The organism is Micromonospora sp. NPDC047557 (genome assembly GCF_043205095.1).
In the GTDB taxonomy this organism is placed as follows: Bacteria; Actinomycetota; Actinomycetes; order Mycobacteriales; family Micromonosporaceae; genus Micromonospora.
Genome location: NZ_JBIDDK010000008.1, coordinates 167,625 through 279,805 on the forward strand (window position 1 = coordinate 167,625; position 112,181 = coordinate 279,805).

Genomic DNA, 112,181 nt, shown 5'->3' on the forward strand with positions numbered 1-112,181 from the left:
CTGCTGGCGGCATTCAGCACCGTGATCGCAGCGACGCTACGGCGTGGGCGGCGCATGCGATGTCACTGTTTCGGCGCGGCCCGCCAGCCGCTCGGCGTGGCGCACCTCGCCCGAAACACCGGGCTGCTGCTCGCCTGCGGTATCGGACTGGCGGGCGTGTCGGCGGCGGCGGCCGGCGAGATGGTCGGCCTGGTCACCGCGGCGTTCGCTGGCCTGGTGATGGCCGTCCTGATCAGCGCGCTCGACGACATTCTGGTCCTGTTCCGTCCACTACCCGCCGGGACGCCTCCCTCCGCGTCTCGGCAGCGGTGACTCCACGAGGAGATGTCATGCCCTTCCTGATCGCGGCGGTCGTACTCGTCGGACTGCTCTGCGTCCTCGACCTCGTACTCACTCTCGGAGTGCTGCGGCGGCTGCGCGAGCACAGCGACCTGCTCACCGACCCGGGACGCGCGACCACCGACCCGGCGCAGAGCCGGGTCGGAGAGACGGTCGGTGACTTTCGCACCACGACCGTGCACGGCGAACCGGTCAGCGGTGACACGCTGCCCGACGGCACCGTCGTAGCCTTCTTCACCCCCGGCTGCGAACCCTGCGAACGGGAACTGCCGAGGTTCGCGACACACGCCCGATCGGTACCCGCCGGCCGGGACGCCGTACTCGCCGTCATCGTCGGCGCCCCGCAGGAGGCGCGGGAGTACGTGGCGGTCCTCGCCTCGGTGGCGCGGGTGGTAGTGGAGGATCCGCTCGGCCCGGTCGCCGCGGCCTTCAATACCACCGCCTTTCCCACCCTGCTGCGGATCGGGCGCGACGGGCAAGGGCAACTCGCCATCACGGCCGATCGGGTCGACCTTCGACCGCCACTGCCGGTACCGGCATGACCGCGCAGCCACCGGCACCGTCCGGCGTCACGGCAACGGAGCCCTCGGACGGCTCGCGACAGACGATACGCAGGGCCACCGAGTCCGTTCGGCTCACCGGGAACGCCGCTGCGGGCGCCCTCACCGGCTTCGTCCTTCTCAGCCTGGTCGCGGGTGGCCTCCCCGTCACGGCCGCCTGGCTGACGAAGCTCCTACTCGACGGGATCGCCGCCGGCGCCGCTCCGGGCCGGCTCGTCGAGCTCGGCGTCGCCCTGGCCGGAGTCGGACTCGTCGCGGGCGCCGTGCCGCAGCTGACAGAGTACCTGCGGACCGAACTCGCACGGGAGGTCGGACTGCTGGCCCACGCGCGCCTCTACGCCGCAGTGGACCGCTTCGTCGGCATGCGCCGGTTCGAGGACCCGCGTTTTCTCGACCGACTCCGGCTGGCCCAGCAGGCCGGTGGCACCACGCCGAGTCAGGTCGTGGACGGGGCACTGGGCATCGCCCGGGCCGTCGTCACCATCCTCGGCTTCCTCGGCTCACTGCTGCTGCTCAGCCCGGTCATGGCAGCCCTGGTGCTGGTCGCAGCGGCCCCGACCGTACTTGCCGAACTCAAACTCGCCCGCCGCCGCGCCGAGGTCTATCAGGCGATCGGCCCGGCCGAGCGGCGCGAACTCTTCTACGGCAACCTGCTGTCCAGCCTCGACGCGGTCAAGGAGATCCGGCTGTTCGGCACCGGGGCGTTCCTGCTCTCCCGGATGCTTTCCGACCGCCGTACCGCCAACCGGGCGAGACGCACGGTCGACCGACGCGAAGCGCTCGTCCAGGGCGGCCTCGGCCTGCTTGCCGCCGTCGTGGCGGGGGCGGGACTGCTGTGGGCGGTCACCGCCGCGCGCAGGGGACAGATCACCGTCGGCGACGTCACTATCTTTGTCGCGGCCGTCGCCGGAACCCAGGGATCCCTGGCCGTGCTCGCCGGCGACCTGGCCCGTACCCACCACGCGCTGCTGATGTTCGACCACTACCTCGCGGTGACCACGGCCCCGCCCGACCTGCCCGTCGCCACCGCGCCCCGCCCACTGCCGCCACTTCGCGACGGCATCGAGCTGCGCGACGTCTGGTTCCGCTACTCCGACCAGCACCCCTGGGTTCTGCGGGGAATCACCCTGCGGATCCGGCGCGGCGACACGGTCGCGGTGGTCGGGCGCAACGGCGCCGGCAAGTCCACCCTGGTCAAACTCCTCTGCCGCTTCTACGACCCGGTCCGCGGGACGATACTCTGGGACGGCGTCGACATCCGCGATGTTGACCCCCGCGAGCTGCGCCGACGCATCGGCGCCGTCTTTCAGGACTACATGGAGTACGACCTCAGCGCAGCCGAGAACATCGGCTTGGGCGACCTGACCGCCCTCGACGACCCGGCGCGCATCCGGTCCGCCGCCGTGCGAGCCGGGATCGACGACACCCTCACGCGACTGCCCCACGGATACGAGACTCTGCTGTCCCGGCGGTTCTTCGCGCAGACCGAGGAGGACGGCGACCCGTCGGCCGGGGTACTGCTCTCCGGCGGGCAGTGGCAGCGGGTCGCGCTGGCCCGCGCGCTCCTGCGCGACAAGCAGGACTTCATGATTCTCGACGAGCCCTCGGCGGGTCTCGACGCTGAGGCGGAGCACGAGATCCACCTGTCGCTGCGCAGGTACCGCGCGGGGCGAACGAGCCTGCTCATCTCGCACCGGCTCGGCAGCGTACGTGACGCCGACCGGATCATCGTGCTGTCGCAGGGTCGGGTGGTGGAGGCGGGCGAGCACCACGGCCTGCTCGCCGCCGACGGGGAGTACGCCCGCCTGTTCACCCTGCAGGCAAGTGGGTATCGGACCGAGGCGCGGAAGGAGGCGGGCGACCGTCCGGCCGCCCTGGCGGAATGACCACAACTGTGACGGCTCTCGACACCTCAACCGCTCGCCGCGCGCTGCCCCGACGCCCCCTCGCGGTCCTGGGTGCCCTGGCGTTGCTGGCTCTCGCCTTGCAGGCGCCGGTTCTCGCGCTGCTCTGTGCCGCCGCGGCGACCGTCGCCGCCGTACGGTCGGCCGTCGCCGCGCTGCTCGGACGTCGGCTGGTGGCGGTGACAGTACGCGGACACAGCATGTGGCCCAGCTACCGCGACGGCGACCTGGTGCTGGTACGGCGCACGTCGAGCCCCACAGTCGGGCAGGTCGTCGTGGTGCGCCGATGGATACCCGCCGCGACGGGCCAGGCCGACGACGTCCTTGACGGCGGTGAGTGGCTGATCAAGCGGGTAGCGGCGGTGGCCGGCGACCCGGTGCCCCGCGACCAGTGCCCGGTGCTGCGCGGCGTACCGGAACAGGCCGTCCCACGGGGACGGCTGGTGCTGCTCGGCGACAACCGCGAGGTGAGCGTCGACTCCCGGACCGTCGGATACTTCTCGGCGGAGCAGGTGCTGGGTGTGGCACTCAACCGGGGAACTGGCCCACGACCGGGTCGAGGCCCGACATCGGCAGCATGGACGACACCGACCGACCGACACCCGACCCGATCATGATGCGCATCGTCGACGCGGTGTGACTCGGTCACGCCTGGACTGGCACGCGGACCTGGACCTGACCGACGTCGAAGCCACGCGATCGGGCGCCTTCTCGCTCTGTTCGACGGCTGGTGCCGAGCTCGCGGGGTCCATCGCTGCCGACCCGGAAGATCTGGACAAGGCCGTCCGCGTCTTTGAGCAACAGCTGTGGGCAGGGGCCGGCAGCTGGGCGGCGATCGCGCGTCAGTGGGCGGGCTCGCCGAACCAGCGCGACAGGTGGTCGTCCAGGTCCTGCTGGTCGTCGCCGATCCAGGCGACGTGACCGTCTGGGCGCATCAGCACACCCGGCACGTCCAGGTCCGCGGTCGGGTCCGCGAGGTGATCGACGCGATCCGACCAGCCGCCGACGGTCAGTCGACCAGTGCGGTCCACCAGAAGGCCACGGCCGCGATGCAGCAGACCGTAGAGGTTGCCCTGTCGCACGTCGACGTCGGGCAGCCGGCGACCGAGCAGGTCGGGGCCCTCGCCCACGTCGTAGCGGATGCCGGTTCCGGTGATCTTCTCCAGGAGATGGCGGTTCACCTCGTCGAAGTCCATCAGCTCGGTGAGCAGCCGGCGTACGGCCCGCGCGCCCGGTTCGCTGGACAGGAGTTCCGTCTGGGCGCGGGTGTTGTCCAGCACGTCGGCGGCGACCGGATGACGTTCGGCCTGGTAGGTGTCCAGCAGGGTTTCCGGCGCCCAACCGCGGATCTGTGCGGCCAGTTTCCAGCCGAGGTTGACCGCGTCCTGCAGTCCCAGGTTGAGGCCCTGCCCACCGATGGGTGGGTGGATGTGTGCCGCGTCGCCGGCCAGCAGGACCCGCCCAACCCGGTACCGCTCGGCGAGTCGCGTGGCGTCGCCGAAGCGGGACATCCAGCGCGGGGAGTGCACGCCGAAGTCGGTTCCGACGATCGCTCGTAGCTGTTGCCGGAAGTCCTCGATGGCGGGTGGTACCGCGCGATCGCTGACACCTGCGGCCGGGACGACGACGCTGTAGACGCCCACGCCGGCGGGACGGACCCAGAATCGGTGCTGCGTCCCGCCGATAGCTGCCACCGTGGAGGCGATCTCCTCCGGTGGCACGCCCGCTTCCATCTCGCCCATCAGCGTCTCGTTCCGCGACGGCTCGCCGGGGAAGCCGACGCCGAGGAGTTTGCGCACCGCGCTGCGTCCGCCGTCGCAGCCGACGAGGTACCGCGCGCGCAGCCGTTCCCCGTCCGACAGCTCGACTGTCACACCGTCGTCGTCCTGCGCGAGACCGGTGACCCCCCGCCCGCGCTGGACCTGCGCGCCCTGATCGGTCGCGTGTTGTGCGAGCAGACGTTCGATGACCGGCTGCCGTATGCCCAGCAGATAGGCGTACGGGGAGTCCAGCCCGGTGGGAGCGGGCTTGTTGATGGCGGCGAAGAAGCCGGCGGCCGGACGCTTGCGTCCATGCTCGAGCATGCGGTCCAACAACCCACGCATCGCCATCACTTCGAGACTGCGGATGTGCAGGCCGACGATGCGGACGGCCGAGGCCGGTTCGGTCTCCTTCTCCAGGACGAGGACCCGCACGTCGTGCAGGCGCAGCTCGGCGGCGAGCATCGCACCCGTCGGCCCACAGCCGGCGATGATCACATCGAAAGTAGGGCTCGGCGATGAGGGTTCGGAGGCGTCGTTCACGATGGGTTCGCACCGGCCCGTGTCGGTCGACGGGGGTTCGGCGGTGACGTGCGTGGAGGGCACAGGAGTGGCCTTTCGGGAGTGCCTTGTTGTGAGAGGCGCTCCCGGCGACGTCTACGTCAGTCGCCCAACCGTGACGGCAGGGGGAGCACCCACAGCGAACCAGCGTTCATGGGTCTCACCTCCTCGGGCGGTGTCGCGGTCACCTGCAAGCTACAAGCCCGTACATGATCGCGTCCAGTTCTTTGAACCGGCGCCGCCGTCCGCTTGACCCTCGACCCGGTCGAGGCCCGAGCATCGGCGACGTGAACGACCAGCCGGCACCCGATCCGATCATGACCCGCATCATCGAGGCAGTGCAGCTCGGCCAGACCGGCGCACCCGCTCGGGCCCGTGAGCTGCTCACCACGCTGTGGGACGAGATCGGCTCCTCCGGTGACGCCCTGCACCGCTGCACCCTGGCCCATCACCTCGCCGACCTTCAGGACACCGTCGATGCGGAACTGCGCTGGGACGAACGCGCCCTGGCCGCCGTGTCCGGGCTGACCGACGAACGCGCCCAGCGGCATCTTCCCTCGCTGCGGGTGCGGGCGTTCCTGCCGTCGCTGTACCTCAACCTGGCCGACTGCCACCGGCGACTCGGCAACGCCGACCCGGCCCGGGAGTACCTCGCCGGGGCCCGCGCGCACCTGGCGCAGCTACCGGATGACCCGTACGGCGAAATGATCCGCGCCGCCGTACGTGACTTCGTCGCGGACGACCCGACCGACCACCGGCGGCGATAGCGGTCCGCCAGCAGACGACGGGTGGGTCATCAGTCCCGCGGTGCGACGGCCGCCCGGTACGCCTGCGGTGAACGTCCGTAGCGGGCACGGAAGAGGCGGCTGAAGTGGGCCTTGTCCGCGAAACCCCACCGGGCGGCGATGAGGTGGACCGGCTGCCGTCCGTACAGCGGATTGCACAGGTCGCGTCGGCACCGCTCCAGACGCTTGGCCCGTATGAGTTCGGCTGGCGTTGTCGCCTCGCCTTCGAACAGACGGTGCAGGGACCGCAGGGAAATGTGGTGGGCCGCGGCGACGGTACGGGGGCTGAGTTCGGCGTTGTCGAGGTGGCGGTCGACGAAGTCGATGACGCGGGCGCGTAACGCGGTGTGCCGTGCCTCCGGCGACAGGGCGCCCTCGATGTCGAGGCGTTGGGCGAGCGTCGCGGTGAGCAGGTCCAGCGCCACGCCGCCCAGCATCTCGGCCTGGTTGGGCTCGTACTGCTCCGGGTGCGACGCGATGCTCCGCAGATGCTGGACCAGCAGTCCGCCGACGCCGAGGTGTGCCGGCATCGGCGTGGCCAGCAGACGGCGGAGTCGGTCCGGCGGCAACGGCAGCGCCGCGTAGGGGATCTGCACGGTGATCGTCGTGGCGAGACCGGGGTCGTCCACCCGGTGCTGGGCGATGTGCGGGCGCGCGGTGTCCAGCAGGGTGAAGTGGCTGGCGGCGACGAGCGTGGTCTCGGTGCGGTCCTGGATCAGGGTGCTGCGACCCGTCAGTGGCAGCGTGAACTGGTAGATGTCCGTCTCGGTTCGGCGGGCCAGTCCCGCGGGACGGGTGGCGTGCAGCGAGGGGTACCGCAGCGAGGCCAACCGGATCCGGCCGAGGTCGATGGCCTGGGCGTACGCGACGAAGTCGTCCAGCCGTGCGCTGGTGATGTGCACGGGCGCCGTCTCCTGGGCGACCAGGGCGTACCAGAACTCGAACCGTTCCGGCGGCGGCAGTACCGTCGTGTCCACCACCAGGCTGGGCAACATCCTGTTCGCCTCCCCCGATTGCGAGGATGGATTCTTGCACGCATCGACCTTTCACGGTGCTGGCCACCGGGGCCACGGGTGTCCACGGTGACCGGCGCCGACCTGCGGGAGGCGGCCGACGAGATGACGCGGGCGCTGACGCCGCACCGCGAACGCGACTGGTCGGTGCCCGCCGGCACCCTGACGTGGAGCTGCTGGACCACCGCGGCACACATCGCGCACGACCTGCTCGCGTACGCCGGCCAGGTCACCGGCCTCGCGCAGGACGCCTACCTGCCGTACGACCTGCGGGTCTCCCCCACCGCGGACCCGGCGCGGGTGCTCGACGTGGCGCGCGCCTGCGCCGGGCTGCTCGCCGTCGCCGTCGACGCCGCCGCACCGGACGCGCGGGCCTGGCACTTCGGCCCCTGCGACCCGTCCGGCTTCGCCGCGATGGGGGTGGCCGAGACGTTGCTGCACACCCACGACATCACCCTCGGTCTCGGTGTGCCGTGGCGGCCGTCGCCGCGACTGAGCGCGCTGGTGCTGCGGCGCCTCTTCCCGGACGCCCCGGCCGGCGCCGAGCCGGACGTGCTGCTGTGGATGACCGGTCGCGGTGAGCTGCCCGGTCGGGCACGGCGTACGTCCTGGACGTGGCGCGCGGCGGTGGACTGATCCGTTCTCAGCCCCGGCGGCGCCAGCGCAGCCACCAGCGCCGGCGGGCTCGGCGGGCCGGCGCGACGACCGGCTCGGTGACGGTCGCCGGGTCGGTGGCGGTGACCGTTGCCGCGGGTCCGGCGCGCTCGGCACGCCAGCGACGGACGACCTCGTCGGCGTTCACCGGCCGCACGGCCACCCGAGGCCCCTCGGGGTTGCGCAGCCAGGCGACGATCTGCGTGTTGAGCTGTCCCACGAAGTCCCGCACGGACTGCTCGGTGGGCAGGTCACGGACCTCGTCGGGGACCTGCTCGATGCGCCGGCGCAGTTGCAGCGGGGTGGGCAGCAGCAGGTCGCTGGGCAGCTTCTCGCGCTCCAGGAAACTCTTGATCCACCACGACTCGTCGTACGGCATTCCACGCCCGGGGATCGGCTTGCCCATGCCGGGCAGGTTGTCGAACTCGCCGCGTTGCACGGCTCCCCGGATCTGCGCCTCCACGGCCGCGTCCCACGCCTCGGTCACCCTGCGGCACCTCCCCTGGCCACCGTAACGCGCCGCCTCGGGCTCGCGGCGACACACGTGCCACAGGTCAGCGCGTCCAGGCGCGTGACCATTCCCGCGAGGTGGTTTGCGCCCGCGCGACCGATTCGCAGGCCACCATCGGACAGGTGGTCCTGGGCCGGGGTCGTCGGTCGGCCTAGGTTCTGCTCCAGGCGGCGGCGAACGGGGGCAACGTCATGATCGGCACGGGTGCGCTGCTGGGTATCGCGCTGGTGGCGCTGGGGCTGGTGCTCACGCCCGGCCCGAACATGGTCTACCTGGTCTCCCGCTCGGTGGCGCAGGGCCGCCGCGCCGGGCTGATCTCGCTGCTCGGGGTGGCCGCCGGGTTCGGCGTCTACCTGGCCACCGCGGTCGCTGGCCTGGCCGCCGTGTTCGTCCTGGTTCCGACGCTGTACGCGGTGGTGAAGCTGGCCGGCGCCGGCTACCTGCTGTGGCTGGCGTGGCGCACGCTGCGCCCGGGCGGCGGGTCACCGTTCACGCCCGCGCCCCTGCCACCGGACCCGCCACGGCGGCTGTTCACCATGGGCCTGGTCACCAACCTGCTCAACCCGAAGATCGCCATCCTGTACGTGTCGCTGCTGCCCCAGTTCATCGACCCGGCGCGGGGGCACGTGGCGGCGCAGAGCCTGCTGCTGGGCCTGACCCAGATCACCGTCGCGCTGAGCGTCAACGCGCTGATCGTGCTCAGCGCCGGCGCTCTGGCCGGTTTCTTCGCCCGCCGGCCGGTGTGGCTGCGGGTGCAGCGCTGGGTGACCGGGACGGCCCTCGCGGCGCTGGCCGTGCGCATCGCCGCCGACCGGTCCCGCGCCGCGGTTGCCACGCCCTGACCTGGCGGTCACCGCCCCCGGTGGCGGCGCAGCATCCCGGCGGCCAGCGGCGCGGCGTCCAGGTCGCCGGCGGCGAGCCGGGCGGCGAGGGTACGGCGTACCAGCCGGTCGGCCAGCGCGGGCGCGTGCCGGCCGACGGCCATCTCCAGCCGCCCGCGTCGGGTGGTCGCCACGTCCCGGGGCGCCCGCCGGGCGGTGGCGGCGCGCAGGATCGCCGCGACGACACCCTCGACGGGCTCCGGGCGGGACACTCCCCGCAGGGACAGTCCGGCCTCGGCGGTGCTGTCGTGGATCGGCGAGGCCACCATGCTCGGGTAGACGACGCTCACCCCGACGTGGGTGCCCACCTCGTGGCGCAGCGCGTCGGCGTACGCGACGAGGGCCCGCTTGCTGACCCCGTACGCGGCGGCGAGCGGCAGCGGCAGCACCGCCATCCGGCTGGCCACGAAGATCACCCGGCCGCGCGCGGCGAGCAGCGGGGACAGCGCGGCGGCGGTGGTGCGCCACGCGGCGAGCAGGTTGACCTCCAACTGCTGGCGGACCACCTCGTCGGGTGGCAGCTCGGCCGGGGCGGGTCCACCGACCCCGGCGTTGTTGATCAGCAGGTCGAGCCCGCCGAGCCGTTCGACGGCCGCGTGCACCGCGGCGGGGACGGCGGCCGGGTCGGTCAGGTCGCAGCCGAGCACCGGCAGGTCGTCGTCGCCTCCCGCGCGCAGGTCGAGCCCGACCACCCGGGCGCCGGCGGCGTGCAGCGCGGCGCCGAGGTGCCGGCCGAAGGTGCCGCTCGCGCCGGTGATCAGGACCCGCCGGCCGGTCAGGCCCGTCACCGGCCGGCTCCGGTCGGGTGGGCGCGGCGGGCGCCCGAGGCCAGCTCCCGGGTCAGCTCGGCCAGGTAGGCGTCGAAGTCCACCCGCATCGCCGGGCGGCGTTGCCCCCAGCGGGCCGTCGCCGCCCGCAGCTCGGCCCGGCAGGAGGCCCGTTGCCGGGCCGGGTCGGGCAGCGCGTACCGGCCGGCGAGCTGCGCGGCGATCAGCTTGGCCTGCGCCTCGACCAGGGGGAACGCGGAGCCGGTGGACTGCATCAGCCCGACGAACATCAGGCCGGGGGCCTCGGGGTGGAACACGTGCCGGTACAGCGCCAGGGTGTCGGCGCCGCCGCCGAGCAGCTCGGGGTCGAGAAACCCGATCTCCACCCGGTACCCGGTGCACCAGACGATCAGGTCGACCTCGTCGACGCGGCCGTCGGTGAACTCGACCCGATCGCCGTCGAGGGCGGCGACGCCGGGGCGGGCCTCGACGTCGCCGTGGGTCAGCCGGGACAGCAGCCCGTCGGAGAGCGTCGGATGGTCCTGCAGGAAGCCGTGCGTGGGCGCGGGGAGCCCGTAGCGGGCGGGGCTGCCGACGGTGGCGGTGAGCATCGTCTGGCTGATGCGCTGGCGCAGCCGCCACGGCAGCCGGCGGGCCAGCGCGCCGTTGAGGGTGTCCGACGGGCGGCCCAGCAGGTACTTGGGCACCACCCAGACGCCCCGGCGCAGCGACAGCAGGGTCCGCTCGGCGGCGTACGAGGCGTCGACCGCGATGTCCATCGCCGAGTTGCCACCGCCGACGACCAGGACGCGTTTCCCGGTCAGCTGCTCGGGGCCCCGGTAGTCGTGGCTGTGCAGCTGCTCGGCCGTGCTGGCGCCGGGGTACGCCGGGTCGGGCAGCCGGGGCGCCCGGTTGTGGCCGTTGGCGACGACCACGGCCTCGACGGTGACCTCGACCGGCCCGTCCGGCCCGCTGGCGGCGACCGTCCACGTGCCGTCGGGTCGCCGGGTGACCCGCTCGACCGTGTGCCGCAGGCGGATGGCGTCGTGCAGCCCGAACCGGTCGGCGTAGTCGGCCAGGTAGCCGGCGACCCGCGTGTGGTCCGGGTAGTCGGGCCAGTCGGCGGGCCGGACGGGCCGGTCGGCGAACTCGGTGCGGCCGCGGCTGGTGTTCAGGTGCAGCGTGCGGTACGCGGGCGAGTCGGGCGCCCCGTACACCCAGAGGCCGCCGACCTGGTCGGTGGCCTCGAAGCAGACCACCGCGACGGCCGCGTCGCGCAGTGCCTTGACGGCGGCGAGCCCGGCGGCGCCGGCGCCGATCACCGCAACCCTGGGTGGTGCCTGCATCGCTGCCCCCAATTAATCCAACGTCCGATGGATAATCGTCGGGTGGCGGCGGCCCGTCAAGGGCCCGGTGGTCCGTAGAGCCCGTCCAGGAGGCGGTGCACGAACGCCCGGTACTCGCGCCGTTCCCGGGCGCCCGGCGCGCCCGCGGCCAGCGCCACGACGTGCCCGTGCGTCGCCCAGACCAGGCTGCGCACGGTGATGTGCGGGGCCGGCTCGGCCAGCGCGCCGGCGGACGCCGCGGCGGTCAGCAGCTCCGCCACCAACCGATAGAGCGGCTCGGAGTAGCGCTGGTCCAGCTCGGCGTGCCGCTGCGGCTCCAGCCAGCGCCGCAGCCACAGCGCGGTGGTCTCCGGGTGGTCCTCGAGGAAGTCCACGAACGCGTCCACCAGGTCGTGCAACGCCCGCCGCACCACGTCCGGACCGGATTCGAGGGCCGCGCGGGCCCGCGCGGCGGCCTCGGTGAGGACCTCCCGCTCGACGGCGAACACCCGCGCGAAGCACGCCTCGTACAGGGCGGCCTTCGTACCCGTGTGGTGGGCGACCGTGGCGACGTCCACCCCGGCGGCGGCGGCGACCTCCCGCAGCCCGACGGCGTCGAAGCCGCGCTCGGCGAACAGCGCGGTGGCGGCGGTGAGCACCACCTCGCGGGTCGGTCGGGTCTCGTCGCGCCGGGGCCGACCCGGACGGCGTCGGGGCATGGTCATGGCCGCCATTCTGCCCCTAGAATCCAGCAACTGTTGGATTGCGGAGGGGATGCGGCGATGACCGGGCTCGACCGGCGGCCCGCGGCCGCCACCGACGCGACACTGCCCCGCGGCCCCCTGGCCGGCTTCGCGGCCGGCTCGCTCGGCATGGGCGTCTGGGTGACCGTGCCCGGCCTGCTGCTGCTCTATTTCCTCACCGACGTGCTGGCCGTCGGGCCGTGGCTGGCCGGCCTCGCGCTGCTGCTGCCGAAGATCGCCGACGTGCTGCTGCACCCCTGGGTCGGGCACCGCGCCGACGTCGCGCAGGCCCGCCGGGGCGACCGGCGACGGCTACTGCTGCTCGGCTGCGCCCTGCCGGTCGCGTTCGCGGCGCTCTTCGCCGTGCCCGGCGGCCTGACCGGCGTGCCGGCCGCCGCGTGGGTGGCCGTGTTCTTCGTCGCCGGCAACCTGCTCTTCGCCGCCTACCAGGTCCCCTACCTGGCCACCCCGGCCGACCTGCGCATCGGCTACGACGAACGCACCCGCCTGATGGCGTTCCGGATGGTCGTGCTGACCCTCGGGATCCTGGCCTCCGGGCTGCTGGCCCCGCTGCTGACCGGCGGCGATGCCGCGACCCGCGGCGGCTACCAGCGCATGGGCGTGGTCCTGGCCGTCGGGATGCTGGCCGCCATGCTCGTCGGCGTGGCCGGCATCGCCCGGCTGCGCGGGGCCGCGGCGAGCACCACGACGGCGGGGCACGGCGGGTGGCGGGCGTTGCGCACCGCCCTGCGCGACGCGCAGTTCCGCTGGCTGGTCGCCGCCTACCTGGCCATGTCCACGACCACCCATCTGGTCCTGGCCGGGGTGCCCTACTACGCCGAGTACGAGCTGCGCGCTCCCGGCCTGACCACGGTGCTGGTGGCCGCGTTCGTCGCGCCGGCGCTGCTGGTCACTCCCGGTTGGCTGCTGCTGGCCCGCCGTGTCGGCAAGCAGCGGGCGCTGCTCGGCGCGCAGGGCGCGTTCGCGGCCGGGTCGCTGGTGCTGGCGGTGGGTCGCCCGGCGGGCCTGCCGGTGCTGGTGGCGGCAGTGGCGGTGCTCGGGGTGGCGTTCGCCGGCATGCAGCTGCTGCCGTTCTCGATGCTGCCCGACGTGATCCGCGCGGCCGGCGCGACCGGCGCGGGCACCTACACCGGGGTGTGGACGGCCACCGAGGCCACCGGCGCGGCCCTCGGCCCCTACGCGTACGCGCTGTGCCTGGCCGTGGGTGGTTTCGTGGCGTCGTCGGCGGGCGAGTCGCCGGTGCAGCCGGACGCGGCGCTCGCGGCGGTCCGCTACGGCTTCGGGCTGCTGCCCGCGGCGGCGATGCTCGCCGCGCTGCTGCTGCAGCGCCGCTACACCCTGGACACGACCGCCCGGGCCGCGAGCTGAGCGGCCGGCACTAGACTTCGCCCTCGATGGACGCCCCGCTCACCCCCACCGAAACCCGCCCGTGCGCCCACTGTGGACGACCGGTGCCGCAGCGTGTCGGCGCGGGCCGGCCGTTTCGCTACTGCCGCGACAACGACGGTGCCTGCCAGCGCGCCTCGCGCAACAGCCGGATGCGCCACCGCAACGCGCCCGGCCTGCCCGGTCAGGTGGCCCGCACCTGGGAGGCGGTGGACCGTCTCGACCAGGTCGTCGAGACGTTGACCGAGGCGTTGCACGCCGAGCTGTCCCCCGGGGGTGTGCAGCGGCAACTCGCGCAGGCCCGTGCGGAGGCCGCCACCGAGATCGCGGCGGCGCAGACCGAACGCGACGAGGCCCGCGACGACGCCGAGACGGCGGCGGCCGACGCGGCGCGCGCCCGCGAGCAGGCCCGCGCGGCCCGCGCCGAGGCCGACGACGCCCGCCAGCGCGCCGAGCAGGCGGCGCGCCAGGCCACCGCGGCCGACGAACGGGCGCAGCACGCCGAGGCCGCCCGCGATCAGGCGCGCCACGACGTCAGCGCCGCCGAGGCGCTGCGCGCCCAGGCCGAACGGGACCGGGACCAGGCCCGCACCGAGGTGCGTGACCTGCGGGCGCAGCGCGACACCGAGCGGCAGCGCGCGGCCGACCTGACCGTCGAGCGGGACGCGGCGCGCACCGACGCCGAGCGGGCCAGCCGGGCCGCCGCCGAGGCGACCGAGCGGGCCGGACGGTGGCAGGCCGAGGTGCAGGACGTACGCCGCCAGATCGACCAGGCCCGCGCCGACGCCGCGCGGACCCGCGCCGAGGCCGCCGACGCGACCCGGGCCCGGGAACAGGCCGACCGCGCCCGCGACCGCGCCCAGGTCGCCGCCGCCGAAGCCCACGACGCCCGGCAGGAGGCCGCCGAGCTGGCCGCCCGGCTGCGCGCGGAGCTGACCGCCACGGCCGCGCAGCGCGACGCCCTCACCGCCGACCTGACCGCCGCGCGGCAGGCCGCCGCCACCGCCGAGGGCCGGCTGACCGCCCTGACGGTACGACTCGACGCCGCCGAGGCCGACCGTGACGTGGCGCAGCGGCGGGTGGCGCAGCTCGGCGACCAGGTCAGCGACCTGGCGTTGGCGCTGGCTCGCCTGGGCGCCGCCGCCCCCGGCGGCGCGGGCGCTTCCGACCCGGGTGCGCCACCGGCGCAACCTTGACCGCGTCCGGGCGGTTAACATCCCCGGTGGCAGTCGCGACACGCCACCGCCGTGGCGTCACCGTCTCGGCCGGCTACCCTTGGGTCCGGCTCACCCGTGGACGCCTCACGCCCTCGGGCGGGAATGGGGCGACGGGAAAGCACCGTTACACCCAGAAGACCAGCACCACGAACGAGGGGAAGTCGATCATGGGCGAGCGTATGCTGCGCGGAAGCCGCCTGGGCGCGGTCAGCTACGAATCCGACCGCAACACGGAGCTCGCGCCGCGTCAGACCCGCGAGTACCTCTGTGCCAAGGGCCACCAGTTCGAGGTGCCGTTCGCCGTCGACGCCGAGGTCCCGACGACCTGGGAATGCAAGTTCGACGGCAGCGTCGCCCGACTCGTCGACGGCAACGAGCCGGAGCAGAAGAAGGCCAAGCCGCCGCGTACCCACTGGGACATGCTGCTGGAGCGGCGCTCGATCGCTGAGCTCGAGGACATCCTCGCCGAACGCCTCCAGGAGGTTCGGACCCGCCGCGGCCGCGCCTGAGCCGCACCCGCACGACACGGCGCCCCCGGGGTTCTCCCCGGGGGCGCCGTCATGTGTGCGCTCAGTTGCGGCCCGGCTCGACGATCTCACCCTCGATGGCCCGGCCACCGTCGACGACCACCGGCTGCTGCGGCTCCGGACGCGGCGTCGGCTGCGGCGCGCCCTGGCGCACCCGCACCGTACGCGGCCCGAACAGGTCACCGGCGACCATCGACGACACCCGCCGCTCGGCGGTGCGTTGCACCCCGGCGCGGGCCAGGCGACGCACCGGCGGCACCATCAGCAACAACCCGGCCAGACCGCTGACAAGACCCGGCGCCGCCAGCAGCAGCGCGCCGGCCAACCCGACGAGCCCGTCGGTCACCTGCCGCCCCGGTGGCTGCCCGGCCTGCGCGGCGGTGCGGAACCCGCGCCAGGCGCGCATTCCCTCGCGGCGCAGCAGCACCAGCCCCAGCAGCGACGCGGCGAACACCAGCAGCACCGCCGCGCCGAACCCCACCGCCCGCCCCACCACGACGAACACCGCCAACTCCAGCACCACCGCCAGCAGCAGGGCGACCGGCACGAACCTCAGTCCTCGGCGCATCTCACCTCATCGCCAATCCGCGGCACACCGACACGTACCGCACATCCAGCATGACACGGCCGCGCTCACGGCCACCGCACCTGGCCCGTGGGGGTGCCGTGCAGGCCCCGGCGTACGGCCTGGCGCCGGTCCTGCACACCCCAGCGGGTGATCCGCCACAGCGCCTCGGCGACGATGCGCGGGCTCATCTTGCTGTCGCCGTGTTCCCGCTCGGCGAACGTGATCGGCACCTCCACGATCCGCACCCCGGCCCGGTGGGCGAGCCGCGACAGCTCCACCTGGAACGAGTAGCCCTGCGAGCACACCGACTCCAGGTCGATGGCGTCCAGGGCGCTGATCCGGTACACCCGGTAGCCGCCGGTGGCGTCCGACACGGGCATGCCCAGCGCGAGGCGCGCGTACAGGTTGCCGCCGCGCGACAGCAGCAGCCGCCGCAGCGGCCAGTTCACGACCTGCGCGCCGCTGGTCCACCGCGACCCGATCACGACGTCGGCGTCGCGGGCGGCGTCCAGCAGCGCCGGCAGGTCCTCGGGGGCGTGTGAGCCGTCGGCGTCCATCTCCACCACGGCGTGGTAGCCGCGTTCCCGAGCCCACCCGAATCCGGCCAGGTACGCGGCGCCGAGGCCCTGCTTGCCCTCGCGGTGCAGCACCTGCACGTGCGGGTCACCGTCGGCGAGCGCGTCGGCGATCGCGCCGGTGCCGTCGGGGCTGTTGTCGTCGGCGATGAGGATCTGCACGGCGGGGGCGGCCCGGCGGACCCGTCCCACGATCGCCGCGACGTTGTCGGCCTCGTTGTAGGTGGGAATCACCACGAGCACCCGACCCAGGCCGGGCACCTCGTCCGGACGCCGGATCGTATCGGTCGCCTGGATCACGGTTCCTCCGCTCCCGCCGGCGTACCGGCTGTTGCTATCCGGGCACGACCCGCTGCCGTCGGCGCAGCACGCCCGCTCCGGCCAGGGCGGCCACGGCCAGCCCGGCGAGGGCCAGCTCCGGCCACCAGCCGAGGCGGGTGGCGAGGGTACGCCCGCTGTCGAGCCGTAGCTGCCGCACCACGACCTCCCGGGTGTTGAACCCGGTGGCGTCGCTTACCCGCCCATCGGGGGCGACGAACCCGGACACCCCGACCGTGGAGGCCATCAACGCCGGCCGGCCGTGCTCCACCGCCCGCAGCCGCACCATGGCCAGCTGCTGGCGGGCCTCCGCCTCGTCGAAGGTGGCGTTGTTGGTCTGCACCACCAGCAACTGCGCGCCGCCGGTGACGGTGTCGCGGACCACCTCGTCGTAGGCGACCTCGAAGCAGATGACGTCGCCGAGCACGGCGGGGCCGGCGCGTACCACGCCCGGGGTGCTGCCGGGCACGAAGTCGCTGCGGATCAGGTCGACCTTGTCGCTGACCAGGCGGGCGATGTCGCGCAGCGGCACGTACTCGGCGAACGGCACCGGGTGGCGTTTGGTGTAGAGCTGCGCCATGTCCGCGCCGGTGTCGGGCCGCCACAGGATGCCCGCGTTGCGGACCTGCCCCGGGCCGGGGCCGAGCAGCACCGCGCCGACCAGGATGGGCGCGCGGATCGCGTCGGCGGCCTGGGAGATGCGGGCCCCGGCGGCGGGGTTGCGCAACGGGTCGATGTCGCTGGAGTTCTCCGGCCACACCACCAGGTCGGGTTGCCGCTGCGCGCCGGAGGCGACCCGCGCGGCCAGCTCCAGGGTGGCGTCGACGTGATTGTTGAGCACCGCCTGGCGTTGGGCGTTGAAGTCCAGCCCGAGGCGCGGCACGTTGCCCTGCACGATAGCCACGGTGACGGCGTCGCCGCCGCCTGCGGCGGCGACGGGCACCAGCAGGCTCACCGCGCCCACCGCCGCGACGACGGCGGCCGGTACGGCCGCCGTGAGCCACCACTGGGGCCGGGCGTCGCGGCGGGCCTCCCAGCCCTGCCAGACAGCGGCGACGAGCAGACCACCGGCGAGGGCCACCGCGAAGGTGACCAGCGGCGCGCCGCCGAGGGCGGCCAGGCGCAGCAGCGGCGAGTCGTCCTGGGTGAACGCGAGCCGACCCCACGGGAACCCGCCGAACGGCGTACGGTCGCGCAGCGCCTCCTGCCCCACCCACAGCAGCCCGGTCAGCGCCGGCCACGCCCAGCGGCTCCGGTCGGCCAGTGGCGACACCCAGGCGGTGGCGGCGCCGAGCAGCGCCAGGTAGCCGGCCTGTAGCAGCGACAGCAGCACCCACGGCAGGTAGCCGGTGTGCAGGTTCGTCCAGGCCAGCAGCGGCGCGAACAGCGCCACGCCGGTGAGGAAGCCCACGCCGGCGCCGGCGCGCAACCGTCGTCGGTGGGCGGCGGCGGCCAGCAGCGCCACGCCGAGCGGCGCGAGGGGCCACACCCCGTACGGCGGGAACGCCAGCAGCAGGGCCAGCCCGGCGGCGACCGCCATCGGCGCGGCGACGCGCAGCGGCAGTGGCCGACCCACGGCGACCGGCGCGCTGATCACCGTGGGGGCCTGGCTCTCGTCGCGGTCCAGGGTCGTCACCGCTGCTTCACCTCGATCACCCGGCGAAGGCTACCCGGCCGCCGCCTCCACCGGCCGCATCGGCCCGCGCTGAGGGGCCCGCCCGACCCCCGCTCCGCGATCTTGCACTGTCGGTCGTCGACGCGAGGGGCGTTCCCGCTCATGTCGGCGACCGAACCTGCCAGATCGGCGCGGGGGTGAAGTGGGGGTATGAAATCGGGGCGCGGCTTGCGCCGCGCCCCGATGCTCCCAGGCCCTCCCCGGCCGGTGCGGCGAGGATGGGGCACGCCGACCTTCGGACCGACCAGGCGGTTGACTGGCTGCCCCCGCCGGGCCGTTGTCTACTGGCCGTGCACCTCACCCTGCCCGTACACCGGTAACCGCGACCGGTTCGCGCCGCCCCGCCGACCCCCGCCCGCTGGACCTGGCCGCCGCGACGATGACGCTGAAAATGTCGCTCGGCCAGCGGACGAAGGGACGAAGCGAACAACAGCCGCTTCCCGTGGTAGGACTCAAAGACGGTACGTGTTGCACCCCGCCTCCTGTCAACCCACCCCCGGCCTGTCGTGTGTTGCGCCACGGCGTGTCGGGTCGGCGTGTCTCACTGCGTGCTCAGATGGTGGCGCAGCAGTGCGCCTGCGGCCGTCCGGTGCTCCTCGGCGAGCAACCCACCGGCGGCCAGCACGTAGTCGACGTCGACGACCGCGCGGGCGGCGCGCGGCAGCGCCCACCCGCCCGCGTGATCGGCCAGGACCGCCGCCAGGACCTGCCCGGACGCGTCGGCGGGCGCGTGCCGCAGCACCCCACCGGAGCCCACCAGCAGCCGCACGTCGCGCAGGTCCCGCCCGGCCCGCTCGCCGGTGCCGGCGCCCCGGGCGTGCCGGCGCAGCGCCACCGTCGCCGCGAGCGTCGCGATCCGCGCGTCCATGGCCCGCTCGGCGTCGTCGGCGGCCAGGAACGCCGGGTCGGCGGCCCGCCGGTCGGCCGCGGCGGCCAGGTCGTCGGCCTCGTCGGCGCCGAGCAGCCGCTCCTCGGCGGCGGCGCGTACCACGCCGGGGGCGCTCCACCGCATGCCCAGATCGCCCTCGACGGTGCGGGCCCGCCACAGACTGCCCGCGACCTCCCGGCCCGGCCCGGTGGCCCGCTCGTCGGGCGTCAGCACCGAGTACACGTCGGTGGTGGCCCCACCCACGTCGACGACGGCGAGGTCCCCGCCGATGGTGTCGGCGAGCACCTCCACGCCGGTGAGGACCGCGTCGGGCGTGGCCGCCCGCACCAGCCGCGCGAACCGGGCGCCCCTGGACAGTCGTTTGCCGCCGATGACGTGGCGCAGGAACACCGCGCGGATCGCCGCGCGCGCCGACGCCGGGGCGAGCACCCCGATGCGCGGCAGGACGTTGTCCGCGCCGGTCACCGGCACCCCGGCGGCCTCCAACAGCCCGGTCAACTCCGCACGGACGTCGGTGTTGCCGGCCAGGACGACCGGCACCCGCCAGCGGGCGCGGGCCAGGCGGGTGGCGTTGTGGGTGATCGTGTCGGCGTCGCCGCCGTCGGTGCCGCCCACGAGCAGCACCACGTCCGGCCGGGCCGCCCGCAACGCCGTCAGGTCGGCCGCGCCGAGCCGACCGGCGGCCACGTGCACCACGTGCGCGCCGGCCGACAACCCGACCCGCCGACCCGCCTGCGCGGTCACCAACGCCTCGTAGCCGAGCACGGCCAGCCGCAACCCACCACCGGCCGACGAGCAGACGTACCACGGCACGTCCCGCGCCCCGAGCCCGGCGGTGGCCGCCGCGACGGCCGCGTCCAGGCCATGCAGCACGTCGCTGCCCACCGTGGTGGGCGCGGCCGCCGCGCCGACGAGGACACCCGCGGCCAGGTCCACCACGGCCGCCTTGGTGTACGTCGAGCCGACGTCCGCGCAGACCGCCAGGGTCACGAGTTTCCCTGTTCGCGACTGCGGGGCTCGCAACCCCGGCTCACTCCTCGCGACTCACTGACGCGGCGGGTACGACCACGGTGCCGGTCGCCGTGACCGCGACGATCGGCGGGTCCAGGACCTCGGCGGCGGACGCGGAGCGGTCCGGGCGACCCCGACACACCACCGCGCAGCTCAACTCCAGGGTGCGGCTGCGACTGCCCACCCGGGACACCTGGGCGGTCACCTCCACCACGTCACCGGCGCGGATCGGCGCGGTGAACCGCACGTCGGAGTAGCCGGCGAACAGACCCTCGTCGCCGTCCGTGCGGATACACACCTCCGTGGCGACGTCGCCGAACAACCCGAGGGCGTACGCCCCGTCGACGAGGTTGCCGGCGTAGTGGGCGTGCGCGTACGGCACGTACCGCCGGTGCGTCACCGTCAACCCGAGCCTGGAGTCGGTCATGCCATCGCCTTCCGCTGCGTGATCAGGGCGTGCACGAGGTAGCTGGCCACCTCGCCGGGCGTGGTCCCCCGACCGAAGATCCGGTCCACGCCCAACTCGTCGGTCATCGACTCGTCGAACCGGGGACCGCCGACGATCAACAGGGGCCGCTTACCCGCCGGCATGGCCTCCCGGAACGCCGCCGACATCTCCCGCGTGTTGTGCAGGTGCGCGTCGCGTTGGGTGACGACCTGCGACACGAGCACCGCGTCGGCCTTCTCCACCCGGGCGGCCTCCACCAGCTCCGGCACGCTGACCTGCGCGCCCATGTTGGTGACCTTCAACTCCCGGTAGTACTCCAGGCCCTTCTCGCCCGCGATGCCCTTGACGTTGAGGATCGCGTCGATGCCCACGGTGTGCGCGTCGGTGCCGATGCACGCCCCCACCACCGACAGCTTGCGGCGCAGCCGCTGCTTGACGACGGTGTTGACCTCCTTGGCCGACAGCAGCGGGAAGTCCCGTTCCACCACCTGCACCGCGTCGACGTCGACGAGGTGGTTGACCCGCCCGTACACGACGAAGAACGTGAACCCGTCACCCATTCCCTTGGCGTGCACCACCATCGCCGGGTCGATGCCCATCTTGTTGGCCAGCTGCACCGCCGCGCCCTCGGCCCGCTTGTCGTGGGCCACCGGCAGGGTGAACGACACCTGCACCATCCCGTCGCCGGTGGTGTCCCCGTACGGACGCACGATCGTCTTGCTCACGCCGCGACCTCCAGGATGTCGGTGGCCGGGTTGCAGTAGTCGGCCTCGTGCGCGGCGACCCCGTCCAGGCCCTTGCCCCGGTCCGCCGGCCGCTTCATGATCCCGAACGTGCCCTCCGCGATCGCGGTGAGCAGCGTCTGCTCCCCGATGCGCTCCAACAGGTCCAGAGCCTCACCGAGGACCTGGTTGGCGCGGCGGCGGATGAACCCGCCCGCCGCCGGCACGAAGTCCTCGTGCAACCCACCGGCGGCGCCCAGGACGTACCGCACGTTCTGCAGCGCGATGTCGCGGTCCGACAGCCACGGCGTCACCACCGCCTCGGTCATCATCCCCACCAGCAGGATGCCCTGACCGGTCAGCGCGCCCGCCAGGTTGAAGAACCCGTCGAGCAGGTTGCCCCGGAACACGTCACCGGTCATGTGTTTCGTCGGCGGCATCCACTTGAGCGGCGCGTCCGGGAACAACTCCCGCGCCAGCAGCGCGTGCGCCAACTCCAACCGGAACGACTCCGGCACCTCCGGGTTGATCTCGAACGCGTGCCCCAGGCCCAACTGCCAGTCCGCCAGGCCCGCCTCGTGCGCGAAGAACTCGTTGAGCAACTGCGACACCGTCACGGTGTGCGCCTCGTCGACCGCGTCGGCGGTGGTCAGGTAGTTGTCCTCACCGGTGTTGATGATGATCCCCGCGCGGGCGTGCACCTGCCGGGAGAACCGCTGGTCGACGAACGTACGGACCGGGTTGATGTCGCGGAACAGGATCCCGTACATCGAGTCGTTGAGCATCATGTCGAGCCGTTCCAACCCGGCCAGGGTCGCCATCTCCGGCATGCACAACCCCGACGCGTAGTTCGTCAGCCGCACGTAGCGGCCCAGCTCCTTCGACGACTCGTCCAGCGCCGCGCGCATCAACCGGAAATTCTCCTGCGTAGCGTACGTGCCGGCGAAACCCTCCCGGGTCGCGCCCTCGGGCACGTAGTCCAGCAACGACTGCCCCGTCGAGCGGATCACCGCGATGACGTCCGCACCGGCGCGCGCCGCCGCCTGCGCCTGCGGAATGTCCTCGTAGATGTCGCCCGTCGCCACGATCAGGTAGATCCACGGCCGCTGCTTCGGGTCCCCGTGCCGCTTGACGAGGCGCTCGCGCTCCGCGCGCCGCCGGTCGATCCGCCGGATACCCGCGCCGACCGCCTTGCGGGCCGCCGACCGGGCCGCCGTCGCCGACCGACCGCTGGGCAGCGCGAACCGCACCGACCCGGCGGCGGCCTTCTGCGCCAGCAACGTCACATCCGTGATCCCCTCGCGAGCGAGGGCGTCGAACACCGGCACCGCCACCCCGTGTCCCAACCCCACGTCCGCGACGACCGCGTCCACGAGCCGGTTCACCCACGGAATGCCGTCCGGGTCGGCGCCGCTCACCCCGGCCAGCCGCAGCACCGCCCGCTCCACCGACACCGTCGTGTGGCTGCGGGCCAGGTCGACCACCGGCTGCCCGGCCCGCCGCGCCAACTCCCGCGCCCGCGCCACCAACACCGGATCAAGGTCAAGTTTCCCGGTCACGACGACCCTTCCTCATAGATGACCTCACCGCGCAACACCAGCCGCCGGCACACCGGCAGCGGCGTCGGATCGTCCGGACCCCGCACCTCCGGGTCCTCGGCCACCAGCACCGGCAGACCCCGTTCCACCCCCGCCGGCGTCGACCACACCGCGAACGTCGCCGGCGCACCCAGCGCCAGGACACCCTCGACGTCCAGGTGCACTGCCCGCCACCCACCGCGGGTGTGCGCCGCGAACGCCGAACGCACACTCATCCGCTGCGCCGGGTTGTGGTGCGCCGCCGCCGCCCGCACCGACCCCCACGGGTCCAGCGGCGTCACCGGCGAATCCGACCCGAACGCCAACGCCACCCCCACCGAGTGCATCGCACCCATCGGGTTCGACTCCAACGACCGGTCCAACCCCAACCGCGCCTCGTACATCCGGCCCGCGCCACCCCACAACCGGTCGAACGCCGGCTGCATGCTCGCCACGATTCCGTACTCCACGAACCGCGCGATCATCCGCTTGTTCATGATCTCCGCGTGCTCGATACGGTGCCGGGCCGCCCGCAGCCGCTCCACACCCAGCGTCGCCGCCGCCGCCGCGAACCCGTCGAGCACCGTGCCGATCGCCGCGTCCCCGATCGCGTGGAACCCGCCCTGCAGGCCCTGCGCCGCGCAGTCCAACAGGTGATCACGCACCTGCTCGGCGCTGAGATACCCGTGCCCGCAGCCGTCACCGTCGCCGTACGGCTGCGACACGTGCGCCGTGCGCGACCCCAACGCCCCGTCCGCGAACAGGTCACCGCCGGCGCCCACCGCGCCCAATTCCCGGGCCCGCGCCGCACCACCCAGCTCACCCCAGTACCCGTACACCTCCGGCAACCCCGCCCCGGAGATGCCCAGCAGACCGGTGAAGTCCTCCTCGTCGGAGATCTCCGGACCGCCGCACTCGTGCACGGCCGCGATGCCCAACGACGCCGCGTGCGCCAGCGCCACCCGCTGCGCGGCCACCCGCTGCGCCCGCGTCACCGACCCCTGCGCCGCCGCCCGCACCACATGGTGCGCGTCACGCCGCAACCAGCCCGACGCGTCGTACCCGGGCGCCTCCGCCGCCTGCGGACACGCCGCCAGCAACGCCGACGACACCAACGCCGAATGGATCGACGCCTGCGACAGGTACACCCGCCGGCCAGCGGCCGCCCGGTCCAACGCCGCCGCGTCCGGCAACGCCGTGTCCGACCAGCCGGACTCGTCCCAGCCGTGCCCGAGCACCACCGCGTCCGCCGGCAACTCCGCCGCGAACCCGGCCACCGCGTCGAGCAACTGCCCCGCCGAGCGCACCCCGGACAACTCCAGCCCGGACAACGCCAACCCGGTGTCGGTGGCGTGCACGTGCGCGTCCACGAACGCCGGCGTCACCAGAGCCCCGTCCAGGTCCACCACCCGGTCGGCAGGCGGCGCGTCACCGTCGGTGCCCAACCAGGCAATCCGCCCACCGGACACCAACAGCGCGGTCGCGCTCGGGTCGGCGGGACAGTGCAGCACGCCGCCGCGGTACAACGTCGAGGGGTTCGTCATGGCCTCAGTCTGCCGCGATCCGCGCCGCGAACAGCCGACGCACCCCCGGCTCGGCGCGCAACAGCCCCAACGCCAACTCCGCGTGCCCCGGCACGTACCCGTTGCCCACCAGCATCGTCACGTCCGCCGCCAACCCCTCCGCGCCCAACGCGGCCGCGGAGAAGCTCGTCGCCATCGAGAAGAAGATCACCGTGCCGCCGTCCGCGGTGGCCAGGACCGCCCCGTGCTCACAGCCCGGCACGTCCACGCACACCACAGTCACGTCCGCCGGCGCGCCCAACGCGGTGGTCACCGCCGTGGACAACCCCACCGGGTCGCGCGCGTCGGCCAACGCCACCACCGACGCCAGCCCGGCGTCCGTCAGCGCGTCCCGCTCCGCCGCCACCGGAACCACCCCGACGGTACGCGCGGCGCCCGCCCGTCGCGCCGCCGCCAGAGACAGCGAGCCGCTCTTGCCGGCCCCACCGATCACCGCGACCCGCACCGGAGTCGGATCACCGCTACGCCGACGCTCCTCGACGTAGCGCGACACCACCCGGGCGGTCAGCGCCGGCGCCCCGCACACGTCCAGGACGGCCAGGGACAACTGCGGATCCTCGTCGTCGGGCAGCACCGCCGCGATGGACCGCGCGAACAGGATCGCCCACCCGTCACACGGCACCTGCTCGCTGCGCCCGTCCCAGCGCGCCAGCCCGTCGGTGATCACCAGGGGCGTCAACGTCAACGACACCAGCGTGGCGACCCGCTCACCGGCCTTGAGCCCCAGCGGGGACCGGCGACCGGCCTCCTCGACCGTGCCGATCAGCATCCCGCCGGAGCCGGTCACCGGGTTCTGCATCTTTCCCCGCGTGGAAATGATCTCCAGCACCTCGGCGCGCACGGCAGCCCCGTCACCGCCGTGCTTCTCCGACAACTGCCGGAAACTCGCCGCGTCCAGGTTCAGCCGCTCCACCCGGATCCGCACCTCGTTCGGCGCGATCGCCGCGGACGCGTCCAGCCGCCAGGCCGCCTGCGGCAGCACCCCCGCCGGTTCCACGACGCGGTGCAGTCCCACCGGTGACGTCACGCCGACCTCCCCTGTCCGGCCGCTCGAAGCCCCGGTCAAGGCTCGCGTAGCGGGAAAACTTACGGCAGACTAGTTTCTGTACCGAATATTTTCCAGTAGCCTTCGGGCTTCGATGATCCACCGCACCACCGAGGAGGGGCCGTGACCCACACCATCCCGCAACCCCGTCACGCCCCTGTCGCGGCACCGACCGCCGGGCAGCCGTACGAATACCACCGCCGCCCCCTGGTCGAACCCGACTGGACCCGCTTCCCCGGCTGGCGCACCGTCACCCGCGACCAGTGGGAATCCGCCCAGTGGCAACGCGTCAACTGCGTCAAGAACATCAAGCAGCTCCGCGCCGTCTTCGGCGACCTCGTCGACGACAGCTTCTACACCGACCTCGAGGCCGACCAGAAGGCCCTGGCCACCATGTCCATGCTGGTGCCGCCACAAATGATCAACACGATGGTGCCGTTCGCGCCGCTGACCACCGAAGCGCTGCTCGCCGACCCCATCCGCCGCTACATGATCCCGGTCGCCTCCGACCGACGCACCGACTGGCCCTCACACCCCTACGCCAGCCGCGACAGCCTGCACGAGCACGACATGTGGGTCGCCGAAGGTCTCACCCACCGCTACCCCACCAAGGTCCTCGCCGAACTGCTCTCCACCTGCCCCCAGTACTGCGGCCACTGCACCCGCATGGACCTGGTCGGCAACTCCACCCCCGCCGTCGACAAGCTCAAACTCACCCTCAAGCCCGTGGACCGCTACGACGCCCACATCGCCTACCTCAAAGCCCACCCCGGCGTACGCGACGTCGTGGTCTCCGGCGGCGACGTGGCCAACGTCCCGTGGCGCAACCTCGAGTCGTACCTCATGCGCCTGCTGGAACTGGAGACGGTCCGCGACATCCGCCTCGCCACCAAGGCCCTCATGGGCCTGCCCCAGCACTGGCTGCAGCCGGACGTCGTCGAGGGCCTGGAGCGCGTCGCCCGCACCGCCGCCCGCCGCGGCGTCAACCTCGCCATCCACACCCACGTCAACCACGCCCAGTCGCTCACCCCACTGGTCGCCAAGGCCGCCCAGACCGCCCTCGACGTCGGCGTCCGCGACGTCCGCAACCAGGGCGTCCTCATGCGCGGCGTCAACGCCACCACCCCCGAACTGCTCGACCTCTGCTTCGCGCTCCAGGGCGAAGCCGGGATCCTGCCGTACTACTTCTACATGTGCGACATGATCCCCAACGCCGAACACTGGCGCGTCCCGGTCTGGCACGCCCAGCAGCTCCAGCACGACATCATGGGCTACCTGCCCGGCTACGCCACCCCACGGATCGTCTGCGACGTGCCCTTCGTCGGCAAACGCTGGGTGCACATGCTCACCGACTACGACCGTGAGCGCGGCATCTCCTACTGGACCAAGAACTACCGCACCTCCATCGAGTCCGCCGACCTGGAGGCGCTCAACAAGCGCTACGCCTACTACGACCCGATCGACACCCTGCCCGAGGGCGGCCAGCAGTGGTGGAACGACCACCGCGACGACTGACCCACCGCAGGTGCTGGCCGCCGACTCACCCGCCGGCCAGCACCTCGGACAGCGGGGCCGGCACCAGCCCTCGCTCGGCCAGGCCGGCCAGAATGTGCGGCAACGCCTCATCGGTCATCGCCGCGTTCGCCTCGGTCACATGCATGATCACTACCGACCCCGGGCGTACGTGGTCCAGCACCGCGCGCACCAACGGCTTCCACGCCGTCGCGAACGGATCACCGCTCACCACGTCCCCATCGACGACCGTCACGCCCAGCGGCGCCAGCGCGTCCAGCGCCGCCGCGTCGTGACAGAGCCCCGGAAAACGGAAGTACCGGGTCTGCCGACCGCCGTACGGTTCGATCACCTCGAACGTCTTCGCCACGTCGGCGGCCAAGGTGTCGACCGACTGCCGCGGCAGGTCGTAACAGCCGGCGGTGAACGCCGCGTGCCCGTACGTGTGGTTCGCCAGCTCGAAACGCGGATTACCAGCGATGCGCCGGGTGGCCTCCGGATACCGCTGCACCCACTTACCGGTCAGGAAGAACGTCGCTGGCAGCTGCTCGCGCTCCAGCAGGTCCAGGATGCGCAGGTTCGCGTACGACCGGACCTTGCCGCTGCGCAGGTTGGCGAGCATCCCGTCGGTCATGTCCGCGTCGAAGGTCAACGCGACCTTGTTACCGGTCCGCGGCCCGTGGTCCACCACCGGCGCCCTGGTCCCGGTCGGCGTCGCGCCCGGCACCGAGGCAACCGCCGGCGCCGACGGGACACCGGCCGACGAGGCGACGGACGGCGTCGATGGGCTCGACGAGGCGGACGAGCCGACGAAGACCGGCTGGTCCGAGGGCGGCACCCGGGACGCTTCACACCCGGCACTGCCGAGGATGGCCGCCACAACCACTACGCCAAGAAACGGGCGAAGCCCAGCTCGGATCACGCCGCAGATCATCGCAGAAGCGAAAGCGCCTCACTGTCCCCCGCGTGCCACCACGAGGGCTCGTGGGGGCGCGTCGCAGGCCCGCTTGGGCGGTGCCGCGCCGGTAAGCGATATACCTCAGAGGTATGAATATGACTCTGAGGTATATCGCCTTCCAGTGACACACCGCCCGCGAGTCACCCGCGCGCGGGTCAGGCGGAACCCCCACGCGGGGCGTACATGATGACCGCGACGCCGAGCAGGCACAGCGCCGCGCCGGTCAGGTCCCAGCGGTCCGGGCGGAAACCGTCCACCACCATCGCCCAGCCCAACGAGCCCGCCACGAACACCCCGCCGTACGCGGCCAGGATCCGGCCGAAGTTGGCGTCCGGCTGGAACGTGGCCACGAAGCCGTAACAGCCCAACGCGACCACGCCGGCGGCGATCCACCACAGGCCGCGCTGCTCCCGCCACCCCTGCCAGACCAGCCAGGCGCCGCCGATCTCGGCCAGGGCGGCCAGCACGAACAACACCAGGGAACGGAGCACGGTCACGCCGCCGACCCTAACGGCCCACACGCGTCGGGTCCCCGGGCAGGTGCTGCCCGGGGACCCGACGACCGCTCAGGTCACTTGTTGAAAGCGTCCTTGATCTTGCTGCCGGCATCCTTCATGCCCTGCTTGGCGCGCGCGTCACCCTGCTGGCTCGCGCCACCACCACGCATCGACTCGTTGTCGGTCATATCGCCGACGCGCTCCCTCGCGGCGCCGGCCATCTGCTCAACCTTGTTCTTTGCCTTCTCGGTGAAGCTCATCGCGCCTCCTCGGTCTGGCGGTTGTCGAGGCTCGCTTGCCCGCTTTCCCGGTGCCGAAACCGGTGGTGCCGGTCGGCACACCCCGTAGAGCATCCTAGGAAGATAGGTTGAGAGAGGGCGGCACTGGTTGCCCCGGCGCGATGGTTAACTGGCCGCATGGGAGAGCTCCTGCTGATCCGGCACGGCGAGACCACCTGGAGCGCCAGCCTGCGGCACACCTCGTACACCGATCTGGAGCTGACCCCCGACGGCGAGCGACAGGCCCGCACCCTCGCCGCGTTCCTGGCCGGCCGGCGCTTCGTCACCGTCCTCGCCAGCCCTCGCTCCCGGGCGCTGCGCACCGCGCAGCTGGCCGGGCTCACCGTCGACAATGTCGACGAGGACCTCAGCGAGTGGAACTACGGCGAGTACGAGGGCCGCACCACCGTCGACATCCACGACGACGACCCGCACTGGAACATCTGGACCGACGGCTGCCCCGGCGGGGAGTCACCCGCACAGGTGGGTGACCGGCTCGACCGGGTACTGGCCCGCGTCACCCCGCTGCTCGACCGGGGCACCGTGGCGCTGGTCGGCCACGCGCACAGCCTGCGGGTGCTCGGCGCCCGCTGGATCGGGCTGCCCCCGTCCGCAGGCGGACGGCTGCGCCTGGACACCGCCACGGTCAGCGCGCTCGGTCACGAGCACGGCCGGCAGGTCATCCTGCGGTGGAACCAGCCGGCTCCTCCGGCGCCCGGGACCGCGACCGACCAGGCGCCCCGGCACTGATCTTCGGCGGACGGTTCTCGTACGGCGTGGACAGCACCACAGTCGTCCGGGTCGTCACGTTCGCCGAGGTGCGGATCTCCTGCAGCACCCGCTCCAGGTCCGCCGGGCTGGCCACCCGCACCAGCAGCAGGTAGAAGTCCTCCCCCGCCACCGAGTAGCACGAGTCGATCTCCGGCAGGTGGGCCAGCCGCTCCGGCGCGTCGTCCGGCTGCGACGGGTCGAACGGCCGGATCGCCACGAACGCCGTCAACGGCAGGTCCAGCGCCTCGAACGACACCCGGGCGGCGTACCCCTTGAGCACCCCGCGCTGCTCCAGCCGGCGCACCCGCTGGTGCACGGCGGACACCGACAGCCCCACCTTCTCGGCCAGGTCGGTGTACGACAGACGGCCGTCAGCGGTCAGCGCGGCGACGATGGCGCGGTCGATCTCCTCCACGGCGAGCAACCTACCGGGAAATCGGCGCGACGGCGACGACGAACGCAGCGCTGGCCCGCCTTGTCAGCTCTTGGCGAGCGCCCGGGAGATCACCAACCGCTGGATCTGGTTGGTGCCCTCCACGATCTGCAGCACCTTCGCCTCGCGCATGTACCGCTCGACCGGGTGGTCGGCCACGTAGCCGGCGCCGCCGAGCACCTGCACGGCATCGGTGGTCACCCGCATCGCCATGTCGGTGGCGAAGAGCTTCGCCTTCGCCGCCTCGATGGAGTACGGACGCCCCGCGTCGCGCAGCCGGGCCGCCGCCAGGGTCAGCGCGCGGGCGGCGGAGATCTGGGTGGCCGCGTCGGCGAGCAGGAAGCCCAGGCCCTGGAAGTCGATGATGGACCGGCCGAACTGCTGGCGTTCCCGGGCGTAGCCGACCGCGTAGTCGAGCGCGGCCTGGGCCAGCCCGACCGCGCAGGCGGCGATGCCCAGTCGACCCGAGTCCAGCGCGGACATCGCGATGGTGAAGCCCGCCCCCTCGCCGCCGACCAGCCGGTCGGCCGGCACCCGCGCCTCCTCGAAGGCGATCTGCGCCACCGGCGAGGACCGCAGCCCCATGGTCCGCTCGGCGGCCTGCGGCGCGATGCCGGCGGTGCCCGCGTCGGCGACCAGGCAGGAGATGCCCTTCGGGCCGGGCCCGCCGGTGCGGCAGAAGACGTTGTAGAAGTCGGCCACCCGGGCGTGCGTGATCCACGCCTTGGTGCCGGAGACGACGTACGCGTCGCCGTCGCGGATCGCCCGGGTGCTCAGCGCCGCCGCGTCGGAGCCGCCCTGCGGCTCGGAGAGGCAGTACGCGCCGAGCAGCTCGCCGCCGAGCATGTCGGGCAGGAGCTTGCGCTGCTCGGCGCTGCCGAACGCGGCGACCGGGTAGCAGCTCAGGGTGTGCACGCTGACCGCCTCGGCGACCGCGAGCCACCGGCTGGCCAGGATCTCCAGCACCTGCAGGTACACCTCGTACGGCTGCGCCGCGCCGCCGTGTTCCTCGGCGTAGGGCAGGCCGAGCAGGCCGGCGCGGCCGATGGTGCGCAGCACCTCGCGGGGGAACTCGGCGCGTTCCTCGAAGCCCGCGACCTTCGGCGCGAGCTCGCGGTCGGCCAGCTCGGTGGCGAGGTCCAGCAGGTCGTGGGCCTCGTCGGTGGGGAGGATCCGGTCGACAGTCATAGCGCGATGAGCTCCGTGGGGGTGGTGTTGAGCCGCTGCACGCCGTCCGTCGTGCAGACGACGATGTCCTCGATGCGGGCGCCGTGTCGGCCCGCGAGGTAGATGCCCGGTTCGATGGAGAACGCCATGCCGGCCTCCAGGGGCCGGTCGTTGCCGGCCACCAGGTAGGGCTCCTCGTGACCGTCCAGGCCGATGCCGTGCCCGGTGCGGTGCAGGAACGCGTCGCCGTAACCGGCGGCGGCGATCGGCTCCCGGGCCGCCGCGTCGGCCGCCGCGCCGGTGATCCCGGGACGGACCGCCGCGACCGCCGCACGCTGGGCGGCGTGCAGCACCGCGTAGTAGTCCACGAAGTCGGCCGGCGCCGGCCCGCCCGCCACGTAGGTGCGGGTGCAGTCCGAGCGGTAGCCCGACGGCATCGTGCCGCCGATGTCCACCACCACCGGCTCCCCGGCGCCGATCGGCCGATCCGAGGTGCCGTGGTGCGGGCTGGCCCCGTTCGGGCCGGCGGCCACGATGACGAAGTCGACGGTCACGTGCCCGGCGTCGCGGATCGCCGCCGCGATGTCGGCCGCCACCTCGGCCTCGGTGCGGCCCGGGCGCAGCCACTGGCCCATGCGCAGGTGCACCTCGTCGATGGCCGCGCCCGCCTCGGCCAGCGCCGCGACCTCCGCCGGGGTCTTGCGGATCCGCAGCTCGCGCAGCACCTCGCCGGCGAGCCGCTGCGCGGCGCCGGGCAGCGCCGCGCGCAGGGCGAGGACCTGCTCGGCCCACATCCGGTCGGCGAGCCCCACGGCCGCCGGCGGGCCGTCGAGGGCGGCGACGACCAGGGGGTACGGGTCGACGCCGTCGGGATGGTCGACGATGCGGACGCCGGTGTTCGGTGCCGCCTCCGCGGCCGGACGCTCCAGCCTGGGCACGATGAGCGTGGGCACACCCTCGGCGGGAAGCACCAGGCAGGTCAGCCGCTCCCCCACGTGGGCGTCGTACCCGGTCAGGTAGCGCAGATCGGAGCCGGGCGTGAGCAGCAGCGCGTCCAGGCCGGCCGCGGCGGTGGCGCGCTGCGCGGCGAGCAGCCGGTCCGGCGGGTACAACTCATCGGTTCCCACCCCGTGAGCTTAACGGTCGTTTGGGCCTCCCCAGAACCCCGCATCCGCCCGGGCGAGGAAATCCATCGGCGTTGATTGACGCCGACAGTTAACACTCTTTAAGATTTGGCTGCCTCGAGGCCCACCCGTACCTGCGTACCGCATTTCCCGCCCGCGACAACCCTGCGCGGGCGGGCGTCGTCCCCCGCCCACGGGAAGGCCCCCGATGTCCTCACCACTGCGCCGCGCCCTCGCCGCCGGCCTGCTCGCGCTGGCCACCGCCGGTGCCACCGTCACCCTCGTCCCCACCGCCGCGCAGGCCGTGGTGCTGCCGAACAACTTCAAGAGCGTCGGCTACATGCCCTCGTGGGCTGGCAACGTCAACACCATCCAGTACGACAAGCTCACCCACATCAACTACGCGTTCGTGCTGCCCAACAACGACGGCAGCCTGCGCGCGGTGGAGAACCCGAGCAAGCTCTCCTCGCTGGTCTCCCAGGCGCACGCCAACAACGTCAAGGTCTCGATCGCCGTGGGCGGCTGGAACGACGGCAACGACTCGGCCTTCGAGGCCCTCGCCGCCAACTCCGGCAGCCGGACCGCCTTCGTCAACAACCTGGTCAACTTCGTCAACCAGTACAACCTCGACGGCGTCGACATCGACTGGGAGTACCCGGACCCGGGCGCCTCGGCGAACAACTACAGCCAGCTCATGTCGCAGCTCGGCAGCGCCATGCACAGCCGCGGCAAGCTGCTCACCGCGGCCGTCGTCTCCGAGGGCTACTACCTCGACGGCGTGCCGACGGCCGTGTTCGGCCAGGTCGACTGGCTCAACATCATGGCGTACGACGGCGGCAGCCCGCATTCCAACTACGACTGGTCGATCAACAGCATCAACCTGTGGAAGTCCCGCGGCCTGCCGGCCAGCAAGGCCGTCCTCGGCATCCCGTTCTACAGCCGCCCGGGCTACTACACGTACTCGGCGCTCGTCGCCCTGGACCCGGCCAACGCCAACCGGGACTGCACCACGGCCGGCGGCGCGCAGCAGTGCTACAACGGCGTCCCGACCGTCAAGCGCAAGACGCAGTGGGCCCTCGCAAACGCCGGCGGCGTCATGAACTGGGAGCTGTCGCAGGACACCACCGGCTCCACCTCGCTGGTCAGCGCCATGTACGACACCATCATGGGCGGCACCACCCCGCCGCCGTCCGGTCGTACCGGCCAGATCACCGGCCTCGGCGGCAAGTGCGTCGACGTGGCCTCCGCGAGCACCGCCAACGGCACCGCCATCCAACTCTGGGGCTGCAACGGCACCAACGCGCAGACCTGGACCGTCGCCAGCGACGGCACGCTGCGCGCCCTCGGCAAGTGCGCCGACATCACCAGCGGCTCCACCGCCAACGGCGCCAAGGTGCAGCTGTACGACTGCAACGGCAGCGGCGCCCAGGTCTGGCAGGCGCAGTCCAACGGCACCCTGCGCAACCCGCAGTCCAACAAGTGCCTGGACGTCACCGACAACAGCTCCGCCGACGGCGCCCGGTTGCAGATCTGGGACTGCTTCGCCGGCGCCAACCAGCGCTGGACCCTCCCGGCCTGAACCTGAACCTGACGCTGCGATCCCCGGTCGACGCCCTCGCGTCAGCCGGGGATCGTCGCGTGGTCGCGGGCCAGGGCCAGCATCTCGTCGACCGATCCGGCCGGATCGGTGACCGGGAACTGCACCGCCCGCACCACCGACGTCGGGTCGATGAGCATCGTCAGTCGCTTGAACCGGGTCACCCCGCCGGCGGAGAAGACCGGCAGCAGCAGCCCCGCGGCGAGCCGACCGTCCTGATCGGACAGCAACGGAAACGGCAGCCCCGCGTACGCGGCGAACTCGGCGAGCTGGTCCGGCCGCTGGGTGCTGATCCCGCGCACCCGTACCCCGGCCGCCTCGAAGGCCGGGTGCCGGTCGGCGTACGTGGTCGACTCCAGGGTGCAGCCCCGGGCGCCGGGAATCTCCGCCCAGCCCGGCGGGTAGCCCTGCGTTCCCGGCGCGTACGCCCCGGGGAAGAGGTAGAGGACGCTCCAGACGTCCGGCGTGGTCACCGTGACCGGCCGCCCGTCGGCGCCGGGCAGGACGACCTCCGGCAGCCGTCGGCCCACCAGCGCGTGTGCCCGTCGGGCCTCGGCCGAGGCGTCGTCGGCGGTCGCGGTCAACTCTCCGTCACCCATCAGGTGCCTCGTTCCCCAGTCCTGGAGGGCGATCAGCACCGGCAGCAGGCCCGCGCCCTTCGCGGTGAGCAGATAGTCGTGCCGGGGCGGATGCGCTGAGTACGGGCGGCGTTCCAGCACGCCGTGCTCGACCAGGGCGGCGAGGCGTTCGGTCAGCGCCCGCCGGCTGACGCCCAGTTCGCGCTGGAGCGCGTCGAAGCGGGTCGTGCCGCCGGCGACGTCGCGCACGATGAGGAACGTCCACCAGTCCCCCAGCACGCCGAGCGCCTGCGCGATGCCGCAGTCCGCGTCCGCGAGATCCTCTCGTCGCACCCGCTTCCTCCCTCCGTCCGGCACGACTATAGTCCGTTCCAGATTGGAACGGACCATCACGGGCACGCGCCAACGGCACGCACTGACACCGGGAACGCATCGGCGCGACGGACGGGGGCCGACGACATGCACGTCGACGAACGGGCCGGAGTGTTCTGGCGCTGGTGGACCGCCGGCACGACCAGTCTGGTCGGGTCGGCGGTCGGCGCGGTGGCCCTGCCGCTGACCGCGCTCACCGTCCTGGACGCCTCCGCGTGGCAGATGGGTCTGATCGCCGCGGCCAGCTACGTCGCCTGGATCGTGATCGGCCTGCCCGCCGGTGTGATCGTGCAGCGCCTGCCGCTGCGCGGCACCCAGGTCGGCGCGGACCTGGCCCGCGCCGTCGCCGTCGCGTCGATCCCGCTGGCCTGGTGGTGGGGGCAGCTCACCGTGACCCACCTGGTGGTCACCGCGCTCGTCGTCAGCTTCGCCAACGTGCTGTTCGACGTGGCCAACTCGACCTTCCTGCCCAGCATCGTCGAGCGCGAGCAGTTGCAGTCGCGCAACAGCCTCACCTCGGCCACCCACGCCGCGACCCTGCTCAGCGGCCCATCGCTCGGTGGGCTCGCCGTGCAGGCGCTCGGCGCGGTGCCCACCCTGCTCGTCGACTCGGCCAGCTACCTCGTCTCGGCGGCTCTGCTGCGTACCCTGCCCGCGCGCCGCGTCGACGCGCCCGAGCACTGGCCGCCGGTCGGTGAGCTGATCCGCGAGGGCTGGCGCTACGTCGCGTACCACCCGGTCATGGGCCCGTGCATGTGGGCCGCGACGGCCATGAACTTCGTCTGCGGCGCGCAGTTCGCGCTGCACCCGCTCTACCTGGTCCGCGACCTGCACGCGCCGGCCGGCCTGGTCGGCGTCCTGCTCGCCGTCGAGGGTGTCGGCGCGCTGGTCGGGGCGGCCCTCACCACGTGGATCACCACCCGGCTCGGCAGCGCCCGCGCGCTGGTCGCCGCGGGGTTCACGACGGTCGCCGGAGCGTTCCTGATCCCCGGGGGCACCGGTTGGACGGCTTACGTCGCCTTCGCCGCCGGCAGCATCGTCTTCTCTCTCGGCACGGTCGTGCTCAGCGTGACCACCCGGACATACCGGCAGATCGCCAGCCCACCCGAGCTCCTCTCCCGGGTGATGGCGACCGTGCGGTTCGTCTCCTGGGGCGCCATCCCGGTCGGCGGGCTGGTCGCCGGCGCGCTCGCCGGCCCGCTCGGCGCCCGCGCCACCCTGTTCGCCTTCGCGGCGACCCTGATCGGCGCGCCACTGGTGCTGCTGCTCTCCCCCGTCCGGCACCTGCGCGACCTCACCGACCACGACCGCGACCACGACCAGGGCCGGCGTCCGGCCGTCACCACTGGTCGGTGATCGCACCCGACCAGAGGCCGTCGGCCACCCGACGAGCCCGGGTCGCGTCGCTGAGCACATCGACGCTGTGCACGTACTGGTCGACCGCGCCCAGCAGCGGTCGGTCGCGCAGCGTCGGGTCGGTCACCGCGGCGCGTAGTGCGGCGGCGACGCGCTCGGCACGCAGCACCAGGAACGGCCGGCGGTGAAACGGCCCGGCCCGGGCGCGTACCGGGGCCGCCAGAGAAGTCTCGTCGGTCCACCGGGCCATGGTCTCCAGTGCCTCGACCAGACCGGCCTGGCGCCGGGTCCAGTCGCCCGGGCCCGTCGCCTCGTCCAGCGCCGCGACCGCCGGGGCCGCGCCGGGCAGCCTGGCGAAGGCCGTGCCGAGCCATTTGTCGTACGGCGGCCAGCGTCGACGCAGCAGCAGACCGAGCCGGAGCACGTCCCGGGCGATGCCCCCGGTGACGACCCGGCTGCCCACCTCGTCGCCGACCTCAGCGCACCGGCCGGGCAGGTGCTCAGCCTGCGCGATCCGCGTCCACACCGCGGCCAGGACGTACCGCCACACGTCCGGCGGATACCACCGCAGCGCCGCCCGTCGAGCGGTCAACGCCCCGTCGAGGCCGTCGTGGAAGACCCCGCCACCGGTCACCTCCGCCAACCGCTGGGTCGGGCTCGCGAGCCAGTCCGCCGTGCCGACCCCGGCCAGCGGGTCGAAGCCGAGCCGGCGGCGCCACCAACCGGCCACCTCGTCGACCGTGACCCCGTGCCGCGTCCCGGCCGCGTCGGCCACGCCCACTCGTCCGTCGCCGGCGAAACGGGTGGGCCAGCCGAGGAACTCCGTCGGCAGGTCGGCGTCCAGCACGGCGCGCATCCGTGAGATCGCGGCGACGTCAGCCGGCTCGACGAACACCTGCACGCGCGGGCCCCAGTCGTGGTCGGTGGACCGGGCCGTGTCCAGGCCAAGCAGCTCCGAGCCGCCGTCGAGCAGCCCCGCCGCGTACCGCAGGCCGGGGAGCCGACCGCGCAGAATCGGCGCGACCACCTCGTCGTGGTACCGGCGGGCCAGCACCAGGCCGGGGAGAAACGCCACCCCGGCAGTCTGCGCCGTCGGCGGGCCCGCCCGCACTGTGGTTTTCCGGGTAGGACCGGGGCGGGGGCCATAGCCTGGGATCGGGACGGCCGCATGGGGCCGCGACCGGGAGGGCCGACGTGACAGCGAACGAGGCGAACCGGGCGGCCACCCGTCGTCGCCGGCAACTGTGGGCCGGGGTTCTCGCGCTCGCCGGCCTGGTCCTGCTGGTCATCGGGCTCACCGTGGCCGACGGCGTCGCCGCCTGGGTCGAGGTGCTGGTCGCGATCCTGCTGCTGGTGACCAGCTACGTCGTGCAGCACCTCGCCCGCCGCGACACCGTCTACCGGCAGGACGAGCGGCGCTGACGCCGCCGGGCGGCCGGGCGTACCACTGATCGTCGCAGGGCTGTGCCAGGCTGTCGGGCGTGGCACACCGATCCCCGATCCTGCTGATCGACGCACCCAGCCTCTACTTCCGGGCCTACTTCGGCATCCCGGAGTCCGCCGCGCGCGCCGAGGACGGCACGCCCGTCAACGCGGTGCGCGGCTTCCTGGACATGCTCGCCACGCTCATCCGTGGTCGGGGCGCCGACCGGATGGTGTGCGCTCTGGACTACGACTGGCGGCCGGCGTGGCGGGTCGAGCTGCTGCCGTCGTACAAGGCGCACCGGGTGGCCCCGCAGGGCGGTGAGGTCGTCCCCGACACGCTCTCCCCGCAGGTGCCGATGATCCTGAAGGTCCTCGACGCGGTCGGCATCACCGCCGTCGGCGCGACCGGTTACGAGGCCGACGACGTGCTCGGCACGCTGTCGGTGACCCAGCCGGGCCCGGTCGAGGTGGTCTCCGGCGACCGGGACCTGTTCCAGCTCATCGACGACTCCCGGGACGTACGGCTGCTCTACGTCGGGCGCGGCGTGGCCAAGCTCGACGACTGCGACGACGCGGCGGTACGCGCCCGCTACGGGGTGCCCGCCGACCGGTACGCCGACTTCGCCGCCCTGCGCGGCGACCCCAGCGACGGACTGCCCGGGGTGCCGGGCGTCGGCGAGAAGACCGCCGCGCGACTCATCGAGCGGTACGGCAGCATCGACGGCATCCTGGCCGCGCTGGACGACTCCGACTCGTCCTTCGCGCCGGGCCTGCGCACCAAGCTGGCCGCCGCCCGCGACTACCTGGCCGTCGCGCCGACGGTGGTCCGGGTCGCCCTGGACGTGGCCCTGCCGGAGCTGCCCACCGCGCTGCCGACCGCCCCCGCCGATCCGGAGCGGCTGCTCGAGCTGGCCGGCCGGTGGAACCTGGCCGGCTCCGCCCGCCGCCTCGTGGACGCCCTGGCCGCCCGCGCCGACGTCTGACCGGGCGGCGCCCTCTACCGAGGCACGCCGCCCGCCCCCGGGGACGCGCCGGTGTCTCACGCGCGCAGGTTGGCCGCCAGCTCACCGATCGCGGCCATCGCGTAGCGCTGCAGTCCCGGGCCGAACGTGATGCGGGTGGCACCGTGTCGGGCCAGCTCGGTCACGGACTCCCGGTTCGGCGCGGCGGCCATGTTGATGGGGCCGGTGATGCCCTCGCGCAGCGCCGGCAGGACCTCGGTCGGCGCCCGCAACGGGTACACGCAGTCGGCGCCCGCCGCCACGTACAGCTTCGCTCGGGCGACGGCGTCGGCCGGGTCACCCGAGCCGAACAGGAACGTGTCGACGCGCGCGTTGATGACGAGCGCGTCGCCGGCCGCCGCCCGCACCTCGGCCAGCCAGTCCGCGTGCCGCTGCGGATCCTTGAGCGTGGCGTGCCCCTCGGAGTCCTCCAGGTTGCAGCCGACGACGCCCGCCTCCAGCAGCCGCTCGACCAGCTCGGTGGGGGCGAGCCCGTAGCCGTCCTCCACGTCCGCGGACACCGGAACGGAGACGGCCCGCACGACCCTCGCCACCGCGGCGAACATCTCGGCGGGCGGGGTGGCACCGTCCTCGTAGCCGAGGGAGGCGGCGATCCCGGCGCTCGGGGTGGCGAGCGCTTCGAAGCCGGCGTCGGCGAAGACCCGGGCGCTGCCCGCGTCCCAGACGTTCGGCAGGACGAGCGGGTCGCCGGCGGGGCGGTCGTGGTGCAGGGCACGGAAGGTGGCGGCTGTCATCGTTCAGGTCTCCCGACGAGATGTGGAGGGACGATGGCGAGGGCAGGGCGAATGCCCACCATGGACCGTACCGTCATCGCCCGTTCCAGGCGTCGTGCCGTCTCCGGGGCAATACGCAACCATCGGTTGCGCGAGGCGCCTGGAGCGTTGTAACCTGACGCAACCAAAGGTTGCGAAAGGGTGGTGCGCATGGAGTACGGAGTCATCGAACGCGACATCGACGTCAACGCCTCGCCGGAGGTGGTCTTCGAGGTGATCAGCCAGCCCGAGCACGTGCGGGAGTGGTGGCCCGACGACGCCCGGTTCGAGCCGGTCGAGGGCGCTCCTGGCGAGTTGGTGTGGCGCGACGCGCAGACCGGCGAGACGACGACCGTGGACCTCGCCGTCGTGGACGTCGACCCGCCGAAGCGGTTCTCCTTCCGGTGGTCCTTCACCGAGCCCGACCGGGGCGGGCAGTCGCTGCTGGTCACCTTCGACCTCGTCCCGATCGCGACGGGGACCCGCGTCCGCATGACGGAGACCGGTTTTCGCGAGATGGGCTGGGAGATCGCCCTGCTCGAGAAGCAGTACCAGGAACACGTCAGCGGGTGGAACCACTACATTCCCGCGCTCGGCACGTACGTCGCACGGCTGGTCGCCACGTCATGAGCACGGCCGTCGACGACGCCCTGTGGTCGGCGATCGGGGACCCGATCCGGCGCAGCATGATCGACCTGCTGCTCACCGGCGGGCCCGGCACCGCCACGTCGCTGAGCGAGCGACTGCCCGTCACCCGCCAGGCCGTCTCGAAGCACCTGGCCGTCCTGGACCGGGTCGGCCTGATCCACTCCGCGCCGGCCGGTCGTGAGCGTCACTACCAGGTCGACGAGGCGCAGCTCGCGCGTGCGGTCGCCCAACTGACCGCCGTCGGTGCCACCTGGGATGCCCGACTCCGCCGGATCAAGCGGATCGCCGAGACGATCGAACGTCACCGTACCGACAACCAGGGAGAATGAGATGGTCGACATCCTGCACCGGGTCGGCGTCGTCGCCCCGCTCGACGACGTCTACCGCGCGGTGGCCACTCCGGAGGGCCTCGCCGCCTGGTGGACGACCGACACCGTTGGCAAGAGCGAGGTCGGCGGGCAGTTGGCCTTCCGGTTCGGCGACGCCGGAGGCTTCGACATGGAGGTGCTGGAGCTGGAACCCACCGGCCACGTCCGCTGGCGGGTCACCGACGGCCCCGCGGAATGGGTGGGCACCGAGATCGACTGGCGCCTCGACCAGCGGGGCGATTACACCATCGTCCTGTTCAGTCACGAGGGCTGGCGCGAGCCGGGCGAGTTCATGCACCACTGCAGCACCAAGTGGGCGACGTTCCTGATGAGCCTCAAGGAGCTGGTGGAGACCGGGCGCGGCAGGCCGGCGCCGGACGACGTCCAGATCAGCGACTGGCACTGAGCCCGGCCGCTACTTCACCTTCCGGGTGGACCGCACCACGATGTCCTCGTACTCCGGGTGCTTGACCAGCCACTCGGCGAGGAACGGGCAGATCGGCACCACGGTGCGTCCCCTGGCCCGCGCGTCGTCCATGACCGCGCGGGCCAGGGTCGACCCGACGCCCCGGCCCTCGTACGCCGGATCGACCTCGGTATGGGTGTAGGCGATGATGGCGCCGGTCAGCTGGTAGGTGACCACCCCGGCGACCGCGCCCGTCTCGTCGCGCGCCTCGAACCGCTCCCGCGTCGGCGCGTCTGTCACGGTGAACTGCACCGGACCATCCAAGCACAGCGCCCGTGGCGGCCTCACCGGGTCGCCGCCACGATGCGCGGCGGGCCCGCCCTCCACGGGGAGCGGACCCGCCCCGGGACGTCAGACGCGTCGGCGGCCGTACACGGCGGCGGTGACGGCCACGCCGATCGCGGCGAACACGACCTGCAGGAGCAGTTCGATCCAGTCGATGCCGGCGGTGTCGTCGACGCCGAGCCCACCGGCCACGAGGGTGCCGAGGATCGCGGCGAGCACGCCGATAGCCAGGGTGAGCACGATCGAGATGTTCTGCTTGCCGGGCACCACGAGCCGCCCGAGGGCGCCGATGACCAGGCCGATGATGATCGCGGTGAAGAAGCCCTGGATTTCCACGGGGCCGTCCCTTCGAAGATGTTGTCGTCAGCGACGCTCTTGTGCCCCGCAGCGGGCACCGCCGAAACCACTGCTCGGTGGCGCCGGCCCGGGTGGGGACATGCGCTGGTCCCGGTCGCAGGCGACCGGGACCAGCGGTGTGCCAGCCGTCAGGAGGCGGCGATGCCCTCCATGCCGATGCCGTCGGCGAACGTCGGCAGGCCCTCGACGGTGGTGACGAGGCGCAGCGAACCGTCGTCGTTCACCTCGTAGCCCTGCACGTTGCCGGCGGCGGCGTTCTGGACGTACAGGAAGCCGTCGCTGGTGGTCATGTCGATCGACCCACCGCCGGTGTCGGCGGCGACGGCGTGGACGAGTTCGAGCTTGCCGTCGTCGTCGACCCGGTAGGCGCTGATGGTGGAGCTGCCGGCGTTGGCGACGTAGAAGTACTCGCCGACCCGCTGGATCCAGCAGGGCGCCTGCTGACCGTTCGGCACCGACGGCCCGACCTGGTCGAGGGCACCGTCCTCGTCGACGTCGAACCGGCTGACCTCGTTGCTGCCGGACTCGGTGACCAGCACCGAGTCCTGGGTGTCGAACGTGAAGCCGAACGGCACGGACCCGGCGTCGCTGATGACGGGGTGGCGGGCCAGTTCGCCGTCGCGACCGACCTCGAAGCTGAACATGACGTTGGCGGCCTTGGTCGACACCAACACGAACTCACCGTCCGGGTCGATCTCGACCTGGGCGGGGGCGGTCATGAACGCGGGCGGGTTGCCGTTGTGCAGGCCGAGCGACCGGTTGGCGCCGTGGATCGGCGACAGGCGGCCCTTGTACAGCTCGAAACCCTGCACCGAACCCTCGCCACCGGCGTTGAGCACGTAGACGAGGTCACCGCGGACCGCGACGCTGACCGGGAGCAGACCCCCGGACCAGATCACCTGCTCCCAGCGCAGGCGGGTGCCGTCGACGCGGAAGACGGTCACGGTGTTGCTGCCGGCGTTCACGGCGAACAGCAACCCCCGGTGGTACGTCAACGACCCCTGCGACGCCAGCGCGTCGACCGGAGCGCCAATGGTGAAGCCGCCCAGCCCGCCGGTCTCGTACTCACCCGCCTTGCTGAGGCGGCCGTCCTCGTCCCGGTCGTACACCTTGATGGTGTTGCCCTCGGCCTTGTTGGTCTGCACGAAGACCGCGCCCTCGCTTGCCTGGTGGTGTCCACCTCCCCCGCGGTCATCGTGGTTGCCGGCCGAGCCGCCGCCGTCGGCCCACGCAGCTCCGGGAAGCGTTCCGACGCTGGTCAGACCCACCAGGAGGGCCGCCGCTAGCGCTACGCTGCGCTTCATTACTGACTCCTTAGCCGCATCTTGTGACGAATACGAGGTTTCCTCTCATTGGCAAGCTATCGGAGGATGGCGGCGCTTAGCCGGCTTTTCCCCGTAAGTGGCATCCCCGGGCGGAACGGTGGATTCGTGGTAGAGAGGCGCGTGCGGACCCTGGACGCACCCATCCGCCCTCGCGGCCGCGCTGACCAGGCGTTGTCGGTGCGGTAACGGGAATCGCAGAGTCACCAGCAGGCTCGGGGAGGAGACGCGCCATGACGAAGCCATCGCCGCCCGGATCGGACCCCGCCCGTCAGCCGGATCCGCCGTCGTCGGCGGCGGGCGCCGGCGTCGCGGTCGTGGAGCTGTTCAGTTCTCAGGGCTGTAACAGTTGCCCTCCCGCCGAGGAGTTGCTGACCGAGATCGACCACGACTCCCGGACGCGGGGCGAGCCCGTCTTCGCCCTCGGCTTCCACGTCGACTACTGGGACGATCTGGGCTGGCCCGACCAGTTCGGGGACGCGGCGTACACGGCGCGGCAGGAGGCGTACGCCCGCAGCTTCGGCTCCGGGCGTCTCTACACCCCGCAGATGATCGTCAACGGCACCGTGGAATTCGTCGGCTCCGACCGTGGCCGGGCGGCGAGCGCCGTCGCGTCGGCCCTGATGTCACCCGCCGCCGCGCCTCTCACTCTGTCCGTTCCGGAGGTCGCCGACGGCGGGCAGCGGATGGTGGTGGGCTACCGCGCGCAGCGGCCGTCGCAGCCCGCGGTGGTGAACGTGGCGCTCGTGCAGCGCGGCCTGCACAGCGAGATCGCCCGCGGCGAAAATGCCGGCCGCACGCTGCGGCAGGACAACGTGGTGCGCGCCTTCGCGTCGGTGCCCCTGACCGCCGAGCAGGGACAGGTGGAGCTGGTCACGCCGCCGGATCTCGACCCCGGCCGGTCCACGGTGATCGGCTACGTCCAGCGCGAGGGCGACCGGGCGGTCGTCGGCGCCACGGCCGTCGACCTGTCCGCTGCGGCCGGCTGACGCCACCGGTGGGCGGCCCGCCCGCCACCTGTCGGTCCCGGTGCGTAATCTCGGCGCATGCGGATGGCACGCGCGGTGCGGGGTCTCGGTGGCTGACGCCGACGACGTCCGCCGCTTGGCCCTGGCCCTGCCCCACACGGTTGAGATCGAGAGCGAGGGCTTCGACTTCCGGGTGGCCGACAAGGGTTTCGTCTGGTCCTATCCCGAGCGCAGGCCGGGCAAGCCGCGGGTGATCCGGCGTGACATCGCGGTGCTGTTCGTCGGGGACGAGGCCGAGAAGCAGGCCCTCCTGCTCGGCGAGCCCGAGGTCTTCTTCACCACGTCCGGGTACGACGGCCTGCCGCTGGTGATGCTGCGCCTGGCGGCGGTCGACGTCGAACGCCTGAGCGAGCTCATGACCGACGCGTGGCGGATGCGCGCGCCGGACGCGCTGCACGCCGACCTGGACGGGCTCGGTGTGGCGGAGAGTTAGCCGCCACGGCACGGTGGGCGATCAGTTTGCGACATCAGCACGCAACCGGACTGACACATTGACGGGGATCTCCGGGGTCGATTACCGTGCCGGCTGAGAGAGCGCTCTCTCGATCGACGTTTTCCACAATTCAGACGCTACGCGCCCGGGTCGGCACGGTCCGTACCGGGACGCGCGATGGAGGCACCATGAAACCTCCCGTCCCCCACCGCCGCTGGGCCCTGGCAGCCGCCACCGCCCTGGCCCTGGTCGTCGGTGGCCTCACGATCCCCGTCACCCGCGCCGCCGAGGCCGCGCCCGTGGGCGCCGGCAGCTACACCACCACCCCCGTCGGCGCGCTCCCCACCGGCTGCGGCGCGATGTCCAGCAACCCCCGGCAGTTCGCCACCGCCAACGCCCCCGCCGGTGCCGTGCCCACTAACGACTGGTGGTCCTCGCTGCTGTGGAAGCGCACCGACTGCGCCTTCAGCGAGCCCCTGCACGCCCACCCGACCTCCTACGACACGTTCACCGACGGCCTCGGCTTCTCCGCCAACTCCACACCCGCCATCAGCGGCACGGCGACCGGCGTCGGTGAGTACCACTACCCGTACGTACAGGACATCCGCGTCGGCGTGGCCGGGCTCGCCGCGCCCCAGGTGAAGGTGGACGGCTGGACCGACTGGACGGTCAGCCCCTACTGGAGCGACGGAACCCGCACCCTGCGCGCCACCATCGGCCACGGCCTGCCGTTCGCGTACTTCCAGGCCAGCGGCGGCGACGCGGTGATCGGCACGTCCGGCACCCCCGACGTCTGGTCCACCAGCGGCGCCACCATCGGCTTCCGGGTCAACGGCCACGACTACGTGGCGTACGCCCCCAGCGGCGCGACCTGGACCGTCAGCGGTGGCCGCATCTCCTCCACCCTCGCGGGTCGCGGCTACTTCTCGGTGGCCCTGCTGCCCCCGACGGCGAACGCCACCGAACGCGCCGACCTGGCCACCACCTACGGCCGGTACGCGCACGCCCATGTCACCGGCACCCGGGTCTCCTACGCCTACGACCCGTCGACCAACGGCCTGAGCACGACGTACGCGTTCACCACCACCGCCCGGGAGGGGACCGCCACGCAGACCGTGGTCAGCCTCTACCCGCACCAGTGGAAGTCGCTGGCCGGCTCGACGCCGATCACGCCGACCTACCCGTCGGCGCGCGGCCGGATGAAGGTCCTCACCGGCGTCAACCAGTTCCGGACCGCCATGGCGTTCCAGGGAGTCCTGCCCGAACTGCCGGCCGTCGGCGACGGCAGCGGCGCGGACCTGACCACGCTCACCGGCCACCTGGCCGCCGCCCGCGGCAACCCGATGGACCAGCGGGGCAACGACACGTACTGGACCGGCAAGGGGCTCGGTCGGGCCGCCCGGCTCGCCGAGGTCGCCGACCTGGTCAACGACACGGCCACCCGCGACAGCGCGCTGAACGCGATCCGCAGCACCCTCACCGACTGGTTCACCGCGTCCAGCGGCAAGACCCAGCGGCTCTTCTACTACGACGCCAACTGGGGCACCCTGATCGGCTACCCGGCGTCGTACGGCTCCGACCAGGAACTCAACGACCACCACTTCCACTACGGCTACTTCATCGCCGCCGCCGCGACACTGGCCAAATTCGACCCGTCCTGGGCCGCGAGCAGCCGCTACGGCGGCATGGTGGACCTGCTGATCCGCGACGCCAACAACTACCGCCGCGACGACACCCGCTTTCCCTACCTGCGCGACTTCGACATCTACGCCGGCCACGACTGGGCGTCCGGGCACGGCTCGTTCGGCTCCGGCAACAATCAGGAGTCGTCCTCGGAGGGGATGAACTTCGCCAACGCCCTCATCCAGTGGGGTCAGGTCACCGGCGACACCGCCGTACGTGACGCCGGCATCTTCCTCTACACGACGCAGGCCGCCGCCATCCAGGAGTACTGGTTCGACGCGAGCGACCAGAACTTCCCCGCCGCCTTCGGGCACTCGACGGTCGGCATGGTCTGGGGCGACGGCGGCGCGTACGCCACCTGGTTCAGCGGCGAGCCGGAGATGATCCAGGGCATCAACCTGCTGCCGGTCACCGGCGGGCACCTCTACCTCGGCAACAACCCGGCGTACGTGCGCACCAACTACGCCGAACTGGTCCGCAACAACGGCGGGCCGCCGACGGTGTGGCAGGACATCCTCTGGCAGTTCCAGGCCCTCGGCGACCCCGACGCGGCCCTGGCGAACCTGCGCGCCAACCCGGGCTACACCCCCGAGGAGGGGGAGAGCAGGGCGCACACCTTCCACTGGATCCGCAACCTGGCGGCACTGGGCACCGTCGACACGACGGTCACCGCCAACCACCCGCTGAGCGCGGTCTTCTCCCGCAACGGGGCACGCACCTACGTGGCGTCGAACCCGACGGCGAACCCGATCACCGTCACGTTCTCGACCGGCACCCGGCTCACCGTGGCGGCCGGTCGGACGGCCACCACCGGGGCGTACACGTGGAGCGGCGGCAACGCCTCCGGCGGCGTACCGCCGAGCACGAACCCACCGACCACCGCGCCGCCCACCACGGCGCCGCCGACGACCGCGCCGCCCACCACCGCGCCACCGACCACGCCGCCGCCGAGCTCGGGCTCGCCCACGCGGTACCTGCTCGCCGGTGGCGGGCTGGGCGCCGCCGGCAGCGCGGGCACGACCACTGTCGCGGCCGCCAACGGAAACCACGACGGTACGCCGACCAACCCGCAGGTCTTCACGGCGACCGGCCTCAACCTCGCCTACTCCGGGGCGCAGACCACGTTCGACCTGTTCCTGGACGCCGGCACGGCCGTCGGCAACGGGGTGCAGGTGCGCGTGTCCTACGACCTGACCGGAAACGGCAGCTGGGACCGGACGGAGACCTGGCGCTACTTCGCCACCGACCCGGTCCCCGGATACGAGCACTACACCCAGAACGCCGGCCTGGCCTCGGCCACCGGCACGTTGGGCGCGTTGAGCAACGGCACGGTGCGGGTCGAGGTCTGGTCCGCCATCGGCAACAACCCCACCTCGCTGGGCATCGGCAACCAGTCGGTGCTGCGCCTTCCGTACTCCTGATCCGTTCACCGCTCGCCGCCGGCCGCACCTGGGCCGGCGGCGAGCCCTCGCCGCGACTGGCGACCGGGTGCGAGGCTGGCGGCATGTCGTCCGTACGCGAACCGCAGCCTTCCCCGCCGCGGGCCGGGACCGCGCGGTGGCGGCTGCGGTTGGTCGGCTGGCTCGGTCCGGCCGGTTCGGCCGTGGCCCTGAACCAGCTGGCCACCGTCCTCCCGCCGGTCGCCGTCGGCGCGGTGATCCTCGTGGTGGCGGTGGTGTACGGCCACAATCGACTCGACGAGCGCGCCCCGCTGGCCGAGGCGCTGCCCCGGATCCTGCTCTACGTCGCGGTCGCCGGTGTCGCGCTGGCCGTGACGACGCCGTCGTCGTGGGCCGGGCCGCTCACCCTGGTGGCGGTCGTGGCGATCGCCTGCGCCGCGCTGGTCGCCCGAGACCGGGCGACCGCCCTGACCTCGCTGGCGGGGATCAGCATCTGCACCACGGGTCTGTTCGTCGTCACCGACGCCGTCCACGTCGAGCGGGCCGGCGCCCGGTTCGTCGGGGTGACCCTGGGGACCTTCGCCGTGGTGTTGGGCCTCCTCGTCCTGGACAACCGCCGGCACCTCTTCGGCGCGGACAGCCCCGGCCTCGCGCTGCTGCGGGAGGCCCGCGTGTTCTGGTCCCGGGCCGGCGCGCTGGGCGTGCTCAGCGTTCCCGCCAGCGTGAGTCTGGCTCGCGAGGGATCCCTGGTGACCGCCGCCCTGGTCGCCGTGGCCGGCCTGTGCTGGCTGGGCGTGACGCTCGTCTTCGTGTTCGCCGAGCGGCGGGACGCCCTCGCCGGGGCGCTGCTGGCGGTCAGCGGGACGGCGGTCACCGCGCTGGGTCTGCTGGCGTTTGACGCCCGGGAGTACCCGGTCGGGATGATCGCCGCCACGGCGGGCGTGGCGATGGTGGGCGGCGGAATCTCGTTGCTCGAATCGACGGGCGCGCTGGCGCGCCTGGGCGGTTGGCTGGCCCACCTGACCACGCCGGGGGCTCAGCGCGCCGATGGCTGAGGGCCCTCCCCGGGTTGTGCCTGCCGCTACGGCGTCACCTTCGTCCCGGCGGAATCGTTGCCGGGAATGAGGATTTGCACAATCCGGCAATCCCATCGACCACCGTGCACGGCCGAGACGCGAGCGGGCTTGCCGCCGAGGATGGAGCCGGCAAACAGCGGGGTGCAAGGTGCAGCCGGCCAGGGCCGGAACGGTTCTGCGGGGAACAATTGGCACGCCGTTAAATAGATGGTGGCCAATCTTGACTTGTGCATCGAGCCGGCGCACCGTGAAGGGCGCGCGGCAGATGCGCACCATTGTCGGCCCACCTTCGGCGACGTACGGAATGCGATCGCCGCTGGTTTCGCGCGGCGCTTCAGGAGGCGTTCGATGCAGTTGAATCCGTTTTCCGGGGTCTATCTCACCGATCCCGCCAGCGCCTGGCGACGCATTCTCGACGATCCCGACCGGGTGCCCTACGCCGAGGATCTGGGCCTGTGGCTGATCAGCCGGCACGCGGACGTCCGACGCGCCCTCGCGGACGCCGCGACGTTCGGCAACGCCCTCACCCTCGCCCCGATCTACGAGGTCTGCCCGGAGGCGATGAGCGTCATCATGCGGATCGACGCGCCACCGACGACGGCCGCCGCCGACCCGCCGACGCACCCCCGCACCCGCCGCGCCCTGCGGGCCATCTTCGCCAACACCGCGGACCGGGCCGAGGCCGAGTACGGCGCTATCGTCCGTCGCCGCGTCGACGAGCTGGTGTCCCGGCTCGTGGCCCGAGCGGGCCGGCAGGCGGATCTCGTCGGTGAGTTCACCACCGAACTTCCGCTGCTGGTCATCCTGGACATCCTCGGGGTGCCCAACGTCGACGTCGACCAGATCCGGCGGTGGGCAGACGGTCAGCTCGCCCTGATCTGGGGACAGCCCGACCCGGAGGAGCAGGTACGCCTGGCCCGGGGTCTGCTGGAGTTCTGGCACTACTGCCAGGACCTGGTCCGGCAGCGGCTCGACAGTGGACACGACGGCGCCGACTTCATCAGCCGGGCGCTGACCTACCGCGACGACGACGACGCCGTGCTGACGGTGACCGAGGTGGCGAGCCTCGCCTTCAACCTTCTGGTCGCCGGGCACGAGACGACCGCCGGCCTGCTCGCCCACGCACTCGACGAGGCCCTGTCCGACCGGCAGCGATGGCAGGCGCTCGTCGCCGACCCACGATCCGTGCCCGACTTCGTGACCGAGACCCTCCGGTTCGCGCCCGCCATCGACGGTTGGCTGCGGGTGACGCGCCGCGACGTCACCCTGGGCGAGGTCACCATTCCGGCGGGCGCGCGCTGTCTGCTGATGATCGGAGCGGCGAACCGGGACCGGGCGGTCTTCGGCCACCCGGACCGGTTCGACCCACGCCGCCTCGACGCCGCCGACCACCTGTCGTTCGGCCATGGCCCGCATTTCTGCATCGGCGCCGCATTGGCGCGACTGGAGGCCGGTGTGGCTCTCACCCGACTCGCCGCTGCCATTCCCGGCCTCCGACTGGCACCCGAGCACCGTCGGTCGTTCAAGCCCAATGTTGCATTTCGCGCGCACCACACACTCGTCGCGACAATCGATATTCTGGCGCCTGCCGACGACCCGACGGACGCTCCGGCCACCGCCACCGAGGCACACGCCGTCTGACGACGAGGACGCCTGCGGCGCTGACCTGGCGGTCCGACCGACGCGACCGGATCGGACCGACACGACACGCCCCGGCGGGCCGGACGCGCGGCCCCGCGCGCTTTGCGCGATCCATCTCGGCGCATGTCTTCACACCCATCGTGTCCAGGGTTAAGAATTGCCCCCTATGAATGTTCAGCCCATCGGCCCAATCTCGATCTGACACCTGCTGTTGATTCGCGGGTGCCACGAAGGTGAGCGCATGGAGCACACGCCCCCGCCGAGCGCCGCTCACTCCGCGGCCAGCCAACAGTTCCGCTGGGAGCTGCGTAGCTGCCGGGTCCGACGGGGACTGACCCAGCGGGCCCTGGCGGACCTGGTGCGGTTCAGCCGGGAGACGGTCGCCGCGGTGGAGTCGGGCCGCCGCTTCGGCAGCCACGAGTTCGCGGTGCGCTGCGACGACGTGCTCGACACCGGCGGCCTGCTGGCCTCCCTGTGGCCGCAGGTCGCGGCCGAGCAGATGGCGGCCGACGGCCGACGGGGCCCACGATCCCCGGAGCAGGCGCGACTCGATCCGCCCGTACCGCGCCAGCGGAGTCGGCGCGACGCGCGCGACCCGGGCGCCGTGGTGGACGCCATCGACGAGCTGCGCGAGCTGATCGGCCAGGTGCTCAGCAGCCAACCGGAGGCGGACGATCCCGGGCCGCGCCGCGCGCCCGAGCACCTCGACGACCAGCGCTGAGCGCGGGCGCCCGCGACCGACCGCCGTGCGCCACCGGCCGCTGACTCTGGGTACAGATGCTGGTACGGCCAGTTTGTACCACCGCCAGGTCTGGCCTCCGAGCGCGGGTTCCGGCGGAATGGGACTTGCATTCGGCAAAGTGCGGATAGACCGTCATCGACGAGTCGCGGGAGTCAATCTTGGCGTCGAGCACGAGGTCCCACGCGGCCCGACCCTACCCGAGGAAACGACGCGCCTGGAAGATCGCCGGCCGGATGCGCCTCATCGTGGCGGCGCCACTGGTGGCCGTGATCGGGTTCGCCGGCCTCGCGCTGACCGAGAGCGCACGCCAGACGACCCGCGCCAGCGACCTGGAGGTCGTGGCACGCCTCGGCGCCGAGGCCGGCGACCTGGCGTACCGGCTGCAACGCGAACGGGCCGCCGCCGCCGACCTGCTCACCCACCCCGACGCGGAGCAGCAGGACGCCTTCGGCGTGGAGCTGGCCGCCACCGACGCCGCCGTCGAGCGGTACCGCCGACAGCGCGACAAGGTGCCCGCCGACGCCAACGCGGCGCTCCTGCGCCGCGTCGACGCGGCGTTGGACGGCCTGCCCCCGCTACGCACCCAGGTCCGCACGGCCGAGCACGCCTCGGTGTCCGCGATGACCTTCAGCTACCGCATCGCGATCGCCGACCTGATCACCTTCCGGGAGAACGTCTCGCACGGCGTCGTCAACGCCCGGCTCGCCGACGGGATCCGGGCCTCGGCCGCCCTGTCGAAGACCGCCGAGGCGATCGGCCAACAGCAGGTCGCCGTGCTCCGCGCCGTCGCGGCCGGCGAGTTGACCCCCGCCACCCAGCAGGACATCACCGCCGCCCGCACCAGCTACACCGAGTCCAGCCTGTCGTTCCTGGCCCTCGCCCCGACCGAGTGGAGCATCTGGTGGGAGCAGGCCGGCACCGGCAAGGAGGCGCTCGCCCTGCAACGGATGCAGGACGAGGTGTCCCGCGCCCAGCCGGGCACGCCCCTGCGCCTGGAGACCGCCGACTGGGTGGCCACCACGCAGCAGCGCGCCGCCCGCCTCGCCGACCTGCGGGGGCGCGTCGACGTCGCGGTGCTCGACGACGTCCGGGCCGCCCACGCCGACCAGCGTCGCAGGGCCGTGGCCGAGGCGGTCGGCGTGCTGCTGGCGCTGCTGCTCACCGCTCTCGTGACCTGGGCCGTCGCCCGGCAGATCACCCGCCGGCTGCGACGGCTGCGCGACGCGGCCAACGCCGTCGCGTTCGAACAGCTCCCCGCCGTGGTGGCCCGCTTGCAACGCCCCGACAGCGCGAGCGTCGACCCCGACGAGCTGGCCCGTCAACAGTCCACCGCGGCCCTCGAACCCTCCAGCGACGACGAGATCGGCGAGCTGGGTCAGGCGTTCAGCGCCGTGCACCAGGCCGCCGTGCGGACCGCCGCCGAACAGGCCGTGATGCGCGCCAACACCGCCGACATCTTCATCCACCTGAGCCGGCGCGAACAGCGGCTGGTCGACGCCGTCCTGGCTCAGGTCGACCGGGTCGAACGCGACGAGACCGACCCCGACCGCCTGGACCAGCTCTACACCCTGGACAACCTGGCGACCCGGATGGGCCGCATCAACGCCAGCCTGCTCGTGCTCGGCGGCGTCGGCGTGGGCCGGGTACGCCAACACGACGTGCCACTGCAACAGGTGCTCCAGGCGGCCCTGTCCCAGATCGAGCACTACGCGCGCATCCGGCTCGGCATGGTCGACGGCGACGTCGCCGTGGCCGCCAAGTCCGTCGACGAGGTCGTGCACCTGCTCGCCGAACTCATGGACAACGCGACCGCGTACTCGCCGCCGGGCAGCGAGACCTGGGTGAGCGGCCGCAGCCTCGGCGACCGGGTCATCATCCAGATCAGCGACGAGGGCGTCGGCCTGCCCCCACAGCGGTTGCAGCAGCTCAACGAACTGCTGGCCCGGCCGCCCGCCATCGACGTCGCCGCCGTACGGGCCATGGGGCTGGTCGTCGTGGGTCAGCTCGCCGCCCGCCTGGGCGCCAGCGTCCAACTGCGTCGCGGCCCCCGCCGCGGCACCCTCGCCGAGGCGACGCTGCCCGCGGCGATGATCCGGTCGCTGCCACCGGAGGAGTTCCTGCTCGCGCCGGGCCGGCTGTCGCGGCGGGCCGCCCGCACGTCCGCACCCCCGCCGTACCGGCCGCGGTCGGAACCGGCCGCCGGGCACGCCCCCGCGGCGCGGACCCTGCCGGCGGCGCCCGTGTTCCGCCCGACGCCCAGCGTGGACCGCGGCGACGCGCCGACCGAGGAGCTGCTCATCTTCGAACAGGTCAACCACTGGTTCCACGCCGATGTCGTCGACGCCTCCGACGGCCGGCAGTGGTCCAGCCCCGCCGACGACGCCTGGCGTACCGCCGCGCAGGCGCACACGCCCGATGTGGCCGCGACCACCAACTCCGGCCTGCCCAAACGACAGCCGCAACGGCACCTGGTGCCCGGCGGCGTCACCGTGGGGCAGCAACAGCAACGCTCCGAATACCGGGACCCGGCCCAGGTCGCCAGCGCGATGGCCGCGTACGCGCGCGGAGTGGCGGCCCGCCGGCGCACCCCGATCAACCTCGGCAACTCATGACCGACAGGGAGAGCACGTGACCGACCACCAGGACCTCGGCTGGCTGCTGGACAGCTTCGCCGAGCGCGCGACCGAGGTCAGCCATGCGATCGCCATCTCCAGTGACGGCCTGATGGTGGCCGCCACCCGCGACCTGCCGCCGGACCGGGCCGACCAGCTCGCCGCGACGGGCAGCGGCCTGGTCAGCCTGCTGCGCGGCGCGGCGGCCTTCTTCGACGCCGGGGCGGTGATCTCCAACGTCACCCAGCTCGAAGGCGGCTTCATGTTCTCGATGGCCTTCAACGACGGGGCGTCGCTGCTGGTGCTCGCCGCGCCCGAGTGCGACGTGGGCAAGGTCTCCTACGAGATGACGGAGCTGGCCAACCGGATCGGCGACGCGCTGACCCCCGCGGCCCGTGCGGCGCTCGCCCGCACCCGCTGACCCACCGACAGACCCCTCCCCTTCCCCTGGAGACGACATGTCCCTCACCACCCCTGCGCGCAGCCGTGCCCTCGCCGCCGCGCTGCTCGCGCTCGTGCTGACCGCCAGCACAGCCTGCGCCGCGGACGAGCCCGGCACGACCGGCGGCGGATCCATCAAGATCGGCCTACTCGCCTCGCTGTCCGGGACGTACCAGTCCGTCGGCAAGGAAATCCGCGACGGCTTCCAGCTCTACCTGGACACGCACGACGGCAAGCTCGGCGGCCGGCAGGTCGACCTTGTCGTCGCCGACGAGGGCAACGGCGCCGCCACAGCCGTGCCCGCGGCGACCAAGCTGCTCAAGCAGGACCGCGTGGCCGCCCTCACCGGCATCGTCGGCGGCGGTTCGGTCGCCGGCGTCTACCCGCTGCTGCAGGAGACCAAGGTCCCGCTCGTCGGCTCCAACGGCCGACCGGAGATCAAGGACGTCACCCGGGTCTGGCACACCTCGTACCTCTCCGACGAGCCGGGCGCCGCGATCGCCCAGCACGTCAAGGACAACGTCAAGGGCTCGGTGTACGCCATCGGCCCCGACTACCAGGGCGGCTGGGACGAGCTGCGCGGCTTCACCGAGGCGTTCGCCAAGGCCGGCGGAACGCTCGCCAACCCCGACGGCAAGACCACCTTCACCCCGTTCCCGGCCACCACCAACTTCACGCCGTACTTCGCCCGCATCAAGGCGTCCGGCGCGCAGGCGGTCTACACCTTCTACGCCGGCAGCGCCGCAGTCGACTTCGTCAAGCAGTACGCGCAGTCCGAGATCAAGGACGTTCCGCTGTACGCGGCGGGCTTCCTCACCGAGGGCGGCGTGCTCAACGCGCAGGGCGAGGCCGCCCGGGACATCTTCTCGGTGCTCAACTACTCCCCCGACCTCGACAACGCCGAGAACCGGGGCTTCGTCGCGGCGTGGAAGGCCAAGCACGACGGGTCGCCGACGACGTACGCCCTGGCGTCCTACGACGCGGCGGCGGTGCTCGACCGGGCCATCGGGGCCGCCGGCAACGACCCGACACCGGAGGCGATCAACGCGCAGATCGGCAAACTCGGGCAGATCGCCAGCCCGCGCGGCGCATGGCAGTTCTCCACGGTCACGCACTCTCCCGTGCAGAAGTGGTACCTGCGTCAGGTCCGCCAGGACGGCCGGGCGCTGTCCAACACCGTCGTGGGTGACCTCGCGACCATCGGCCGGTGATCACGGTGGCGGCCGGCCCGAACCGGATCGACCCGTACGTCATCCCGGCGCTGGACGGTGTCGCCTACGGGCTGCTCGTCTTCGTGGCGGCGGCGGGCCTGGTCTTCTGTTTCGGCGTCGCCAACATCCTCAACCTGGCGCACGGCATGCTCTACGCGATCGGCGGCTACACCGCCGCGGCGCTGTTCGACGGCGGCTGGGCGAGTCTGGCCCTGGCACTGGGTGTCGGCGTGCTGGCCGCCGCCGCGGCGGGGGTGCTGCTCGCCGGCCTGCTCACACCGGTCGCCACCGGCAACCATCTCACCCAGGCGCTGCTGACCTTCGGGGTGGCGCTGGCCGGCGGCAGCCTGCTCGTCGCCGGCTTCGGGCCCGACGATCCGCACGTCCTGGTGCCCGCCGCCCTCGACGGGTCGGTGGCGGTCGCCGGGCACCGCTACGCCGCGTACCGGCTGGTGTTCATCGTGGTGGCCGCGGCGCTCGCGGCCGGGCTCTACCTGACGGTGCGGCGGACCCGGGCCGGGATGCTGGTCCGCGCTGCGGTGGACGACCCGGAGATGGTCGCCTGCCTGGGCGTGAGCCCCGCGCGGATCCGGGTGGGCGTGCTCGCCGCCGGTGGCGCGCTGGCCGGCGCGGCCGGGGTCCTGGGCGCCCCCATCATCGGCCCCGGCGCGGACACCGCCGACACGGTGCTGCTGCTCTCGCTGGTGGTCGTCGTCCTCGGCGGCCTCGGATCCATGGGAGGCACCCTGCTCGCGGCGCTGGCGATCGGGGAGATCCAGACCCTGGGCGTGGCGCTGCTGCCGTCGGCCGCCCCGTTCCTGCTGTTCGCCGCCATGGCCGCCGTGCTCGCCGTGCGGGCACGGGGCCTGGCCCCGCGGTGGGCGGCGACGTGAGGGACGAGGTGATCCGCCGCGTACGCGTCGCCGTCGCGACGGTCGTCCTGGCCGGCCTGGTCGTCGCGCCGTGGGTGGTGGACGACTACACCGCGTCGATCCTCGCCCGGACACTGGCGCTGGGCCTGGTCGGGGTGAGCGTGGCGCTGCTCACCGGTGTCGCCGGCATGCCCACCCTGGGCCAGACCGCGCCGTACGCCGCCGGCGCGTACGCCAGCGCCGTGCTCGGCAGCCAGGTCTCCGACGTCGGCGTCGTGCAGGTCGCCGTGGCGGCGCTCGCCGGAGCGACGCTCGCCGCCGTGACCCTGCCGCTTGTCGTCCCGGCCCGGGGCGTCATCGTGCTGATGATCACGCTGGCCATCGGCGAGCTCGTCGTGACCGTCCTCGGGCGCTGGCGGTCGGTGACCGGCGGCACCGACGGCCTGGCCGGCATCAACCCGATCCGTCCACTGTGGGGCCTACCGGTCCTGGCCACCGACCAGGCCCGTTATCTCTACACGCTTGTCGTCGTGGCGGCGCTCGTCGGCGCCGTGCTCCTGCTGCTGCGGACCCGGGTCGGGCTGCTGCTGCGCGCCGGCCGGGACGACGAGATGCGGCTGCGGGCCAGCGGGCACCGGGTGGCGCTGTACCTGTCCGGCACCCACGTCGCCGCCGGGGCGATCGCCGGCGCCGCCGGCTCCCTGCTCGTCGTCGCCCAGCAGTACATCTCCCCCGCCGACTTCGGCTTCGACACCTCCGCGCTGCTCCTGCTCGGGGTCGTCATCGGCGGCACCGCGTCGGTCGGCGGCGCGCTGGTCGGGGCGGCGCTCGTCATCGCCGTACGCGACTGGTTGTTCGGGGTGCTGCCCGGTCACGCGCCGCTGGTGCTGGGCGCCCTGTTCGTGGCGACGGTCTACCTGCTGCCCACCGGCGTCACCCGGGTCCGCCGACCGCGCGGCAGCCCACGACGACCGATCCCCGCGCCCGGCCACCCGGACGCGGCACCCACCCGCGACCGCGGCCCGACGTCGGAGCTGCGCGTATGAACTGCCTGCTCAGCGCCGAGAAGATCAGCGTGCGGTACGGCTCGCTCGCCGCGCTCACCGACGTCGACCTGTGCGTGCACGACGGTCAGCGACACGCCCTGATCGGGCCCAACGGGGCCGGCAAGACGACCCTGCTCAACGTGCTCGGCGCCACGACGCGGCCGCAGCGCGGCACGGTGCGCTTCGCTGGCCGCGACGTCAGCGGGCTCGGGCCGGCGGCACGGGCCCGCCGCGGCATCAACCGGATCCACCAACGACCCGCGGTCTTCGCGACGCTCACCGCGACCGAGAACATCGAGGTCGCCGCGCTGCCCCGCACGATCCGGCGGCGCAGGTGGTGGCCCGGTGGGACTCGGGACGCGGCCCGCCAGCGCGCCACCGGCCTGCTGGAGCAGCTGGGCCTGTCCGACCTCGCGACGGTGCCCGCCGGTCACCTCGCCCACGGCCAGCGTCGGCAGTTGGAGATCGCGATGGCCCTCGCCGGCCGTCCCCGACTGCTACTGCTCGACGAACCGGCGGCCGGGCTGTCGGCCACCGAGGTCGGCCGGCTGGCCGAGCTGCTGGCGGCGCTGCCCCGGCAGGTCGCCGTGCTGCTGGTCGAGCACCACCTCGACCTGGTGTACGCCCTCTGCGACACCGTCACCGTGCTGCGCGACGGCCGGACACTGGCCGCCGGCACACCGGCCGAGATCCGTACCTCGCCGCTGGTGCGGCAGGCCTACGCCGACGGGGTGTCCTGATGCTCTACGTGGAGCGGCTCTGCGCCGGCTACGCCGGGGGAATCGTGCTGCACGAGGTGACCCTGCGGGTGCCGCCGGGCAGCATCCAGGCGGTGGTGGGCCGCAACGGGGCCGGCAAGAGCACCCTCGTGCACACCCTCGCCGGGCTGGTGCGCGCCTCCAGCGGCCGCATCGAGATCGGCGGCGTCCACGTGGCCGGGCGGCAACCCCACCGGGTCGCCCAGTCCGGCGTCGGTCTCGTCCCGCAGGGCCGGCGGGTCTTCTCCCGGTTGACGGTGGCCGAGCACCTCGTCCTGGCGGCGGCGCCGTGGCGGGCCGCGACACCCGGCGGTGAGGGCTGGACGGTGCCCCGGATCCTCGAACTGCTGCCGCGCCTGGCGGTCCGGCTGCGCCACCGTGGCTGCGAACTGTCCGGCGGCGAACAGCAGATGCTGGCCATCGCCCGCGCGCTGCTCGGCCAGCCACGGGTGCTGCTGCTCGACGAGCCCTGTGAGGGGCTCGCCCCCGACCTGGCCGCGCGGGTCCGCGACCTCATCGGTCACCTGGCCGCCGGCGGGTTGACCGTGCTGCTCGTCGAACAGCAGCTCCGCCACGCGATGGAGATCGCCGACCGGATCGCGGTGCTGGAGTACGGCCGGGTCGTCTACGACCGGCCGACCGCCGAGGCGCGCAGCGACCCGGGCCCGCTGGAGGCGATGGTCAGCATCACCGCCACCGGGCCACCCCCGGCCGCCCGAACGACCCCTCGGCTCTGGGCCGACACCCCATAGGTCACCCGATCCCTCTCGGAGAGGCAGAAGACGATGGCGACTCCCACAGGCGATGCCGCGTACACCTTCGACAACGGCGCACCGGACGCGGTCCCGCAGATGCGGGCGCTGGAGTCCTTCCTGGACCCGATCACGATGCGCCGCCTGGCCCGCCCGGTCCTGCGCCTCGGGTCGACCTGCTGGGAGGTCGGCGCCGGTGGCGGCTCGATGGCCCGACGGATCGCCCGCGCGGTCGGCGACGACGGCCGCGTGCTGGCCACCGACATCGACCCCACGCACCTGCGGGCGGAGGGCAACCTGAGCGTACGCCGGCACGATGTGCGCACCGAGCCCTCGCCCGGGGACGCGTTCGACCTGATCCACGCCCGTCTGGTGCTGCTGCACCTGCCCGAGCGCCGACGGGTCCTGCGCACCCTCGCCGGCGCGCTGGCGCCCGGCGGCTGGCTGGTCGTCGAGGAGTTCGACTGCACCACGCCGGTGCGGGTGCTGAACGCGCCGAGCGACGACGCGGCGAAGCTGTTCGCGCAGGTGATGGACACCATGATGGGTGTGCTGCAGGACCACGGCGCCGACCTGGGGTGGGCGCAGGACGTGCACACCGAGATGACGCTCGCCGGCCTCACCGACGTCGACACCATCACCCACTCGCAGAGCTGGGCGGGCGGGTCGACCGGCACGTCGCTCTACGAGACGAACTCCCGTCAGTTGGAGCCGGATCTGCTGGCGGCGGGCCTGTCGCCCCAGCAGCTGAACGCCTTCCGTCGACTGACGCGCGACCCCGCGTTCGCCGTCATGTCGTACCACTTCGTCTCGACGCGGGGCCGAAACGTCACGCGTGACGACCACCCCACCCCCTAGACCATCCTAGGAAAGCACCGAACAGCCCGGGACATCGCGTTGATCATGAAGTTATTGCCGGCCAGATCGGCGTGTCATGGCAACAGCTTCATGATCAAACGGAGTCGGGTCGGGTCCTCAGGCCTCGACACGGGTGCGGCGGCGGGTCAGGAGGAAGCCGCCGGCCCCGATGCCCACCAGGAGAGCGCCGACGACAGCGATGAGGCCGACGGGCGTGCCGGTGATCGGCAGCGAGCCGCCGTCTCCACCACCGCCGCCGTTGGGGTTGCCGCCGTTGCCGTTGGGGTTGCCGCCCTTGGGGTTGATCAGAATTGTGGCGGTGTCGTTGGCGGGGTTCAGGTCCGCGATCGGGCCCGACCCGGAGCGGGTCCGCAGCGCGACGGCACCGGTCTGGCTGCCGGCCCGGTCGATCCGTAACCCGAATTCGAAGCCCATCCGCTCGCCCTGGGCGATGCCGCCGGGGCCGGAGCACTCGTAGAGCCGCGCGCCGGGCTTGCCCGGACGCCACTCCTCGTCCGTCGGGTCGACACAGGAATTCGGCACGGTGACCGCGGTGACGCCGGCGGGCAGGGTCACCCTGGTGGTGACCGCGAGCCCCTGCTGACCGCTGTCCCCGGCGCGGGCCGGGCCGTTGTTGACGTAGCCGACAGTCGTCGCGACGGTGGCGCCGACCGCGCCGCTGACGGTGGCGCCGACGGCCGCGACGTCGGCGCGCTGGTCGCCGGCCACCGTGAGCGTGATCGTGGTGTCGTTGTTGACGAAGCGAGTGTCGGTCTGCCCGAGCCCGCGGACCTGCGTGTCGGTGGCCGGCACCAGCGTCAGCGCCGGATCGGTGCCCTTGGGGCCCAACGGCTCGGCCGGCCGGTACTGCGACTGGAACTCCTCCCAGTCGGCAGGCGTGAACCAGTAGCCGAAGTTGTAGTAGAGGTTGGGCGCCCACGTGTCGGCGCCGACAGTGCCGGCGAACGTGGAGTCGACAGCGACCGTCTCCCCGGGCGCGAGCGAGTCGTCGAACGTACAGGCGAAGGGGCTGTTGTCCTGGTCCAGGTCGACGTACTCGCAGTTCTCGTAGCGTTTGGCCGGCGTCAGCCCGTTGAACCCGTACAGGTAGAGCACCAGGCCGTGCGCGGTCGTCGCGCCCCGGTTCGTCACGCTGAGCGGAAGTGTGACGGTGGAGCCGAGGGTGCCGTTCAGGTCCACGTCGGGCGCGGTGGCGAGGTCGACCCCCTCGCCGATGCTGACGGTGGAGCGGTAGGTCGCGGTGCCCACTCCGGGTGCGGTGACCGTCAGGGCCAGCTCACCGCGCTGGCCCACCTGGGCGTCCGGGCGCGCGGTCACGCCCAGCGTGAGCAGGTCCTGGTCCGGCTCGTTGGCGCCGTCGATCACGCAGGTGATGACTGGCCCCTCGGTCGTGCAGGTGCGGCGACCCTCGCCCTCCGCGACGTCGGCGAACGCGGTGACCCCGCTGCGGTCCACCCGCACCGTGTAGGTGCCGAGGGACTGCGGGGCCAGCGAGTGCAGCGCCACCCACTTCCGCGGGCCGCCGGGGGCGACGATCGCGCTGTTGGCGTACAGGCCGAGGGCCGCGACGGGTTGGCCGGCGGCGGGAGCGCCGACAGCCGCGACAGGTTGGGCGGCGGACGCGGTGGCGAGCAGGCCGACCACGGCCATCGCGGCCAACCAGCGCCGTGCGGGAGATGGATGCGGCACAGGTTCCTCCGAAAGGACGACGGCTGATCAGCGTCGCGCCGGCGTCGCGCGGCGTGCCGCTGCCTGGCGGGTACGCGGAAATGCGGAGCGTAGCCAGAGTTGCACATATGTCGCTGCGGCGGGAGCCGCCTCGCACACGAGGCGCGGTCACGTCGCCCCTTACTGTTCCGGATAACACCAGCAAAAGCCGCCAAAGGGACGTCTGGGTATCCACGACGAGGATCGGGCGGAGATCGACGCCCGCGGCTCGTCAGCCAAAAAGTTTTGTTGGGTTCCTACAACACAGCGACGGTTGGTTCGGCGGTTGCGCCATGGCGCTGTCCGTCCGGAGCCGGAAAAGTGACCACTGCCGGGAGCCGTCGACGTCCGGCACGCACATCATGGTCTACCAAAGGGGTCAGTCGGGTGTTCAACCGTGTCGCCATCGTCAACCGTGGTGAAGCCGCCATGCGGCTCATCCACGCGGTCCGAGAGCTGGCCGCGGAGACGGGCAGCCGGATCGAGACGGTCGCCCTCCACACCGACGTCGACCGCACGGCCACCTTCGTGCGCGAGGCGGACATCGCGTACGACCTCGGTCCGGCGTCCGCCCGCCCGTACCTGAACCTGGCGACGCTGGAGCGCGCCCTGACCGAGACCGGCGCCGACGCCGCGTGGGTCGGTTGGGGCTTCGTGGCCGAGGATCCGGCGTTCGCGGAGCTGTGCGAGAAGATCGGGGTCACGTTCGTCGGGCCGAGCCCGGAGGCCATGCGCCAGCTCGGCGACAAGATCGGCGCGAAGCTGATCGCCGAGGAGGTCGGCGTGCCTGTCGCGCCGTGGAGCCGCGGCGCCGTCGAGACCCTGGACGCCGCCCGGGCGGCGGCGGCCGAGATCGGCTACCCGCTCATGCTCAAGGCGACGGCCGGCGGCGGCGGGCGCGGCATCCGCGTGGTCACCAACGACGCCGAACTCGCCGACGCGTACGAGCGCACCAGCCAGGAGGCGGCGCGGGCGTTCGGCAGCGGCATCGTGTTCCTGGAGCGCCTGGTCACCGGCGCCCGGCACGTCGAGGTCCAGGTGATCGCCGACGGCCAGGGCACCGCGTGGGCGCTCGGCGTGCGCGACTGCTCGGTGCAGCGGCGCAACCAGAAGGTCATCGAGGAGTCGGCCTCGCCGGTGCTCGACGCGTCCCAGGCGGCCGAGCTGAAGACCTCGGCGGAGCGGCTCGCCGTGGCGGTCGGCTACCGGGGCGCGGCGACCGTCGAGTTCCTCTACCACCCCGGCGACCGGCTGTTCGCGTTCCTGGAGGTCAACACCCGCCTGCAGGTCGAGCACCCGATCACCGAGCTGACCACCGGATTCGACCTGGTCAAGGCGCAGCTGCACGTCGCGTCCGGCGGCCGGCTCGTCGGCGAGCCGCCGGCCGAGCGGGGGCACGCCATCGAGGCCCGGCTCAACGCCGAGGACCCCGACCGGGACTTCGCGCCGTCACCGGGGCGCATCGCGCGGCTGGACCTGCCCGCCGGCCCGGGCATCCGGGTGGACACCGGCGTGAGCGAGGGCGACACCATCCCGGCCGACTTCGACTCGATGATCGCGAAGATCATCGCGTACGGGCGCGACCGCGACGAGGCGCTCGGCAAGCTGCGCCGGGCGATGGCCAACACCACGGTCATCATCGAGGGCGGCGCGACGAACAAGAGCTTCGTGCTCGACCTGCTCGACCAGCCCGAGATCATCGACGCCAGCGCCGACACCGGCTGGATCGACCGGGTCCGGGGCGAAGGCCGACTCGTGACGCACCGGCACTCCGCGGTCGCCCTGGCCGCCGCCGCCATCGAGTCGTACGAGGAGGAGGAGCGCGCCGAGCGACAGCGGCTGCTGTCGACCGCCGCCGGTGGCCGCCCGCAGGTGCAGCACGCCAGCGGCCGGCCGCTGGACCTCAAGCTGCGCGGGGCCACCTACCGGATGCGGGTGGCGCGGATCGGGGCGCACCGGTTCCGCGTCGGCATCGAGGCGGGCGGCGCCGTGCGCACCGCCGACGTCGAGCTGGACCGCTTCGACAGGCACACCGGCCAGATCGTCGTCAACGGCATCCGGTACCGCCTGCTCACCGGCACGCACGGGCCGACCCACCTCGTCGAGGTCGACGGTGTGACGCACCGGGTCAGCCGCGATGAGGGCGGCGTCCTGCGCTCCCCCATGCCCGCGCTTGTCGTCGCCACTCCGCTGGAGGTCGGCGCCGAGGTCGAGGCGGGCGCGCCGGTCCTGGTGCTGGAGGCCATGAAGATGGAGACGGTGCTGCGCGCGCCGTTCAAGGCCCGGCTCAAGGAGTGCGCCGTCTCGGTGGGCAGCCAGGTGGAGGCGGGCGCGCCGCTGCTGCGGCTGGAGCCGCTCGCCGACGAGGCCACCGAGACCGCGGCCGGCCCGAGCGTCGCCAGCGTCGAGCTGGACCTGCCCGCCGCCGACGACGACGCGGGGGCGTACGAGCGCAGCCGGCGCGGTCAGGAGGATCTGCGCGGCCTACTGCTCGGTTTCGACGTCGACCCGCACGACGACCGCCGGGTGCTCGACGACTACCTCGTGGTGCGACGGTTGGCCGCCGAGGACGGGCACCGACCGCTGGCCGCCGAGGTGGACCTCGTCGACGTGTTCGCCGACCTGGCCGAGCTGAGCCGCAACCGGCCGACCGGCGAGGACGGCGGCGCCCACGTCCGCAGCGCCCGGGAGTACTTCCACACCTACCTGCAGAGCCTCGACGTGGAGCGGGCCGGGCTGCCCGACGCCTTCCAGGCCAGGCTCGCCAAGGCGCTGAGCCACTACGGCGTCACCGACCTGGAGCGCTCCCCCGGCCTGGAAGCCGCCGTGTTCCGGATCTTCCTGGCCCAGCAGCGCGCGTCCGCCGACGCCACCGTCGTGGCGTCGCTGCTGCGCGAGTGGCTGCGCGAGACCCCGCCGGACGAGTCGCTGCGCGAGCCGGCCGGTCTGGCGCTGGAGCGACTGATCGCCGCGACGCAGGTCCGCTTCCCCGCCATCGCCGACCTGGCCCGGGGCGTGGTGTTCGCCTGGTTCGCGCAGCCGCTGCTGCGCCGCAACCGGGCCCGCGTCTACGCCCAGATCCGGGCGCACCTGCGACACCTGGACGCCCACCCGGACGCCCCCGACCGCGCCGAGCGCATCGCCGAGATGGTCCGCAGCACCGAGCCGCTGGTGCGTCTGCTCGGCCAGCGCCTGGTCCGTGACCACCTGGACAACACGGTCATGCTGGAGGTGCTGACCCGCCGCTACTACGGCAACAAGGCCCTCACCCGGGTGCGGACCCGCGAGGTCGCCGACTGCGCCTTCGTGGTCGCCGAACGCGCGGACTCCAGTGTGGTCTCCACGGCGGTGAGCTTCGACGCGCTGGGCGGGGCGCTGCGTGGGCTGGCCGAGCTGGCCGGCGACGAGGACTCCGTCGACGCCGACATCTACCTCGGCTGGGAGAACCAGCCGGAGGACTTCGACGCGATGGCCGCCGCGCTGCTCCAGGTGGTCACCGCACATCCGCTGCCGGCGCAGGTCCGCCGGCTCACCGCCACCGTCGCGGGTCGCGGCGGGGCGGTCATGCACCACCACTTCACCTTCCGCCCCTCGGACGGCGGAATGGTCGAGGACCGGCTGATCCGCGGTCTGCACCCGTACATCGCGCAGCGGATGCAGCTGGAGCGGCTGCACAAGTTCGACCTGACCCGGCTGCCGTCGTCCGACGAGGAGGTCTACCTCTTCCAGTGCGTGGCGCGGGAGAATCCGGCCGACGAGCGTCTCGTGGCGTTCGCCCAGGTGCGCGACCTGACCGAGCTGCGCGAGCAGGACGGCCGGCTGGTGGCGCTGCCGACGACCGAGGACGCCATCGCGGCCTGCCTCGACTCGATCCGCCGGGCCCAGTCGCGGCGGCCGTCCAAGACGCGCTTCACCACCAACCGGATCGTCGTCTACGTCTGGCCGCCGAGCGAGCTGACCCGCGAGGAGATGGAGATGATCGCCGGGCGCGTGCGCCCGACGACAGTGGGCGCCGGGCTGGAGGAGATCCTGTTCATCGCGCGGCAGCGCGACCGTCGCACCGGCGAGCTGACCAAGATCGCGGTACGGATCTCGTTCGACGCCGCGGGCGGCGCGGAGCTGGCCGTCGGCACGCCCCCGGTCGAGCCGGTCGAGCCGCTCGACGAGTACCGGCTGAAGGTGCTGCGGGCCAGCAGCCGCAACACGGTGTACCCGTACGAGTTGACCAGCCGGCTCGGTGACTTCGTCGAGCACGACCTCGACGACGCGCACGCGCTGGTGCCGGTGGACCGGCCGAAGGGGCGCAACCGCGCCGCGATCGTCGCCGGTGTCGTCACCACGCCGGCCACGCTGCATCCGGAGGGTGTCACCCGGGTCGTGCTGCTCGGCGACCCGACGAAGTCGTTGGGCGCCCTGTCCGAGCCGGAGTGCCGGCGGGTGATCGCCGCGCTGGACCTGGCGGAGCGGATGCGGGTGCCGCTGGAGTGGTGGGCGCTGTCCGCCGGCGCCCGGATCTCGATGACCTCGGGTACGGAGAACATGGACTGGGTGGCCGCCGCCCTCAAGCGGATCGTCGAGTTCACCCAGGCTGGTGGCGAGATCAACATTGTGGTGGCGGGTATCAACGTCGGCGCGCAGCCGTACTGGAACGCCGAGGCCACGATGCTCATGCACACCAAGGGCGTCCTGGTGATGACGCCGGACTCGGCGATGGTGCTCACCGGCAAGCAGTCGCTCGACTTCTCCGGCGGGGTGTCCGCCGAGGACAACTTCGGCATCGGCGGCTACGACCGGGTGATGGGGCCGAACGGGCAGGCGCAGTACTGGGCGCCGAACCTGACCGCCGCGCGGGACGTGCTGATGGCCCACTACGAGCACACGTACGTCGCGCCCGGCGAGGCCGCGCCGCGGCGGGCGAGCACCACCGACCCGGTGGACCGCGACGTCTCCACGTTCCCGCACGACGTGGCGGGCAGCCCCTTCCGCACGGTCGGTGAGATCTTCTCCGCCGAGGCCAACCCGGACCGCAAGAAGCCGTTCGACATCCGGACGGTGCTGCGGGCCCTCGCCGACCAGGACCACCCGGTGCTGGAGCGGTGGGCCGGCATGGCCGACGCCGACACCGCGGTCGTGCAGGACGCCCACCTCGGCGGCATCCCGGTGTGCCTGCTCGGCATCGAGTCCCGGTCGGTGCCGCGGCGCGGGTTCCCGCCCACCGACGGCCCGGACACCTACACGGCGGGCACGTTGTTCCCGCGCTCGTCGAAGAAGGCCGCGCGGGCCATCAACGCGGCCAGCGGCAACCGGCCCCTGGTCGTGCTGGCGAACCTGTCCGGCTTCGACGGCTCGCCCGAGTCGATGCGCAAGCTGCAACTGGAGTACGGCGCCGAGATCGGCCGGGCGATCGTGAACTTCCAGGGCCCGATCGTCTTCTGCGTGATCTCGCGCTACCACGGCGGCGCGTTCGTGGTGTTCTCGAAGGCGTTGAACCCGAGCATGACGGTGCTCGCGCTGGAGGGGTCGTACGCCTCGGTGCTCGGCGGCGCTCCCGCCGCGGCGGTGGTGTTCTCCGCCGACGTCAACGCCCGTACGGCCGCCGACGAGCGGGTGCGCGCCCTGGAGGCCCGCGTCGCCGCGGCGGCCGGCACCGAGCGCGCCGCGCTGGCCGCCGAGCTCGACGAGCTGCGCTCGTCGGTGCGGGCGGAGAAGCTCGGCGAGGTGGCCACGGAGTTCGACCGGGTGCACAACATCCAACGCGCCGTCGAGGTGGGCTCGGTGGACGCCGTTATCCGCGCCGCCGAGCTGCGTCCGCGCGTCATCGAGGCCATCGAGGCGCGTCTGCACGGCTGATCCGCCGCCGATCCCGCACTGTGGGGACGGCACCGACCCATCCCGGTCGGTGCCGTCCCCACTGCCGTTGGCTGGCCGGCCGCACCGCGCACCGTCGAAACTTTCATCCGATGACTCTCCACAGTCGCGCAGCTCACCCGAGTTTTTTCCGGAAGTTTTCAGAGTTGACGAGCCCCATCGACGGCCATAATGTTTCGAACGAGTTTCCGGTCCCCATCCCGCCCACTCACGTCCCGGGCCGCACCCTCCCTTCAAAGATCGACATTTGTCGATCATGCTCGAAAGGAAGGCAGATGAAGCCAAGACGGTGGATCAGCGCCGGCGTCGTCGCCGTCGCGACCGCTGCGGCGTTGAACGCATTACCGGCCACCGCGAGCCGGCCGTACGACCCGACCACGCAGAGCCTCGCGACCCTCGGCCAACGCCACGGCCTGAAGATCGGCACCGCGGTGAACGCGACAGCCCTCAACGACGCCAACGACCCGCAGTACCGCCGGCTGGCCGCCTCCGAGTTCTCCTCGGTCACGGCCGAGAACGCGATGAAGTGGGAGAGCCTGGAACCCACCCGGGGCACCTACGACTGGACGGCCGCCGACCAGCTCGTCGAGTTCGCCAAGCGCAACAGGCAGGCCGTGCGCGGCCACGTGCTGGTCTGGCACAACCAACTGCCCGCCTGGCTGACCAGCGGCGTCGCCGACGGCAGCATCTCCAAGCAGGAGCTGCGCGAACTGCTGCGCAAGCACATCACCACAGTCGTCAACCACTACAAGGGCAAGATCTGGCAGTGGGACGTGGTCAACGAGGCGGTCAGCGACCCCTGGGACACCCCGTCGACGTTGCACTACAAGGGCTTCTGGGCGCAGAACCTCGGCCCCGACTACATCGCCGACGCGTTCCGCTGGGCCCGCGCCGCCGATCCCAACGCGCTGCTGTTCTACAACGACTACAACATCGAGGCGTTCGGCTCGGGCAACCCGGCCGACGACAAGACGCAGTTCGTCTACGACATGGCCAAGAGGCTGCGCGCGCAGGGCGTCCCGATCGACGGCGTCGGCTCGCAGGGCCACCTGGGCACCCAGTACGGCAACTTCGACACCCTGCAGGTGACCGCCGCCCTGAAGCGGTTCGCCGCGCTCGGTCTGGCCACCGCGTTCACCGAGGTCGACGTCCGCAGCCAGATGACCGCAGGCGTCCAGGCCGGCAACTCCGAGGAGATCAACCCTCGGTTGCAGGCGTCGGCCGCCAACTTCAGCGTGCTGATGAAGGCGTGCCTCGCGGTACGGACCTGCCTGTCGTACACCGTCTGGGGTTTCAGTGACAAGTACTCGTGGGTGCCGGACTGGTTCAACGACCCGCCCGAGGGCCTGGCCACCATCTACGACGAGAACTACCAGCCCAAGCGGGCGTACCAGGAGCTGAAGTCGGACCTGATCTTCGCCGGCCCGCCGTACGTCCTGCCGCGCATCGCGCCCAGGCCGCACCGCTGAACCGGCACGGGTCGTGCGGGGTCCACCCTCCCCGCACGGCCCGTGTCAGCGCGGCACGGCCGGGTCGTCACCCGGCAGCAGCGGACGCATGAACGTCCGCTCGTAGCGCACCACACAGCCCGACTCGTCGCGGATGGCGTCGGCCGCGACGAACTCCGGGTCGTTGCCGAACCGCGCGCGGTACCGCTCGTACGCCGCCAGGCTCTCGAAGCTGAACAGCGCCTCGGCCCGGTCGCTGGCGCCCTCGGCGGGCAGGAAGTAGCCGTGGTGCACGCCGCCGTGCCGGGCCACGAGCCGCATCCATGCGCGGGCGAACCGTTCGAACGCCTCGATCTGCGCGGGGTCGATGGTGTAGTGCACAACGCACGTGATCATTGATCCACCATAGGGCTCGCGCCGGGCCCTGCCGCGCGACGGCCGGCAGTAGGATCACGGGCACCTCGGCGAAGACTGTCGCCTGCCCTGCCGGAGCCCGCATGTCGACAGATCCGCCCGGCGACACCACCCGAATCCGAGGCGCGCTCCTCGGCCGCCGCCGCGGCACCGGCCCGTATCGCGCGATCCGCCGAGCGCTCGCCGTCGGCTGCCTCATCGCCGTCGCCGGGGTGCCGGCCCAATCGCCGGTGGCCGGGGCTTCCACGCCCACGACGGTGCGGGTGCTGCAGATGAACCTGTGCAACAGCGGTCGCGCCGGCTGCTACACCGGGCGGGCGTTGACCAGGGCCGCCGAGGTGATCAGGGCCGAACGACCCGCAGTGGTCACCCTCAACGAGATCTGCCGGGACGATGTGCCCACCCTGGAGGCGGCGTTCAGGGCCACCCACCGCGGCGCGGCGGTCGTGTCCGCCTTCCAGGCCGCCGGCGACCGCCCCAGCGGCGCCGACACCCGGTGCCGCAACGGCCAGGCGTACGGCATCGGGTTGCTGACGCGGCTGCCGGCGGCCGACAGCCGGTACGCCGTACACAGTGGAATCCACCCCGCACAGGACGTCGCGGACCCCGAGGAACGACCCTGGCTCTGCGTCCACGTCGATGGCGCCCTCAACGCCTGCACCACCCACCTGGCGGCGACCAGCCGTGCCGTCGCGCTCACCCAGTGCGGCCACCTGCTCGACGTGATCCTGCCCGCCATCGCGCGAAGCACCGGGTACGCGCCCACCGTGCTCAGCGGCGACCTCAACCTCCGCCTCGACGACGACCCCGACGTACGGTCCTGCACGCCACCCGGTTACCTGCGCGTCGGCGACGGCGCGGTGCAGCACATCGTGACGAGCACCGACATCCTGCTCTGCTGCACCCGGTCGGTGGGCATGGGCGGCGCGACCGACCACCCCGCCCTGCTGGCCACCCTCGTCATCGACGACACACGGCCGACCCGCCGCTGACGACAGCCGCTGGCGGGTGCGCTCGGCAGAACAGTTTCTGCGGTGCTTCTCGTCGGAGGGTCGTGCCATGCTGCCGCTCATTCCAGAGCAGGGAGCACAGGGCATGGTCACGGTGATCGTTCGGGATGAGACAGCGACCGGCAGAGCCATCGAGAGCTGGCCGTTGGCGGGCCTGCCGGAGCGCATCTCGGCGCGGGAGCTGGTTCGGCTGCGGGTGCGCGAGGAGGTGGCGCGGTTCAACGCCCAGCAGCCGCGGCACTTCCGGGGCCTGGTCCAGCCGACCGACACGGAGGCGACGCTGAACGGCTACCGGGTCACTCCGGGCAGGCGACTCGACTGGGTGGCGCAGGCGGACCGCGCCTGCGCCGCCTTCGCCCGTAACGGTTTCCTGCTGTTGGTCGGCGACCGCCAGATCGAGGACCTCGACGAGGAGATCGACCTGCGCACCGACCCGGACGTGGCGTTCGTCCGGCTCGTCGCGTTGGTGGGTGGCTGACATGGGCGACTGGACGGCACTCCTGCCCCACCTGAGCGATGCGGACCGGCGACAGGTGGAGGCCGGTGTCGCCGAGGCCGACGAACGGATCCGGGCGGTGCTGAGGATCGCGAGCACGTACTTCTGGGGTTCCTCGGTGACAAGCGTGCCGGAGTGGGCCACCGTCGAGGCGTGGCCGGCCGAGGAGCGTCGCCGCGCCGCCCTGGCCGTGCACCGGGAGTCGGCGAACGGCTCGATCCCCACCGCGCTGAACGACGTCGTACGCAGCCTCGCCGCCGAGGACGTCCCGTTCACGCGGGCGGACCTGGTGTGGTGCCTGGACGTCCTCGCTCGCGGCGCCGGCTTCGACAACGGCGCCGACCTGGAGCTGCCCGCCCTGATCGCGCCGCGCCTGACGGCCGCCGAGCTGGCCGACCTGGTGCCGGCGCTGTCCGCCCTGGTCAGTGAGCTGGTCGACGACTACTTCATCGCGACGGGGCCCCGGCGACGCGCCGTGACGCTGCTCGGCCGGGCCATCGACCGCGCCACCGGTAATCGCCTGCCGTCGTCGCTGTTGCACGACGGGGACACCTTCGGGCCAGCCGTACGCGCCGACCTGGGGGCCGCCCTCGCCGCGCCGGGGGTGCCCGAGTTGCTGGAACACTGCGCCGCGCTGGACAAACCGGCGGCGACCGCGAAGTGGCTGCGCCGCCTCGACGAACTGCTCGCGGCCGCGCCCGGCGGCCGGCAGGTCGTCCGCCGGCTGCTCGACGCGTTCACCGCCCACGGCCGGACCGTCCACGACGACACGGACCGCCTCCTGCGCGGGCTGGTCTGGGCGCTGTCGCGCGAGCGCGACGGGAGAGCGACGGACCTGCTGGCGCGGGTCACCGCCAGCGCGGCGGCAGCCCCGCGCCGAGCCGCCGGGTTCCCGTACGCCCCGCGCACGGCGATCGCGGCGGTACGACTGCTGGCCGACCGCGACGGCGACGTGCCGCTGCGCACGCTGGCCCGGCTGGCCGTGACGGTCCGCAACAAGGCCGTGCGGAGCCGGGTCCAGGCCGCGCTGACCCAGCTCGGCGCGCGACGCGGGTGGACGCTCAGCGAGGTCATGGAGCTGACAGTCGACGACCACGGGCTCGGGCCCGACGGGTGCCTGCGCACAGCCGTCGGCCCGTACGAGGCGACGGTCGAGATCGTGGGCGACCGGGCACGCCTGGTCTTCGCCCGGGACGGCGTCGCGCTCAAGGGCGTCCCGGCCCAGGTCAAGCAAGCGCATGGCGACGAGCTCACGCAGCTACGGGACGTCGTCAAGCGGATCGGCGCGACCCTGGTCAGCGAGCGGCAGCGGGTGGAGGGGCTGCTGTCCGAGGAGCGCGTCTGGTCGTACCCGGACTGGTCGTCGCGATTCCTCGACCACCCGGTCACGGCGACCTACGGGCGGCGCCTGCTGTGGGAGACCAGCACCGACGGCCAGCGCTGGACGGCCGGTCTGCCCCGACGGGACGGCGACGGGTGGGCGATCGTCGACCGGGACGGCCGGGCCCTCGCGCCCGGATCGGTCCGGTTGTGGCATCCGGTCCGCGCGGACACGGCCGAGGTGCTGGCCTGGCGTGGGCATCTGGTCGCCACCGGCCTGACGCAGCCGTTCAAGCAGGTCTTCCGGGAGGTCTACCCGCGCACGCCCGCCGAGGAGAAGACGCACACCTACTCCAACCGGTTCGCCGGGCACATCCTGCGCTACCGCCAGGCCAACGCCCTGCTGCGCGCCCGTGGCTGGCAGGCCGGATACCTCGGCACCTGGGACGGCGGGTACGACAGCGAAGCCACCAAGGTCTTCGGCGGCGGGGCGTGGCGGGCGTCCTTCCACCACGCGCTCGTCGACAACCCGGATCCACACCACTACGACGTCGAGTACTGCTCCACCGACCAGGTGCGCTTCGCCCGACACGACGGGACGACCTGGCTGCCCGCCCCGATCATCGACGTGCCACCGCTGGTGTTCAGCGAGGCCATGCGCGACGTGGACCTGTTCGTCGGCGTCACCTCGATCGCCACCGACCCGCAGTGGGCCGATCGCGGCGAGGACCGGTTCTCCGCCTACTGGCACCGCACCGCCGTGGCGGAGCTGACCCCGTCGGCGCAGGTACGCCGGGACGCGCTCGCCCGGCTGCTGCCCCGGATGGCCATCGCCGACCGGGTGGACCTCACGGACCGGTATCTGCGGGTCCGGGGGACCCTGCGCACGTACCGGATCCACCTCGGATCGGGCAACGTCATGATGGAGCCCGACGACGCGTACCTGTGCATCGTCGCCGCACGCGCACAGACCGGGCGCCTGCACCTGCCGTTCGACGACGACCCCATGCTGTCCACGATCCTGTCCAAGGCGATCATGCTCGCCGCCGACGACCGGATCACCGACCCCACCGTGCTGAGCCAACTGCGACCCACCGAGGTCGACTGATGCCGACCGAGATTGGTCGAGGGACATCCCGGTAAGGGTGTCTACGTAGCCGAGGGATGACCCCAGCCGGTCGTCACTGCGACGCGGCGGCCGGCGTGGGTCAGGGCAGCAGGACGACGTGCAGACGGCGCGGGCCGTGCACCCCCTCAACGCGGATCAACTCGATGTCGCTGGTGGCCGACGGGCCACTGATCCAGGTCAGCGGGCGGTGCGGCGTCAGTCGGGCCAGGGCCTCGGGCACGGTGGCCACCACCTGGTCGGCGCGGAGGACACACACGTGCCGGTCCGGCAGGAGGCTGAGCACCCGGCGGCCCTGGTCGGGCGAGCCGTCGAGGACGATCGTTCCGGTCTGGGCGATGGCGACGGCCGCGGCGGTGACGACGGCGTCCGCGGCCCCGATCCGCGCGTGGTCGAGGCCGTCGTCGGTCAGCGTGGTCACCGTCGGCGGCAGCCAAGCCGGCGGCAGACCCGGCGGTACGACGACTGTGCCGCCCGCCGGCAGGAGGTCGGCGATCGTGTCGGCGACGGCTGCCTCGGCGATCCGGTGCACGTGCGCCCGGTAGTCCGTCAGCCGCTGCGCCAACTGGTCCAGGTCGACGGTGTCGGCCTGCCGGTAGTCGCGGGGCACGTCGACAGGCGCGGCGGCATCGGCGGCGAGCGCGGCCCGCAGCCGGCCGAGGACGAGGTCCCGGGAGGTCACCGCTCGGCCCACCATTCGCGGAACGTCTGCGTCGGGGGGTCCGGCAGGTCCCGGCTGGCGGTCCAGCCGTTCAGCGGTGGGGGCAGCCCTCGGCCACGCCGACCGGCGAGCCGGCTCAGCCGCGCGGCGCGCTGCCCGGCCGCGTACAGCCGGGGTCGGTCCATCGTGTACGCGGCGGCGGCCATCGCGATCGACTCGGCGGTGGGCCGCGGTCGCGACTCGACGGCCTCGGCACGCAGGTGCACCAGCAGCTCCGGAATGTTGATTTTGACGGGGCAGGCGTCGTAGCAGGCGCCGCAGAGCGTCGACGCGTACGGCAGGGAGGCGTTGTCCTCGATGCCGGTGAGCTGGGGCGACAACACCGCCCCGATAGGCCCCGGGTACACCGACCCGTAGGCGTGGCCGCCGGCGCGCTCGTAGACCGGGCACACGTTGAGGCACGCCGAGCAGCGGATGCACCGCAGCGCCTCCCGGCCGACCTCGTCGGCGAGCACCGCGCTGCGCCCGTTGTCGAGCAGGACCAGGTGAAACGACTGCGGCCCGTCGCCCGGGGTCACTCCCGTCCACATCGAGGTGTACGGGTTCATCCGCTCCCCCGTCGACGCCCGCGGCAGCAGCTGGAGGAAGACCTCCAGGTCCCGCCAGGTCGGCACCACCTTCTCCACGCCCATGACGGTGATGAGGGTTTCCGGCAGGGTCAGGCACATCCGCCCGTTGCCCTCGGACTCGACCACGGCCAGGGTGCCGGTCTCGGCGACGGCGAAGTTCGCGCCGGACACCGCCACCGGCGTACTCAGGAACGTCTCGCGCAGGAACCGGCGCGCGGCGGCGGCGAGGGCCGTCGGGTCGTCGGTGAGCGCCGGGTCGACGCCGGGCATCTCGCGCAGGAAGATCTCCCGGATCTCGGCCCGGTTGCGGTGGATCGCGGGCACCAGGATGTGGCTCGGCCGGTCGTCGCCGAGTTGCACGATCAGCTCCGCCAGGTCCGTCTCGACGGGGGTGATCCCGGCCGCTTCGAGGGCCTCGTTGAGGCCGATCTCCTGGGTCGCCATGGACTTGACCTTGATGACCCGGTCCGCGCCGGCCGCGCGGACGAGGTCGGTGACGATCCGGTTGGCCTCAACCGCGTCCGCCGCCCAGTGCACCACGCCGCCGGCGTCGGTGACCTTCTCTTCGAGCTGTTCCAGCAGGTCGGGCAGGCGGTGCAGGGTGTCGGCCTTGATGGCCGCGCCCGCCGCGCGCAACTGCTCCCAGTCGGCCTGTTCGGCGATCACACTCGCGGACTTGGCCCGGATCGTCGTCGTGGCGTGGCGGAGGTTGCGCCGCAGTTGCGGGTCGGCCAGGCTGCGCCGCGCGGCGCTCGGGAACGACTCGTCGCCGCGCAGGTGCCCCACGCCTGCCGGCGCGGTCACCGGTGGGGTGGTCGCCGGCATGCCGAGGAACGTCCGGCGGGTCATGACCGGACGGCCGATCGGGCGCTGGGGGTGCCGCTCTGCTCGGTCGAGGCCAGGATCTCGGCGAGGTGCACGGTGCGCACCCCGGTCCGCAGCCGCGACAGGCCGCCGCCGATGTGCATGAGACACGAGGCGTCCCCGGCGGCGCACACGTCGGCGCCGGTGGCGAGCACGTGGCGCATCTTGTCCGCCAGCATCGCCGTGGACGTCTCCGGGTTCTTCACGGCGAACGTGCCGCCGAACCCGCAGCACTGCTCCGCCGCCGGCAACTCGACCAGGTCGAGGCCGCGCACCGCGCGCAGCAACTGTCGCGGCCGGTCGCCCACCCGCAGCATCCGCAGCGAGTGGCAGGTCGGATGGTAGGTGACCCGGTGCGGGTAGTACGCGCCCACGTCGGTCACCCCGAGCACGTCGACGAGCAGTTCCGACAGCTCGTACGTCCGCTCGGCCACCGACTCGGCCCGGCTGGCCAGCCGTACGTCGCCAGCCCGCCGGGCCACCGTCGCGTGCTGGTGGCGCACCGACCCGACGCAGGAACCCGACGGCGCGACGATCACGTCGTACCTGTCGAAGACCCGCACGTGCCGGCGCACCAGGGGAACGGCCTCGCGCTGGTAGCCGGTGTTGACGTGCATCTGCCCGCAGCAGGTCTGCTCCGGCGGGAAGACCACCTCGTGGCCGAGCCGCTCCAGCAGCCGCACCGTCGCGGTGGCCGCCTGCGGGAACATGGTGTCGGCCAGGCAGGTCACGAACAGCGCGATCCGCACCGCACACCCCCGCCCGTCGTCACGGCCGGACCCGCAGATGGGTGACGCCACCGTCGACGTCCAACACCGTACCCGTGGTCGACGCCGAGAGCGGCGACGCGAGGTAGACGATCGCGTTCGCGACCTCCTGCGGCGTGACCAGTCGGCCGATGGGCTGGCGGGCCTGCAACGCCACGCGCTCGGCGGCCGGGTCGTCCGCCTGCGCCAGCAGCCGTCCCACCCAGGGCGTGTCGGCCGTGCCGGGGCAGACGCAGTTGAACCGGATACCCTCGCGGACGTGGTCGGTGGCCATGGCGAGGGTCAGCGACAGCACGGCGCCCTTGCTGGCCGAGTAGAGCGCCCGGCCGGGCAGGCCGTTGAGCGCCGCGATGGACGAGAGGTTGACGACCGACGCGTGCGCCGAGCGGCGCAGCCAGGGCAGGGCCGCGCTGACGACCCGCGCCATGCCGACCACGTTGACGTCGAGCACGCGGTGCCACTCGTCGTCGCTCTGGTCGGCGACGGTTCCGGTCGCGCCGATCCCGGCGTTGTTGACCACCACGTCGATGCCGCCGAGCGCGTCGGCGGCCGCGGCGACCGCCTGCTGCACCGACGGGCGGCTCGACACGTCGGCGGCGATGCCGGCGATGCCCTCCGGCAGGCCGCTCGGGTCGAGGTCGAGGACGGCCACCCGGGCGCCCCGCTCGCGCAGCTCCACGGCGGTGGCGCGGCCGATGCCGGAGGCGCCTCCGGTGACCAGCGCGGCCAGCCCGGCGAACTCCGCGCTCATGCCGCCACCAACGTCTGGCGTGCCCGCCCCAGGCCGGCGACCTCCAGCTCCACCACGTCGCCGGCGCGCAGGTACGGGTGGTCCGCAAGGCCCAGCGCCACCCCGGCGGGCGTGCCCGTGTTGATGACGTCGCCGGGGTACAGGACCATGAACTGGCTGAGGTACCAGACAACGTGCGCGACCGGGAAGATCATGTCCTTGGTGGACCCGTCCTGGCGGAGAACCCCGTTGACCCACAACCGCAGCGCCAGCGACTGCGGGTCGTCGACCTCGTCGGCCGGCACGAGGCTCGGCCCCAGCGGGTTGAACGTCTCGCAGCTCTTGCCCTTGTCCCACTGGCCCCCGCGCTCCAACTGGAACTCCCGCTCGGAGACGTCGTGCGACACCGCGTACCCCGCGATGTGCCGCATCGCCTCCTGCGGGGAGTCGGCGTAGCGGATCGTCGTGCCGACGACGACCGCGAGTTCGACCTCCCAGTCGGTCTTCGTCGAGCCGCGCGGAACGAGAACGTCGTCGTACGGCCCGACGATGGTCATCGGGTCCTTCATGAAGACCACCGGCTCGGCGGGCAGCGCCGCACCCGTCTCCGCCGCGTGATCGCGGTAGTTGAGTCCGATGCAGACGATCTTGTGGGGTCGGGCGATGGGAGCACCCACCCGCAGGCTGTCCGCGTCGGGCAGCTCGGCCAGCTCGCCACGGTCGAGCGCGACCCGCGTCCGCGCGATCCCGTCCGACGCCCAGAACGCCCCGTCCAGGTCGGCGGTGAGCGGCCGCAGGTCGAAGGTCGTACCGTCGCGCTGGACGACCGGGATCTCCTGGCCGCTCGGGCCGAGGCGCTGGAAGTTCATCTCACTCTCCTCTGTGTCCGGGCTGACCGGCGGGTGGCGGACACCCCCGCATTCAACACCGACACGCCCCGCGACCGGCACAGCGGGAGCACCTCGGTCAGCTCGGTGGGATCTCGTCGCCGCCCCGTACGCCAAGGGCGCGCAGCGTCGCCGCGTCGGCGGGGAAGAACGACTCGACGGCCAGCCCGGCGACGGTGACATCCAGCGGGGTGCCGAACACGGTGGTGGTGCTGAGGAAGGACAGGTCCCGGCCGTGGTGGCGGTACCGCAGCCCGACGGCGACCCGCGAGACCGGGTCGTCGATTGGCGGAGAATGGCCGTTGTCGCCGGGATAGCCGCGCAACTCCTCGTACAGGTCGTGCAGGGCCGCGTCGCCGGTGGCGGCGGCCGTCTGGCGCAGCCGGGTGAGCAGGTGCGCACGCCACTCGGGCAGGTTGCCGATCCGCGGGGCCATGCCGTCGGGGTGCAGGCTGAGCCGCAGGACGTTGACCGGAGGGACGAGCAGGTGCGGCGCCGCGCCGTCGGTGAACAACGCCACGGCGGGGTTGGCTTCGACGAGGTGCCAGTGCCGGTCGATGAGCACCGCCGGATACGGGCCGTGGCCATCGAGGATCCGCCGTACGGCGGCACGCACCGGGGCCAGCTCCGGGTCGTCCAGGTCGTGGCGGGGATAGGCGGGCGCGTACCCGCCGGCGAGCAGGATGGTGTTGCGGTCCGCCAGCGGTACGTCGAGCTGCTCGGCGAGCCGCAGGATCAGCTCGGGGCTCGGCCGGGACCGCCCGGTCTCCACGAAGCTCAGATGTCGAGCGGAGATCCCCGTCTCGATCGACAGGTCGAGTTGGCTCATCCGGCGGCTCTGGCGCCAGTCGCGCAGCAGCTCGCCGACCCGTCGTACCGGCCTGGTCGTCGTCGTCACACGACCGACCCTAGTGATCGCGCCGGCGTACGGACCATTACCTCCGACGTAATCGACAGCGCCGCGGGCCGGCCGCAACCATCTCTCCCGAGAGCGGCGCCCACCGCCGCTCGTCACCCGACGATGAGGAGAGAGCCATGGCTACGAGCTTCGACGCGCTGGCCGAGCGGTACATCGCGATCTGGAACGAGACCGACCCGGCCCGTCGCCGCACGCAGATCGCCGATGTGTGGGCTCCGGACGCCCGCTACGTCGACCCGCTCACCGTCGCCGAGGGCCGGGAGGCGATCGACGCGACGATCGCGGCGGTGCAGGGCCAGTTTCCCGGCATGACGTTCCGGCTGGCCGGCCCGGTCGACGGCCACCACGACCAGATCCGGTTCACCTGGGAGCTGGGGCCCGACGGGGTCGAGGCGCCGGTCGTGGGCTTCGACGTCGCCGTGCTGGACGGCAACGGGCAGCTCAGCCAGGTGCTCGGCTTCCTGGACCGGGTCCCGGTGGCCTGATCGTCCCTTCCGGTGCGGGGTGTCAGCGCGGCGGGGTGTCCCGGCGCGACGGGAACGGGGTGCCGGGCTGCCCCAGGGTGGAGCGGGCACGCAGCCCGACCGGGTCCGGAGCGGTCACCGGCGCAGCCGGGGCCGGCTCCGGTCCCCGGCGCGCGTCGAGGTACGCGGCGGCGGCCCGATCGTCGTCGGTGGGCGCGGCGAGCAGGGCGTAGAGCAGCCCGACCACCCCGAAGACCACCGCCACGATGATCGGCACCAGCAACGCGCTCACCCTGGTGCCGGTCACCCCGTCCGCACGTTCGTGCAGGTGCACCGAGAGCGCGCTCATGCCGGTGAAGTGCATGCCGTTCACGGCGACGCCCATGACCAGCGCGGACGCGAAGATCGCCAGTGGGCGCCGGACGGTCATCGCGAGCCACAGCGCGACGGTGGCGGCGACGACCGCGACGACCACCGAGAGGATGACGCGGGTGCTGTCGTAGCCGAGGCTGCCGTTGAGGCGCATCGCCGCCATGCCGGTGTAGTGCATGGCGGCGACGCCGACGCCGGTGAAGACGCCACCGGCGACGAGGCGTACCGGATTCAGCCGGCCGGTGCCGACGATGGCCAGGCCGATACCGACCGCGACCACCGCGATGGCGGTGCTGGCGGCAGTGAGGGGCACGTCGTACCGGATGCGGGTGCCGCCGACGGCGAAGCCGAGCATGGCCATGAAGTGCATCGCCCAGATCGCGGTGCCGCCGAGCGCCCAGGCGGCCAGCAGACCCCACCAGGCGCGCTGACCGGCGGTACGGGCGGTACGGATGCGACCGGCGCAGACGAGCCCGAGGATCGAGCCGAGCACGGACAGCGCGTAGCTCAGCGCGGGTGTGATCCACCCGTACTCAAAGTGATTGATGTCCGCCACGACGGTCCTCTCCCCCATTGGTTACCGGCGCGTAAGTACGGCGCTCGGGCAATGATCAGGGGTGCTCCGACCAGGCGCAACAGCGCCCCCCGGGCTGTTCGGGGGGTGCCGTCGCGGTGACGGTCCGATGCGTCGGTTCGCGGACGACGCTGACCGAAAGTGATGATCAGGTGGAGGTGTGGTACGCCAGCACGCCCCGGTTGATGGCCGCTATCGCCTGCCGGGCGGTGGAGCGCAGCTCCGGCGAGGCACCGCCGGAGTCGGCAAGTTGACCGAGCAGGTCGACCACCTGCCGGGCCCACCGGACGAAGTCACCGGCGGGCATCTCCCCGTCGATCTCGTGCCCGCTGCCGAGCACCTTGGCCAGCGCCTCGCCCCGCGCCCACCGGTAGACCGGCCAGGCGAAGCCGAGGTCCGGCTCCCGGGTCGCGGCCAGACCGCGCGCCGCCTCGTCGGCTTCGATCTCACCCCACAGCTTCAGCGTCTCGTCGACGGCGTCGGCCACCGGGCCGCGCGGCAGCGACGCCCGCTCGTCGACGTCGCGACGCGCCTCGAAGACCACCACGGACACCGCGGCGGCCAGCTCGGCCGGGGAGAGCCCGTCCCACACCCGACGGCGCAGACACTCGGCAACCAGCAGATCCGCTTCCGTCCAGATCCGGCCGAGCATCCGACCGGCGTCGGTGACCGCGCCGTCGCGGGCGAGGTAACCACGGTCGGTCAGCAGCGCCACGATCCGGTCGAAGGTCCGCGCGAGGGACCCGGTGCGCCCGGACACCCGCTCGCGCAGCTCCTCGGTGTCCCGCTCCAGCCGACGGCGCCGCTCCGCCCAGCGGGCGTGCTCCTCGCGCTCCGGGCAGGCGTGGCAGGGATGGTTACGCAGCTCGGTGCGGAGTTGGCTGAGCCGGTGGTCCTCGCCGGGCGCCTGCCGGGAGCGGCCACCGCGGCGACCGCCGTGCCGGTCCAGGCCGGTGCCGCTGACCTCGGCGGCCAGGTCCCGCCGGGCACCCGGCGAGCGGTGGTTGAAGTGCTTGGGCACCCGGATGCGGGCCAGCACCTCGGCCGGGGTGGTGAAGTCGCCGGGGCTGACCCGCCCCGCCCAGCGGTCCTGGGTGAGCACCAGCGGACGAGGCTCGCCGAAACCGCCGGTCGCCGGGTCCAGCACGACGGCCAGGCCGGCCCGCCGGCCCGACGGCACGCGGATCACGTCGCCGACCCGCAGGCGCTCCAGCGACGCCACAGCGGCGGCCTTGCGCTGGGTCTGCCCCTGCCGGGCGATGGCCTTCTCCCGGTCGGCGATCGCCACCCGCAGCGCGAAGTACTCGTCGAAGTCGCCGTGGTGGCAGGCGGCCTCCGCGCCGTACGCCTCGATGGTCTCGGTGTTGCGCTGCACCTGCCGGGCCAGGCCGACCACCGACCGGTCGGCCTGGAACTGGGCGAACGAGGACTCCAGCAGCGCCCGGGCGGGCTCCGCGCCGACCGTGCCGACCAGGTTCACCGCCATGTTGTACGAGGGCCGGAAGCTGGAGCGCAGCGGATAGGTGCGGGTGGAGGCGAGCCCGGCCACGTGCCGTGGGTCGGTCTCCGGGGACCACACCACGACGGCGTGCCCCTCGACGTCGATGCCACGCCGACCGGCGCGGCCGGTGAGCTGGGTGTACTCCCCCGGGGTCAGGTCGACGTGCGCCTCGCCGTTGTACTTGACCAGCCGTTCCAGCACCACGCAGCGGGCCGGCATGTTGATGCCCAACGCCAGGGTCTCGGTGGCGAAGACCGCCTTGACCAGACCCCGGACGAACAGCTCCTCGACGATCTCCTTGAACACCGGCAGCATGCCGGCGTGGTGGGCCGCGAGGCCGCGCTCCAACCCGTCGAGCCACTCCCAGTAGCCCAGCACCGTCAGGTCCTCGCCGGGGATGGCGGTGACCCGGGACTCGACCACCCGGCGGATCTCGGCCCGCTCCTCGGGCGAGGTGAGCCGCAGCCCGGCGGCCAGGCACTGCTGCACGGCGGCGGCGCAGCCGGCCCGGCTGAAGATGAACAGGATCGCCGGCAGCAGCCCTTCGCGGTCCAGCCGGTCGACGATGTCCGGGCGCATCGGCCCACGCCAGCGGGGGCCGCGCCGACCGGCGCCCGGCCCGGCGCTGCGCCCCTCCCCCAGCTCCAGGCGGCGCACGGTGTCGCGGGTGTAGCGCAGCAGCTCCGGGTGCACGTCGTGCTTGCGGGCGGCGTCGGCGTCGTGGAACAGGTCGAACATCCGCTTGCCGACCAGCATGTGCTGCCACAGCGGCACCGGCCGGTGCTCGCTGACCACCACGGCGGTCTCGCCGCGCACGGTGACCAGCCAGTCGGCGAACTCCTCGGCGTTGGACACGGTCGCCGACAGCGAGACCAGGGTGACCGAGGCGGGCAGGTGGATGATCACCTCTTCCCACACGCCGCCGCGGAACCGGTCGGCGAGGTAGTGCACCTCGTCCATCACCACGTACGCCAGCCCCTGCAGGGTGCTGGACCCCGCGTAGAGCATGTTGCGCAGCACCTCGGTGGTCATCACCACCACGGGCGCGTCGCCGTTGATCGCGTTGTCGCCGGTGAGCAGGCCGACCTGCTCGGCGCCGTACCGGGCGACCAGATCGTGGTACTTCTGGTTGGACAACGCCTTGATCGGCGTGGTGTAGAAGCACTTGCGCCGGGTCGGTGGCGTCGCGCCGTCGTCGGCCGCCGCCGGGTCGTCGGGCCGCCCGCGCAGCGCCAGGTGTACGGCGAACTCGCCGACCACGGTCTTACCCGCGCCGGTGGGGGCACAGACCAGCACGCCGCTGCCCCGCTCCAACGACTGACACGCCTCGCGCTGGAAGTCGTCGAGATCGAACCCCAGGTCCAGGGCGAACTCGTCCAGTGCCGGGAACTGCGCGGTCTGCGCGGCCCGGCGGCGCGCCGCTGCGTACCGCTCGGCGGGGCTCGACATGGCTCCAAGATTAGTGCGTGCCGGGACACGACACCCGACAAGGCCGTGCGCAGGGGCCGTCGGCGGCGGTCGGTAGGGTGCACGGCGTGCCGGACCATGCCGAACCGCCCCAGACCAGTCCGCCGGGCAGCGTCGCGGACGCCAGTGCCCCTCGGGCGTCCCGACGGCCCGTCAAGGCGGTGCTCTTCGACTTCCACGGCACCCTGGCCCAGGTGGAGGAGCCCCGGCAGTGGGTCATCGAAGCCGCCGCCGCGTGCGGGGTCACCCTGGACCGGGTTCGCGCCACCTCGCTGGCCGACCGGCTGCTCACCGCCGGCCGCGCGGGCGGCCCTCTGCCGGCCCGGGTGCCGCCCCGGCTGGCCGAGCTGTGGGCCGACCGGGACCTCTACGCGCACGCCCACCGGGGTGCGTACACGGGGCTGGCCGAAACCGTGGACGCGGGCATCGAGGGTTTCGCCGACGCGCTCTACGAGCGGCTGCTCGTCGCCGAGGGCTGGCTGCCGTACCCGGACACCGCTCCCACGCTGGCCGCGCTGCGCGATGCCGGTGTGCGGGTGGCGGTGGTCAGCAACATCGGCTTCGACCTGCGACCGCACTTCGAGGCCTGGGGGTTGACCGACCTCGTCGACGCGTTCGTGCTGTCGTACGAGGTGGGGCGCTGCAAGCCCGACCCGGCGATCTTCTGGCGGGCGTGCGGGATGCTCGGCGTCGACCCTGAGCAGACGCTGATGGTCGGCGACACCCCGGCGGACGCGGGCGCCGTCGCCGCCGGCTGCGCGGTGCTGGTGCTCCCGGCCGCCGAGCCGGGCCGGGAGAACGGCCTCGGCGCGGTCCTGGACCTGGCCCTGCCGACCTGAACCCAGCCGCGCCCGCGGAACCCGTCAGGTCGGGATGTGGATGACCGGCAGCTCGCCGTCGCCGTACCGGTCCTCCCCGGTCAGGATCGAGGCGTCATGGTCGAGAACGGCCAGCACCGTGGTGGCGAGATCGGCCCGACCCGTCACCGTCCGCCAGTAGCTGAGCTCGTGCCAGGAGCGCCCCTCGGTGGAGAGCACCGCACAGGCGTCCAGGGTCAGCAGCCGGTGCAGGGTCGCCCGTTCCTTCGGGTCGCTGACGATCGCCAGGGCCTCCGCCGCGGTCACGGCGGTGACACCGAACCTGTTGCGGTCCTGGATGACCTCGTGCAGCGGCTCCCCGACGTGCACCGACCCCGCCAGATAAGCCAGCAGCGCCGAGCGATCCAGCACGAGCCGAACCGGCCGGTCGTCCGCGGCGCTCACGCGGCCGGCTGGTCGGCGGCGTCCAGCAGGTGTTGGCGTGCCCGCTCACGCAGCGCATTCCGGCGCTCCGGCGACCAGTCGGCCTCAACGGCGGCACGACGGGCGCGCGCCTCGGCCACACCCTGCTCGGTGATCTGGATGCCCTGGTGGGCCAGCTCCGCGTCCAGGGCGTCCAGACGCATCCGGTCCCGGACGGCCTGGGTGATGTACGCGCTGGCGTTGGACTCGTGCTCCAGACGCTCCGCCACGTCGGGTGGGACGGAGATGGACAGCTTCCGCATCGCGCTGGTCATACCCGAGACCGTACGCCGGTAGCACCGGGTTGGCGAACACCTACGGCCGTGTCCGGCGCTCGGGTGCTGGCGGCGTTGGAGGGCCACGCCGGGGCGCCGGCCCCGAACGGCGGAGCCTCGCCGTCGTTCGGGGCCGGCCGCTCAGGCGACCGCCTCCCGCAGGGGCCGCCAGGCGATGGCGGCGATCGCCGCCATCGCGACGGCGGCGATCCAGAACGGTGTGGTGATCTGCCAGGCGCTGGCGAACAGGCCGCCGAGGAGCGAGCCCAGCGCCGCGCCGCCGAGATCCAGCAATGCGTACACGCTGCCGACCCGGCCGCGCAGGCGCGCAGGCACGACCCGTTGCCGGACCGAGGTGACGGTGATGCCCCACACCATGGCATGGATGCTGAACACGACCAGCACGACGGCGGCGACCCAGGGTGTCGTCGTGGTCGCGAGGCACACGTGCGTCACGACCTCGATCACCAGGCCGGCACGCAACACGGTGGCGCTGCCGAGCGCGCGCGTGAGCATCGTGGCGACTGCGGTGCCGACCAGGCCGCCAACCGCGAACGCGGACAACAGAGAGCCGTAGCCGACGGCGGAGACACCCAGGCGCTCCCGGCAGTAGAGCACGAACACGGCGAACGCGGCACCGAACGCGATGTTGCCCAGTCCCATGCTCACGGCGAGGGTCCGCAGCAGTCGGTGCCGCCACAACCACCGCACGCCGGCGGTGACCTCGACACGCAGCGAGGCCCGCCGAGGCGGATCGCCAACGACGGGGACGCGCCGGATGCCCGCGATCAGCGCTGCGGACGTCGCGAACGTGAGCGCGTCGACCCCGAACGGCACCGCCGCCGCGACGACGAACAACCACGCGCCCAGCGGCTTCGCGACGAACTGGTTACCGATGGTGAAGCTCGCGTAGAGCCGAGCGTTGGCGCGCGGCAGTTCCTCCGGGGCGACCACCGCCGGGAGCAGGGCACCCAGCGCGGTGTCCGCGAGGGTTTCGCCCGTACCCAGAAGGAAGAGCACCGCGTAGATGACGGCCACCGAGACGGTTCCGGTCGCGATGGTCGTCGACAACGCCGCCAGGGCCGCGGCGCGGGCGAGGTTGACGACCACGACCAGACGGCGCCGGTCGAGCCGATCGACGTAGGCACCGCTGACCAGGGCGAACAGCAGCCAGGGCAGTTGCTGCGCGAAGACGGCGCCGGCGATGAGGGCCGGGTTGTCGCTGACGGAGGCGACCAGCAGCGGGCCGGCAGCCATGGTGACACCGTCGCCGACGTTGGAGACCGCCGCGGCGGTCCACAGTTTGGTGAAGTCCGCGCCGAGACGCGCGGATACAGGGGCACGCACAAGAGCTCCTCGAGCCAGGGAAGGAAACGGTCGTCGTGGGACCGCTCCGCGGCGAGGAGCACCAGACCCCCGAAGGTGATCTCCGGCGGCGACCGATCAGTGCCGGGCGTGCCCTCGCGGCGAAGCGGAGACCGTGACCATGGCGAGGCGCATGCCAGCTCCCAACTGTGGATCAATACCGGTCCGAGCAGGATAGCTGGCCATCGACGCTCTCGTATCCCCGAAGCGCGACCCGCTCGCCACCAGCCGGGCGACGCGGCTCGCGTTCTTCCCGACGGTCGACACCGCCGGAGAGCCCTGCGGGCTGACCGCCTAGCGTCGTGCTCGTGACGGAGACCCTGCTGCCCGCGCCGCGCCCGGCCGACGCGCCCCCACAGCGCCGCGGCGGCGTCCTCGCCGTGGGGCTGGTGCTCGGCGGGGCGCTGTCGGTGCAGTTCGGCTCCGCCCTGGCCGCGCTGCTCTTTCCGCGTACCGGGGTGGCCGGGGCGGTCACCCTGCGGCTGACGATCTCGGCGGTGCTGCTGCTCGTCGTGTGCCGGCCCCGGCTGCGCGGGTACGACCGCTCGGCCTGGCTCGCGGCCGGCGCGTTCGGGCTGGCCCTGGCCGGCATGAACTCGCTGTTCTACCAGGCCATCGAGCGGATCCCGCTCGGCCCGACGGTGACCCTGGAGGTGCTCGGCCCACTGGCGCTGTCGGTGTTCACCGCCCGTCGGCTCGCGAGCTGGTGCTGGGCGGGGCTCGCGCTGGCCGGGGTGGCGCTGCTCGGGCAGGGCGGCTTCGACCGGCTCAACCCGGCGGGGGTGGCCTTCGCGTTCGGCGCGGGCGCGATGTGGGCCGCGTACATCGTGCTCAGCGCGCGGGTCGGCGGCCGGTTCCCGGGCGCGGACGGGCTGGCCCTCGCGCTGACCCTCGCCGCGCTGGTCACCCTGCCGCTGGGCATCGTCGACGGCGGCGCAGTCCTGCTCGACCCGCAGGTTCTGGCGCTGGGCACCGCCCTCGCGGTGCTCGCCTCCGGGCTCCCGTACACCCTGGAGCTGCTGGCCCTGCGCCGGATGCCCACCGCCACCTTCGCGGTGCTGATGAGTCTCGGCCCGGCCATCGCCACCCTCGCCGGTTGGCTGGTGCTGCGGCAGGCGCTGACGCTGCTGGAGTGCGCCGCCATCGTGCTGGTCATCGCCGCCAGCATCGGCGCGGTACGGGTCAGAGCAGCAGCCGCAGCGCCCCCGGCACGGCAGTGATCGTCACCGGCAGGCGCAGCGATCGTTCCCCGTCGGCGTACGTGACGATGTCGTCGGCGGCCAGCTCCACGGTGCGGGCCCGGTAGCTGCTCACCAGCGGGTGGCTCACGTGGGTGCCCTGGTAGATGCGCGGTTTGACCCGGATCAGGGTCCGCCGGTCGACCCGGCCGGCCACCACCACGTCGAGCAGCCCGTCGGTCGGATCGGCGTCGGGGCAGATCCGCATCCCGCCGCCGTACGTCGGGCAGTTGCCGACCGCCACCAGCACCGCGTCCAGCTCGTGCGGCACTCCGTCCAGGCGCAGCGTGTAGCGGCGGGGCCGGAGCCGGGCCAGCTCGACCACGATCGCCAGGTCGTACCGGCGGGGGCCGCGCGGCCAGCGCATCCGGTTGGCGCGCTCGTTGACGATCGCGTCGAAGCCCGCCGCGAGGACCGCGCCGTACCATCGCTCGGCCCCGTCGGCGCCGGTCATCCGGGCCAGGTCGACGACGCCGGTACGGCCGGCGCGCAGCGCCTCGGCGATCACCGCCACGGCGGCGACCGGATCGGCCGGAAAGCCGGTGTCGAGGGCGAAGTCGTTGCCGGTGCCGGCCGGTACCGGCCCGAACGGCACGTCGGTGCCGGCGACGGCCTGCATGGCCCGGTGCACGGTGCCGTCCCCGCCGATCGCGACCAGCGCGCCGACGCCGTCGGCGACCGCGGTACGACACGCCGCCTCCGCCTCGTCCGGACTGGACGCCGACAGCAACCGGACCGGGCGGCCGGCGGCGGCCAGCCCGTCCAGCAGTCGGGGCAGCAGCGCCCGGTGCCGCCCCCGGCCGGCCGTCGGGTTGGCGAGCACGGCCACCGGGCCACCCTCGTCCCGGGCGCGGTCGACCGAGTCGCGGGCGGGCGGGGTGCGCTTGACCGGCCCATCGGTGGGCGGGCCGGGCAGGTGATCGTCTGCGGTCACGGGCAGCACCGTACCGGTCGGACACCCGCCGTTCACCAGGGGCGGCCGACGTCACGATCAGTCTCGCCACCGGCGCGTGGGGTGAGCGTCTGAGGGGGCCGCTGACGCGACGACGCCGCCCCCGGCAGGCGGGGACGGCGTCGGTGGACCTCCGGCGGCGCGGGGCCGTCAGGTCATGTCGTCGTAGCGGCGTTCGATGGGCGCCGGCTTCGCGATCGGTTCGGGCGCGCCGATCGGCGCGGTCGCGTCGACCCGCTGCCCGGCCACGACCGGGTCCGTGTCGAACTCCAGCGGCGAGACCTCGTCGTCGTCGAGACCGGCGTAGACCTCCTTGCCCCGCCCACGCCGACGGTCGTTGATGAACGCCACCCCGACCGCCGCGAAGTAGAGCGCGGAGAGGCAGATCGCCAGGGCGGTCATCCCGAACGGGTCCGGGGTGGGGGTGACCACTGCGGAGAACGCGAAGAACACGAAGATCGCCACCCGCCACCAGCTGAGCAGCCGCTTCGCGCTCGCCAGGCCGACGAAGTTGAGCATCAGCACGATCAGCGGGAACTCGAACGCCACACCGAACAGCAGGATCAGGTTGGTGACGAACGAGATGTACCGGGTGACCTCAAGGTTCGTCGCGATGTCGTCGCCCGACACGTTGAGCAGGAACTCGAGGCCCTTCGTGGTGACGAAGAAGGCCAGCACCGCGCCGGCCGCGAACAGCGGCGCGGCGAGAGCGGTGAAGATGTACGCGTAGCGCCGCTCGTTCCGGTGCAGGCCGGGCGCGATGAACGCCCACAGCTGGTAGAGCCAGATCGGCGCCGCGATGATCAGGCCCACCCAGAGGCCGATCTTCAGGTTCAGCAGGAAGACGTCCGCAACACCGAGCTGGACGAACTTGCACTTGCCGGTCAACGGATCCATCGACTGCGGCAGGTCGCAGTACGGCTTCGACAGCAGCACCCGCACCGGCGTCGCCAGCCAGATGCCGACACCGAAACCGATCAGGATCGCCAGCGAGGCGCGGAACAGACGGTTGCGCAGCTCACGGACGTGCTCGATGAGCGTCATCGAGCCGTCGGCGGCCCGTTCGAAGGTGCTCGGGCCGCGCTTACGCAGGGCGAAGGCCACGGTGGTGGGGCCCTTCGGTCAGTTGTCGCGGACGCGGTGCACCGGGTCGACGACCGGCTGCTGCGCCGGCGCCTGCTGGTACGGCGCCTGCTGCGGCTGCCCGGCGTACGGCGCCTGCTGGCCGGCGTGCGGCGGCAGCGGCTGGTAGCCGGCCTGCGCGTCGGCCTTCTCGGCCAGGTCGCGGTCGTCGTCCTGCAGGCTCTTGGTCTCGGCCTTGATGATCCGCAGCGAGCGACCCAGCGAGCGGGCCGCGTCGGGAAGCCGCTTCGCACCGAAGAGCAGGATCAGCACAACCACGAGAACTGCGATGTGCCACGGCTTGAGGGCACCCATGAGAAGCTCCAGTCGCTCTGTGTCCGGGGGGTGATACGCAGCCCATCGTACGTGCGGATGGACCGAATGCCACAGGCCGGGGATGATGATCAGGGCCCGGCCGGTGAAGTCTTGACCAACCGCGATGATCAGTCAACCATCGCCACTTGGCCTGGAGACGGCGGCGGCCGACAGAGGTCGGTCAGCCGCGCTTGGCCTTGATCACGGCGAGTCGCTGCTGGGCGGTGTCGAGCTGGCGCTGGACACCCTCGGCGCGCTGCTGCAACGCCTCGGCGGTCTCCCGGAGCGCCTCCGCCTCGGTGGCCCGCCGCTGCAACGCCACCGCGGCGCGGCGCAGCTGGGGCAGCCGGCTCAGCACCGGACGGACGGCCAGCGCGAGCGCCACGAGCGGGAGCAGCACCACCGCGAGCACGATCCAGATCAGCACGCCGGTCAGCCTACTGGGTGCGGGCGGCCACCGCCGGATCGCCCGACGGCACGCCGGTCGGCACGGAATCGGCGGCCGCCCCAGGCCGGGGAGCGGCGGCCGGCACGGCGTACGCGTCGAGCGCGGCGGCGGCGGTCGCCCGGACCTGTTCGGCCAGCTCGACCGGGGCGACCACGGTGACGTCCGGGCCGAGGCCCAGCACGAACCGCCGCGCCCACCCCAGGTCGGTCACCCGCAGCGAGACGAGCCACTGGTCGCCGTCGCCGGCCTCGACCCGCTCGCACGGGTAGTACTCGGTGATCCACCGCTCGCCCCGCCCGATCCGCAGTGTGATCAGCGGCAGGTCGGGCGACGGCCGGAAGACACCCTCGGTGAGGTCGTGCGGGACAGCCTGCGGCGGAACGGTGGCCGGCTCGTCCAGCTCGGTGATCGCGTCGATCCGGTCGGCCCGGAACAGCCGGACCGCCTCCGCGCGCCGACACCACGCCTCCACGTACGCCCGGCCGCCGACCATCAGCATCCGCAGCGGGTCGACGACGCGCTCGGTGGTCTCGTCCCGGGCCGCCGTGTAGTAGGTGATCCGCAGCGCCTTTCCGCCCTCCACGGCCGAGCGCAGTGCCTCGACCTGCCGGGTGTCCCCGGGCAGCCGGACCGCGACCGGTGCGCCCACCAGGTCACCGGCGGCGTCCTCGATCTTCGCGAGGGCCCGCTCGATGGCCTCCCGGTTGGCCACGCCGGGGGTCTCGGCGAGCATCCGCAGCGCCACCACGAGTGCCAGGGCCTCGTCCGGGGTGAGCCGCAGCGGCCGGTCGATGCCGGCGTCGTAGGTGATGGTCACCCGGTCGCCGTCGAACGCCATGTCGATCAGGTCACCGGGACCGTAACCGGGCAGCCCGCACACCCACAGCAGCTCCAGGTCCTCCCGGAGCTGCCGTTCGGTCACGCCCAGGTCACCGGCCGCCTCGGCGATCTCGATGCCGGGCCGGGCCAGCAGGTAGGGAACCAGGTTGAGCAGCCGCGCCAGCCGGTCGGCCGAGGCGCGGGAACCGCCGCGGGCGGCCGGGCGGGTCACCGGGCACCCCCGGAGACGGTCAGCTCGTCGTGCCGGACGGCGATCTCCTTGAGTCGCTGGATGACCGCCTCGCGGACCTCCGGCGGGTCGAGCACCCGCACGTCCGGGCCGTACCCGACGAGCTGGCCGGCCAGCCCGTCCGGGTCGGCGTACGGCAGGACCAGCTGGTCGCCGTCCGGCCCGGCGGTCACCTCCACCGCCCAGCGACGCAGGCCGGCGGCCCGCCCCGGCGCCGCCAGCACGGTGGCCCGGCCGGTGCGCTCCACCGGCCCGGACCAACGGGCCACGTGGCTGATCAGGTCGACGCCGGCCGGCGGCTCGTACGCGCCGGGTGCGCCGTTCACGCGGACCGCGCCGACCACCCGGGACAGGCGGAAGCAGCGGGTCGCCGCGCGGTCCAGGTCGTGGCCGACCACGTACCACCGCCCACGCCAGCAGACCACGCCCCACGGCTGCAGCCGGCGGCGGCTGGGCGCGTCCCGGTCGGGCACCCGGTAGTCGAACCCGACCTCGCGGCGGTCCCGCGCGGCGGCGGTCAGCGGCGCGAACGCGGGATCGACGGTGACCATCGGCTCCAGGCCGAGGGTGGCCTGCGGGTCGACGTCCACCCCGGCGGCACGCAGCTTGGCCAGCCCGGACGACGCAGCGGCGGCCAGCCCGGCGTGCTGCCACAGGCGGGCGGCGATGCCGACCGCGGCGGCCTCGTCGGGCTCCAGGGGGATGTCGGGCAGCGCGTACTCGCGGTGGGCGATGCGGTAGCCGGGCTCGGCGTCGAAGACGCTGGCCGTGCCGGTCTCCAGCGGAACCCCCAGCTCGCGCAGCTCGGCCTTGTCCCGCTCGAACTTGCGCTGGAACGCTTCGTGGTCGCGCGCGTCGTCGGGGTCGTGCTCGTAGCCGGGCACGGTCGCGGCGATCTGCGCGGCGGTCAGGAACCGTCGCGTGGACAGGAGGCAGATCACCAGGTTGACCAGGCGTTCGGTGCGGGTCCGCGACACGGGTAGACGCTAGCAGCCGACGCGGCGCAGGCGTGCACCCACGCGGGCGTGCCGCACACTTGTTCGGATCGGGCCCCTCCCCCGGCGCGTCGCCGCCCGCGGCCATAGTGTTGCCCTCATGTCGCAGGGCGAGATGAAGACCGAGAGCGAGAGCGTCGGCACCGTGGTCGTCGCGGGCGCCGCCAACCTCGCCATCGCCATCGCCAAGCTGGTCGCCGGGCTGATCTCCGGGTCGGCCGCGATGCTCTCCGAGGCGGCGCACTCGGTCGCCGACACGACCACCGAGGTGCTGCTGTTCCAGGCGCTGCGCCGCGGGGCCCGCCCCGCCGACCAACGACACCCCTTCGGGTACGGCAAGGAGAGCTACGTCTGGGCGTTCTTCGCCGCCATGTTCACCTTCGTGGCCGGCGCCGGCTTCGCCGTCACCCACGGTGTCACCACGATCCTCGTGCACGAGCACAGCGGCGACTATCTGATCTCGTACATCGTCCTCGCGGTGTCGTTCGTCATCGAGTCGATCTCGCTGGCCCGGGCCGTGCGGCAGGTCCGCCGCGAGTCCCAGCGCTGGGACACCACACCCCGCCGGTTCCTGCGCCTGACCGCCGACACCACCGTCAAGGCGGTCTTCCTGGAGGACAGCGCGGCCCTGATCGGCCTGCTGCTGGCCGCGCTCGGCGTCGGCCTGTCCCAGGCCACCGGCGACGAGGTGTGGGACGGCATCGCGTCGATCCTGATCGGGTTGCTGCTGCTGGCCGTCGCCGGGATCCTGGCCAGTAACAACCTGTCGCTGCTGGTCGGCCGGGCCGTCCCGGAGCGGCTGCGCCGCGAGATCGAACGCGACCTGGCCGGGCTGCCCGAGATCGAGCGCATCGACACCCTGCTGACGATGCTGCTCGGCCCGGACGACATTCTCGTCGCCGCGAAGGTCGACTTCCGTGACGAGGCCACCGGCGCGGCCATCGAGGCCACCGCCGACGAGGCCGAGCGGCGGCTCACCGGCCGATACCCGGAGATCCGCTACGTCTTCCTCGACCCGACCCGCTCGCTGCCCGGAGCCGCCGGGCGGGCGCGCGACACCCAGGCCAGGCCGAGCGCGGACGCCGGCGGCGAGCCCGACCCCACCTGAGGGGCGGGCCGACCCGGGCGCGGGCCGGCTGGTCCCCGCCGCTAGCGTGCCCGTCATGGTGCGATGGCGGACGGGGACGGTGGCGGCGCTGCGGCGGCAGTGGACCGGGGCGGTGGAAGTCGACGTCGACCTGCCCGACGGCACGCGCATGCGGGCGCTGGCCTATCCCGAGCTGGTCGGCACGCCCGAGCCGGGCGACCGGGTGCTGCTCAACGCCGGCGCGCTGCTGATGGGCTTGGGCACCGGCGGATACGCCCTCGTGGTGGCCCTGCCGGACCGGCTGCCGCCGGACCCGCCGGACGCCGGTGACACCCGCGACGCCGGGCACCTGGTCAAGGCCCGCTACACCCCGTTGCAGCCGATCCTGCTCGGCGTCGACGAGGAGGCCAGCCCGCACCGCGCCCTGCTGGCCGACGCCGACGACCTGGGTGGGATGCCGGTGGTCACCGCCGACCTGCACTCGGCGCTGCCGGCGATTCTGGCCGGCATCCGGGCCGAGGCCCCGCACGCCCGGGTGGCGTACCTGCTCACCGACGGCGGGGCGCTGCCGGCCTGGTTCTCCCGCACGCTCGCCGGGCTGCGCGACGAGCTGGCCGGGACGATCACCGTCGGGCAGGCGTTCGGCGGCGACCTGGAGGCCACCACCCTGCACGGCGGCCTGCTCGCCGCCCGCCACGTGCTGGACGCGGACGTGGCCATCGTGGCCCAGGGTCCCGGCAACCTGGGCACCGGCACCCGGTGGGGTTTCTCCGGCGTCGCCGTCGGCGAGGCAGTCAACGCGATCGCCACGCTCGGCGGTCGGCCGGTCGGCTCACTGCGCATCTCCGACGCCGACCCCCGCCCCCGACACCGGGGTGTGTCGCACCACAGCCTCACCGCGTACGGCCGGGTGGCCCTCGCCCCGGCGGAGCTGGTGGTGCCCGACGACCTGGACCCGGCCCTCGCGGCCGAGGTCGACGCGGCGCTGGCGCCGCTGACGGCCCGACACCGGATCGTCCGAGTGCCCACCGCCGGCCTGGACGCCGCGCTGCGCGCCAGCGCCGTCCCCCTGTCCACGATGGGCCGCAACCTCGACGCCGACCACACCTACTTCGTGTCCGCCGCCGCAGCCGGCCGCCACGCCACCACCCTCCTCCCCTAACCCCCACCCCATTTGTCGCGTTGATCATGAAGTTATTGCCCTGACACGCCGGCCAGGCGGGCAATAACTTCATGATCAACCGGGGTGGGGCAGGGGTGGGACCGGGGTGGGTCAGCGGATCACCGGGCGTTGGTCTTTCGGCAGGGCTTCGATCAGCTCTCGGGGAAGGTTGAGGGTGTCCGCGCTGACCTGGGCCGGGGTGTTCGCCATCCACTGGGTCAGCGAGACGGACTCGAACCGGGGCTTGCGGAACATCTCCAGGAAGACCAGCGGCTCGGTGCCGAGGTTCTCGATGTAGTGGCCGTAGGCGAACGGCACGTACCCGACGTCACCCGAGCGCATGTCGAAGGTGCCCGCCACGCCCTGGCTGGCGAACACGCCCATCCGGCCGTGGCCGGAGAGGTAGTACTGCCACTCGTCGTCGGTCGGGTGCCAGTGCAGCTCGCGCATCCCGCCCGGATCGACCTCGACCAGCGCGGCGCAGATCGTGGTGGCCGCCGGGAACTGGGTGACGTCGGCGATGCGGACCTGGCCGCCCGCGAACCGCTGCGGCTGCTGCGCGAGCAGCCGGTGGCTCAGGCTGCGGGGTACGTCCCCGCTCGGGCTGACCACTTTGTCGCGGTCCAGCGGCGGCGGCACCTGCCCCGCGAAGATGTACTTCTCCCGCTCCGGGATCGAGTCGAGCTGCTCGGGTCGCCACCCGAAGTTCTTGGCCAGCACGTCCTTCGGGGTGTGCGCGAAGAAGTCGCTGATCAGGAACGTGCTGTTCTCGGTGAACGCGCCGTCGTCGAAGACGAGCAGGAACTCCACGCCCTCGTCGAGCGCCTGGATGTGGTGCGGCACCCCCTGCGGAAAGAACCACAGGTCACCGGCGCGTACGTCGTCGAGGAAGTTGCGGCCCTCCTGGTCGACGGCGCTGATCCGGGCACTGCCGCGCGACACGTACGCCCACTCGGACTGCTTGTGCCAGTGCAGCTCCCGGTACCCGCCCGGTTCCAGCGCCATGTCCACGCCGCTGAGCTCGGTGGCGATCGGCAGCTCCCGTACGGTCACCTCGCGGGTCCAACCGCCGCCCTGCACGCGGGTGTGCGCGTCGGAGAACGAGAACCGCAGGTTGGGCAGTGTCCCCGCGTCCGTGCTCGGCGGGGTCAGCAGATCGGGGTTCTGCCGGTCCCGGACCACGTCGCGCGGCCCGGGGTCCTGCCAGCCTCCCCCACCGCGTTCCGGCTGCGGCACCGTCCGGTCGTCGTCCATGATCGCCTCCCGCGTCGTCGCTTCCCGGTGTCGTCGGCGCGGGAGGCGGGCGGACCGCCCGCGACGGCGACGTCGGCGGATACCCGTCGACGCGACCCGGGCGGGCCAACCTCTGGCCCCGGCGGGTCACCGACGAACACCGCTCGCGACGAACGAGCGCGACAGCGCCGGTGGGTCAGCAACGGACACCGCTCGCGCGACAGCGCGGGGCGGGATCAGGCGAGGAAGATCAGGGCGAGCCAGCCGCCCACGATGAGCACCAGCGCCAGGGCCAGCACCCACGTCGGCACGGTGTACTCACCGCGCCGGTTCCGGTCGATCTCGGCGCGGATCTTCTCCCGCCGGCGTTCGACCCAGTTCTGCCGCTCGGTGCCGCGCCCGGAGCGCTCGGAACGGTCGGGTGGCTCAGAAGTCGTCATGGCGCGCCCAGCCTACCGGGCCGGCCGGCCCCGTCGGCGGCACACCACCGCCGGGGCCGGCACACCCGTCACATGCTGGCGATCAACCGCTCCACCCGCTCGTCGTACGCCCGGAACGGGTCCTTGCAGAGCACGGTGCGCTGCGCCTGGTCGTTGAGCTTCAGGTGCACCCAGTCGACGGTGAAGTCGCGCCGCTTCTCCTGGGCGTGGCGGATGAACTCGCCGCGCAGCCGCGCCCGCGTGGTCTGCGGCGGGGTCTCCTTGGCCTCGAAGATCTCCGGGTCGGTGGTCACCCGGTCCACTTCGCCGCGACGCTCCAGCAGCCCGTAGAGGCCCCGCCCACGGCGCACGTCGTGGTACGCCAGGTCCATCTGCGCCACCCGGGGGTGCGACAGCGGCAGGTCGTGCTTGCGCTGGTAGCGCTCGATCAGCCGCAGCTTGCTGACCCAGTCGATCTCGCGCGAGACCGGCTCCAGGTCACCGCTCTCCACCGCGTTGAGCACCCGGCCCCACAGCTCGACGACCCGCTTGGCGGCCTGGTCGCCACCGCGGCGCTCGACGAACTCGGTGGCCTTGGCCAGGTACTCCTGCTGGATGTCCAGCGCGCTGACCTCCTTGCCGGAGGCGAGGCGCACCTTGCGCCGGCCGGTGATGTCGTGCGACACCTCGCGGATCGCCCGGATCGGGTTCTCCAGCGACAGGTCCCGCATGACGACCCCGGCCTCGATCATCCGCAGCACGATGTCGGCGGTGCCGACCTTGAGCAGCGTGGTGACCTCGTTCATGTTCGAGTCGCCGACGATCACGTGCAGGCGCCGGTAGCGCTCGGCGTCGGCGTGCGGCTCGTCGCGGGTGTTGATGATCGGTCGGCTGCGGGTCGTCGCCGAGGAGACGCCCTCCCAGATGTGCTCGGCTCGCTGGGACAGGCAGTAGACCGCGCCACGCGGAGTCTGCAGGACCTTGCCGGCCCCACAGATCAACTGCCGGGTGACCAGGAACGGGATGAGCACGTCAGCGAGCCGGCCGAACTCGCCGTGCCGCGAGACCAGGTAGTTCTCGTGGCAGCCGTACGAGTTGCCGGCCGAGTCGGTGTTGTTCTTGAACAGGTAGATCTCACCTGCGATGCCCTCGTCGTGCAGCCGCTTCTCCGCGTCGACGAGCAGCCCCTCCAGGATCCGCTCGCCGGCCCGGTCGTGGGCCACCAGGTCGGTCACCGAGTCGCACTCCGGTGTCGCGTACTCCGGGTGCGACCCGACGTCCAGGTAGAGACGGGCCCCGTTGCGCAGGAACACGTTGCTCGACCGACCCCAGGACACGACGCGACGGAACAGATACCGCGCGACCTCGTCCGGGGACAGCCGCCGCTGCCCGCGATAGGTGCAGGTGACGCCGTACTCGGTCTCGAGGCCGAAGATTCGCCGCTCCATGATGAGACATTAGCCGCCCGGAGGCCCGGTTCGTCACTGTCACACCACAGGTCGTGCCTCGGGGGTGGTCACATACCGGCTGAGTGCGACATTCCGTCCGGCCCGAGACTCGCCACGAACCGCCGGCAGGCGTCGTACTCCGGCAGCAGGCCGCGCTCGCGGGCCTGCGCCAGGGTCGGCGCGGCGTCGTCGCGCGCGGACAGCAGCGGGACCTCGGCGGGCCACTCGATGCCCAGCTCCTCGTCCAGCGGGTGCACCGCGTGCTCGCCGGTCGGGTTGTACGTGGCCGAGCAGAGGTAGCTCAACGTCGCGTCGTCGGTCAGCGCGCAGAAGCCGTGCCCCAGCCCTTCGCTGAGGTAGACCGCCCGCCGGTCGGTGTCGTCCAGCCGGACGCCCTCCCACCGGCCGAAGGTCGGCGAGCCCACCCGCAGGTCCACGATCACGTCCAGAACCGCGCCGCGCACACACGTCACGTACTTGGCCTGCCCGGGCGGCACGTCGGCGAAGTGGACGCCGCGCACCACGCCGCGCGCCGAGACCGACAGGTTGGCCTGGGCCAGCCGCAGCGGGTGCCCCACCGCCTCGGCGAGGTGGTCGAAGCGGTACCACTCCATGAACATGCCGCGCGGGTCGCCGTGCTGCTGGGGGGTGATCTCCCAGGCGCCCTCGATGCCCAGCTCCCGGATCTTCATGGGCCCACCCGCGCTTCGTTCTTCTCGGCCAGCAGCCCGAACAGGTAGTCGCCGTAGCCGCTCTTGACCAACGGCTCAGCGAGCGCGCGCAGCTGGTCGTCGTCGATGAGGCCGGCCCGCCAGGCCACCTCCTCGACACAGCCGATCTTCAGGCCCTGCCGCTCCTCGATCACCCGGACGAACTCGCCGGCCTGCATCATCGAGGCGAACGTGCCGGTGTCCAGCCAGGCCGTGCCCCGGTCCAGCAGGGTGACGGACAGCTCGCCGGTCTCCCGGTACGTCTCGTTGACCGCCGTGATCTCCAGCTCGCCGCGAGCGCTCGGGGTGAGCTTGGCGGCGATGTCGACCACCCGGTTGTCGTAGAAGTACAGGCCGGGCACCGCGTAGCGGGACTTCGGCCGGGCCGGCTTCTCCTCGATCGAGAGCACCCGCCCCTCGGCGTCGAAGTCCACCACCCCGTACTCCTGCGGGTTGGCCACCGGGTACGCGAACACCCGGCCGCCGACCAGGTCGCCGTGGGCGGCGAGCTGCCGACCCAGACCGACGCCGTGGAAGATGTTGTCGCCGAGGATCAGCGCCACCGACTCGTCACCGATGAAGTCCGCGCCCAGCACGAACGCCTGGGCGATGCCCTCCGGGCGGGCCTGCGTGACGTACTCCAGCCGCAGCCCGAACTGGCTGCCGTCGCCGAGCAGACGGCGGAACTGGTCCTGGTCCTCCGGTGTGGTGATCACCAGGATCTCCCGCACCCCGGACATCACCAGGGTGGAGAGGGGGTAGTAGATCATCGGCTTGTCGAAGACCGGCATCAGCTGCTTGGACACTGCCCGGGTGATCGGCCAGAGCCGGGAACCGGTGCCGCCGGCGAGTAGGATTCCGCGCACCGGGGGAGCTTAGCCGCTCCCAGCCCGTCGGCATGTCGGTGGTCGCCGCCGACAGCCGGCCCACCGCTTCGCGTACACTCCTGGACCCGTGAGGATCCTCGTCACCGGCGGTGCCGGATTTATCGGTTCAGAGTACGTCCGCATGCTGCTGGGCGTGCCTGGCGGCACCGCCTCGGGCGTGCCCGCGGTCGACCCCGCCGGCGTGACCGTGCTCGACAAGCTCACCTACTCGGGCAACCTGGCGAACCTCGACCCGGTGCGCGACGACCCGCGGCTGCGCTTCGTGCAGGGCGACATCTGCGACCCCGGTGTGGTCGACGAGGTCGTCGCCGGGCACGACGTGATCGTGCACTTCGCGGCGGAATCGCACGTCGACCGCTCGATCGCCGGAGCCGCGCCGTTCGTCACCACCAACGTGCTCGGCACCCAGACGCTGCTGGACGCGGCGCTGCGCCACGGCACCGGCCGCTTCGTGCACGTGTCGACCGACGAGGTGTACGGGTCGATCGACGAGGGCTCCTGGACGGAGACCTGGCCCCTCGCGCCGAACTCGCCGTACTCGGCCTCGAAGGCAGGCTCCGACCTGCTCGCCCTGGCCTACCACCGCACCCACGGCATGGACGTGGTGGTCACCCGCTGCTCCAACAACTACGGGCCGTACCAGTTCCCCGAGAAGGTCATCCCGCTGTTCGTCTCCAACCTGCTCGACGGCGGCACCGTTCCGCTCTACGGGGACGGTGGCAACGTCCGCGACTGGCTGCACGTGCACGACCACTGCCGGGGTATCGCGCTGGTTGCGCAGAAGGGCCGCGCCGGCGAGGTCTACAACATCGGCGGCGGCACCGAGCTGACCAACAAGGAGCTGACCGGTCTGCTGCTGGAAGCCTGCGGCGCCGGCTGGGACCGAGTCGTCCCGGTCACCGACCGCAAGGGCCACGACCGCCGCTACTCGCTGGACATCACCAAGATCAACCAAGAGCTGGGGTACGCCCCGAGCATCGACCTCACCGACGGTCTCGCGCAGACCGTGCAGTGGTACCGCGACAACCGGGCCTGGTGGGAGCCGCTGAAGGCGGCGCCGACCGCATGACCCGGGCGATCACCAACGATCGGTTCCCCCGTTCCATCCCCCGATCGGCGTACAGTGTGCTAGGGCACGGCCGTTGGGCCGCCGCGGGTCTGCCACCCCTCACGGGCTGGCACACCACCCTGGCCGCCACGTTCGCCTCCGCCGCTCCACCCGCCCCGTGGAAGGTCGCATGAAGCTCACCCTCGTCACCGGCTTGACCGGCCTGATATTGCTGGCCACGATCGTCGAGCTGCTGCGCCGCCGGCAGCTCCGCGAAAAGTACGGCATGCTCTGGCTCGGCGTCCTGGTGATCGTCATTCCGCTGTCGCTCTTCCCCCGCCTGCTGGACAACGTCGCCGAACTGCTCGGCGTCCAGTCCGGCGTGAGCCTCGTGCTCTTCCTCGGCATCGTCTTCCTCCTGCTGGTCTGCGTGCACCTCAGCTGGGAGGTCAGCGCCCTGGAGGAAGAGACCCGCACCCTGGCAGAAGACTTCGCCCTCCTGCGCGCCGAGATCGACGCGGACCGGGCGGCCCGAGACGAACTGGTGTCGCACGATGGTTAACGGCAAGCGGGTCCTGATCATCATCCCCGCGCTCAACGAGTCCGGTTCGATCGCCGACGTCGTCGGAGAGGTCCGCGGCGAACTGCCCGGCGTCGACGTGCTCGTCGTCGACGACGGCTCCACCGACCGCACCGCCGCCGTCGCCGTGGCGGCCGGCGCCCGGGTCGCCAAGCTGCCGTACAACCTCGGCGTCGGCGGCGCCATGCGCCTGGGCTACCGGTACGCCCGCGACCACGACTACGACGTGGCCATCCAGATCGACGCCGACGGCCAGCACGACCCCCGGTACGTGCCGAAGCTCGTCGACCTGCTCGACGAGACCGACCTGGTGATCGGCGCCCGGTTCGCCGGCGAGGGCGACTACAGCGTCCGCGGCCCCCGCCGCTGGGCCATGGTCATGCTCTCCGGGGTCCTCTCGCGTGTCGCCCGCACCAAGCTCACCGACACCACCTCCGGCTTCCGGGCCGCCAACCGCCGGGTGATCGACATGTTCGCCACCTGGTACCCGGTGGAGTACCTGGGTGACACGGTCGAGACGCTGGTGCACACCGCCCGGCGGGGCTACACCATCCGCCAGGTGCCGGTGGCCATGCGCAAGCGGATGGCGGGCACTCCCAGCCACTCCCCTGCCAAGGCCATGATCTACCTCGGTCGTGCCTTCGCCGTGCTCACGTTGGCGCTCATTCGCCGGTGATCCGCCGGCTCCTGAGTCTCGTCCCACCGGGGACCGTCGCCGTCGGCGCCGGCCTGGCCCTGCTGGGGCTCGCCTCCTACGTCCACCTGGCCGTCGCCGGGCACAGCCTCACCGAGGCGGACTACTCGTCGCTCGCGGCGCTCTGGACGATCGTCTTCACGCTCGGCATCGGCCTGTTCATGCCCGTCGAGCAGGAGGTCGCCCGCCTCGTCGCCGGCCGGCGCAGTCAGGGCCTCACCCCCGGGCCCGTGCTGGCCCGGGGGGCCGCCCTGGCCCTCGGTCTGCTGGTCGCCATCGTCGCGCTGATCGTCATCGCCCGGGCGCCGCTCGCCGACCGGCTCTTCGCTGGTGACAACGACATGGTCATCGTGCTGATCGGGTCGCTCGCCGCGCTCGCCGTCGCGCACACCACCCGCGGCGTGCTCTCCGGCCTGCAACTGTTCCCCTGGTACGGCACCCAGCTCGGCGTCGACGGCGGCCTGCGCATCGTCCTCGTCGCCCTGCTCGGTCTGACCGGCGTCACCTCCCCCGTCTGGTTCGGCGCGGTGCTGATCGCCGCGCCGCTGATCGGCGTGGCGGTCACCGCCCCACCGGTCCTGCGGGCCATCGGCGGCGGCGTCCCCGTCGCCTGGGCCTCGTTCCTGCGCGGCCTCGGTCTGCTCATCGCGTCCAGCCTGCTCTCCCAGGTCGTCGTCAACATCGGCGTGATCAACGTCAAGGTGCTGGACCCGTCCGACGTGGCCACCGCCGGCGCCCTGCTCTCCGCGCTGGTGCTGGTCCGGATCCCGCTGTTCGTCTTCGCGTCGCTGCAGGCGTCCCTGCTCCCCGGTCTCGCCACCTCCGCCACCACCGGCGACCGCACGGCCTTCAACGGCCTCCTGCGCCGGGCCCTGGGCGTCGTCACCGCGCTCGGCCTCACCGGCGCCGTGCTCGCCGTCCTGCTCGGCCCGTGGCTGGTGCAGACCCTGTTCGACGCGCCCGACGTCCTCGGCCACGGCGACTTCGCCTGGCTCGCGGCAGCCACCCTCGCCTACCTCTGGGCGATGGTCCTCGGTCAGGCGCTGCTCGCCCTCGACCGGCACCGGGCGCAGGCCGTCGCCTGGGCCGTCGGCGTGGCCGCGCTGGTCGTCGCCACCCTCGCCCCGGTCGCCACCGCGCTACGGGTCGAGCTCGGCTACGCCATCGGCTCCGTGGTGGTCGCCGCCACGATGGCCGCCCTGCTGCGCGGCACCCGCACCGGCGGCACGACCCCCACCGACGTCCCGCACCGCGAGGCCGTCACACCCGGGGTGACCGGAGGGCTCTGACCCCGCGCCGCCCACGCCCGCCGCGTATCGCCAGCGGCCGACGTACCGGCCCGCCCACGGCCCACGGCCCGGGGCGGGGCCGGGCGGGGAACGCAAAGCGGCGGGCGGCCCGGGAAACTGGCCGCCCGCCGACATGACCCGCCCTACTTGCCGTCCGCCGGCTTGTCCTCCAGGTCTGCGGAGCCCGCCGACGTCGTCGGCTTGTGCGCCTCAGTGGTCGGCTGCGCCGGCGTGTCCGGCCCGCCCGCCTCGGCCGGCTCCTCCGCTGCCGCGACATCGCCGTCCAGCAGCGCCGTCAGCGCCGCGCCCGTGATCCGGCGGAACGTACGCCCCACCCGCTGACGGTCCAGCACCGCCACCTCGAGCTGGTTGGCGGCGATCGTGCGGGCCGCGCCGCCCTCACCACCGACGCTGCTCAACGCCTGCACCGCCACCCGGGCCGCCTCACCGAGGGACATGTCCGCCCGGTGCTGCGACTTCAGCACACCGGTGATCGCCTCGGCCTGGCCACCCATGGCCATCCGGCCCGGCTCGTCGTTGACCGACCCGTCATAGGTGAGCCGGTACAGCTCGTCGTCATCCGGAGTCGTCCCGACCTCGGCGACGCAGATCTCCACCTCGAACGGCTTCGACTGCTCGGTGAAGATCGCGCCGAGCGTCTGCGCGAACGCGTTGGCAAGCGCCCGCCCGGTGACGTCGCGTCGGTCGTAGCTCAGGCCGTTCAGATCGGCCATCCGCACCCCGGCCCGGCGCAGGTTCTCGAACTCGTTGTACCGACCGACGGCGGCGAAGCCGATCCGGTCGTAGATCTCGCTGACCTTGTGCAGGGCGCTGGAGAGGTTCTCCGCGACGAAGAGCACCCCGCCGGAGTAGCTCAGGACCACCGCGCTGCGACCCCGAGCGATGCCCTTGCGGGCCAGCTCGGAGCGGTCGCGCATGATCTGTTCGGGCGAGGCGTAGAACTGCATGGCCACGGCGGCGGTTCTCCTTACGGCGCTGTGCTGACGACTGCGGACTGGTGGGGGTGGACGGGGCTCATCCGCCCGGGTTCTCCATCCGGCCGGCGACCACACCCTCGGCGATCGCCGCCGTCTCGGTGTCGGTCAACCGGCGGGTGCCCTCGGCGGTAGCGGTCATCACCACCGGATAGATCCGGCGAGTCAGGTCCGGTCCGCCGGTCGCGGTGTCGTCGTCGGCCGCGTCGTAGAGCGCCTCGACCGCGAGCCGGGTCGCGTCGTCCACGGACAGACCCGCCCGGAAACGCTTCTTCAGCGCCGACTTCGCGAAGAGCGAGCCCGAGCCGATCGCGTCGTACCCGGTCTCCTCGTACGGGCCACCCGTCACGTCGAAGCTGAAGATCCGCCCCGCCCGCGCCGGATCGGCGGCGGCCAGGTCGAAGCCGGCGAACAGCGGCACCACGGCGAGGCCCTGCATGGCCGCGCCCAGGTTGCCCCGGATCATCGACGCCAGCCGGTTGGCCTTGCCGTCGAGCGAGAGCATCGCGCCCTCGATCTTCTCGTAGTGCTCCAGCTCCACCTGGAACAGTCGCATCAGCTCGATGCCGATGCCCGCGGTGCCCGCGATGCCGACAAGCGAGTACGCGTCGGCGGGGTGCACCTTCTCGATGTCGCGCTGGGCGATCAGGTTGCCCATGGTGGCCCGTCGGTCGCCGGCCATCACCACGCCACCGGCGGCCGAGATCGCCACGATGGTGGTCGCGTGCGGCGCCAGGTCGGCGGCCATGCCCGGCGGCAGCGGCCGACGACCGGGCAGCATCTCGGGCGCCACCCGGCTCAGAAACGTGGTGAAGGAGGACGTCCCCGCGTTGGTGAACACATCTGGTAGACGCCCGGATGGATCAAAGCCCGCTGCCACGTGGTTCCTCTCAGGTACGTGATCGCCCTGGCCAGCCTCGTAGGACTGTCACGGAACTGGCCAAGACCACCGTTGCAGTTGAAGCAGAGTATCCCGCGCACCCACCCGGTGCGATGGTCGTGGTCCAGATGTTGCGGGTCCGCGCCGCCACAGATCGCGCAGACCCCGCCCTGCTCGGCCAGGAGCTCCTGAAACTCCTTATCCCCGATGCCGTAGCGCCGCTGGAGGTGGTACTCGCGACTGCCGCCATGCAGTCGGAGCCTGCTCTCCTTGCCCTTCTCGTTGTGGCAGGGCTTGCAGTATCGGCCGTAACCGCTGCGGGCGGACCGGTTACGCGGAAAGTCATCGAGGGGCTTCGTGACATCGCAGTGCGGGCACCGCCGATGACCCTCTGGCACGGCGGGCGGCTGCCGCACGTCCCTGCCCTGCTGCTCCTTCACGCGCTTGGCATAGCTCGCCTTGGATCGAACATTGAAGCAGGGCTTGCAGTAGCTACCCCGACCGTCCGGTCGCTTGCTGTTCGCGCAGAATCGATCAAGGGGCAGCCACTCGCCGCAGTCGCGGCAGCGGCGGTGGCCATCCCGGTCACCCAGAGGCATGTCCGTTTTGCCCGGCTATGCCCTATTCGCCCCCTTTTTGGACGTAGCCCCTGACAAATTCCTCTGCGTTCTCCTCCAGGACCGAGTCGATCTCGTCGAGCAGGTCGTCGACGTCCTCGGTGATCTCGGCGTGCCGCTCGGCCACCTCGGGGTTGGCCTCCGTGGTGACGTCCTCGATCTCCTCGCCCTGGCGGGACTTGCCGGACTGCGACTGGCCGCCGCTGTCATGAGTGGCCATTGCTGCCTCCTCCACGATCGTCTGCGATGAACTTACCTCGCTCGGACGACGAAAAGCCCGCTGCGCGCCGGCTTGCGGCGCACAGCGGGCATTCGGGGCCGCGTTCAGCCGCCGGTCAGCGTCTCCAGGAGGTCCTTGGCGCTGGCGCAGCGGTCGAACAGGGCGCCGACGTGGGCGCGGGTGCCTCGCTCCGGCTCCATCATCGGCACCCGGACCAGCGACTCGCGGCCGACGTCGAAGATCACCGAGTCCCAGCTCGCGGCGACCACCTCGGAGGCGTACTGGGCGAGGCAGCGGCCACGGAAGTAGGCCCGGGTGTCCTCCGGGGGCTCGGTCATGGCGCTGCGGGTCTCCTCGTCGGTGAGCAGCGTCTTCATCGCCCCGCGGGAGACCAGCCGGTTGTAGAGGCCCTTCTCCGGGCGAACGTCGGAGTACTGCAGGTCGACGAGCTGGAGCTTGTGCGAGCCCCAGCCGAGCTTCTCCCGCTCCCGGTAGCCCTCCAGCAGCCGCAGCTTGGCCACCCAGTCGAGCTCGTCGGCGCAGAGCATCGGGTCGCGGCCGAGCCGGTCCAGCACGTCCTCCCAGCGGTCCAGCACGTCGGCGGTCTGCTCGTCGACGTCGGTGCCGTAGCGGTCGTCGACAAAGGACCGCACCCGCTCCAGGTACGCCCACTGCACGTCCAGGGCGGTCAGGCGGCGGCCGTCGCGCAGCCTCATGAGGTGCGTGAGCGAGGGGTCGTGGCTGACCGCGCGCAGTTCGCTGACCGGGTCGGCGATGCCGAGGTCGGGGCCGAGCGCCTTCTCCTCGATCATGGTGAGGATCAGCGCGGTGGTGCCCACCTTGAGGTAGGTGGAGATCTCGGAGAGGTTGGCGTCGCCGATGATGACGTGCAGCCGGCGGTACTTGTCGGCGTCGGCGTGCGGCTCGTCGCGGGTGTTGATGATCGGCCGCTTGAGGGTGGTCTCCAGGCCGACCTCGACCTCGAAGAAGTCGGCGCGCTGGGAGATCTGGAAGCCGCTCTGCCCGCCGTCCTGCCCGATGCCGACGCGGCCGGCGCCGCAGACGATCTGCCGGGTCACGAAGAACGGCGTCAGGTACGCCACGATGTCGGCGAACGGGGTCTGGCGGCGCATCAGGTAGTTCTCGTGGGCGCCGTAGCTGGCGCCCTTGTTGTCGGTGTTGTTCTTGTAGAGGTGGATCGGCTGGCTGCCGGGGATGGTGGCGGCCCGGCGGGACGCCTCGGCCATGACCCGCTCGCCGGCCTTGTCCCAGCGCACGATGTCGCGGGGGGTGGTGACCTCGGGTGTGGAGTATTCGGGGTGGGCGTGGTCCACGTAGAGGCGTGCGCCGTTGGTGAGTATCACGTTGGCCAGGCCGAGATCCTCGTCGGCGAGAGCCTCGGCGGGGTCGTACGCGGCCCCGGAGTACGTGAAGCCGCGGGCGTCCCGCAGTGGCGACTCCTCCTCGTAGTCCCAGCGGGCACGCCCGCCCCGGTTGAGCTCGGGCCGGGCCCCGTAGGCGTTGACCACCTGGGACGAGGTGACCATCGGGTTGGCTCCGGCCTGGCCGGGCACGGAGATGCCGTACTCGACCTCGGTGCCCATGATCCGACGTACCGTCATGCGACCACTCGCTTCGCTCGTCGCTGGAGCGGGCGTGCCTGCCCGCTCACACCATCGAGACTAGTCTGCGTCGTGACCGACCGAGCGGCCCTGCCGGTCGGCGCGGCGCGTCACCGGGCCGTGGCGGGCTTGAGTGGCACCACAGTGAGTCCGTCGCGCAGCGCCGGGTCGGCGGCGAGCGCGCCGTCGATGGTCTGCTGGGCTTCGGGGCTGGCGACGATGAGGCGCAGTGGACGGGGGGTGCGGCGCAGGATCTCGACGGTCCGGGCTGGCTCCTCGAAGATCGAGAAGTAGATTCCGGGTTCGGTCTGGCCGCTGGTGCCCTGCATCGCGGAGAGGAAGATCGACTCCCGGTAGCCCTGGTTGGCTCGCTTGTCGATGATGAGGGTGACGGTGCCGGGGATCGCCGGGTAGTTGCGGTTGGCGGTGGTGGCGATCGACGCGGAGCGGGAGATTCCGCTGACGTCCCGGCGCGCCCAGTCCGTCGCCCAGGTGCGGTCCTTGCCGGTGCGGTGGAAGTAGCCGCCGGTCCAGCCGAGCAGACCGGTGCCGGCGAGCACGGCGAGTGTCACCAGGGTGGCCGTGGCGACGGCGGGGAGTGCCTGGGTGACGCGTTGGCGGCGCGACGCGGCGTCGACGCGCGGGGCGGGCACGGGCACCAGTCGGACGAGTGCGGACGCCCCGAGGATGAGCACGACGATGACCAGGTGCGCGGTCTTGCCGAAGTAGTAGGCGGGTTCGGTGCCGGTGACAAGGTTGGCCACGGCGATGCTCGCGGAGAAGAGCAGGGCCACGGCGAGGGTGACAAGGTACCGCCGCCAGGTGGATTCACCCAGGTTGGTACGGGTGAGAACGGCGGCGAGCACTATCGCCCCGAGCCCGAGCAGGGTGTTGTAGGTCTCGACCATGGGCGTGCCACCGGGCGCCGTGAGCGCCTCGCTCTGGCCGGCGATGAGCAGGCCGAGCAGGGCGATCAGTGGGGCCAGCAGGGCGGTTGGCACCGCGACGGCGGCGACGGTGCCGGCGCGGGCGCGCAGCCGACGCCGATCGGCGACGAGCCAGCAGAGCACCATACCGCCGACGGGGAACAGGAACAGGTAGTAGCTGAAGCCGATCCCGATGAGAAGCGCCCCGACCACGATGAGTTGTTCGCGTAGCCGGCGCAGGGGGCGGACGACGAGGGCGATGAGGATCGTCGACAGGCTGAGCCCGAAGGTCTCGCTGGGATAGCCGGCGACGAGCAGGCGGGGCAGTTCGGTTCCGAGGGCGAGGGCCGTGGTGGCGATGATGAGCACGACTCGAAGCAGCGGGCGCAGGGGGCCGGCGACGTGCTGAACGGCCCAGCACAACACGAGCAGCAACCCGGCGAAGGTGGCCAGGCACCAGAACAGGTAGTGGTCCATCAGCCGGGTCCCGGTGGGCGGGTCGCCGGCGCTGCGGAGGAAACCGTCGAGCAGCGCGGTGGTGAGGTGCCAGCCCTGGGGATAGTGCACGAGGCCGGAGAAGACGTACTCGCGCGCGGTGTCCGGGTCGATGAAGAGGTAACCGCCGAGGCGGTCGATCGCGTCGAAGAGGGCGGGGTGGCGACTGTTGTCCTCGCCGGCCATGGCCAGGTTGAGTCGCTCACTGAACCTGTCGGTCCGCAGGTAGGGAGAGGCGAGGTAGCCGGCGCCGAGGGCGGCGGCGGCGAACGAGGCGATGTCCGACCAGCCGGGGCGAGGTAGCCGGGGCATGCGCCGGGACAGTACGGCGCTCAGGGTCAGCACGGTCAGTGCCAAGCCGGTGACGGGTACGGGGTGCAGGCCCCAGGGCCAGACGGTGAAGAGCAGCCCGGCGGCGCAGGTGAGGCCGGCGAGCAGGGCGAGGGCGAGCGTCACCCGGTCGAGCAAGGTGCGTCCGGAGCGCAGGAGGCTGGCCGTGCCGAGCAGGATCAGTGGGGGCAGCAGCCACGCGGCGTGTACGGCGTTCGCGGCGAACGGGACGATCCAACAGCCGAGCAGGATCACGAGCAGCGGGAGTGTTCCGGGGTGCCGGGCCGTCGGCGGGGCGGGAGGCGTCACGGCCGGCCGCTGGCTGTCCGTGCCACCTGGCACTGCTGGCATTTCGACGGTGGCGTCGGCACGCACGTGTGTCCTCGTTCGGTCGGTCGGCAAAGTCGCCGCAGTCTAGCGGTAAGCGGCGTGCCTGTTGGGCCGCCCGTCGCAGGCCCGCGGCACGGTGCGGTGGACGTACGACGGCGGCACCAGAGCTAGCTGGTGCCGCCGCCGGGAGTTGTCAGAGGTACTGGCCGGTGTTGCTGGCGGTCTCGATGGACCGGCCGGCCTCGGCGCCCTTGCCGCCGGAGACGAGCGTGCGGATGTAGACGATCCGCTCGCCCTTCTTGCCGGAGATGCGGGCCCAGTCGTCGGGGTTGGTGGTGTTGGGCAGGTCCTCGTTCTCGCGGAACTCGTCGACGCAGGCGTCGAGCAGGTGCTGCAGGCGCAGGCCCTTGCGACCGGAGGTGAGGAACTCCTTGATGGCCATCTTCTTGCTCCGGTCGACGATGTTCTGGATCATCGCGCCGGAGTTGAAGTCCTTGAAGTAGAGGACTTCCTTGTCACCGTTGGCGTAGGTGACTTCGAGGAAGCGGTTCTCCTCGGTTTCGGAGTACATCCGCAGCACCACGGCGTCGATCATCGCGGCGACGGTGGCCTGGGGGTCGGCTCCGTGTTCGGCGAGGTCGTCCGGGTGCAGCGGGAGCCCGGAGAGGATGTACTTGGAGAAGATGTCCTTCGCCGCCTCGGCGTCCGGTCGCTCGATCTTGATTTTCACGTCGAGCCGACCGGGGCGCAGGATCGCCGGGTCGATCATGTCTTCCCGGTTGGAGGCGCCGATGACGATGACGTTCTCCAGGCCCTCCACGCCGTCGATCTCACTGAGCAGCTGCGGGACGATCGTGTTCTCCACGTCGGACGAGACGCCGGAGCCGCGGGTCCGGAAGATCGAGTCCATCTCGTCGAAGAACACGATCACCGGGGTGCCCTCGCCGGCCTTCTCCCGAGCCCGCTGGAAGATCAGCCGGATGTGCCGCTCGGTCTCGCCGACGTACTTGTTGAGCAGCTCCGGGCCCTTGATGTTGAGGAAGAAGCTGGTGTGCTTCTCCTTGCCCTGGCGCTCGGCGATCTTCTTGGCCAGCGAGTTGGCCACCGCCTTGGCGATCAGCGTCTTGCCGCAGCCGGGCGGGCCGTAGAGCAGGATGCCCTTGGGTGGGCGGAGCTGGTGCTCGCGGAAGAGGTCCGCGTGCAGGAACGGCAGCTCCACCGCGTCGCGGATCTGCTCGATCTGCGACTGGAGGCCACCGATGTCGCTGTAGTCGACGTCGGGCACCTCCTCCAGGACCAGCTCCTCGACCTCGCTCTTGGGGATCCGCTCGTACGCGTACGCCGAGCGGGGCTCGATCATGAGCGAGTCGCCGGCCCGGATCGCCGAGCCGATGAGCGTCTCGGCGAGGTGCACGATGCGCTCCTCGTCGGAGTGGGAGACCACCAGCGCCCGGTCGCCCGGCCCGCCGTTCGGTCCCTCCAGGATCTCCTTGAGCATCACGACCTCACCGACCCGCTCGTACCCGAACGCGTCGACGATGTTGAGCGCGTCGTTGAGCAGGACCTCCTGGCCGCGGCGCAGTTCGTCCACGTCCAGTGAGGGCGAGACGGCGACCCGCAGCTTTCGGCCGCCGGTGAAGACGTCCACCGTCCCGTCGTCGTGCTTGGCCAGGAAGACTCCGTAGCCACTCGGCGGCTGTGCGAGCCGGTCGATCTCCTCCTTGAGCGTGACGATCTGCGTGCGAGCCTCCTTGAGGGTGCTCACCAGCCGGTCGTTGTTCTCGGTCAGCCGCGCCAACTGTGCCTGGGTGGCCGCCAGCCGCTCTTCGAGCTGCCGGACGTGTCGGGGGCTTTCGGTCAACTTCCGCCGCACCAGGGCGAGTTCCTCCTGAAGGAACGCGACCTGCGTGGAGAGATCGTGGGCTTCCTTCTCCCACCGTGCGGCGCGCGAGTCCGCGTCGTCGCTGCGTGCTGCCACGTCCCACCTCCCCGGGGGGCTTGAACGTTCTGACCTAACACTAGCCGCTATGAGCCCGATTCGGTCCCACGCAACACCCTCGTCACCGAACCTTGATCGCCAAGGGTGGCCTGGCGGGCCGGTACGGGCGTTCAGGTACCGTCGGAGGCTGGTACGGGAGAACATGGGGGGTGCACCGGTGGCCGAGGTCGCGACCGACCAGTTGCAGGTCTGGGTGGACCAGGATCTCTGCACGGGTGACGGGCTCTGCGTGCAGTACGCGCCGGAGGTGTTCGAGTTCGACATCGACGGCCTGGCGTACGTCAAGGGCGTCGACGGTGAGCTGCGGATGGCGCCGGGCAGCCGGGTGGACGTGCCCGCGCACCTGCGCCTCGAAGTGATCGACTCCGCGAAGGAGTGCCCGGGCGACTGCATCCACGTGGTGCGCGGCGACGGCGTCGAGGTCGCCGGCCCGGACGCCGAGGACGACTGAGCCGGACGGGCGCCGGCGTCGCGCAATCCACGTGACGCCGGCTCGACCCGCCCCGGGGCGGCTCAGAGCATCGGGCGGCCGACCACCGACGCCACCAGCCGGGCGAACTCCTCCAGCCGGGCGATCTGCCCGGCGCCGCCGTCGTCGAGGGTCTTGCCGAAGCGCAGCGCGTCGTGCCGGGGCGTACCCGCCATCTCCTCGCTCGGCGGGGCCTCGTCCAACGAGGTGAGCAGCAGGTAGACGTCGATGCTGTCGACTCGGATCTCGCCGCTGTCGGAGCGGTTGAGCCGCCGCCGGCAACCCACCTCGGTGACCGTGGAGACCGGCACGACCCGCAGGGACGACGTCATCGACCCCGGCGGCCCCTCCCCCGGCGGCACGTCCTCGCCGTGCCACAGGATCAGCCGGCTGCCGTCGCAGACGACGACCTCCTGCCACACGCCGTTGACCTCGTTGACGAAGCGTTCCAGGGTGAAGCCGAGCACCGAGGCGCCGCGCAGCACCCCGCCGAGCGCCTCCAGGGCGACGTCCGGGTCGCGCAGATAGGCCCGCGCCGCCGACTCCAGGTCCTGGTAGGGCGACCAGTCCGGAAACACGGCGGGCAGGTCGCCGCCGCCGTAACCCGGTCGGCTCATGCCGCCGCCTCCCCCCGCTCGCCGATGGTCACGGCCTGTCCATCTCCCCCGTCGCGTCGGGCTGCCCGCCGGCGGCCCGGACGGCGGCCGCCTGCCGGGCCGCCTCGGCCTCGCGCAGGTCCTGCCGGCGCTGCGCGTACGCCTCGGTGCCCTTGCTGGGCTTGCGGCGGCGTGGCGGCGCGGTGACGCCCGGGGCGAGCTTGCGCGCGGCGACCAGGAACGCGGTGTGCGCGATCATCCGGTGGTCGGGGCGGACGGCGAGGCCCTCGGCGTGCCAGTCGCGCACCAGCGACTCCCAGGCACGGGGCTCGGTCCAGCCGCCGCGCTCGCGCAGCGCCTCGACGAGTTCGGAGAGCTGGGGCGTGGTGGCCACGTAGCCGATGAACACGCCGCCGGGCACCAGCGCCCGCTCGACCATGTCGAGGGTCTCCCAGGGGGTCAGCATGTCCAGGATGATCCGGTCGAAGCCGGTCTCCTGGCACTGTGCGACGTCGCCGACGTGCAGGTGCCAGGAGGGGTGCGGCCCGTTGAAGAACGCCTCGACGTTGCGCTTGGCGATCTGGGCGAAGTCCTCGCGCAGCTCGAACGAGTGCAACTCCCCCTCGGTGCCGACC

General features: G+C 72.6%; 108 protein-coding genes (2 of these 108 cut by a window edge). 48 read left to right on the forward strand and 60 right to left on the reverse strand.

Features of this window, described 5'->3' with window-relative positions:
* The 4 genes in view from ACGGAQ_RS20215 to ACGGAQ_RS20230 are tightly spaced (at most 17 nt apart) and all read left to right on the forward strand, a layout consistent with a single transcriptional unit that may run on beyond the window.
* A protein-coding gene (locus ACGGAQ_RS20215; RefSeq protein WP_393051407.1) for a MauE/DoxX family redox-associated membrane protein crosses the window boundary here: on the forward strand, window positions 1–312 show its 3' end. 315 nt of this gene lie to the left of the window's left edge; the window shows 312 of its 627 coding nt (coding positions 316–627); its start codon lies off the left edge, out of view; its stop codon occupies window positions 310–312.
* 17 nt (window positions 313–329) lie between these two features.
* Complete coding sequence (locus ACGGAQ_RS20220) at window positions 330–881, forward strand: TlpA disulfide reductase family protein (protein WP_393051409.1); 552 nt, start codon at window positions 330–332, stop codon at window positions 879–881.
* Complete coding sequence (locus ACGGAQ_RS20225; protein WP_393051411.1) at window positions 878–2,785, forward strand: ABC transporter ATP-binding protein; 1,908 nt, start codon at window positions 878–880, stop codon at window positions 2,783–2,785. The genes ACGGAQ_RS20220 and ACGGAQ_RS20225 overlap by 4 nt, the downstream gene beginning before the upstream one ends.
* Complete coding sequence (locus tag ACGGAQ_RS20230) at window positions 2,782–3,420, forward strand: S26 family signal peptidase (RefSeq protein WP_393051413.1); 639 nt, start codon at window positions 2,782–2,784, stop codon at window positions 3,418–3,420. The genes ACGGAQ_RS20225 and ACGGAQ_RS20230 overlap by 4 nt, the downstream gene beginning before the upstream one ends.
* Window positions 3,421–3,645: 225 nt before the next feature.
* On the opposite strand, the gene rox is transcribed toward ACGGAQ_RS20230, so the two are convergent.
* Complete coding sequence (gene rox / locus ACGGAQ_RS20235) at window positions 3,646–5,106, reverse strand: rifampin monooxygenase (RefSeq protein ID WP_393051415.1); 1,461 nt, start codon at window positions 5,104–5,106, stop codon at window positions 3,646–3,648.
* A gap of 335 nt (window positions 5,107–5,441) precedes the next feature.
* Here rox and ACGGAQ_RS20240 point away from each other — a divergent pair, with 335 nt between their 5' ends.
* The gene (locus ACGGAQ_RS20240; RefSeq protein ID WP_393051616.1) at window positions 5,442–5,891 is read left to right on the forward strand and encodes a hypothetical protein; all 450 of its coding nucleotides are present in this window, start codon (window positions 5,442–5,444) and stop codon (window positions 5,889–5,891) included.
* 29 nt (window positions 5,892–5,920) lie between these two features.
* Here ACGGAQ_RS20240 and ACGGAQ_RS20245 read toward each other — a convergent pair whose 3' ends face one another.
* Entirely contained in the window at window positions 5,921–6,904 is a 984-nt protein-coding gene (locus ACGGAQ_RS20245; RefSeq protein WP_393051417.1) for a helix-turn-helix domain-containing protein, read from the reverse strand.
* A gap of 87 nt (window positions 6,905–6,991) precedes the next feature.
* Between ACGGAQ_RS20245 and ACGGAQ_RS20250 the strand changes: the two genes are divergently transcribed.
* Window positions 6,992–7,558 carry a maleylpyruvate isomerase N-terminal domain-containing protein gene (locus tag ACGGAQ_RS20250; protein ID WP_393051419.1) on the forward strand — a complete coding sequence of 189 codons (567 nt, stop codon included), beginning with the start codon at window positions 6,992–6,994 and terminating at the stop codon, window positions 7,556–7,558.
* A 7-nt stretch (window positions 7,559–7,565) separates the two neighbouring features.
* Here the strand turns inward: ACGGAQ_RS20250 and ACGGAQ_RS20255 are convergent, their stop codons facing one another.
* A complete protein-coding gene (locus tag ACGGAQ_RS20255) occupies window positions 7,566–8,063 on the reverse strand; it encodes a DUF1992 domain-containing protein (RefSeq protein WP_393051421.1) in 498 nt (165 codons plus the stop codon).
* Window positions 8,064–8,278: 215 nt separating this feature from the next.
* Here ACGGAQ_RS20255 and ACGGAQ_RS20260 point away from each other — a divergent pair, with 215 nt between their 5' ends.
* A complete protein-coding gene (locus ACGGAQ_RS20260; RefSeq protein ID WP_354862818.1) occupies window positions 8,279–8,929 on the forward strand; it encodes a LysE family translocator in 651 nt (216 codons plus the stop codon).
* 8 nt (window positions 8,930–8,937) lie between these two features.
* On the opposite strand, the gene ACGGAQ_RS20265 is transcribed toward ACGGAQ_RS20260, so the two are convergent.
* From ACGGAQ_RS20265 to ACGGAQ_RS20275, 3 genes are read right to left on the reverse strand one after another with little or no spacing between them, the layout of a single operon-like run.
* Window positions 8,938–9,756: an SDR family NAD(P)-dependent oxidoreductase gene (locus ACGGAQ_RS20265; RefSeq protein ID WP_393051424.1), complete on the reverse strand. Its 819-nt coding sequence runs from the start codon at window positions 9,754–9,756 to the stop codon at window positions 8,938–8,940.
* A complete protein-coding gene (locus ACGGAQ_RS20270; protein ID WP_393051426.1) occupies window positions 9,753–11,081 on the reverse strand; it encodes a flavin-containing monooxygenase in 1,329 nt (442 codons plus the stop codon). Before ACGGAQ_RS20270 ends, ACGGAQ_RS20265 begins: the two co-directional genes overlap by 4 nt.
* A gap of 56 nt (window positions 11,082–11,137) precedes the next feature.
* A complete protein-coding gene (locus ACGGAQ_RS20275; protein WP_393051428.1) occupies window positions 11,138–11,785 on the reverse strand; it encodes a TetR/AcrR family transcriptional regulator in 648 nt (215 codons plus the stop codon).
* Between the two features lie 57 nt (window positions 11,786–11,842).
* On the opposite strand from ACGGAQ_RS20275, the gene ACGGAQ_RS20280 reads away from it, so the two are divergent.
* The 3 genes from ACGGAQ_RS20280 to ACGGAQ_RS20290 all read left to right on the forward strand — a co-directional run bounded on the left by ACGGAQ_RS20280 (window position 11,843) and on the right by ACGGAQ_RS20290 (window position 14,936).
* Window positions 11,843–13,192: an MFS transporter gene (locus ACGGAQ_RS20280; protein WP_393051430.1), complete on the forward strand. Its 1,350-nt coding sequence runs from the start codon at window positions 11,843–11,845 to the stop codon at window positions 13,190–13,192.
* 26 nt (window positions 13,193–13,218) lie between these two features.
* Complete coding sequence (locus ACGGAQ_RS20285; protein ID WP_393051432.1) at window positions 13,219–14,406, forward strand: hypothetical protein; 1,188 nt, start codon at window positions 13,219–13,221, stop codon at window positions 14,404–14,406.
* Between the two features lie 188 nt (window positions 14,407–14,594).
* Window positions 14,595–14,936 (forward strand): RNA polymerase-binding protein RbpA, encoded by a 342-nt coding sequence (locus ACGGAQ_RS20290; protein WP_007460094.1) that lies wholly within the window; start codon window positions 14,595–14,597, stop codon window positions 14,934–14,936.
* A gap of 61 nt (window positions 14,937–14,997) precedes the next feature.
* On the opposite strand, the gene ACGGAQ_RS20295 is transcribed toward ACGGAQ_RS20290, so the two are convergent.
* The 9 genes from ACGGAQ_RS20295 to ACGGAQ_RS20335 form a co-directional block, all read right to left on the reverse strand.
* Window positions 14,998–15,522, reverse strand: coding sequence for an FxsA family protein (locus ACGGAQ_RS20295; RefSeq protein ID WP_393051434.1), 525 nt, complete (start codon window positions 15,520–15,522; stop codon window positions 14,998–15,000).
* 65 nt (window positions 15,523–15,587) lie between these two features.
* Window positions 15,588–16,397: a polyprenol monophosphomannose synthase gene (locus ACGGAQ_RS20300; RefSeq protein WP_393051436.1), complete on the reverse strand. Its 810-nt coding sequence runs from the start codon at window positions 16,395–16,397 to the stop codon at window positions 15,588–15,590.
* Between the two features lie 34 nt (window positions 16,398–16,431).
* On the reverse strand, window positions 16,432–18,051 hold the full coding sequence (gene lnt, locus ACGGAQ_RS20305) for an apolipoprotein N-acyltransferase (protein WP_393051438.1): 1,620 nt from the start codon (window positions 18,049–18,051) through the stop codon (window positions 16,432–16,434).
* Between the two features lie 580 nt (window positions 18,052–18,631).
* A complete protein-coding gene (locus ACGGAQ_RS20310) occupies window positions 18,632–19,969 on the reverse strand; it encodes a glutamate mutase L (protein ID WP_393051440.1) in 1,338 nt (445 codons plus the stop codon).
* A 40-nt stretch (window positions 19,970–20,009) separates the two neighbouring features.
* On the reverse strand, window positions 20,010–20,417 hold the full coding sequence (locus ACGGAQ_RS20315; RefSeq protein WP_393051442.1) for a hotdog domain-containing protein: 408 nt from the start codon (window positions 20,415–20,417) through the stop codon (window positions 20,010–20,012).
* The gene (locus tag ACGGAQ_RS20320) at window positions 20,414–21,163 is read right to left on the reverse strand and encodes an OAM dimerization domain-containing protein (RefSeq protein WP_393051444.1); all 750 of its coding nucleotides are present in this window, start codon (window positions 21,161–21,163) and stop codon (window positions 20,414–20,416) included. Before ACGGAQ_RS20320 ends, ACGGAQ_RS20315 begins: the two co-directional genes overlap by 4 nt.
* Window positions 21,160–22,719, reverse strand: a complete 1,560-nt coding sequence (locus ACGGAQ_RS20325) for a lysine 5,6-aminomutase subunit alpha (RefSeq protein WP_393051446.1) — start codon at window positions 22,717–22,719, stop codon at window positions 21,160–21,162. Before ACGGAQ_RS20325 ends, ACGGAQ_RS20320 begins: the two co-directional genes overlap by 4 nt.
* On the reverse strand, window positions 22,716–24,281 hold the full coding sequence (locus ACGGAQ_RS20330) for an amidohydrolase (RefSeq protein ID WP_393051448.1): 1,566 nt from the start codon (window positions 24,279–24,281) through the stop codon (window positions 22,716–22,718). The genes ACGGAQ_RS20325 and ACGGAQ_RS20330 overlap by 4 nt, the downstream gene beginning before the upstream one ends.
* A 4-nt stretch (window positions 24,282–24,285) precedes the next feature.
* Window positions 24,286–25,335, reverse strand: coding sequence for a zinc-binding alcohol dehydrogenase (locus ACGGAQ_RS20335; RefSeq protein WP_393051617.1), 1,050 nt, complete (start codon window positions 25,333–25,335; stop codon window positions 24,286–24,288).
* 153 nt (window positions 25,336–25,488) lie between these two features.
* Between ACGGAQ_RS20335 and ACGGAQ_RS20340 the strand changes: the two genes are divergently transcribed.
* The gene (locus ACGGAQ_RS20340; protein WP_393051450.1) at window positions 25,489–26,880 is read left to right on the forward strand and encodes a KamA family radical SAM protein; all 1,392 of its coding nucleotides are present in this window, start codon (window positions 25,489–25,491) and stop codon (window positions 26,878–26,880) included.
* A gap of 25 nt (window positions 26,881–26,905) precedes the next feature.
* Here ACGGAQ_RS20340 and ACGGAQ_RS20345 read toward each other — a convergent pair whose 3' ends face one another.
* The 3 genes from ACGGAQ_RS20345 to ACGGAQ_RS20355 form a co-directional block, all read right to left on the reverse strand.
* A complete protein-coding gene (locus tag ACGGAQ_RS20345) occupies window positions 26,906–27,715 on the reverse strand; it encodes a polysaccharide deacetylase family protein (RefSeq protein WP_393051452.1) in 810 nt (269 codons plus the stop codon).
* Between the two features lie 275 nt (window positions 27,716–27,990).
* Window positions 27,991–28,332, reverse strand: coding sequence for a YnfA family protein (locus tag ACGGAQ_RS20350; RefSeq protein WP_354862189.1), 342 nt, complete (start codon window positions 28,330–28,332; stop codon window positions 27,991–27,993).
* Between the two features lie 74 nt (window positions 28,333–28,406).
* Window positions 28,407–28,592 (reverse strand): CsbD family protein, encoded by a 186-nt coding sequence (locus ACGGAQ_RS20355; RefSeq protein ID WP_393051454.1) that lies wholly within the window; start codon window positions 28,590–28,592, stop codon window positions 28,407–28,409.
* Between the two features lie 156 nt (window positions 28,593–28,748).
* Between ACGGAQ_RS20355 and ACGGAQ_RS20360 the strand changes: the two genes are divergently transcribed.
* The gene (locus tag ACGGAQ_RS20360; RefSeq protein WP_393051456.1) at window positions 28,749–29,360 is read left to right on the forward strand and encodes a histidine phosphatase family protein; all 612 of its coding nucleotides are present in this window, start codon (window positions 28,749–28,751) and stop codon (window positions 29,358–29,360) included.
* Here ACGGAQ_RS20360 and ACGGAQ_RS20365 read toward each other — a convergent pair.
* The 3 genes from ACGGAQ_RS20365 to ACGGAQ_RS20375 form a co-directional block, all read right to left on the reverse strand.
* The gene (locus ACGGAQ_RS20365; protein ID WP_393051458.1) at window positions 29,290–29,796 is read right to left on the reverse strand and encodes an Lrp/AsnC family transcriptional regulator; all 507 of its coding nucleotides are present in this window, start codon (window positions 29,794–29,796) and stop codon (window positions 29,290–29,292) included. The two genes, ACGGAQ_RS20360 and ACGGAQ_RS20365, sit on opposite strands and share 71 nt — an antisense overlap.
* Before the next feature lie 63 nt (window positions 29,797–29,859).
* Window positions 29,860–31,002 (reverse strand): acyl-CoA dehydrogenase family protein, encoded by a 1,143-nt coding sequence (locus tag ACGGAQ_RS20370; RefSeq protein WP_393051460.1) that lies wholly within the window; start codon window positions 31,000–31,002, stop codon window positions 29,860–29,862.
* Entirely contained in the window at window positions 30,999–32,108 is a 1,110-nt protein-coding gene (locus tag ACGGAQ_RS20375; protein ID WP_393051462.1) for a M24 family metallopeptidase, read from the reverse strand. Before ACGGAQ_RS20375 ends, ACGGAQ_RS20370 begins: the two co-directional genes overlap by 4 nt.
* 205 nt (window positions 32,109–32,313) lie before the next feature.
* On the opposite strand from ACGGAQ_RS20375, the gene ACGGAQ_RS20380 reads away from it, so the two are divergent.
* Window positions 32,314–33,684 (forward strand): glycosyl hydrolase family 18 protein, encoded by a 1,371-nt coding sequence (locus ACGGAQ_RS20380; RefSeq protein WP_393051464.1) that lies wholly within the window; start codon window positions 32,314–32,316, stop codon window positions 33,682–33,684.
* A 41-nt stretch (window positions 33,685–33,725) separates the two neighbouring features.
* Here ACGGAQ_RS20380 and ACGGAQ_RS20385 read toward each other — a convergent pair whose 3' ends face one another.
* The gene (locus ACGGAQ_RS20385) at window positions 33,726–34,613 is read right to left on the reverse strand and encodes a winged helix-turn-helix transcriptional regulator (protein ID WP_393051466.1); all 888 of its coding nucleotides are present in this window, start codon (window positions 34,611–34,613) and stop codon (window positions 33,726–33,728) included.
* 126 nt (window positions 34,614–34,739) lie between these two features.
* Here ACGGAQ_RS20385 and ACGGAQ_RS20390 point away from each other — a divergent pair, with 126 nt between their 5' ends.
* A complete protein-coding gene (locus ACGGAQ_RS20390; RefSeq protein ID WP_393051468.1) occupies window positions 34,740–36,008 on the forward strand; it encodes an MFS transporter in 1,269 nt (422 codons plus the stop codon).
* Here the strand turns inward: ACGGAQ_RS20390 and ACGGAQ_RS20395 are convergent.
* Complete coding sequence (locus ACGGAQ_RS20395; RefSeq protein ID WP_393051470.1) at window positions 35,992–37,083, reverse strand: DUF4037 domain-containing protein; 1,092 nt, start codon at window positions 37,081–37,083, stop codon at window positions 35,992–35,994. The genes ACGGAQ_RS20390 and ACGGAQ_RS20395 overlap by 17 nt on opposite strands.
* Before the next feature lie 119 nt (window positions 37,084–37,202).
* On the opposite strand from ACGGAQ_RS20395, the gene ACGGAQ_RS20400 reads away from it, so the two are divergent.
* Together ACGGAQ_RS20400 and ACGGAQ_RS20405 are read left to right on the forward strand one after the other, a co-directional pair.
* The gene (locus ACGGAQ_RS20400) at window positions 37,203–37,430 is read left to right on the forward strand and encodes a hypothetical protein (RefSeq protein WP_393051472.1); all 228 of its coding nucleotides are present in this window, start codon (window positions 37,203–37,205) and stop codon (window positions 37,428–37,430) included.
* 59 nt (window positions 37,431–37,489) lie between these two features.
* Window positions 37,490–38,416: a 5'-3' exonuclease H3TH domain-containing protein gene (locus tag ACGGAQ_RS20405; RefSeq protein ID WP_393051474.1), complete on the forward strand. Its 927-nt coding sequence runs from the start codon at window positions 37,490–37,492 to the stop codon at window positions 38,414–38,416.
* 56 nt (window positions 38,417–38,472) lie between these two features.
* Here the strand turns inward: ACGGAQ_RS20405 and ACGGAQ_RS20410 are convergent, their stop codons facing one another.
* The gene (locus ACGGAQ_RS20410) at window positions 38,473–39,189 is read right to left on the reverse strand and encodes an isocitrate lyase/phosphoenolpyruvate mutase family protein (RefSeq protein ID WP_393051476.1); all 717 of its coding nucleotides are present in this window, start codon (window positions 39,187–39,189) and stop codon (window positions 38,473–38,475) included.
* Between the two features lie 189 nt (window positions 39,190–39,378).
* On the opposite strand from ACGGAQ_RS20410, the gene ACGGAQ_RS20415 reads away from it, so the two are divergent.
* From ACGGAQ_RS20415 to ACGGAQ_RS20425, 3 genes are read left to right on the forward strand one after another with little or no spacing between them, the layout of a single operon-like run.
* On the forward strand, window positions 39,379–39,837 hold the full coding sequence (locus ACGGAQ_RS20415) for an SRPBCC domain-containing protein (protein WP_393051478.1): 459 nt from the start codon (window positions 39,379–39,381) through the stop codon (window positions 39,835–39,837).
* The gene (locus ACGGAQ_RS20420; RefSeq protein WP_393051480.1) at window positions 39,834–40,184 is read left to right on the forward strand and encodes an ArsR/SmtB family transcription factor; all 351 of its coding nucleotides are present in this window, start codon (window positions 39,834–39,836) and stop codon (window positions 40,182–40,184) included. Before ACGGAQ_RS20415 ends, ACGGAQ_RS20420 begins: the two co-directional genes overlap by 4 nt.
* A gap of 1 nt (window position 40,185) precedes the next feature.
* A complete protein-coding gene (locus ACGGAQ_RS20425) occupies window positions 40,186–40,629 on the forward strand; it encodes an SRPBCC domain-containing protein (RefSeq protein WP_393051482.1) in 444 nt (147 codons plus the stop codon).
* Window positions 40,630–40,638: 9 nt separating this feature from the next.
* Here the strand turns inward: ACGGAQ_RS20425 and ACGGAQ_RS20430 are convergent, their stop codons facing one another.
* The 3 genes from ACGGAQ_RS20430 to ACGGAQ_RS20440 all read right to left on the reverse strand — a co-directional run bounded on the left by ACGGAQ_RS20430 (window position 40,639) and on the right by ACGGAQ_RS20440 (window position 42,635).
* Window positions 40,639–40,941, reverse strand: coding sequence for a GNAT family N-acetyltransferase (locus tag ACGGAQ_RS20430; protein ID WP_234581891.1), 303 nt, complete (start codon window positions 40,939–40,941; stop codon window positions 40,639–40,641).
* Between the two features lie 99 nt (window positions 40,942–41,040).
* The gene (locus ACGGAQ_RS20435) at window positions 41,041–41,310 is read right to left on the reverse strand and encodes a GlsB/YeaQ/YmgE family stress response membrane protein (RefSeq protein WP_234581892.1); all 270 of its coding nucleotides are present in this window, start codon (window positions 41,308–41,310) and stop codon (window positions 41,041–41,043) included.
* 149 nt (window positions 41,311–41,459) lie between these two features.
* Window positions 41,460–42,635: a lactonase family protein gene (locus ACGGAQ_RS20440; protein ID WP_393051485.1), complete on the reverse strand. Its 1,176-nt coding sequence runs from the start codon at window positions 42,633–42,635 to the stop codon at window positions 41,460–41,462.
* 251 nt (window positions 42,636–42,886) lie between these two features.
* Between ACGGAQ_RS20440 and ACGGAQ_RS20445 the strand changes: the two genes are divergently transcribed.
* From ACGGAQ_RS20445 to ACGGAQ_RS20510, 14 genes are all read left to right on the forward strand, one after another.
* Window positions 42,887–43,642 (forward strand): DUF1223 domain-containing protein, encoded by a 756-nt coding sequence (locus tag ACGGAQ_RS20445; RefSeq protein ID WP_393051487.1) that lies wholly within the window; start codon window positions 42,887–42,889, stop codon window positions 43,640–43,642.
* A gap of 88 nt (window positions 43,643–43,730) precedes the next feature.
* On the forward strand, window positions 43,731–44,114 hold the full coding sequence (locus tag ACGGAQ_RS20450) for an MmcQ/YjbR family DNA-binding protein (RefSeq protein ID WP_393051489.1): 384 nt from the start codon (window positions 43,731–43,733) through the stop codon (window positions 44,112–44,114).
* 188 nt (window positions 44,115–44,302) lie between these two features.
* On the forward strand, window positions 44,303–47,218 hold the full coding sequence (locus ACGGAQ_RS20455) for a glycosyl hydrolase (protein WP_393051491.1): 2,916 nt from the start codon (window positions 44,303–44,305) through the stop codon (window positions 47,216–47,218).
* An 83-nt stretch (window positions 47,219–47,301) separates the two neighbouring features.
* On the forward strand, window positions 47,302–48,252 hold the full coding sequence (locus ACGGAQ_RS20460) for a hypothetical protein (RefSeq protein ID WP_393051493.1): 951 nt from the start codon (window positions 47,302–47,304) through the stop codon (window positions 48,250–48,252).
* 369 nt (window positions 48,253–48,621) lie between these two features.
* Window positions 48,622–49,914: a cytochrome P450 gene (locus ACGGAQ_RS20465; RefSeq protein ID WP_393051495.1), complete on the forward strand. Its 1,293-nt coding sequence runs from the start codon at window positions 48,622–48,624 to the stop codon at window positions 49,912–49,914.
* Between the two features lie 241 nt (window positions 49,915–50,155).
* Entirely contained in the window at window positions 50,156–50,635 is a 480-nt protein-coding gene (locus tag ACGGAQ_RS20470; protein WP_393051497.1) for a helix-turn-helix transcriptional regulator, read from the forward strand.
* Window positions 50,636–50,889: 254 nt separating this feature from the next.
* On the forward strand, window positions 50,890–53,268 hold the full coding sequence (locus ACGGAQ_RS20475) for a nitrate- and nitrite sensing domain-containing protein (RefSeq protein ID WP_393051499.1): 2,379 nt from the start codon (window positions 50,890–50,892) through the stop codon (window positions 53,266–53,268).
* Window positions 53,269–53,284: 16 nt separating this feature from the next.
* Window positions 53,285–53,689, forward strand: coding sequence for a roadblock/LC7 domain-containing protein (locus ACGGAQ_RS20480; protein ID WP_393051501.1), 405 nt, complete (start codon window positions 53,285–53,287; stop codon window positions 53,687–53,689).
* Window positions 53,690–53,726: 37 nt separating this feature from the next.
* Complete coding sequence (locus ACGGAQ_RS20485) at window positions 53,727–54,920, forward strand: ABC transporter substrate-binding protein (RefSeq protein ID WP_393051503.1); 1,194 nt, start codon at window positions 53,727–53,729, stop codon at window positions 54,918–54,920.
* Entirely contained in the window at window positions 54,917–55,813 is an 897-nt protein-coding gene (locus ACGGAQ_RS20490; RefSeq protein ID WP_393051505.1) for a branched-chain amino acid ABC transporter permease, read from the forward strand. Before ACGGAQ_RS20485 ends, ACGGAQ_RS20490 begins: the two co-directional genes overlap by 4 nt.
* On the forward strand, window positions 55,810–56,838 hold the full coding sequence (locus tag ACGGAQ_RS20495) for a branched-chain amino acid ABC transporter permease (protein ID WP_393051507.1): 1,029 nt from the start codon (window positions 55,810–55,812) through the stop codon (window positions 56,836–56,838). Before ACGGAQ_RS20490 ends, ACGGAQ_RS20495 begins: the two co-directional genes overlap by 4 nt.
* Window positions 56,835–57,578, forward strand: a complete 744-nt coding sequence (locus ACGGAQ_RS20500; RefSeq protein WP_393051509.1) for an ABC transporter ATP-binding protein — start codon at window positions 56,835–56,837, stop codon at window positions 57,576–57,578. The genes ACGGAQ_RS20495 and ACGGAQ_RS20500 overlap by 4 nt, the downstream gene beginning before the upstream one ends.
* A complete protein-coding gene (locus tag ACGGAQ_RS20505; protein ID WP_393051511.1) occupies window positions 57,578–58,348 on the forward strand; it encodes an ABC transporter ATP-binding protein in 771 nt (256 codons plus the stop codon). The genes ACGGAQ_RS20500 and ACGGAQ_RS20505 overlap by 1 nt, the downstream gene beginning before the upstream one ends.
* 33 nt (window positions 58,349–58,381) lie before the next feature.
* The gene (locus tag ACGGAQ_RS20510) at window positions 58,382–59,206 is read left to right on the forward strand and encodes a class I SAM-dependent methyltransferase (RefSeq protein ID WP_393051513.1); all 825 of its coding nucleotides are present in this window, start codon (window positions 58,382–58,384) and stop codon (window positions 59,204–59,206) included.
* A gap of 117 nt (window positions 59,207–59,323) precedes the next feature.
* On the opposite strand, the gene ACGGAQ_RS20515 is transcribed toward ACGGAQ_RS20510, so the two are convergent.
* Window positions 59,324–60,916, reverse strand: a complete 1,593-nt coding sequence (locus ACGGAQ_RS20515) for a cell wall anchor protein (RefSeq protein ID WP_393051515.1) — start codon at window positions 60,914–60,916, stop codon at window positions 59,324–59,326.
* Window positions 60,917–61,321: 405 nt separating this feature from the next.
* On the opposite strand from ACGGAQ_RS20515, the gene ACGGAQ_RS20520 reads away from it, so the two are divergent.
* A complete protein-coding gene (locus ACGGAQ_RS20520; protein WP_393051517.1) occupies window positions 61,322–66,784 on the forward strand; it encodes a carboxyl transferase domain-containing protein in 5,463 nt (1,820 codons plus the stop codon).
* 293 nt (window positions 66,785–67,077) lie between these two features.
* A complete protein-coding gene (locus tag ACGGAQ_RS20525; RefSeq protein WP_393051519.1) occupies window positions 67,078–68,271 on the forward strand; it encodes an endo-1,4-beta-xylanase in 1,194 nt (397 codons plus the stop codon).
* A gap of 45 nt (window positions 68,272–68,316) precedes the next feature.
* Here the strand turns inward: ACGGAQ_RS20525 and ACGGAQ_RS20530 are convergent, their stop codons facing one another.
* Entirely contained in the window at window positions 68,317–68,646 is a 330-nt protein-coding gene (locus ACGGAQ_RS20530; RefSeq protein ID WP_393051521.1) for an NIPSNAP family protein, read from the reverse strand.
* 101 nt (window positions 68,647–68,747) lie between these two features.
* Here ACGGAQ_RS20530 and ACGGAQ_RS20535 point away from each other — a divergent pair, with 101 nt between their 5' ends.
* The 3 genes from ACGGAQ_RS20535 (at window position 68,748) to ACGGAQ_RS20545 (ending at window position 72,598) form a co-directional block, all read left to right on the forward strand.
* Window positions 68,748–69,656 carry an endonuclease/exonuclease/phosphatase family protein gene (locus tag ACGGAQ_RS20535; RefSeq protein WP_393051523.1) on the forward strand — a complete coding sequence of 303 codons (909 nt, stop codon included), beginning with the start codon at window positions 68,748–68,750 and terminating at the stop codon, window positions 69,654–69,656.
* Window positions 69,657–69,759: 103 nt separating this feature from the next.
* On the forward strand, window positions 69,760–70,152 hold the full coding sequence (locus tag ACGGAQ_RS20540; RefSeq protein WP_354861919.1) for a hypothetical protein: 393 nt from the start codon (window positions 69,760–69,762) through the stop codon (window positions 70,150–70,152).
* A gap of 1 nt (window position 70,153) precedes the next feature.
* Window positions 70,154–72,598, forward strand: coding sequence for a DUF4132 domain-containing protein (locus ACGGAQ_RS20545; protein ID WP_393051619.1), 2,445 nt, complete (start codon window positions 70,154–70,156; stop codon window positions 72,596–72,598).
* 100 nt (window positions 72,599–72,698) lie between these two features.
* Here ACGGAQ_RS20545 and ACGGAQ_RS20550 read toward each other — a convergent pair whose 3' ends face one another.
* The 6 genes from ACGGAQ_RS20550 to ACGGAQ_RS20575 form a co-directional block, all read right to left on the reverse strand.
* Window positions 72,699–73,313, reverse strand: a complete 615-nt coding sequence (locus ACGGAQ_RS20550) for a lactate utilization protein C (protein WP_393051525.1) — start codon at window positions 73,311–73,313, stop codon at window positions 72,699–72,701.
* Entirely contained in the window at window positions 73,295–74,755 is a 1,461-nt protein-coding gene (locus tag ACGGAQ_RS20555; protein WP_393051527.1) for a LutB/LldF family L-lactate oxidation iron-sulfur protein, read from the reverse strand. The genes ACGGAQ_RS20550 and ACGGAQ_RS20555 overlap by 19 nt, the downstream gene beginning before the upstream one ends.
* Window positions 74,752–75,519: a (Fe-S)-binding protein gene (locus ACGGAQ_RS20560; RefSeq protein WP_393051529.1), complete on the reverse strand. Its 768-nt coding sequence runs from the start codon at window positions 75,517–75,519 to the stop codon at window positions 74,752–74,754. Before ACGGAQ_RS20560 ends, ACGGAQ_RS20555 begins: the two co-directional genes overlap by 4 nt.
* Window positions 75,520–75,538: 19 nt before the next feature.
* Window positions 75,539–76,288: an SDR family NAD(P)-dependent oxidoreductase gene (locus tag ACGGAQ_RS20565; protein WP_393051531.1), complete on the reverse strand. Its 750-nt coding sequence runs from the start codon at window positions 76,286–76,288 to the stop codon at window positions 75,539–75,541.
* The gene (locus tag ACGGAQ_RS20570) at window positions 76,285–77,136 is read right to left on the reverse strand and encodes a fumarylacetoacetate hydrolase family protein (protein WP_393051533.1); all 852 of its coding nucleotides are present in this window, start codon (window positions 77,134–77,136) and stop codon (window positions 76,285–76,287) included. Before ACGGAQ_RS20570 ends, ACGGAQ_RS20565 begins: the two co-directional genes overlap by 4 nt.
* Before the next feature lie 97 nt (window positions 77,137–77,233).
* Window positions 77,234–78,052, reverse strand: a complete 819-nt coding sequence (locus tag ACGGAQ_RS20575) for a helix-turn-helix domain-containing protein (RefSeq protein WP_393051534.1) — start codon at window positions 78,050–78,052, stop codon at window positions 77,234–77,236.
* A gap of 137 nt (window positions 78,053–78,189) precedes the next feature.
* Here ACGGAQ_RS20575 and ACGGAQ_RS20580 point away from each other — a divergent pair, with 137 nt between their 5' ends.
* Window positions 78,190–78,558 carry a nuclear transport factor 2 family protein gene (locus ACGGAQ_RS20580; RefSeq protein WP_393051536.1) on the forward strand — a complete coding sequence of 123 codons (369 nt, stop codon included), beginning with the start codon at window positions 78,190–78,192 and terminating at the stop codon, window positions 78,556–78,558.
* 22 nt (window positions 78,559–78,580) lie between these two features.
* On the opposite strand, the gene ACGGAQ_RS20585 is transcribed toward ACGGAQ_RS20580, so the two are convergent.
* Together ACGGAQ_RS20585 and ACGGAQ_RS20590 are read right to left on the reverse strand one after the other, a co-directional pair.
* Window positions 78,581–79,465: an MHYT domain-containing protein gene (locus tag ACGGAQ_RS20585; RefSeq protein ID WP_393051537.1), complete on the reverse strand. Its 885-nt coding sequence runs from the start codon at window positions 79,463–79,465 to the stop codon at window positions 78,581–78,583.
* Between the two features lie 166 nt (window positions 79,466–79,631).
* Window positions 79,632–82,433 (reverse strand): DEAD/DEAH box helicase, encoded by a 2,802-nt coding sequence (locus ACGGAQ_RS20590; protein ID WP_393051539.1) that lies wholly within the window; start codon window positions 82,431–82,433, stop codon window positions 79,632–79,634.
* A gap of 86 nt (window positions 82,434–82,519) precedes the next feature.
* On the opposite strand from ACGGAQ_RS20590, the gene ACGGAQ_RS20595 reads away from it, so the two are divergent.
* Entirely contained in the window at window positions 82,520–83,290 is a 771-nt protein-coding gene (locus ACGGAQ_RS20595; protein WP_393051541.1) for an HAD family hydrolase, read from the forward strand.
* 24 nt (window positions 83,291–83,314) lie between these two features.
* Here the strand turns inward: ACGGAQ_RS20595 and ACGGAQ_RS20600 are convergent, their stop codons facing one another.
* The 3 genes from ACGGAQ_RS20600 to ACGGAQ_RS20610 form a co-directional block, all read right to left on the reverse strand.
* Window positions 83,315–83,713, reverse strand: a complete 399-nt coding sequence (locus ACGGAQ_RS20600) for a hypothetical protein (protein WP_354861939.1) — start codon at window positions 83,711–83,713, stop codon at window positions 83,315–83,317.
* Window positions 83,710–84,006 carry a hypothetical protein gene (locus tag ACGGAQ_RS20605; protein ID WP_393051543.1) on the reverse strand — a complete coding sequence of 99 codons (297 nt, stop codon included), beginning with the start codon at window positions 84,004–84,006 and terminating at the stop codon, window positions 83,710–83,712. The genes ACGGAQ_RS20600 and ACGGAQ_RS20605 overlap by 4 nt, the downstream gene beginning before the upstream one ends.
* Window positions 84,007–84,147: 141 nt before the next feature.
* Window positions 84,148–85,353 carry an MFS transporter gene (locus tag ACGGAQ_RS20610; RefSeq protein ID WP_393051545.1) on the reverse strand — a complete coding sequence of 402 codons (1,206 nt, stop codon included), beginning with the start codon at window positions 85,351–85,353 and terminating at the stop codon, window positions 84,148–84,150.
* A gap of 320 nt (window positions 85,354–85,673) precedes the next feature.
* On the opposite strand from ACGGAQ_RS20610, the gene ACGGAQ_RS20615 reads away from it, so the two are divergent.
* Window positions 85,674–86,591 (forward strand): DMT family transporter, encoded by a 918-nt coding sequence (locus ACGGAQ_RS20615; protein WP_393051547.1) that lies wholly within the window; start codon window positions 85,674–85,676, stop codon window positions 86,589–86,591.
* Here the strand turns inward: ACGGAQ_RS20615 and ACGGAQ_RS20620 are convergent.
* The 6 genes from ACGGAQ_RS20620 to ACGGAQ_RS20645 all read right to left on the reverse strand — a co-directional run bounded on the left by ACGGAQ_RS20620 (window position 86,554) and on the right by ACGGAQ_RS20645 (window position 91,492).
* Window positions 86,554–87,438 (reverse strand): diacylglycerol kinase family protein, encoded by an 885-nt coding sequence (locus ACGGAQ_RS20620; RefSeq protein ID WP_393051621.1) that lies wholly within the window; start codon window positions 87,436–87,438, stop codon window positions 86,554–86,556. The genes ACGGAQ_RS20615 and ACGGAQ_RS20620 overlap by 38 nt on opposite strands.
* Before the next feature lie 273 nt (window positions 87,439–87,711).
* Window positions 87,712–88,665 carry a twin-arginine translocase subunit TatC gene (tatC, locus tag ACGGAQ_RS20625; RefSeq protein WP_393051549.1) on the reverse strand — a complete coding sequence of 318 codons (954 nt, stop codon included), beginning with the start codon at window positions 88,663–88,665 and terminating at the stop codon, window positions 87,712–87,714.
* A gap of 18 nt (window positions 88,666–88,683) precedes the next feature.
* On the reverse strand, window positions 88,684–88,998 hold the full coding sequence (gene tatA / locus ACGGAQ_RS20630) for a Sec-independent protein translocase subunit TatA (protein WP_007459946.1): 315 nt from the start codon (window positions 88,996–88,998) through the stop codon (window positions 88,684–88,686).
* 181 nt (window positions 88,999–89,179) lie between these two features.
* On the reverse strand, window positions 89,180–89,425 hold the full coding sequence (locus ACGGAQ_RS20635; protein WP_354862726.1) for a hypothetical protein: 246 nt from the start codon (window positions 89,423–89,425) through the stop codon (window positions 89,180–89,182).
* 10 nt (window positions 89,426–89,435) lie between these two features.
* Entirely contained in the window at window positions 89,436–90,497 is a 1,062-nt protein-coding gene (locus tag ACGGAQ_RS20640; RefSeq protein ID WP_393051552.1) for a helix-turn-helix transcriptional regulator, read from the reverse strand.
* Window positions 90,494–91,492: a helix-turn-helix transcriptional regulator gene (locus tag ACGGAQ_RS20645; protein WP_393051553.1), complete on the reverse strand. Its 999-nt coding sequence runs from the start codon at window positions 91,490–91,492 to the stop codon at window positions 90,494–90,496. Before ACGGAQ_RS20645 ends, ACGGAQ_RS20640 begins: the two co-directional genes overlap by 4 nt.
* Window positions 91,493–91,610: 118 nt before the next feature.
* Between ACGGAQ_RS20645 and ACGGAQ_RS20650 the strand changes: the two genes are divergently transcribed.
* Together ACGGAQ_RS20650 and ACGGAQ_RS20655 are read left to right on the forward strand one after the other, a co-directional pair.
* On the forward strand, window positions 91,611–92,618 hold the full coding sequence (locus tag ACGGAQ_RS20650) for a cation diffusion facilitator family transporter (RefSeq protein WP_393051555.1): 1,008 nt from the start codon (window positions 91,611–91,613) through the stop codon (window positions 92,616–92,618).
* Window positions 92,619–92,673: 55 nt separating this feature from the next.
* On the forward strand, window positions 92,674–93,759 hold the full coding sequence (locus ACGGAQ_RS20655) for a DUF3866 family protein (protein WP_393051556.1): 1,086 nt from the start codon (window positions 92,674–92,676) through the stop codon (window positions 93,757–93,759).
* 111 nt (window positions 93,760–93,870) lie between these two features.
* On the opposite strand, the gene ACGGAQ_RS20660 is transcribed toward ACGGAQ_RS20655, so the two are convergent.
* The 5 genes from ACGGAQ_RS20660 to rfbA form a co-directional block, all read right to left on the reverse strand.
* Window positions 93,871–95,013 (reverse strand): oxalate decarboxylase family bicupin, encoded by a 1,143-nt coding sequence (locus ACGGAQ_RS20660; protein ID WP_393051557.1) that lies wholly within the window; start codon window positions 95,011–95,013, stop codon window positions 93,871–93,873.
* A 215-nt stretch (window positions 95,014–95,228) separates the two neighbouring features.
* Entirely contained in the window at window positions 95,229–95,432 is a 204-nt protein-coding gene (locus ACGGAQ_RS20665; RefSeq protein ID WP_393051559.1) for a hypothetical protein, read from the reverse strand.
* A 68-nt stretch (window positions 95,433–95,500) separates the two neighbouring features.
* Window positions 95,501–96,859, reverse strand: coding sequence for a Pup--protein ligase (gene pafA, locus ACGGAQ_RS20670; RefSeq protein WP_393051561.1), 1,359 nt, complete (start codon window positions 96,857–96,859; stop codon window positions 95,501–95,503).
* A gap of 68 nt (window positions 96,860–96,927) precedes the next feature.
* Window positions 96,928–97,551, reverse strand: a complete 624-nt coding sequence (gene rfbC / locus ACGGAQ_RS20675) for a dTDP-4-dehydrorhamnose 3,5-epimerase (protein ID WP_393051562.1) — start codon at window positions 97,549–97,551, stop codon at window positions 96,928–96,930.
* Window positions 97,548–98,435, reverse strand: a complete 888-nt coding sequence (gene rfbA / locus ACGGAQ_RS20680; RefSeq protein ID WP_393051564.1) for a glucose-1-phosphate thymidylyltransferase RfbA — start codon at window positions 98,433–98,435, stop codon at window positions 97,548–97,550. Before rfbA ends, rfbC begins: the two co-directional genes overlap by 4 nt.
* 88 nt (window positions 98,436–98,523) lie before the next feature.
* On the opposite strand from rfbA, the gene rfbB reads away from it, so the two are divergent.
* From rfbB to ACGGAQ_RS20700, 4 genes are all read left to right on the forward strand, one after another.
* Entirely contained in the window at window positions 98,524–99,525 is a 1,002-nt protein-coding gene (gene rfbB, locus ACGGAQ_RS20685; RefSeq protein WP_393051566.1) for a dTDP-glucose 4,6-dehydratase, read from the forward strand.
* Between the two features lie 169 nt (window positions 99,526–99,694).
* Window positions 99,695–100,066: a DUF2304 domain-containing protein gene (locus ACGGAQ_RS20690; protein WP_354862556.1), complete on the forward strand. Its 372-nt coding sequence runs from the start codon at window positions 99,695–99,697 to the stop codon at window positions 100,064–100,066.
* Complete coding sequence (locus ACGGAQ_RS20695; protein ID WP_393051568.1) at window positions 100,059–100,760, forward strand: glycosyltransferase family 2 protein; 702 nt, start codon at window positions 100,059–100,061, stop codon at window positions 100,758–100,760. Before ACGGAQ_RS20690 ends, ACGGAQ_RS20695 begins: the two co-directional genes overlap by 8 nt.
* On the forward strand, window positions 100,757–102,067 hold the full coding sequence (locus ACGGAQ_RS20700) for a polysaccharide biosynthesis protein (protein WP_393051570.1): 1,311 nt from the start codon (window positions 100,757–100,759) through the stop codon (window positions 102,065–102,067). The genes ACGGAQ_RS20695 and ACGGAQ_RS20700 overlap by 4 nt, the downstream gene beginning before the upstream one ends.
* A gap of 143 nt (window positions 102,068–102,210) precedes the next feature.
* On the opposite strand, the gene prcA is transcribed toward ACGGAQ_RS20700, so the two are convergent.
* The 7 genes from prcA to arc form a co-directional block, all read right to left on the reverse strand.
* Window positions 102,211–103,041: a proteasome subunit alpha gene (gene prcA / locus ACGGAQ_RS20705; protein ID WP_393051572.1), complete on the reverse strand. Its 831-nt coding sequence runs from the start codon at window positions 103,039–103,041 to the stop codon at window positions 102,211–102,213.
* A gap of 61 nt (window positions 103,042–103,102) precedes the next feature.
* A complete protein-coding gene (gene prcB / locus ACGGAQ_RS20710; protein WP_234581940.1) occupies window positions 103,103–103,942 on the reverse strand; it encodes a proteasome subunit beta in 840 nt (279 codons plus the stop codon).
* Window positions 103,861–104,541, reverse strand: a complete 681-nt coding sequence (locus ACGGAQ_RS20715) for an endonuclease VII domain-containing protein (protein ID WP_393051574.1) — start codon at window positions 104,539–104,541, stop codon at window positions 103,861–103,863. The genes prcB and ACGGAQ_RS20715 overlap by 82 nt, the downstream gene beginning before the upstream one ends.
* A 22-nt stretch (window positions 104,542–104,563) precedes the next feature.
* On the reverse strand, window positions 104,564–104,779 hold the full coding sequence (locus ACGGAQ_RS20720) for a ubiquitin-like protein Pup (protein WP_088948111.1): 216 nt from the start codon (window positions 104,777–104,779) through the stop codon (window positions 104,564–104,566).
* Between the two features lie 104 nt (window positions 104,780–104,883).
* Window positions 104,884–106,401 (reverse strand): depupylase/deamidase Dop, encoded by a 1,518-nt coding sequence (gene dop, locus ACGGAQ_RS20725; RefSeq protein WP_393051576.1) that lies wholly within the window; start codon window positions 106,399–106,401, stop codon window positions 104,884–104,886.
* A 110-nt stretch (window positions 106,402–106,511) separates the two neighbouring features.
* Window positions 106,512–108,461: a hypothetical protein gene (locus tag ACGGAQ_RS20730; protein WP_393051578.1), complete on the reverse strand. Its 1,950-nt coding sequence runs from the start codon at window positions 108,459–108,461 to the stop codon at window positions 106,512–106,514.
* 214 nt (window positions 108,462–108,675) lie between these two features.
* Window positions 108,676–110,460, reverse strand: coding sequence for a proteasome ATPase (arc, locus tag ACGGAQ_RS20735; RefSeq protein ID WP_393051580.1), 1,785 nt, complete (start codon window positions 110,458–110,460; stop codon window positions 108,676–108,678).
* A 178-nt stretch (window positions 110,461–110,638) separates the two neighbouring features.
* On the opposite strand from arc, the gene ACGGAQ_RS20740 reads away from it, so the two are divergent.
* Entirely contained in the window at window positions 110,639–110,932 is a 294-nt protein-coding gene (locus ACGGAQ_RS20740; RefSeq protein WP_039908212.1) for a ferredoxin, read from the forward strand.
* Window positions 110,933–110,994: 62 nt separating this feature from the next.
* Here the strand turns inward: ACGGAQ_RS20740 and ACGGAQ_RS20745 are convergent, their stop codons facing one another.
* Window positions 110,995–111,567: a hypothetical protein gene (locus ACGGAQ_RS20745; RefSeq protein WP_007459901.1), complete on the reverse strand. Its 573-nt coding sequence runs from the start codon at window positions 111,565–111,567 to the stop codon at window positions 110,995–110,997.
* A 28-nt stretch (window positions 111,568–111,595) separates the two neighbouring features.
* Window positions 111,596–112,181, reverse strand: the 3' portion of a protein-coding gene (locus tag ACGGAQ_RS20750; protein ID WP_393051583.1) for a tRNA (adenine-N1)-methyltransferase. 416 nt of this gene lie beyond the right edge of the window; 586 of the gene's 1,002 nt are visible here — the last part of the coding sequence; the start codon falls outside the window, past its right edge — the gene reads right to left on this strand; its stop codon occupies window positions 111,596–111,598.

Excerpts from the sequence above, each read along its gene's own strand:
- ACGGAQ_RS20550 (WP_393051525.1), bottom strand. The coding sequence starts at position 73,313 with ATGGTGGGCCGAGCGGTGACCTCCCGGGACCTCGTCCTCGGCCGGCTG.
- ACGGAQ_RS20565 (WP_393051531.1), bottom strand. The coding sequence starts at position 76,288 with ATGAGCGCGGAGTTCGCCGGGCTGGCCGCGCTGGTCACCGGAGGCGCC.
- ACGGAQ_RS20510 (WP_393051513.1), top strand. The coding sequence starts at position 58,382 with ATGGCGACTCCCACAGGCGATGCCGCGTACACCTTCGACAACGGCGCA.
- ACGGAQ_RS20230 (WP_393051413.1), top strand. The coding sequence starts at position 2,782 with ATGACCACAACTGTGACGGCTCTCGACACCTCAACCGCTCGCCGCGCG.
- ACGGAQ_RS20500 (WP_393051509.1), top strand. The coding sequence starts at position 56,835 with ATGAACTGCCTGCTCAGCGCCGAGAAGATCAGCGTGCGGTACGGCTCG.
- ACGGAQ_RS20580 (WP_393051536.1), top strand. The coding sequence starts at position 78,190 with ATGGCTACGAGCTTCGACGCGCTGGCCGAGCGGTACATCGCGATCTGG.
- ACGGAQ_RS20295 (WP_393051434.1), bottom strand. The coding sequence starts at position 15,522 with ATGCGCCGAGGACTGAGGTTCGTGCCGGTCGCCCTGCTGCTGGCGGTG.
- ACGGAQ_RS20275 (WP_393051428.1), bottom strand. The coding sequence starts at position 11,785 with ATGACCATGCCCCGACGCCGTCCGGGTCGGCCCCGGCGCGACGAGACC.
- ACGGAQ_RS20715 (WP_393051574.1), bottom strand. The coding sequence starts at position 104,541 with ATGCCTCTGGGTGACCGGGATGGCCACCGCCGCTGCCGCGACTGCGGC.
- ACGGAQ_RS20540 (WP_354861919.1), top strand. The coding sequence starts at position 69,760 with ATGGTCACGGTGATCGTTCGGGATGAGACAGCGACCGGCAGAGCCATC.
- tatA (WP_007459946.1), bottom strand. The coding sequence starts at position 88,998 with ATGGGTGCCCTCAAGCCGTGGCACATCGCAGTTCTCGTGGTTGTGCTG.
- ACGGAQ_RS20415 (WP_393051478.1), top strand. The coding sequence starts at position 39,379 with ATGGAGTACGGAGTCATCGAACGCGACATCGACGTCAACGCCTCGCCG.
- ACGGAQ_RS20460 (WP_393051493.1), top strand. The coding sequence starts at position 47,302 with ATGTCGTCCGTACGCGAACCGCAGCCTTCCCCGCCGCGGGCCGGGACC.
- ACGGAQ_RS20440 (WP_393051485.1), bottom strand. The coding sequence starts at position 42,635 with ATGAAGCGCAGCGTAGCGCTAGCGGCGGCCCTCCTGGTGGGTCTGACC.
- ACGGAQ_RS20370 (WP_393051460.1), bottom strand. The coding sequence starts at position 31,002 with ATGACTGTCGACCGGATCCTCCCCACCGACGAGGCCCACGACCTGCTG.
- ACGGAQ_RS20315 (WP_393051442.1), bottom strand. The coding sequence starts at position 20,417 with ATGACCGACTCCAGGCTCGGGTTGACGGTGACGCACCGGCGGTACGTG.
- ACGGAQ_RS20745 (WP_007459901.1), bottom strand. The coding sequence starts at position 111,567 with ATGAGCCGACCGGGTTACGGCGGCGGCGACCTGCCCGCCGTGTTTCCG.
- ACGGAQ_RS20605 (WP_393051543.1), bottom strand. The coding sequence starts at position 84,006 with ATGACCAGCGCGATGCGGAAGCTGTCCATCTCCGTCCCACCCGACGTG.
- ACGGAQ_RS20465 (WP_393051495.1), top strand. The coding sequence starts at position 48,622 with ATGCAGTTGAATCCGTTTTCCGGGGTCTATCTCACCGATCCCGCCAGC.
- ACGGAQ_RS20410 (WP_393051476.1), bottom strand. The coding sequence starts at position 39,189 with ATGACAGCCGCCACCTTCCGTGCCCTGCACCACGACCGCCCCGCCGGC.
- ACGGAQ_RS20355 (WP_393051454.1), bottom strand. The coding sequence starts at position 28,592 with ATGAGCTTCACCGAGAAGGCAAAGAACAAGGTTGAGCAGATGGCCGGC.
- ACGGAQ_RS20695 (WP_393051568.1), top strand. The coding sequence starts at position 100,059 with ATGGTTAACGGCAAGCGGGTCCTGATCATCATCCCCGCGCTCAACGAG.
- ACGGAQ_RS20545 (WP_393051619.1), top strand. The coding sequence starts at position 70,154 with ATGGGCGACTGGACGGCACTCCTGCCCCACCTGAGCGATGCGGACCGG.
- ACGGAQ_RS20290 (WP_007460094.1), top strand. The coding sequence starts at position 14,595 with ATGGGCGAGCGTATGCTGCGCGGAAGCCGCCTGGGCGCGGTCAGCTAC.
- ACGGAQ_RS20720 (WP_088948111.1), bottom strand. The coding sequence starts at position 104,779 with ATGGCCACTCATGACAGCGGCGGCCAGTCGCAGTCCGGCAAGTCCCGC.
- ACGGAQ_RS20225 (WP_393051411.1), top strand. The coding sequence starts at position 878 with ATGACCGCGCAGCCACCGGCACCGTCCGGCGTCACGGCAACGGAGCCC.
- ACGGAQ_RS20390 (WP_393051468.1), top strand. The coding sequence starts at position 34,740 with ATGCACGTCGACGAACGGGCCGGAGTGTTCTGGCGCTGGTGGACCGCC.
- ACGGAQ_RS20570 (WP_393051533.1), bottom strand. The coding sequence starts at position 77,136 with ATGAACTTCCAGCGCCTCGGCCCGAGCGGCCAGGAGATCCCGGTCGTC.
- ACGGAQ_RS20360 (WP_393051456.1), top strand. The coding sequence starts at position 28,749 with ATGGGAGAGCTCCTGCTGATCCGGCACGGCGAGACCACCTGGAGCGCC.
- ACGGAQ_RS20530 (WP_393051521.1), bottom strand. The coding sequence starts at position 68,646 with ATGATCACGTGCGTTGTGCACTACACCATCGACCCCGCGCAGATCGAG.
- ACGGAQ_RS20590 (WP_393051539.1), bottom strand. The coding sequence starts at position 82,433 with ATGTCGAGCCCCGCCGAGCGGTACGCAGCGGCGCGCCGCCGGGCCGCG.
- dop (WP_393051576.1), bottom strand. The coding sequence starts at position 106,401 with ATGACGGTACGTCGGATCATGGGCACCGAGGTCGAGTACGGCATCTCC.
- ACGGAQ_RS20245 (WP_393051417.1), bottom strand. The coding sequence starts at position 6,904 with ATGTTGCCCAGCCTGGTGGTGGACACGACGGTACTGCCGCCGCCGGAA.
- ACGGAQ_RS20535 (WP_393051523.1), top strand. The coding sequence starts at position 68,748 with ATGTCGACAGATCCGCCCGGCGACACCACCCGAATCCGAGGCGCGCTC.
- ACGGAQ_RS20660 (WP_393051557.1), bottom strand. The coding sequence starts at position 95,013 with ATGGACGACGACCGGACGGTGCCGCAGCCGGAACGCGGTGGGGGAGGC.
- ACGGAQ_RS20425 (WP_393051482.1), top strand. The coding sequence starts at position 40,186 with ATGGTCGACATCCTGCACCGGGTCGGCGTCGTCGCCCCGCTCGACGAC.
- ACGGAQ_RS20505 (WP_393051511.1), top strand. The coding sequence starts at position 57,578 with ATGCTCTACGTGGAGCGGCTCTGCGCCGGCTACGCCGGGGGAATCGTG.
- rfbC (WP_393051562.1), bottom strand. The coding sequence starts at position 97,551 with ATGAAGATCCGGGAGCTGGGCATCGAGGGCGCCTGGGAGATCACCCCC.
- ACGGAQ_RS20445 (WP_393051487.1), top strand. The coding sequence starts at position 42,887 with ATGACGAAGCCATCGCCGCCCGGATCGGACCCCGCCCGTCAGCCGGAT.
- ACGGAQ_RS20485 (WP_393051503.1), top strand. The coding sequence starts at position 53,727 with ATGTCCCTCACCACCCCTGCGCGCAGCCGTGCCCTCGCCGCCGCGCTG.
- ACGGAQ_RS20655 (WP_393051556.1), top strand. The coding sequence starts at position 92,674 with ATGGTGCGATGGCGGACGGGGACGGTGGCGGCGCTGCGGCGGCAGTGG.
- ACGGAQ_RS20555 (WP_393051527.1), bottom strand. The coding sequence starts at position 74,755 with ATGACCCGCCGGACGTTCCTCGGCATGCCGGCGACCACCCCACCGGTG.
- ACGGAQ_RS20380 (WP_393051464.1), top strand. The coding sequence starts at position 32,314 with ATGTCCTCACCACTGCGCCGCGCCCTCGCCGCCGGCCTGCTCGCGCTG.
- ACGGAQ_RS20270 (WP_393051426.1), bottom strand. The coding sequence starts at position 11,081 with ATGCAGGCACCACCCAGGGTTGCGGTGATCGGCGCCGGCGCCGCCGGG.
- ACGGAQ_RS20220 (WP_393051409.1), top strand. The coding sequence starts at position 330 with ATGCCCTTCCTGATCGCGGCGGTCGTACTCGTCGGACTGCTCTGCGTC.
- ACGGAQ_RS20525 (WP_393051519.1), top strand. The coding sequence starts at position 67,078 with ATGAAGCCAAGACGGTGGATCAGCGCCGGCGTCGTCGCCGTCGCGACC.
- ACGGAQ_RS20240 (WP_393051616.1), top strand. The coding sequence starts at position 5,442 with ATGACCCGCATCATCGAGGCAGTGCAGCTCGGCCAGACCGGCGCACCC.
- ACGGAQ_RS20285 (WP_393051432.1), top strand. The coding sequence starts at position 13,219 with ATGGACGCCCCGCTCACCCCCACCGAAACCCGCCCGTGCGCCCACTGT.
- pafA (WP_393051561.1), bottom strand. The coding sequence starts at position 96,859 with ATGGAGCGGCGAATCTTCGGCCTCGAGACCGAGTACGGCGTCACCTGC.
- ACGGAQ_RS20475 (WP_393051499.1), top strand. The coding sequence starts at position 50,890 with ATGCGCCTCATCGTGGCGGCGCCACTGGTGGCCGTGATCGGGTTCGCC.
- ACGGAQ_RS20260 (WP_354862818.1), top strand. The coding sequence starts at position 8,279 with ATGATCGGCACGGGTGCGCTGCTGGGTATCGCGCTGGTGGCGCTGGGG.
- ACGGAQ_RS20420 (WP_393051480.1), top strand. The coding sequence starts at position 39,834 with ATGAGCACGGCCGTCGACGACGCCCTGTGGTCGGCGATCGGGGACCCG.
- ACGGAQ_RS20665 (WP_393051559.1), bottom strand. The coding sequence starts at position 95,432 with ATGACGACTTCTGAGCCACCCGACCGTTCCGAGCGCTCCGGGCGCGGC.
- ACGGAQ_RS20455 (WP_393051491.1), top strand. The coding sequence starts at position 44,303 with ATGAAACCTCCCGTCCCCCACCGCCGCTGGGCCCTGGCAGCCGCCACC.
- ACGGAQ_RS20690 (WP_354862556.1), top strand. The coding sequence starts at position 99,695 with ATGAAGCTCACCCTCGTCACCGGCTTGACCGGCCTGATATTGCTGGCC.
- ACGGAQ_RS20470 (WP_393051497.1), top strand. The coding sequence starts at position 50,156 with ATGGAGCACACGCCCCCGCCGAGCGCCGCTCACTCCGCGGCCAGCCAA.
- ACGGAQ_RS20650 (WP_393051555.1), top strand. The coding sequence starts at position 91,611 with ATGTCGCAGGGCGAGATGAAGACCGAGAGCGAGAGCGTCGGCACCGTG.
- ACGGAQ_RS20280 (WP_393051430.1), top strand. The coding sequence starts at position 11,843 with ATGACCGGGCTCGACCGGCGGCCCGCGGCCGCCACCGACGCGACACTG.
- ACGGAQ_RS20330 (WP_393051448.1), bottom strand. The coding sequence starts at position 24,281 with ATGACGAACCCCTCGACGTTGTACCGCGGCGGCGTGCTGCACTGTCCC.